This is a genomic window from Siccirubricoccus soli, assembly GCF_024178315.1.
In the GTDB taxonomy this organism is placed as follows: domain Bacteria; phylum Pseudomonadota; class Alphaproteobacteria; order Acetobacterales; family Acetobacteraceae; genus Siccirubricoccus; species Siccirubricoccus soli.
Map to the genome: position 1 here is coordinate 1 of NZ_JAMZIK010000006.1, position 90,673 is coordinate 90,673.

78 protein-coding genes, 1 tRNA gene and 2 riboswitches are annotated in these 90,673 nt (G+C 72.5%); of the genes, 40 read left to right on the plus strand and 39 right to left on the minus strand.

Features of this window, described 5'->3' with window-relative positions:
• Positions 1–148: 148 nt before the first annotated feature.
• The 5 genes from NJ376_RS00675 to NJ376_RS00695 all read left to right on the plus strand — a co-directional run bounded on the left by NJ376_RS00675 (position 149) and on the right by NJ376_RS00695 (position 4,801).
• A complete protein-coding gene (locus NJ376_RS00675) occupies positions 149–847 on the plus strand; it encodes a methyltransferase family protein (protein WP_252951284.1) in 699 nt (232 codons plus the stop codon).
• Positions 848–975: 128 nt separating this feature from the next.
• Positions 976–1,947, plus strand: coding sequence for a Bug family tripartite tricarboxylate transporter substrate binding protein (locus NJ376_RS00680; protein ID WP_252951285.1), 972 nt, complete (start codon positions 976–978; stop codon positions 1,945–1,947).
• A 183-nt stretch (positions 1,948–2,130) separates the two neighbouring features.
• Positions 2,131–2,808: a DNA-3-methyladenine glycosylase family protein gene (locus NJ376_RS00685; protein ID WP_252951286.1), complete on the plus strand. Its 678-nt coding sequence runs from the start codon at positions 2,131–2,133 to the stop codon at positions 2,806–2,808.
• Positions 2,809–3,346: 538 nt separating this feature from the next.
• Positions 3,347–4,282, plus strand: coding sequence for a metallophosphoesterase (locus NJ376_RS00690; RefSeq protein ID WP_252951287.1), 936 nt, complete (start codon positions 3,347–3,349; stop codon positions 4,280–4,282).
• A gap of 186 nt (positions 4,283–4,468) precedes the next feature.
• Positions 4,469–4,801, plus strand: a complete 333-nt coding sequence (locus NJ376_RS00695; RefSeq protein WP_252951288.1) for an FKBP-type peptidyl-prolyl cis-trans isomerase — start codon at positions 4,469–4,471, stop codon at positions 4,799–4,801.
• A 75-nt stretch (positions 4,802–4,876) separates the two neighbouring features.
• Here the strand turns inward: NJ376_RS00695 and NJ376_RS00700 are convergent, their stop codons facing one another.
• The 3 genes from NJ376_RS00700 to NJ376_RS00710 form a co-directional block, all read right to left on the minus strand.
• Entirely contained in the window at positions 4,877–5,629 is a 753-nt protein-coding gene (locus NJ376_RS00700; protein WP_252951289.1) for an alpha/beta fold hydrolase, read from the minus strand.
• Positions 5,626–6,528 carry a DMT family transporter gene (locus NJ376_RS00705; protein WP_252951290.1) on the minus strand — a complete coding sequence of 301 codons (903 nt, stop codon included), beginning with the start codon at positions 6,526–6,528 and terminating at the stop codon, positions 5,626–5,628. The genes NJ376_RS00700 and NJ376_RS00705 overlap by 4 nt, the downstream gene beginning before the upstream one ends.
• Before the next feature lie 75 nt (positions 6,529–6,603).
• Positions 6,604–7,611 carry an NAD(P)H-quinone oxidoreductase gene (locus NJ376_RS00710; RefSeq protein ID WP_252951291.1) on the minus strand — a complete coding sequence of 336 codons (1,008 nt, stop codon included), beginning with the start codon at positions 7,609–7,611 and terminating at the stop codon, positions 6,604–6,606.
• Positions 7,612–7,725: 114 nt separating this feature from the next.
• Between NJ376_RS00710 and NJ376_RS00715 the strand changes: the two genes are divergently transcribed.
• A complete protein-coding gene (locus NJ376_RS00715; RefSeq protein WP_252951292.1) occupies positions 7,726–8,967 on the plus strand; it encodes an ABC transporter substrate-binding protein in 1,242 nt (413 codons plus the stop codon).
• A gap of 23 nt (positions 8,968–8,990) precedes the next feature.
• On the opposite strand, the gene NJ376_RS00720 is transcribed toward NJ376_RS00715, so the two are convergent.
• The 11 genes from NJ376_RS00720 to NJ376_RS00770 form a co-directional block, all read right to left on the minus strand.
• On the minus strand, positions 8,991–10,304 hold the full coding sequence (locus tag NJ376_RS00720; protein ID WP_252951293.1) for a YcbK family protein: 1,314 nt from the start codon (positions 10,302–10,304) through the stop codon (positions 8,991–8,993).
• A gap of 11 nt (positions 10,305–10,315) precedes the next feature.
• Positions 10,316–11,380, minus strand: a complete 1,065-nt coding sequence (locus tag NJ376_RS00725; protein ID WP_252951294.1) for a hypothetical protein — start codon at positions 11,378–11,380, stop codon at positions 10,316–10,318.
• Between the two features lie 222 nt (positions 11,381–11,602).
• On the minus strand, positions 11,603–13,237 hold the full coding sequence (locus NJ376_RS00730) for a peroxidase family protein (protein WP_252951295.1): 1,635 nt from the start codon (positions 13,235–13,237) through the stop codon (positions 11,603–11,605).
• 153 nt (positions 13,238–13,390) lie between these two features.
• Positions 13,391–14,368 (minus strand): Bug family tripartite tricarboxylate transporter substrate binding protein, encoded by a 978-nt coding sequence (locus tag NJ376_RS00735; protein WP_252951296.1) that lies wholly within the window; start codon positions 14,366–14,368, stop codon positions 13,391–13,393.
• A gap of 52 nt (positions 14,369–14,420) precedes the next feature.
• The gene (gene ugpC / locus NJ376_RS00740; RefSeq protein WP_252951297.1) at positions 14,421–15,488 is read right to left on the minus strand and encodes a sn-glycerol-3-phosphate ABC transporter ATP-binding protein UgpC; all 1,068 of its coding nucleotides are present in this window, start codon (positions 15,486–15,488) and stop codon (positions 14,421–14,423) included.
• A 163-nt stretch (positions 15,489–15,651) separates the two neighbouring features.
• Positions 15,652–16,506 (minus strand): sn-glycerol-3-phosphate ABC transporter permease UgpE, encoded by an 855-nt coding sequence (gene ugpE / locus NJ376_RS00745; RefSeq protein WP_252951298.1) that lies wholly within the window; start codon positions 16,504–16,506, stop codon positions 15,652–15,654.
• Entirely contained in the window at positions 16,493–17,374 is an 882-nt protein-coding gene (gene ugpA / locus NJ376_RS00750; RefSeq protein WP_252951299.1) for a sn-glycerol-3-phosphate ABC transporter permease UgpA, read from the minus strand. Before ugpA ends, ugpE begins: the two co-directional genes overlap by 14 nt.
• Before the next feature lie 72 nt (positions 17,375–17,446).
• The gene (locus NJ376_RS28945) at positions 17,447–18,256 is read right to left on the minus strand and encodes a response regulator transcription factor (protein WP_305879954.1); all 810 of its coding nucleotides are present in this window, start codon (positions 18,254–18,256) and stop codon (positions 17,447–17,449) included.
• A gap of 622 nt (positions 18,257–18,878) precedes the next feature.
• On the minus strand, positions 18,879–20,291 hold the full coding sequence (locus NJ376_RS00760; RefSeq protein ID WP_252951300.1) for an enolase-like domain-containing protein: 1,413 nt from the start codon (positions 20,289–20,291) through the stop codon (positions 18,879–18,881).
• A complete protein-coding gene (locus tag NJ376_RS00765) occupies positions 20,291–21,124 on the minus strand; it encodes a sugar phosphate isomerase/epimerase family protein (RefSeq protein WP_252951301.1) in 834 nt (277 codons plus the stop codon). Before NJ376_RS00765 ends, NJ376_RS00760 begins: the two co-directional genes overlap by 1 nt.
• A gap of 163 nt (positions 21,125–21,287) precedes the next feature.
• Positions 21,288–21,764, minus strand: a complete 477-nt coding sequence (locus NJ376_RS00770; RefSeq protein ID WP_252951302.1) for a MarR family winged helix-turn-helix transcriptional regulator — start codon at positions 21,762–21,764, stop codon at positions 21,288–21,290.
• A gap of 145 nt (positions 21,765–21,909) precedes the next feature.
• On the opposite strand from NJ376_RS00770, the gene NJ376_RS00775 reads away from it, so the two are divergent.
• Genes NJ376_RS00775 through NJ376_RS00790 form a run of 4 tightly spaced genes read left to right on the plus strand, consistent with a single transcriptional unit; the run spans position 21,910 to position 26,412 of the window.
• Complete coding sequence (locus tag NJ376_RS00775) at positions 21,910–22,947, plus strand: 2,5-dihydroxypyridine 5,6-dioxygenase (RefSeq protein WP_252951303.1); 1,038 nt, start codon at positions 21,910–21,912, stop codon at positions 22,945–22,947.
• Positions 22,944–23,666, plus strand: a complete 723-nt coding sequence (locus tag NJ376_RS00780; RefSeq protein ID WP_252951304.1) for an alpha/beta fold hydrolase — start codon at positions 22,944–22,946, stop codon at positions 23,664–23,666. Before NJ376_RS00775 ends, NJ376_RS00780 begins: the two co-directional genes overlap by 4 nt.
• Positions 23,667–23,669: 3 nt before the next feature.
• Positions 23,670–24,911 carry an acyl-CoA dehydrogenase family protein gene (locus tag NJ376_RS00785; protein ID WP_252951305.1) on the plus strand — a complete coding sequence of 414 codons (1,242 nt, stop codon included), beginning with the start codon at positions 23,670–23,672 and terminating at the stop codon, positions 24,909–24,911.
• Between the two features lie 37 nt (positions 24,912–24,948).
• A complete protein-coding gene (locus NJ376_RS00790; protein WP_252951306.1) occupies positions 24,949–26,412 on the plus strand; it encodes a class I adenylate-forming enzyme family protein in 1,464 nt (487 codons plus the stop codon).
• Positions 26,413–26,551: 139 nt separating this feature from the next.
• Here the strand turns inward: NJ376_RS00790 and NJ376_RS00795 are convergent, their stop codons facing one another.
• The 3 genes from NJ376_RS00795 to NJ376_RS00805 form a co-directional block, all read right to left on the minus strand.
• Positions 26,552–27,817: a bifunctional folylpolyglutamate synthase/dihydrofolate synthase gene (locus tag NJ376_RS00795; protein WP_252951307.1), complete on the minus strand. Its 1,266-nt coding sequence runs from the start codon at positions 27,815–27,817 to the stop codon at positions 26,552–26,554.
• Positions 27,814–28,740, minus strand: coding sequence for an acetyl-CoA carboxylase, carboxyltransferase subunit beta (gene accD, locus NJ376_RS00800; RefSeq protein ID WP_252951308.1), 927 nt, complete (start codon positions 28,738–28,740; stop codon positions 27,814–27,816). The genes NJ376_RS00795 and accD overlap by 4 nt, the downstream gene beginning before the upstream one ends.
• A 541-nt stretch (positions 28,741–29,281) precedes the next feature.
• Positions 29,282–30,187: a LysR substrate-binding domain-containing protein gene (locus NJ376_RS00805; RefSeq protein ID WP_252951309.1), complete on the minus strand. Its 906-nt coding sequence runs from the start codon at positions 30,185–30,187 to the stop codon at positions 29,282–29,284.
• Between the two features lie 86 nt (positions 30,188–30,273).
• Here NJ376_RS00805 and NJ376_RS00810 point away from each other — a divergent pair, with 86 nt between their 5' ends.
• The gene (locus NJ376_RS00810) at positions 30,274–31,020 is read left to right on the plus strand and encodes a sulfite exporter TauE/SafE family protein (protein WP_252951310.1); all 747 of its coding nucleotides are present in this window, start codon (positions 30,274–30,276) and stop codon (positions 31,018–31,020) included.
• Complete coding sequence (locus NJ376_RS00815; protein ID WP_252951311.1) at positions 31,017–31,904, plus strand: hypothetical protein; 888 nt, start codon at positions 31,017–31,019, stop codon at positions 31,902–31,904. Before NJ376_RS00810 ends, NJ376_RS00815 begins: the two co-directional genes overlap by 4 nt.
• A gap of 209 nt (positions 31,905–32,113) precedes the next feature.
• Here NJ376_RS00815 and rnhA read toward each other — a convergent pair whose 3' ends face one another.
• The 3 genes from rnhA to ispH form a co-directional block, all read right to left on the minus strand.
• Complete coding sequence (rnhA, locus tag NJ376_RS00820) at positions 32,114–32,569, minus strand: ribonuclease HI (RefSeq protein WP_252951358.1); 456 nt, start codon at positions 32,567–32,569, stop codon at positions 32,114–32,116.
• A gap of 1 nt (position 32,570) precedes the next feature.
• Entirely contained in the window at positions 32,571–33,551 is a 981-nt protein-coding gene (locus NJ376_RS00825; RefSeq protein ID WP_252951312.1) for a homoserine kinase, read from the minus strand.
• Positions 33,552–33,615: 64 nt separating this feature from the next.
• Positions 33,616–34,593, minus strand: a complete 978-nt coding sequence (gene ispH / locus NJ376_RS00830; protein WP_252951313.1) for a 4-hydroxy-3-methylbut-2-enyl diphosphate reductase — start codon at positions 34,591–34,593, stop codon at positions 33,616–33,618.
• Positions 34,594–34,699: 106 nt separating this feature from the next.
• Between ispH and NJ376_RS00835 the strand changes: the two genes are divergently transcribed.
• The 6 genes from NJ376_RS00835 to NJ376_RS00860 all read left to right on the plus strand — a co-directional run bounded on the left by NJ376_RS00835 (position 34,700) and on the right by NJ376_RS00860 (position 44,303).
• Positions 34,700–35,230, plus strand: coding sequence for a hypothetical protein (locus tag NJ376_RS00835; protein WP_252951314.1), 531 nt, complete (start codon positions 34,700–34,702; stop codon positions 35,228–35,230).
• Positions 35,231–35,610: 380 nt separating this feature from the next.
• Positions 35,611–35,702: riboswitch (glycine riboswitch) on the plus strand.
• Positions 35,703–35,704: 2 nt separating this feature from the next.
• Positions 35,705–35,812: riboswitch (glycine riboswitch) on the plus strand.
• A 45-nt stretch (positions 35,813–35,857) separates the two neighbouring features.
• On the plus strand, positions 35,858–36,964 hold the full coding sequence (gene gcvT / locus NJ376_RS00840) for a glycine cleavage system aminomethyltransferase GcvT (RefSeq protein WP_252951315.1): 1,107 nt from the start codon (positions 35,858–35,860) through the stop codon (positions 36,962–36,964).
• Between the two features lie 14 nt (positions 36,965–36,978).
• On the plus strand, positions 36,979–37,356 hold the full coding sequence (gene gcvH, locus NJ376_RS00845) for a glycine cleavage system protein GcvH (protein WP_252951316.1): 378 nt from the start codon (positions 36,979–36,981) through the stop codon (positions 37,354–37,356).
• Positions 37,353–40,250 (plus strand): aminomethyl-transferring glycine dehydrogenase, encoded by a 2,898-nt coding sequence (gcvP, locus tag NJ376_RS00850; protein WP_252951317.1) that lies wholly within the window; start codon positions 37,353–37,355, stop codon positions 40,248–40,250. The genes gcvH and gcvP overlap by 4 nt, the downstream gene beginning before the upstream one ends.
• Before the next feature lie 217 nt (positions 40,251–40,467).
• Positions 40,468–41,433, plus strand: a complete 966-nt coding sequence (locus NJ376_RS00855; protein ID WP_252951318.1) for an acetamidase/formamidase family protein — start codon at positions 40,468–40,470, stop codon at positions 41,431–41,433.
• Positions 41,434–41,804: 371 nt separating this feature from the next.
• Positions 41,805–44,303 (plus strand): esterase-like activity of phytase family protein, encoded by a 2,499-nt coding sequence (locus NJ376_RS00860; RefSeq protein ID WP_252951319.1) that lies wholly within the window; start codon positions 41,805–41,807, stop codon positions 44,301–44,303.
• 126 nt (positions 44,304–44,429) lie between these two features.
• Here the strand turns inward: NJ376_RS00860 and NJ376_RS00865 are convergent, their stop codons facing one another.
• The 3 genes from NJ376_RS00865 to NJ376_RS00875 form a co-directional block, all read right to left on the minus strand.
• A complete protein-coding gene (locus tag NJ376_RS00865) occupies positions 44,430–45,476 on the minus strand; it encodes an SDR family oxidoreductase (RefSeq protein ID WP_252951320.1) in 1,047 nt (348 codons plus the stop codon).
• Between the two features lie 195 nt (positions 45,477–45,671).
• Positions 45,672–46,409, minus strand: a complete 738-nt coding sequence (locus tag NJ376_RS00870; protein WP_252951321.1) for a superoxide dismutase — start codon at positions 46,407–46,409, stop codon at positions 45,672–45,674.
• A 210-nt stretch (positions 46,410–46,619) separates the two neighbouring features.
• Positions 46,620–47,678 carry a TOBE domain-containing protein gene (locus NJ376_RS00875; RefSeq protein ID WP_252951322.1) on the minus strand — a complete coding sequence of 353 codons (1,059 nt, stop codon included), beginning with the start codon at positions 47,676–47,678 and terminating at the stop codon, positions 46,620–46,622.
• Positions 47,679–47,786: 108 nt separating this feature from the next.
• Here NJ376_RS00875 and NJ376_RS00880 point away from each other — a divergent pair, with 108 nt between their 5' ends.
• From NJ376_RS00880 to NJ376_RS00905, 6 genes are all read left to right on the plus strand, one after another.
• Positions 47,787–48,140, plus strand: a complete 354-nt coding sequence (locus NJ376_RS00880) for a DUF883 family protein (protein ID WP_252951323.1) — start codon at positions 47,787–47,789, stop codon at positions 48,138–48,140.
• Between the two features lie 135 nt (positions 48,141–48,275).
• Positions 48,276–48,710, plus strand: coding sequence for a hypothetical protein (locus tag NJ376_RS00885; RefSeq protein ID WP_252951324.1), 435 nt, complete (start codon positions 48,276–48,278; stop codon positions 48,708–48,710).
• Between the two features lie 43 nt (positions 48,711–48,753).
• Positions 48,754–49,773 (plus strand): enoyl-CoA hydratase/isomerase family protein, encoded by a 1,020-nt coding sequence (locus NJ376_RS00890; protein ID WP_252951325.1) that lies wholly within the window; start codon positions 48,754–48,756, stop codon positions 49,771–49,773.
• A 441-nt stretch (positions 49,774–50,214) separates the two neighbouring features.
• Complete coding sequence (locus tag NJ376_RS00895; RefSeq protein ID WP_252951326.1) at positions 50,215–51,741, plus strand: OprO/OprP family phosphate-selective porin; 1,527 nt, start codon at positions 50,215–50,217, stop codon at positions 51,739–51,741.
• A gap of 62 nt (positions 51,742–51,803) precedes the next feature.
• Positions 51,804–53,831: a TRAP transporter permease gene (locus NJ376_RS00900; RefSeq protein WP_252951327.1), complete on the plus strand. Its 2,028-nt coding sequence runs from the start codon at positions 51,804–51,806 to the stop codon at positions 53,829–53,831.
• A gap of 281 nt (positions 53,832–54,112) precedes the next feature.
• Positions 54,113–54,787 carry a YjbF family lipoprotein gene (locus tag NJ376_RS00905; protein ID WP_252951328.1) on the plus strand — a complete coding sequence of 225 codons (675 nt, stop codon included), beginning with the start codon at positions 54,113–54,115 and terminating at the stop codon, positions 54,785–54,787.
• Here the strand turns inward: NJ376_RS00905 and NJ376_RS00910 are convergent.
• The 4 genes from NJ376_RS00910 to NJ376_RS00925 form a co-directional block, all read right to left on the minus strand.
• On the minus strand, positions 54,771–55,826 hold the full coding sequence (locus NJ376_RS00910; RefSeq protein WP_252951329.1) for a glycosyltransferase family 4 protein: 1,056 nt from the start codon (positions 55,824–55,826) through the stop codon (positions 54,771–54,773). The two genes, NJ376_RS00905 and NJ376_RS00910, sit on opposite strands and share 17 nt — an antisense overlap.
• 151 nt (positions 55,827–55,977) lie before the next feature.
• Entirely contained in the window at positions 55,978–57,072 is a 1,095-nt protein-coding gene (arsB, locus tag NJ376_RS00915) for an ACR3 family arsenite efflux transporter (protein ID WP_252951330.1), read from the minus strand.
• A complete protein-coding gene (gene arsC, locus NJ376_RS00920) occupies positions 57,069–57,506 on the minus strand; it encodes an arsenate reductase (glutaredoxin) (RefSeq protein ID WP_252951331.1) in 438 nt (145 codons plus the stop codon). Before arsC ends, arsB begins: the two co-directional genes overlap by 4 nt.
• Positions 57,507–57,626: 120 nt before the next feature.
• A complete protein-coding gene (locus NJ376_RS00925) occupies positions 57,627–57,983 on the minus strand; it encodes an ArsR/SmtB family transcription factor (protein WP_252951332.1) in 357 nt (118 codons plus the stop codon).
• Positions 57,984–58,380: 397 nt separating this feature from the next.
• Between NJ376_RS00925 and NJ376_RS00930 the strand changes: the two genes are divergently transcribed.
• From NJ376_RS00930 to NJ376_RS00945, 4 genes are all read left to right on the plus strand, one after another.
• Positions 58,381–59,295 (plus strand): 2-dehydropantoate 2-reductase, encoded by a 915-nt coding sequence (locus tag NJ376_RS00930; RefSeq protein WP_252951333.1) that lies wholly within the window; start codon positions 58,381–58,383, stop codon positions 59,293–59,295.
• 97 nt (positions 59,296–59,392) lie between these two features.
• Positions 59,393–60,478 (plus strand): TRAP transporter substrate-binding protein, encoded by a 1,086-nt coding sequence (locus NJ376_RS00935; RefSeq protein WP_252951334.1) that lies wholly within the window; start codon positions 59,393–59,395, stop codon positions 60,476–60,478.
• Positions 60,479–60,847: 369 nt separating this feature from the next.
• On the plus strand, positions 60,848–61,675 hold the full coding sequence (locus NJ376_RS00940; protein ID WP_252951335.1) for an SDR family NAD(P)-dependent oxidoreductase: 828 nt from the start codon (positions 60,848–60,850) through the stop codon (positions 61,673–61,675).
• 286 nt (positions 61,676–61,961) lie between these two features.
• A complete protein-coding gene (locus NJ376_RS00945; RefSeq protein ID WP_252951336.1) occupies positions 61,962–62,696 on the plus strand; it encodes a hypothetical protein in 735 nt (244 codons plus the stop codon).
• Between the two features lie 75 nt (positions 62,697–62,771).
• Here the strand turns inward: NJ376_RS00945 and NJ376_RS00950 are convergent.
• The 3 genes from NJ376_RS00950 to NJ376_RS00960 all read right to left on the minus strand — a co-directional run bounded on the left by NJ376_RS00950 (position 62,772) and on the right by NJ376_RS00960 (position 67,968).
• A tRNA-Gly gene (locus NJ376_RS00950) sits at positions 62,772–62,846 on the minus strand.
• 42 nt (positions 62,847–62,888) lie between these two features.
• A complete protein-coding gene (locus NJ376_RS00955; RefSeq protein WP_252951337.1) occupies positions 62,889–64,991 on the minus strand; it encodes a YjbH domain-containing protein in 2,103 nt (700 codons plus the stop codon).
• 166 nt (positions 64,992–65,157) lie between these two features.
• On the minus strand, positions 65,158–67,968 hold the full coding sequence (locus NJ376_RS00960) for a polysaccharide biosynthesis/export family protein (protein ID WP_252951338.1): 2,811 nt from the start codon (positions 67,966–67,968) through the stop codon (positions 65,158–65,160).
• A 199-nt stretch (positions 67,969–68,167) separates the two neighbouring features.
• On the opposite strand from NJ376_RS00960, the gene NJ376_RS00965 reads away from it, so the two are divergent.
• The 4 genes from NJ376_RS00965 to NJ376_RS00980 all read left to right on the plus strand — a co-directional run bounded on the left by NJ376_RS00965 (position 68,168) and on the right by NJ376_RS00980 (position 72,642).
• Positions 68,168–69,880 carry a heparinase II/III family protein gene (locus tag NJ376_RS00965; protein WP_252951339.1) on the plus strand — a complete coding sequence of 571 codons (1,713 nt, stop codon included), beginning with the start codon at positions 68,168–68,170 and terminating at the stop codon, positions 69,878–69,880.
• A 62-nt stretch (positions 69,881–69,942) separates the two neighbouring features.
• Positions 69,943–70,818 carry a hypothetical protein gene (locus tag NJ376_RS00970; protein WP_252951340.1) on the plus strand — a complete coding sequence of 292 codons (876 nt, stop codon included), beginning with the start codon at positions 69,943–69,945 and terminating at the stop codon, positions 70,816–70,818.
• Positions 70,815–72,068 (plus strand): O-antigen ligase family protein, encoded by a 1,254-nt coding sequence (locus tag NJ376_RS00975; protein WP_252951341.1) that lies wholly within the window; start codon positions 70,815–70,817, stop codon positions 72,066–72,068. The genes NJ376_RS00970 and NJ376_RS00975 overlap by 4 nt, the downstream gene beginning before the upstream one ends.
• Positions 72,061–72,642, plus strand: a complete 582-nt coding sequence (locus NJ376_RS00980; RefSeq protein WP_252951342.1) for a sugar transferase — start codon at positions 72,061–72,063, stop codon at positions 72,640–72,642. Before NJ376_RS00975 ends, NJ376_RS00980 begins: the two co-directional genes overlap by 8 nt.
• Before the next feature lie 209 nt (positions 72,643–72,851).
• On the opposite strand, the gene NJ376_RS00985 is transcribed toward NJ376_RS00980, so the two are convergent.
• Positions 72,852–73,769, minus strand: coding sequence for a hypothetical protein (locus NJ376_RS00985; RefSeq protein WP_252951343.1), 918 nt, complete (start codon positions 73,767–73,769; stop codon positions 72,852–72,854).
• 242 nt (positions 73,770–74,011) lie between these two features.
• Here NJ376_RS00985 and NJ376_RS00990 point away from each other — a divergent pair, with 242 nt between their 5' ends.
• From NJ376_RS00990 to NJ376_RS01000, 3 genes are read left to right on the plus strand one after another with little or no spacing between them, the layout of a single operon-like run.
• Positions 74,012–74,938 (plus strand): sulfite exporter TauE/SafE family protein, encoded by a 927-nt coding sequence (locus NJ376_RS00990; protein WP_456308887.1) that lies wholly within the window; start codon positions 74,012–74,014, stop codon positions 74,936–74,938.
• Positions 74,935–75,669: a TIGR02186 family protein gene (locus NJ376_RS00995; protein WP_252951344.1), complete on the plus strand. Its 735-nt coding sequence runs from the start codon at positions 74,935–74,937 to the stop codon at positions 75,667–75,669. The genes NJ376_RS00990 and NJ376_RS00995 overlap by 4 nt, the downstream gene beginning before the upstream one ends.
• On the plus strand, positions 75,669–76,187 hold the full coding sequence (locus NJ376_RS01000; RefSeq protein WP_252951345.1) for a universal stress protein: 519 nt from the start codon (positions 75,669–75,671) through the stop codon (positions 76,185–76,187). Before NJ376_RS00995 ends, NJ376_RS01000 begins: the two co-directional genes overlap by 1 nt.
• Positions 76,188–76,383: 196 nt before the next feature.
• On the opposite strand, the gene NJ376_RS01005 is transcribed toward NJ376_RS01000, so the two are convergent.
• The 8 genes from NJ376_RS01005 to NJ376_RS01040 all read right to left on the minus strand — a co-directional run bounded on the left by NJ376_RS01005 (position 76,384) and on the right by NJ376_RS01040 (position 84,993).
• A complete protein-coding gene (locus NJ376_RS01005) occupies positions 76,384–77,172 on the minus strand; it encodes a creatininase family protein (RefSeq protein WP_252951346.1) in 789 nt (262 codons plus the stop codon).
• Positions 77,173–77,241: 69 nt separating this feature from the next.
• A complete protein-coding gene (locus tag NJ376_RS01010; protein WP_252951347.1) occupies positions 77,242–77,775 on the minus strand; it encodes a hypothetical protein in 534 nt (177 codons plus the stop codon).
• Positions 77,775–78,740, minus strand: a complete 966-nt coding sequence (ftsY, locus tag NJ376_RS29465) for a signal recognition particle-docking protein FtsY (protein ID WP_252951360.1) — start codon at positions 78,738–78,740, stop codon at positions 77,775–77,777. The genes NJ376_RS01010 and ftsY overlap by 1 nt, the downstream gene beginning before the upstream one ends.
• Before the next feature lie 948 nt (positions 78,741–79,688).
• Complete coding sequence (gene mtaB, locus NJ376_RS01020; protein ID WP_456308888.1) at positions 79,689–80,924, minus strand: tRNA (N(6)-L-threonylcarbamoyladenosine(37)-C(2))-methylthiotransferase MtaB; 1,236 nt, start codon at positions 80,922–80,924, stop codon at positions 79,689–79,691.
• Between the two features lie 71 nt (positions 80,925–80,995).
• The gene (dapF, locus tag NJ376_RS01025; protein ID WP_252951348.1) at positions 80,996–81,823 is read right to left on the minus strand and encodes a diaminopimelate epimerase; all 828 of its coding nucleotides are present in this window, start codon (positions 81,821–81,823) and stop codon (positions 80,996–80,998) included.
• A gap of 105 nt (positions 81,824–81,928) precedes the next feature.
• Complete coding sequence (locus NJ376_RS01030; RefSeq protein WP_252951349.1) at positions 81,929–82,219, minus strand: DUF1330 domain-containing protein; 291 nt, start codon at positions 82,217–82,219, stop codon at positions 81,929–81,931.
• A gap of 106 nt (positions 82,220–82,325) precedes the next feature.
• Positions 82,326–83,906 carry a helicase HerA-like domain-containing protein gene (locus NJ376_RS01035; RefSeq protein ID WP_252951350.1) on the minus strand — a complete coding sequence of 527 codons (1,581 nt, stop codon included), beginning with the start codon at positions 83,904–83,906 and terminating at the stop codon, positions 82,326–82,328.
• Between the two features lie 124 nt (positions 83,907–84,030).
• Positions 84,031–84,993 (minus strand): Hint domain-containing protein, encoded by a 963-nt coding sequence (locus NJ376_RS01040; RefSeq protein WP_252951351.1) that lies wholly within the window; start codon positions 84,991–84,993, stop codon positions 84,031–84,033.
• Positions 84,994–85,541: 548 nt separating this feature from the next.
• Between NJ376_RS01040 and rpmI the strand changes: the two genes are divergently transcribed.
• The 5 genes from rpmI to NJ376_RS01065 form a co-directional block, all read left to right on the plus strand.
• Entirely contained in the window at positions 85,542–85,748 is a 207-nt protein-coding gene (gene rpmI, locus NJ376_RS01045; protein ID WP_252951352.1) for a 50S ribosomal protein L35, read from the plus strand.
• Between the two features lie 15 nt (positions 85,749–85,763).
• The gene (gene rplT, locus NJ376_RS01050) at positions 85,764–86,138 is read left to right on the plus strand and encodes a 50S ribosomal protein L20 (protein ID WP_252951353.1); all 375 of its coding nucleotides are present in this window, start codon (positions 85,764–85,766) and stop codon (positions 86,136–86,138) included.
• Between the two features lie 82 nt (positions 86,139–86,220).
• Positions 86,221–87,297 carry a phenylalanine--tRNA ligase subunit alpha gene (gene pheS / locus NJ376_RS01055; RefSeq protein WP_252951354.1) on the plus strand — a complete coding sequence of 359 codons (1,077 nt, stop codon included), beginning with the start codon at positions 86,221–86,223 and terminating at the stop codon, positions 87,295–87,297.
• Between the two features lies 1 nt (position 87,298).
• On the plus strand, positions 87,299–89,770 hold the full coding sequence (pheT, locus tag NJ376_RS01060) for a phenylalanine--tRNA ligase subunit beta (RefSeq protein ID WP_252951355.1): 2,472 nt from the start codon (positions 87,299–87,301) through the stop codon (positions 89,768–89,770).
• Positions 89,771–89,993: 223 nt separating this feature from the next.
• Positions 89,994–90,673, plus strand: a 680-nt coding sequence (locus NJ376_RS01065; protein ID WP_252951356.1) for an ABC transporter substrate-binding protein, incomplete at its 3' end; no start/stop codon positions are given.

The window sequence follows — 90,673 nt, forward strand, 5'->3', positions numbered from 1 at the left end:
GGGGGCATGGCGCCCGGGCCCGGCCGGCGTCGGGCGGGGCGGCCGCGCCGCTCCTTGCGCGGCGGGACCGGGACCGCGCCCGGCCTCGCGCGTTGTCGGCAGCGCCCCCCCCTGGCCTGCCCGGCCACCCAGCGCGGATGCCCGGCCGATGGATGTCACCGAACCTGCTCCCATGTCGCGACCGGCGGCCTTCGCCTACGCCATCGGCCTGCCGCTCGGCCTGCTGGCCCTGGTCTTCGCCCCGGTCGGCCGGCTGGACTGGACGCCCGGCTGGGTCTTCGTCGGCGTCCTGGCCCTCGCCAGCGCTGCCTCGGCCCTGGTCCTGGCGCGGGTGAATCCGGTGATCTTCCGGGCCCGCAGCCGCTTCCAGCCCGGCACCCAGCGCTGGGACCTGCTCCTCGTGGCGCTGATGTCCGCCGGCATGCTGGCCGAGATCCCGCTCGCCACCCTGGATGCCGGCCGGATGGGGTGGTCCGCCGTGCCGGCCCCCGCCATCCTCCTGGGCTATGCGCTGCTGCTCGGCGGCATGGCGCTCGCCACCTGGGCCCAGGCCGTCAACCGCTTCTTCGAGCCGGGCGTGCGGCTCCAGCGCGAGCGCGGCCAGCATGTCGTCACCACCGGCCCCTACGCCATGGTGCGCCACCCGGGCTATGTCAGCGCCATCATGGTGTTCGCCGGCCTGGCGCTGGCGCTGGCCTCCTGGTGGGCGCTGCTGCCGGCGGCCTGGGCGACGGCGATCCTGATCCTGCGGACGCGCTGGGAGGATGCGCTGCTCCAGGCCGGGCTCGAGGGCTACGCCGACTATGCCCGGCGCACCCGGTTCCGGCTCCTGCCGGGGGTCTGGTGATGATGCCGGCCCAATCGCCCTGCCGTGGCGGCGGGGCCGCTTAGGCAATCCGTCATCCCGGGACTAGTATGGTCCCAGGCGTCCGCAGCCGACCGGAGGCCGGTCCCCATACCGCGTGAGGAATGTCTATGTTGCACCGCCGCGCCCTGCTGGGCGCCACCGCCCTGCTCGCCGCCCCCTTGGCCACGCCCGCCCTGGCCCAGGCGCCCTTCCCCAACCGTCCCGTCCGCCTGATCATCAGCTACCCGCCGGGCGGCGTGACGGACATCGTCGGCCGCATCGTGGCGGAGCCGCTCAGCCAGCGCCTCGGCCAGCCGGTGGTGGTGGAGAACCGGGCCGGCGCCGGCGGCAATATCGGCGCCCAGGCGGCCAGCGCGGCGGAGCCGGACGGCTACACCCTGCTGATCGGCACCGCCGCCATGTTCGGCGTGAACCCGCTGCTCTACGCCAGCTCCGGCGTCGATTTGGTACGGGACTTCACCCTGCTCGGCACCATCAACGACATGGCCAATGTCCTCTCGGTGAACCCGAAGCGGCTTGACGTCTCCTCGGTGGCGGAGCTGGTGGCAAAGGCAAAGCGCGGCGGGCTGATCTACGGCTCGGTCGGCAACGGCTCCTCCTCGCATCTCTGCGCCACGCTGCTGCAGCGGCTGGCGGGGTTCGAGGCGACGCATGTGCCCTATCGCGGCTCCTCCCCCGCCGTCGCCGCCCTGCTGGCGGCGGAGGTGGACTTCCTCTTCGACACCACCGCCACCTCCACGCCGCAGATCCAGGCCGGGACCTTCCGCGCGCTCGGCGTCAGCACCCCGACGCGGGCCTCCGCCCTGCCGGAGGTGCCGACCATCGCCGAGGCGGGGGTGAAGGACTACGCCGTCTCCATCTGGAACACCCTGCTGGTGCACAAGAAGACGCCGGCGCCGGTGGTGGCGAAGCTGCGCGAGGCCTTCACTCAGTCGATGGACGACACGACCAAGGCCAGGCTGCGCAACAGCTTCGTGGACCCGCTGATGGTGCCGCCCGGCGAGCTCGATGCCTGGCTGGAGAAGGAGCGATCCACCTGGCTGCGCATGGCGCGCGATGCGCGCATCACCATCGACTAGTTCCCCATGACCTCGCTGCGCGCCGCCATGGGGACCCCGGAGGCGCTGCCTTACACCGCATCTCGCACAGCCTGCCGCGGCGGAGCCGCGGCAGGGCAACGGGCGGTCCGGTTTGTGGGGTACGCTCTTTGTTCCCGTCGGGGGCTGGGGTAGAAGCGGCGAGGGACGGGGGGACGGACAGGCATGGTCGAGATCGTCGGCACCGGGGCGCCGCCCGCCCCGGCAAGCACGCTCTGGGCCAAGGCGGAGCGCAAGCTGAAGCGCGACCCGGTGCTGAAGCAGGTCGTCCGGCAGATCGGCCCCTGCACCCTCGCCCCGACCGAGCGCGAACCCTATGAGGCGCTGGTTCGCGCCATCGCCCATCAGCAGGTGCATGGCCGGGCGGCGGAGGCGATCCTCGGCCGCTTCCTGGCCCTGCATCCCGGCCCGGGCTTCCCGCCGCCCGGCTTCGTGCTCTCCCTCCCGGTGGAGGCGATGCGGGGCTGCGGCTTCTCGCAATCCAAGGTTGCCGCCATCCGGGACATCGCGGAAAAGGCCGTGGGCGGCCTGGTGCCGACGCGGGAGGGGGCGGCACGCCTCTCGGACGAGGCGCTGATCGAGCGGCTGGTGGCCATCCGCGGCGTCGGCCGCTGGACGGTGGAGATGCTGCTGATCTTCACCCTTGGCCGGCCGGACGTGCTGCCGGTGGATGATTTCGGCGTGCGCGAGGGCTGGCGCGTCGCGGCCGGGCTGGAGGCGCAGCCGAAGCCGAAGGAACTGGCCGAGATCGGCGCCGCCTGGGCACCCTGGCGCAGCGTCGCCGCCTGGTATCTCTGGCGCGCCGCGGATGCCGCCAAGCGCAGCATCTTCAAACCGCAATGAGCTTGGCGATTCGGGGTGCCGGGACGATGCCGGGCCTTCACCTTTTGCGGCGCAACAAGCCGCTGAAACAGCCGGTTACAATGTGATCCTCGCTGCCCACGCCATGACCGGCGGCTGACGGAAAGCTGGACGCGCTGCGCCGGCGGCCGTAATTCTGCGGCAGGGCCGGAGCCCTGGCGGCGTTCATATTCCGTCAGCCAGCCCTGGCCATAAGGGGAAATCGTTTACAACGCCGCCGCCAGCCCCGGCGTCGGCCCCGCCATGACGCCGCCGCAAGGCAGGATGGGGTGCGGGACCGTGCCAATGGGCCCATATGTGCGCCTGGCCCCAAACCGGGCCCGACGCCGGCCAGGACCAGGCATGGCGGGGGCGTGCCGGCGCGGTCCGTGCAGCACTGCACGGCGGCCGGACGGGTGGAATGGCGCGGACACCGCCCTGAAGGGGCGGCGCGCAGGGGTTTGCAGGCACGACGGAACAGGCGGGAGCTTCGGGGTTCGGCATGGATGGTGATTGGGCGGGTCTGACGCCCCAGGACAGCTTGGCGTTCAGCCCCGCGGCCCCGCAGGACAGAAGCCGGCCACGCGGCCTGCGCCGCCGCCGGCTGCTGCGCTGGGCCGCCAGCCTCGGCATCGGCGGCAGCGCGCTGGCCGGCTACGCCACGGCCTGGGAGCCAGGGGTGCGCCTCAAGGTGGTGCGCCACCGCATCACCCCGCCGGGCTGGCCCGCCGGCCGCAAGCTCTCCATCGCCCTGATCGCGGACCCGCATTGCGGCGGCCCCCACACCCCGCTGGCCCGTCTGGCCCGCGCTGTGAAGCTGACCAACGCCCAGAAGCCGGACATGGTGGTGCTGCTGGGCGACTACCTGGCGGACCACCGCTTCGTCACCCAGCGCCCCAGCATGCGCCAGGTCGCCGATGTGCTGGCCGGCCTCCGCGCGCCCTTCGGCGTGCATGCCATCCTTGGCAACCACGACTGGTGGGAGGATGCGGAGACCCAGGCGAAGCGTGCCCCCCTGCCCTTCTCCATCATGGACGACTTCGCCTCCGCCGGCCTGCCCGTCCTGCACAACGAGGTGCGGGCGGTGGAGCATGGCGGCCAGCGCGTCTGGGTGGCCGGCCTCGGCAGCCAATGGGCCTATGGCCGCCGCGGCACCTGGCACGGCACGGACGACCTGCCGGGCACCCTGGCGCAGGTGACGGACGATGCCCCGGTCATCCTGCTGGCACATGAGCCGGACATCTTCCCTCGCGTGCCCTCCCGGGTGGCGGTGACGCTCTCCGGCCATACCCATGGCGGCCAGATCCGCGCCTTCGGCTGGTCCCCGGTGGTGCCCAGCCGCTTCGGCAACCGCTTCGCCTATGGCGCGATCCAGGAAGGCGACCGTCACCTGGTGGTCTCCGGCGGCATCGGCAATTCCATCATGCCGGTACGCTTCGGCATGCCGCCGGAAGTGACGATGGTGGAGCTGGGCTAGAGCGGCATCCGATCGGGTAGAATCGCCTGGTCGGATTTCTTGCTCTGGAAAACACAAGAACTAGAGCAGCTTATCCCCGACCTGATGGCTCACGCCGTGATCCATCAGGTCGGAGGCTGCTCCAGGCCTTTCGAGGCAGGCTCCGGACCCGCTACACCCTCCCCTTCCCAGAAGGAGGGCTTCGGCATGATCGACCGCAAACTTGGCACCGGCGCGGAAGCCCTGCCCGGCCACACGGTGGAAGTGCACTACACCGGCTGGCTGTTCGACCCGAACGCCACCGAGAACAAGGGCCGGAAATTCGACAGCTCCCGCGACCGGGGCGAGACCTTCCGCTTCCCGCTCGGCGCCGGCCATGTGATCGCCGGCTGGGACCAGGGCGTGGCGGGGATGAAGGTGGGCGGCGAGCGCACCCTCGTCATCCCGCCGGAGCTCGGCTACGGCGCGCGCGGCGCGGGCGGCGTGATCCCGCCGAACGCGACGCTGCTGTTTGAGGTGGAGCTGCTCGGCGTCGAGTGACGGCAGGGGCGCTGCCCCCTGCACCCCCGCCGGGGGGTGGACCACCCCCCGGCCCCCGGTCCGAGTCTGCGCCCGTCAGGTGGCGAGGAAGGGCTCCACGTAACCCAGGAACGCCTTCGGGTTCTCGGCATGCAGCCAATGGCCGGCACCGGGGACCACGGCAAATTCGGCGCGCGGGAACAGCGTCCGGAACAGCTCGTGGTTCGCGGCGCGGACATAGCCGGAGCGCTCGCCGCTCACGACCAGCACCGGGCCCTCGTAGCGCGTCCGGAAGGCGGGGAAGCTTTCGATCCCCGGCATGGCGGCGGCGATCTCATCGAGGCCGAGGCGCCAAGCCGGCGCGCCCTCCCCGAAGCGGAGATTCTGCAGCAGGAAGCCGCGCTCGGCTGGTGACTCCACCACCGGGGCCAGGGCGGCATCGGCCTCGCGCCGCGTCAGCCCCTCCCGCAGCTCCACCGCCTGCATCGCCGCCACATAGCTGCGCAGCGACGGTGGGTAGGTGACCGGGGCGATATCGACGACGACCAGCCGCGTCACCAGCTCCGGCCGGGTCAGCGCCAGGGCCATGGCCACCTTACCGCCCATGGAGTGGCCGAGCAGCGCCATGGGCTCCCCCAGCCGCGCCGCCACCGCCGCCGCCATGGCCTTGTAGCTCATCTCCGGCCCGTGCGGGGAGGCGCCGTGATTGGGCAGATCCACCGCCAGCACGCGATGCCGCGCCGCCAGCGCCTTCTGGATGCTGCCCCAATTCTGCACGCTGCCGAACAGCCCGTGCAGGATCGCCACCGGCGGGCCCGCGCCCATCTCCACCGCGTGCAGCATGCTCATCCCCTCGCCCGTCCCGCCGCCGCGCCAAGCGCCGCCAGGACCACGCTCACCGCGATCAACGCCCCGCCCAGCAGCAGGTCCCAGCCCAGCGCCTCCCCCAGCCAGAGGGTGGAGAGGGTGACGCCGAGCGTCGGCACCAGCAGGAAGCCCATCGAGGCCATGGTGCCGGACAGCCGCCGCCCCGTCTCGATGGTGGCCCAGGTGCCGAGCGGCGCCGCCACCGCGCCGACGAACACCGCCTGCGGCCAGGCCGCCACGCCGATGCCGCCCCCCGGTTCCCGCCACAGCGCCAGCGGCAGCAGGATCAGCGCTGCGAGGCCGAAGCACCAGGGCAGCAGCTCCATCGCCGAATGCGCCGGCGGGAAGCGCCGCGTGACCAGGATGGCGATGGACCAGAACAGGCTCGCCGCCAGCAGCATGCCATAGCCCGGCAGCAGCGCCGCCGCGCCGGTGGACAGGCTCCAGGGCTGCATCAGCACGAGCACGCCCGCCAGCCCCGCCGCCACCGCCACCCATTGCAGCGCCGAGACCCGCTCCCCCAGCACCCAGACGGAGAGCGGGATGAGCCAGAAGAGGGTGACGTTGGCGAGCACCGCGGTGCGCCCGGCCGGGATGTAGTCCAGCGCCAGATGGGACATGGCGAAGAAGCCGGCGAGCTGCAGCAGGCCGATCGCCAGCACCGCCGGCCAGTCCCGCGGCACGGGCAGGACGGCCCGGCGCCGCAGCGCCAGCAGCACCGCGGTCACCACGGCGGCCATGGCCGCACGGTTGAAGGCGAACCAGAGCGGCGTGGCATCCGCCAGCGCCGATTTGGTGACGGGCCAGATGCCGCCGAACAGCAGGACGGAAATGGCGAGGTAGCCAAGCCCCTCGCGCAGCCGCAGCGGTGGCAGGGACAAGCTAGCGTCCCGCCCCTGGCGGTGGCGGGGCGCCGCACCCCATGCTGCAGGGCGACCCCGCCCGGGCGCCGGACACTACCCGGCAACCTGCAGCATGATCTTGCCGATATGCTGGCTGCTTTCCATCAGCGCATGCGCCGCCGCCGCCTGCTCCAGCGGGAAGACCTTGTAGATCGGCGGGGCACAGCGCCCGGCTTCCAGCAGTGGCCACACCTTCTCGCGCAGCGCCGTGGCGATCTCGCCCTTCTGCGCCGTGGTGCGCGGCCGCATGGTGCTGCCCGTCACGGTCAGCCGCCGCACCATCACCGGGCGCAGATCGGCCTTCGCCACCTCGAACCCGCCGAGGAAGGCGATGATGACGAGGCGGCCATCCATCTTCAGGCAGCGCAAATTGCGGTTGAAGTAGTCGGCGCCCACCATGTCCAGCACGACATCGGCCAGCTTGCCGCCGGTCGCCGCCTTCACCGCCTCGACGAAATCCTGCTCCCGGTAATTCACCGCATGATCGGCGCCGAGCGCGGTCATCGCGGCGCATTTCTCCGCGCTGCCGGCGGTCGCGATCACCGTCGCGCCGAAGGCCTTGGCAAGCTGGATGGCGGTGACGCCGATGCCGGAGGTGCCGCCATGGATCAGCGCCGTCTCCCCCGCCGCCAGCCTTCCGTGGCCGAACAGGTTGGCCCAGACGGTGAAGAAGGTCTCCGGCAGCGCCGCCGCCTTCACCGCGTCATAGCCCTTCGGCCAGGGCAGGCATTGCGCCGCCGGCGCCACGCAATACTCGGCATAGGCGCCGCCATTGGTCAGGGCGCAGACGCGGTCGCCGGGCTTCCAGGCGCCGGCCTCGGGCCCCGCCGCCACCACCTCCCCGGCGCATTCCAGGCCCAGCACCGGGCTGGCGCCGGGGGGCGGCGGGTATTCGCCCTTGCGCTGGGCGACATCCGGGCGGTTCACGCCGGTGGCCAGCACCCGGATCAGCACCTCATCCGCGCGCGGCTGCGGCATGGGGGCGGTGGCCGGCACCAGCACTTCCGGCCCGCCGCCGGCGCCGTGGTCGATGAAGCGCATGCTGTCTGGCAGGCTCGGCATTCCGCGTCTCCCTTTTCGCTCCACCATTCGGCGCGGCGGCGGATAACGTCAAGCAGGGTTGCCAGCACCGCCCCGGCCGGTGAGTATCCGCCCGCCTGCCCTTGGAACCGCGCCATGACCGGCATTGCCCGCCGCCCCTTGCTGGGCAGCCTCGCCGCCCTGGGGGCGGGGCGTGCCATCGCGCAGCAGGCGCCGACGCCGGCGCCAGCCAACGAGTTGCGGCTGGGCGCGCTCTACCCCGTCACCGGCCCGCTCGCCTTGCTGGGCGACGAAAGCTTCCGCGGGCTGGAGCTGGCAGTGGAGGAGCGCAACGCCTCGGGCGGGCTGCTCGGCCGGTCCATCCGGCTGGTGAAGGGGGATGCGCAGGACCAGGCCCAGGCGCTGGCGGAGGTGAAGCGCCTGGCGGCGGAAGCGAAGGTCGGCGCCATCTTCGGCACCTTCGCCTCCGCCCTCAGCTTCGCCGCCACCCAGGCGAGCGAGCTGGCCGGCCTGCCCTATTTCGAGTTGGGCGCCATCGCCGACGCCATCACCGAGCGCGGCTTCCGCTTCGTCTTCCGCACCTGCCCCCGCGCCGCGGATTTCGCGCGGGAGGGGGTGAACGCCATCCCCGACGCGCTCGCCCCCCTGCTGGGCGCGCCGCCGGAGGGGCTGAAGCTCGCCATCCTGCATGAGGATGGGCTGTACGGGCAGAGCCTCGGCACGGCGCAGGAGGCGCAGGCGAAGGCGCGCGGCCTGACGCTGCTGGAGCGCATGGCCTATCCGCTGCGCAGCACGGACATGGCCGCGCTGGTGCAGCGGCTGCGCGGCCTCGGCGCCGAGGTGGTGCTGCACACCGGCTACCAGAACGACATCCTGCTCTTCTACCGCGCGCTGCGGGAGGCGGGCTGGCGGCCGCGCATGGTGATCGGCGGCGGCGCCGGCTACAGCCTGACGGATACCGCCCGCGCCATCGGCCCGGAATTCGAGGGCACGATGAATGTGGACGTCACCCAATTCGCGGTGAACGAACGCGCCGCGCCGGGCGCCGCGGCCTTCGCCGAGCTCTACCAACGGCGCTATGGCAGCGAGCCGCGTTCCGGCCATTCCCTGGCGAATTTCGCCGGGGCGCGGATCGCCTTCGAGGCGATGCAGCGCGGCGGCAGCCTGGACAAGGACCGGCTGCGGACGGCGCTGCTCTCCAGCGACATCGCCGAGGGCGGCACCCCCACCGGCTGGGGCGCCCGCTTCGACGAGAAGGGGCAGAACCAGCGCGCCCGGCCCAGCCTGCTGCAATGGCAGGGCGGCCGCCTGGTGACGGTGGCGCCCGCCGAGGCGGCGGTGGCCGTGCTGCAGGGCCGCCTCGGCGCCCGCGGCTGAGCGGGCGCGCCGGCGATCGCGCCTCAGCCCCCCTCCCAATCCGCGTCGAACCCGCGCGTATCGACATGGACGAAGCTGGGATAGACGCCGATGCCGCCGCGGAAGACGCCCTCCGAGCGCATGCCGCGCAGGATCCCGGCCCAGTGGACCGGCGAGGAGAAGCCCGGCATCGCGAAATCCGCGGCGCAGAATCGCATGTGCTGGCTGTTCGGCTCGCCTCCGACCGCCTTGTTGTAGGCCGGGCTGCGATAGAGGCTGTGCAGGACCACGGGCTGGCCGAGCTTCGTCCGCAAGGCCTGCAGCAGCCGCGCCACCGGGATGATGTTCGGCCAGAGTTCCTGCGGCGGGCGGGTGTTCAGGCCGTTCTTGGCGTTCGCGGCGCCGAGCGTCAGGAACTCATCCGGCTGGAAATCCGCGAGCATGCCCACATGCTCGGCGAACCACCGGGCGAATTCCGCATCCTTCGCCGACGCCGCGGCCGCAGCCTTGGCCGGCACCGCGGTTGCCACGGCGGCGAAGGCGGCCGCCATGCCGCCTTCATCCTCGGCCGCCAGCATCCGCATCGCATCGGCCCGCTCCATGTCGTAGCGCCGCCGCAGGTCGGGCATGCGCCGCGTCCGCTCGTCATAGATCGCGGTGATCAGGGCGGCGTCGAAATCCGCCGGGTTCGGCGGCGCGGCGCCGGCGAAGGGCAGGCACTGCGTCGCCGCGACCACCACGGAGGTGTTCGGGCCGTGCTGCACGGCGGTGGAGAACACCGCCTCCTGCAGCGCGCGCGAACGCTTCTTGACCTGCACCCGCGCCTCGGTCGCGACCTTCTTCGCCTGGGGCTCGAAATGGGTGCGCAGGATGAAGGCCAGCTCGGCCGCGAACAGCGTCTCCGGCTGCTCCGCGGCCAAGCTCTTCCAGCTCGCCGTGAAGCCGGGCGAGCCCGGCGTCTCGCCGGTGAAGCGCGGCGCGAAGCCCTTGCCTTCGGCGGCCAGGAACTCGGCGACCCGGCCGCCCACGCTGCCATCCGATTCGCGGCTCTTGAGCTGGAAGGCGCCGTAGGAGACGCCGCCCGGATCGTTCACGCCGGAGGAGACGGTGGCCGAGCCATGCCCGCTCGTCTCGTAGCGGATGGCCAGGCTGCCGAGCTGCACGGCGGCGGGCGCGACGAGCGGGAAGTAGCGGATCTCCAGATGCAGATCCTGGCCGATCCGCAGCTCCGTCGCCTCGAAGCGGTAGCCGCCCACCTCCTGGGCGGCCGCCTCCTCCAGCGCCAGGATGGCCGCTTTCTCCTCAGGGGAGCCGATCGGGCTGGTGATGTAGTCGGACGGGACGCCGAATTTGGTCATGGCAGCGCTCCTCATTGCTGCGGCGTGGGCGATGGGCCGGGCGCGATGGGCGGCGGCGTGGCGGGGGCGAGGGGGCAGATGCGCCGCGCCATGGCGACGCGGCCCGCCTGCGCCTCCGGACGGGTCAGGAAGGCCCGCTGCTGGTCGGCGCTGGTCAGGCCGAGTGCGACCATTTCCGCCACCACCCGGCCGCTCGTGCCGGGTGCGGCGAAGCCGCGCAGCAGGCAGGCATTGGCCGCGCGCTCCTCTTCCGTCAGCGGCGGCGCCGGCGGTGGTGGTGGTGCCGGCCGTGGCGCGGCAATGCCGGGCGGGCGCGGCGCAGCCTGCGGCGCCGTGCCCCCGGCGCCGGGCGCCGGCGTCTCAGGCACGACCTGCGACTGCGACACCGACCGGGTCTCGGCCAGGGTCTTCCCTGTCAGGGCCTGCCAGGTGACATTGTCCTGCGCCTGCTGCGCCTCGGCGCCCACCGCGCGGGTCACCGCGCTCAGCGCGCCCGGCAGGGTGCCGGCGCGGTAATAGGCATAGAGGTCGGACAGCGCCCAGCCGAGCGGGTAGTCCTCCGGCTGCCGGCGCAGCCCGGCCCGGATGCGCAGCACGTAGCGCGCGCGCTCCGACCGCATGGCGGTCATCAGCGCCGCCGAGGTGCGGTCCACCAGCACGTCGCGGCCGAAGGCCTCGCGCACGCCGGTCACGCCGGTGCCGAGCGCGGCCAGGATGTTCGCCGCGCCCACACTCGAGACGCTGGCGGCGGAGGTGAGGCCGAGCGAGACCAGCGTCGTCCCGAAGCCGCCATAGCGGGTGGCGTCGAAGAAGCTGGCCTCGAATTCGGCGTAGCGCAGGTCGATGGCGGTCAGCAGGGCGTAGCCGATGGTGTCGCGGCAATCCCGCTGGGCGGCCACCGGCAGCGCCAGGCAGGCGGCAACCTTGTCGGGGCTGTAGACCGCGGCGAATTGCTCGAGCGCCTGGCTGTGATTCGGCAGGGGCGAGGGCGGGCCGGCATTCAGCCCGCCGCAGCCGGCAAGCGGGAGGGCGGCGGCCAGCAGGCCTCCCAAGCCCAGGATTGATCGGCTCACCATGACCGTCCCCTCCCGTGACGCGGCTTGCCGCGCTGGTTCCTGCAGTGCCGGCCAGGGTGGCGCGGAGGCGCCTGGCCCCGCTTGCGCATCCCGCCCCGCCTCGGCTTCGTGGTGCGGCGCAGCCCGTCCGGCGGCCGCGCCGCCTGCGGTCCTGCCCAGCGCGCGGCAGTCCGCCCCTGCCTCCCATCCGCCGAGCCTCCGGCGAATGGGCGGCGCAGGGGATCAGAAGCTGGACGCCTCGTTGATCGGATCGAGGTCGCCGACGAAGCGCAGCAGGTCCGGCATGGTGAAGCTGCCCTTGTTGGCGGCAGGCAGGCTCGGCTTCCAGTTGCTGTCCTGCCGCAGGAAGCTCTCCGCATCGCCTTCCAGCAGCCCGACGAAAACCTCCGCCAGGATGCGGCTGCCCACCGGGCCGAGGCGGTTGCCGCGATTCCCGCGGAGCTGCGCCTCCTTCAGGATGTAGTACCAGAGCGGCGTCTGCTCATGCAGGCCGAGCTTCGCCGCCATGGCGCCGTCCTTGCCGCTCTCGGCGATCTCGCCCGGCCGCAGCGCCGCGATCTCCATGGCCTCCGCCACCGCCTGGCCGCTCGGCAGCTGCATCTTCACGCCGCGCTTCAGGTTGAGGAAGGCGAGGCTGTCGAGGCGCTTCGCCTCCCGCGGCAGCTTGTGCAGCGCCGGCACCAGATAGGGGTCCAGCAGCCTGGCATGGTTCAGGAGGAAGTTGTTCTCGGTGAAGGGCGAGCCATCCGGCTTCTTCGCCCCGGCAGGCGGCTTCTTCGGCTGGCCGAGCTCGTAGAAGCGGTGCCAGTCGATGGCCCAGTCGCCCGGCAGGGTGGCGGAGAAGAGCGGCGGGAATTCCGTCCCGTCCGGAAATTTCAGGCTGGGCAGCCGCAGTTCCTGCTGCAGCTTCGCGATGGCGGCCTGGTCGGTGAAATCCGGCGTCAGGTCGCCGACGATGCCGCCCGACTTGCCGGTGAAGTTGAACAGGAAGCCGAGGGTGGCCGGGCCGGCATTCCGGTTGAAGGCGCGGTTGTAGCTGTAATCCTCCCGCACCATGGAATGGCCGAGGCGATAGGCGGCGACGGAGAACTCCACCGGCATGTAGGGCTCGGCGTAGTCGCTCTGCCTCTCGAAGCAGTAGTATTTCCGGCCGCCGGACAGCACGTCCTGCAGCTCGTTCATGTCGATCAGCTTGGCGAGGAAATCGAACAGCACGATGTGCTGGTAATGCCAGCGCACCAGGCGCCGGGCTTCCTCGAAGCGCTGGCCGGCGGGCACCCTGCCCTCGGCATCCAGGTAATCCACCACCTTGTTGTGGAATTTCATGATGGCGAGATGGGTCTGCGCCACCAGCAGGTTCTCGTCATTGCGCGGGTCGCCGATCACGGCGAGGCCCTCGCGCGTCCGCGGCAGGTCGTTGGGCAGCCCGGCCTTCACCCCGGGGTCGCCGCCGCCGCCGGCGACGCAGCGGCCGATCAGCAGCTTGCGACCGTCCCGCCGGTCGTAGAGCTGCGGCATGGCGCCGGGGCCGCCGCCATAGACGCAGTCGAGGTCGAGCCGCGGCGTGCGGAAATTCACCAGCCCCTTCGGGTCGTTCAGCGCCTCGCCGATCGCCGAGGTGTCCAGGGTGATGTCATGGTCGATGAACTGGCCGAGATAGGTATAGCCGGCCGGGACGTTCAGGTTGTCGCCGGAGGCGCCGTCATCCAGCATGGTCGCGGCGAGCTGCCGCAACGGTTCGTCGGGCACATCGAGCGGCGGGAGCTGCGGGAACATCTGGCCGAAGCGGCCGAACTCGGTCTGCCGGCGGATGGCCTCCTCGAGCCCCCGCGGCAGCATGCCGTGGCGTCCTTCCATGTCGCTCTCCCTCCCTGGTGCCTGGCCGGATGCGGGACCCGGCACAGGCGGGGAGAGGATGACAAAGAGCAACCATTGGTAACTGTGCTCTTTGTCACATCGAACAGTATACTTTATTCACACCTACGTCATATGTGAAACGATGCCGGCTGGTCAGTCCACCTTGATGCCGGCGTCGCGGATGATGCCTTCCCACTTCGCCGCCTCGTTGCGCAGGAACGCCGTCGCGCTCTCCGGCGTGCTGTCGCTGCGCAGGTCCATGGCGAGGTCCGCCAGCTTCTGCTGCACCGAAGGCATGGCGGCGACGCGGTTGAAGGCGGCGTTCACCTGCTGCACCAGCGGCATCGGCGTGCCAGCGGGGGCCAGCACCATGTGCCAGGTATAGGCCTCGAGGCCCGGGAAGCCCGCCTCGGCCGTCGTCGGCACATCGGGGATAGTGGCGATCCGCTTGCTGGACATGACGGCCAGCGCCCTTGTCTCGCCGCGCTGGACATAGGGCAGCGCCGTCGTCGCCACGTCGATGATGATGGGGATGGTGCCGTTCAGCACATCCGGCATGGCCGGCGCCACGCCGCGATAAGGCACGTGGTTCGCCTTGGCGCCCGCCGCCCGCAGGAAGAGCTCGGAAGCCAGGTGCAACGCCCCGCCATTGCCGGAGGAGGCGTAGTCGTACTTGCCCGGGTGCTTCTTCAGCAGCGCCGCCAGCTCCGGCAGGGTGCGGACGGGGAAGTCCTTGTTCACGGTGATCACCATCGGGATCACCCCGACCAGCGCCACCGGCTGGAAATCCGCGACGGGGTCGAAGTTCAGCCGGGGGAAGAGCGGCTTCAGCACCGAATGGGCGATGGTGTTGTAGAGCAGCGTGTTGCCGTCCTTCGGCGCCTTCGCCACCACCTCGCTACCGACGACGACGCCGGCGCCGGTGCGGTTCTCCACCACGATGCGCTGGGGCAGGGATTGCGACAGCTCATCGGCGAAGAGCCGGGCCGGAATGTCGGTGGGGCCGCCGGCGGAGAAGGGGACGATCAGCCGGACCGGCTGGGTCGGCCAGTTGTCATGGGCGGCGGCGTGGGCACGGAGAGGCTGGGCCAGGGCAGCGGCCCCGGCGGCAAGCAGAGTACGGCGGTGCATCAATTACTCCCGGCACTTAATCACGGTTTCTTGGGCGCCGGGCCCCACCGGGTCAACCGGGTTCCAGCCGCTTGCCATCCTCCTGCCGGAAGACATGCAACGCTTCCGGCGGCAGGTCCAGATGCAGCGCGCCGTCGCGCGGCGCGGCACCGGCCAGCTTCACCACCAGCGCCTCGCCATCCGGCAGCGCGCCATGCAGCACCGTTTCGGAACCGAGCGGCTCCACCAGCTCGATGGCCAGCGGCAGCCCATCGGTGGCCGGGCGGACATGTTCCGGCCGGATGCCGATGGTGAGTCTCATCCCCTCGGGCCCTGGCCGCGGGCCATCCGCGAAGCGCAGCACCGGCCCGGCACGGAGCGCGACGGCGGCGCCGCCCTCGGCCAGGGTGCCGACCAGGAAATTCATCGCCGGGCTGCCGATGAAGCCGGCGACGTAGGTATCGGCCGGCTTCGCCCAAACCTCCATCGGCGTCGCCACCTGCGCCGCATGGCCCTGATGCATCACCACCAGCCGGTCTCCCAGCGTCATCGCCTCCACCTGGTCATGCGTGACGAAGAGCGAGGTGACGCCGAGGCGCTGCTGCAGCCGGCGGATCTCGGCCCGCATTTGGACGCGCAGCTTGGCGTCGAGATTCGACAGCGGCTCGTCGAACAGGAACAGCTTCGGCTCGCGCACGATGGCGCGGCCCATGGCCACGCGCTGGCGCTGGCCGCCGGAGAGCTGGCGGGGCCGCCGCTCCAGCAGCGCCTCGATGCCCAGCAGCTTCGCGGCCTCATCGACGCGGCGGGCGATCTCCGGCTTCGGCAGGCCGCGGATGCGCAAGCCGTAGCCCATGTTCTGGGAGACGGTCATGTGAGGGTAAAGGGCGTAGTTCTGGAACACCATGGCGATGTCCCGCTCCGCCGGCTCCAGCCCGGTGACGTCGCGGCCATCGATCAGGATGCGTCCCTCGGTCGGGCTCTCGAGCCCGGCGACCAGCCGCAGAAGGGTGGATTTGCCGCAGCCCGAGGCGCCGACGATGACGATCATCTCGCCATCCGCGACGGCGAGATCGACGCCATGCAGCACCCGCGTAGCGCCGAAGGCCTTGCGCAGGCCGGAGACTTGCAGCGTCGCCATCAGGGCGCGCCTCCGGAGGGGTCTCGGGTCGATCCAGCGGCTCTCCTGCACCCCGGCGGCGTCAGGACGGCTTGCCGATGCACCGCATCGGCCGCGCCGCCCTTCCTGGCCGGGATCCAGGATCCCTCGCCGGCCCTCCGCCTCACCTCTCCGCAGGCGCGCCTCATTTCTCCGTCTCCGTCAGCCCCCTGACGAACCAGCGCTGCATCAGCAGCACCACCGCGACGGGCGGCAGCAGCGAGAGCACGCAGGTCGCCATGACGATGTTCCACTCGGTATTCGCCTCCGAGCCGATCATCTTCACCATGCCGATCACCACCGTCTCGACATCCGCCGAGGTGGTGACCAGCAGCGGCCAGAGATACTGGTTCCAGCCATAGACGAAGAGGATGACGAAGAGCGCCGCCATGTTGGTGCGGGACAGCGGCACGACCACGTCCCACAGGAAGCGCAGCGGCCCGGCGCCGTCCATCTTCGCCGCCTCCACGAACTCGTCCGGGATGGTCATGAAGAATTGCCGGAACAGCAGCGTGGCGGTGGCGGAGGCGATGAGCGGGATGATGAGCCCCGCATAGGTGTTCACCAGGCCGAGGTCGGAGACGACCTTGAAGGTGGGGAAGATCCGCACCTCCACCGGCAGCATCAGGGTGATGAAGATCGCCCAGAAGGCCAGCATCCGCCCGGGGAAGCGGAAGAACACCACCGCATAGGCGGAGGCGAAGGAGATGACGATCTTCCCCACCGCCACGGACAGCGCCATGACCAGGCTGTTGAACAGCATGGGCCCGACGCCGAGCCCGGCCAGCGAGCTGGAGCCGCGGCCGAGCGCGGTGAGGTAGTTCTCCAGCCCGTGCCCGCCCGGCAGCAGCGGCACCTCGCCGCGGCCGATCGTCGCGGCGTCATGGGTGGAGCCGACCAGCACGATCCAGATCGGGAAGGCGAAGAGGATGACCCCGGCGATCAGGATCGCATGGGTCAGCCAGGGCGCGCGGGGCGCCAGCGGATCAGTAGTGGACACGGCGTTCGATGAACCGGAACTGGATCACGGTGAGCCCGATGACCACCAGCATCAGCACCACGGATTGCGCCGAGGAGGCACCGATGTCGAGGTTGACCCGGCCGTCGATATAGGCGCGGTAGATCAGCGTCTCCGTCGATTTCGCCGGCCCGCCCTTGGTCAGGGCGTCGATGACGCCGAAGGTCTCGAAGAAGGCGTAGACGAGGTTCACCACCAACAGGAAGAAGGTGGTGGGGCTGAGCAGCGGGAAGATGATGGTCCAGAAGCGCCGCACCGGCTTCGCGCCGTCGATCGCCGCCGCCTCCAGCACCGATTTCGGGATGCTCTGCAGCCCGGCCAGGAAGAAGATGAAATTGTAGGAGACCTGCTTCCAGGCGGCGGCGAGGATGACCATCAGCATGGCCTGCCCGCCATTCAGCCGGTAGTCCCAGGGCAGGCCGGCCTCGTTCAGCGCCCGGCCCAGCAGCCCGACCTGGGGGTGGAAGAGGAAGATCCACAGCACGGCGGCAACCGCCGGGGCGATGGCATAGGGCCAGATCAGCAGGGTGCGATAGACCGCGGCGCCCCTGATCTGCCGGTCCGCCAGCACCGCCAGCAGCATGGCGACGGCGAGCGACAGCACCGCCACGCTGGCGGAGAAGACCGCGGTGTTCTGCGCCGTCTCCAGATAGAGCGGGTCGGCCAGCAGGTCGGAGAAATTCTCGAAGCCGACGAAGATGGTGCGGATGCCGAAGGCATCCTGGCGCAGGAAGGCGGACCACACCGCCTGGCCGGCCGGCCAGAAGAAGAAGACCAGGGTGATGGCCAATTGCGGCGCCAGCAGCAGCAATGGCAAGGCCACGCCCCTGAAGACGGTCTTGCGTCCCACCGCCGCGCCCCCCGGTCCTGCCCCTTCGCGGCGTGTAGCACGCTCCGCCGGGGCGGATAAGGGCGGGCGGCGTCAGGCGGCGTAGAGATAGCCGGTGTTGCGCAGGGTGCGGATGGGGTCCTCCGGGCCCAGCTTGCGGCGCAGCTTGCTGACGAGGTTGTCGAGGTTGCGCGGGCCTGCCTCAACGGCCGCCACGCCGAGCGCCGCCTGGGCCAGCACGTCCCGCGAGAGCGGGATGCCCGGGGAACGCAGGAAGCAGGTCAGCAGGTCGAATTCCGCCGTGGTCAGGCTGAGCGCCCGGCCCGCCCGCCAGGCCCGCCGCAGGCGGAGGCTGAGCCGGACGTCGCCCACCGCCAGTTCCTCCACGGGGCGGGGGGCGGCGGCGGCGGCCCGGGCGGTGCGGCGCAGCAGGGCGCGGATGCGCGCCACCAGCTCCCGCTGCCGCGTCTCGGCGAGCATGCAGTCATCGGCGCCCTGTTCCAGCGCGAGGACGAATTCCGCCTCCGTCGCCTGGGCCGCCAGCAGGATCAGCGGCACCGCCGTCGCGCGGCGCAGCGTGGCCAGCAGGGCCATGCCGCCATCCGCCAGCCCGGCCGCGCCCAGCAGCACCAGGGCGCTGGCCGCCGCCTCGGCCAGCAGCGCCGGGTCCTGCGGCAGCCGGGGAACGGCCTGGAATCCCGCCAGACGCAGCAGCCGCACCAGCCGCGCCGCCAGCGCCGGGTCGGCCACCGCCACCAGGATCCGTCCGCGCATCGGCAGCGCCGCAAGGGCGGGGCCAGGGATGGGCGGCAGGGCCCCGGGCCGCGCGCCGCCGCCAAGCCCCGGGCCATCGGCCGTGAAGGCGCGCGCCGTGATGCGGGGGGAGAAGGCGGGATGGGGCATTGCGGCGCGGGTGTCCTGGTAATGGCATGGGGCGGGGTACGAGGCCGCAGGCCCCGGCCGCCCCCGCAGCCAGCCTCCGACGGGTGGCGGGCCCGGAACCACCGGCCTCCGCGGCGCTGCCGCGCAACAGGTCCGGCAGGGGAACGGCGCGCGCAAGATGTGTGGGAGTTTTTCCCACGTCAACCCAAAATATACGATCCGGCCCGTACCCTCACCGGGCGCTTGAGGGACCTGCCATCCGCGGCGCTGCCGCCAAGGCCCACCCGGGCATGGCCCCCCGCCGCCGCCCGCACAGCCCAGAGCCTGTTAGGGAACGGGCCTCGGGTCGGTCTGGCGGATCTTCTTCCCACCGGGGGCGTCGGCCGGCTTGCCACGGCAACCAGCCTTGGCTGCGCCGCCCTCCTGCCAGCACACAAATCCCTCGCCAGCCCTCCGCCTCGCCCAGCCCCCAACAGGCCCGGGGGCGCCATCGAACCCTGCCGCCCCTTGTCCCGCCGCAGCCTGGCCATGGCAGGCCGCGCGAGGCCCCGGAGCTCAGCGAGCCCAACTCCCCGCCAAGCCATGCAACCGTCTTGCGGGGCGCTCCGGGCCGGCCGGGCTATCCTCCGCCCCGGCAGGGCGCTCACCCCGGCCAGGCGGCCTTCGGCATCTCCGCCATGGCGGCGTAGTCCGGCTCCTCCGTCGCGCCCAGCCCCGGCACGGCCAGGGAGCCGAGATCCAGCACCCCCTCCCGGATCAGCAGCCGCGGGCCGCGCGGCGTATCGGCATAGAGATCGGGATGCGCCTCCAGGAAGCGCACTGCCTCCGCCTTCGGCCGTCCGGCGAAGCCGGCGATGAAGTGGTGGCCATTCCGCTCCACATGGGTCAGGCCGAGCAGCGCCACCAGCGCCAGATCCTGCTGCAGGCTGACGCCCGCCAGGCAGGTGAGATCCTCGCCGGAGAGGAAATAGGCCCCGCCTTCCGCATTCCAGGCGCGGCAGCGCGCCAGGTTGATCAGGCTGCGCCAGATCCCCTTGCAGGATTTGGAGGAGATTCCGGCATAGCCGAGGCCGCGGGCGGTGACGAAGGCATCCAGCGTCCCGTCGCTCTCATCGATGATGACCGGCCGCGCCGTCGCCAGCGCCCCGATATCCGTCGCCAGCGCCCGGGCCCGCGCCACCGGCTGCTCGATATAGAGAATCGAGGCGGCCAGACGCTGCAGGCGTGGCTCCGCCGCCATCGCCTGCCACAGCGCGAAGGCGCCCTCGGCATCGGCGAATTGCTCGTTGCCGTCGAGGGTCGCGTGGTAGCCATGCAGCCGGTCCAGCACCCCCGCGATGCGGCAGAGCCGGTCGAGATCCGCCGGGATGTCGCCCGAGACCTTCAGCTTCCAGTAGCCATGGCGGTAGGTGGCGGCCACCTCCTCCAGCGTCTCCGGCAGCCCGTCGCCGATGCGCTCGGCCTGATCGGCCTCGGTGATCGGGTCCACCAGCCCCACCGTGTGCCGGGCATGGATGCGCCGCGCCGGGCGCAGCCGCGCCAGCATGGCCGCGACGTCGAACCCCACGAGATCCGGCACCAGCGGATGCGGCGCCATGCCGCCGAGATTGGCCTTCATGCCGGCGAAGAAGGAAAGCCCCGCCAGCTTCAGCAGCGCATCCAGCGCGGCCCGATCCAGCAGGGCGCGGCCGAAGCCCGCCACCAGCGGGTTCAGCCCCTCCGCCGCGCAGGCGGCGACATGCGCCGGGTACTGGTCCGCGAAATGGCCGAAGGCGGTGTTCATCCCGGCCGCCAGCGCCGCCTCCCCCGCCAGCTCCAGGGAGCGGCGGAGCTGGTGCTGGTTGGCGGCATCGGAGACGGAGGGGTCCTTGTCGAACCATTTGGCCGCCAGGGTCTCGGCGGCCACGCCCCAGCCCTCCCGCCCCTGCTCGTCGCGGATGTGCAGCCGCAGCACGGCCTGGATTCCGTCCCGCACGGTGATGACGCCGAAGCGGAAGGGCAGGCGCAGGGCGAAAGGCCATTCGCGCCGCTCGATGGCGGTGACGGCGAAGCGCATCAGCCACCCTCCCCCGCGCCCTGCTGCTGCACGCCGCGTAGATAGCCGGCGGCGAAGGCGGCGCAGCCCGGCCCGTCCGGGAGGTAGTCGAAGGGCTCCACCCCGCACCAGCCGGCATAGCCATGCCGCTGCAGGGTGGCGAGGATCGGGCCGAACCGGTCCTCGCCCTGGCCCGGGGCACGGCGGTTGCGGTCGTTCAGATGGATATGGGCAAGCTGCCCGGTGGGCAGGAAGCGCTCCAGCACCGTGGCCACCGGCTCCGCCTCCCCCTGCCCTGCCGCCGCCACGTCCAGCATGGTGCGCAGCGCCGGGTGGCCGATGCGTGCGACGATCGCCACCGCCTCCGCCAAGCTGGCCGCCCATTGCGTCTCCCGCGGGGAAAGCGGCTCCAGGCAATAGGTCACGCCGGCGGCGGCGGCCCATTCCGCCGCCTCAGCCAGCGCCGCCTCCGCCCGCGCCGCATCCCCGGGCGCCTCCAGCCGGCGCTGGGCGGGGGAGCCATGGACGAGGTAGGCGCAGCCCAGCTCGGCGGCCAGCTCGACCAGCCCCCGCATCACTGCGAGGGTCTGCGCCCGCCGCGCCGGCTCCGCGCTGGTGATGGAAAGGCCTGCCGGCGCCACCAGCAGCCAGTGCAGCCCGGTGAGGGCGACGCCCGCCCCCGCCGCCGCCTGGCGCAGCGCCCGACGCGCGGCGGCCGGCAGCAGGTGCGGCGCCTCCGGGTCCAGGGTGAAGGGCGCCAGCTCCAGCCCGGCATAGCCGAGCGCGGCGGCCAGCTCGCATTGCTGCGGGAAGGGCAGATCGCGCAGCACCTCGTTGCAGAGCGTCAGCCGCATGCCGCACCTCCCGCCTTTCCGGCATGGGAGGCGGCGGGGCGGGGCGCGTCAAGCCCGGCGGCAGGGCTGCCGCGTCCGGCGCGCGGCGGCCGTGACGGCCGCTGGAGCGTGAGCGGTTGGGTACCTTCGGCCGATCCGGCCGCAACCGCTCACGCTCCAGCGGTCACCCCGCGCCGCGGCGGCCCCTGACGTGCCGGGAGAGAACGGCGCGCAGCAGCGATTTCAGCGCCAGCGCCTCGGCCTCCGGGTAGCGGGCCAGCACCTCGGCCTCATGCTGCCGGGCGGCGACCACCAGCTCCGCGACGATGGCCTCGCCGCGCGGGGTGAGGCCGATGCGGACCACGCGCCGGTCGCGCGGATCCTGCGCCCGCCGCACCAGCCCGTCCCGCACCATGCGGTCCAGCAGCTTGGTCATGGTGGGCTGCTGCAACAGGCAGATCTCGGCGAGGCCCGTCACCGTCTCCCCAGAGCTGCCCACCAGCCCGGCGAGAACCCGCCAGACCGGGACGCTGACGCCCTTGCGGCGGAGCTGCTCGTGGAATTCCTCGGAAATCAGGTGCGAGGCCCGGGCCATGAGGTAGAGCAGGTAGTCATCGATGAAACGCGAGGCAGAGTCATCGTGCGGCTGAGGAGCGGTCATGGGGCGGAATTGCGCGCTTTGCTCATGATTTTCGACATCGTAGCGGAGCTTCCGCCGGATTGCTCTGAAATAGTTCTCTCATGCGAAAATTGCATTTTCATGGATGCTGCGCCATGCGAATTTTTCGGGGAAAAGGGCACGGGACATGCTGACGGACCGGATCGAAGCGCCATGGCTTGCCGCCTTCGAGGAGGTGCTGCGGCTCTGCGCCGCCACGCCGGGGCTGCCGGTCTGCCTGCTGGCGGAAAGCCAGTCCCGTGCCCTGAACCTGGAGCTGGCGGAGCTCGCCGCGCTGCGGCTCGGCTGCCGGCCCTTCCGCTGCGTGCTGCCGACGCCGCCCCAGAGCGCGCCGGTGCCGGTGCGCTCCACCGGCGCCTCCCGCGCCCTGCAGGGGCACCCGGCGGCGCTCGCCGCGCTGAAGGCCTCGCCCCTCATCCTCGACCTGACGCTGGAAGGGCTGCTGCACGCGCCGGAGCTGAAGGAGATCCTCGGCGCCGGGTCGCGGGTGATGATGGTCTCGAACGAGCATCCGGAGGCGCTCGCCCGGCTGGTGCCGCGGCCGGAGGATGAGCCGCAGGTGAAGGCGGCGGTGAAGCGGGCGCGGGCGGCGAAGCGGATGACCGTGACCTCCGCCGCCGGCACCGACCTCACCGTCACCATGGAAGGTGCGGCCACCGCCGGCGTCTGGGGCTGGACGGATCGGCCGGGCACCGTCGCGCATTGGCCGGGCGGCGTCGTCGTCTCCTTCCCCCGCGCCGGCAGCGTGAACGGCACGCTGGTGCTGGATGCAGGCGACGTGAACCTGACCTTCAAGCGCTACCTGGAGCGCCCGGTGCGGCTGACCATCGAGGATGACCACGTCACCGCCATCGCGGGCGAGGGCACGGATGCCGAGCTGATGCGCCGCTACTGGGCCGCCTGGGGCGACCGCGCCGCCTATGCCGTCTCCCATGTCGGCTGGGGGCTGAACGGGCGGGCGCGCTACGAGGCGCTGGCGATGTACGACCAGCGCGACACCAACGGCACCGAGCTGCGCGCCTTCGCCGGCAATTTCCTGTTCTCGACCGGTGCCAATGAATTCGCCGGCCGCTACACGGAAGGGCATTTCGACATCCCCGTGCGCGGCTGCACCATCGCCCTCGATGGCGAGCCCGTGGTGACGGAAGGGAGGCTGGTGGCGTGACCTTGGTATTGCTGCATGGCATCGGCGGGGCCGCCTGGGGCCCGACGCTGCCCGCCCTCGCGCCCTGGACGGTGCTGGACTGGCCGCTGCCCGGCTATGGCGGCTCGCCGATGCTGGCGGAGACCAGCTTCCCCGCCTGGGCCACGGCGCTGCGCGAGGCGCTGGACCGGGCGGGGGTGGCGCGCGCGGTGCTGCTCGGCCATTCCATCGGCGGCATGCTGGCGCAGGAATTCGCGCTCACCTACCCGGAGCGGGTGCGGGCCCTGATCCTCTACGCCACCACGCCGAGCTTCGGCGGCCGCGACCCGAGCTTCGCCGAGGCCTTCCTGAAGGAGCGGCTGGCGCCGCTCGAGGCCGGGCAGAGCATGGCGGCGCTGGCGGCGGAGAGCATGCCCTCCCTGCTCGGCCCTGAGGCGCCCCCTGAGGCCGCGCCAGCCGCCATCGCCGCCCTGGCCGCGACACCGGAGGCCGCCTACCGGGCGACGGTCCGCTGCCTGACCACCTTCAACCGGCGCGAGGAGACGGGGCGCATCGCCGCCCCCACCCTGCTGGTCGCCGGGGAGCGCGACCCGCTCGCCCCGCCGCGCACCATGGAGCGGATGAGCCAGGCCATCGCCGGCAGCCGGCTGGTGGTGCTGCCGCGCGCCGGGCATCTGGCGCATCTGGAATATCCCGCCGCCTTCAACGACGCGGTCGCCGGCTTCCTGCGGACGCTCTGAGCGATGGATGCGCCGATCTTCGACCCCGCCGCCTTCCGCCTGACGCCGCAGGAGGCGGCGCTGACCGCCAGGGCGCGGGAATTCGGCGCCACGGTGCTGGCCCCGCGCGCCGCGCGCTGGGACCGGGAGGCGAGCTTCCCGACCGAGAATTACCGGGACATGCACCGGAACGGGCTGCTCGGCATCTGCATCCCCCGGGAGGAGGGCGGCGAGGGCGCGGATTTCCGCGCCTATTGCCTGACGGCGGCGGAGCTGGGGCGCTATTGCGGCGCCACGGCGCTGACCTGGAACATGCATGTCTGCTCCACCCTCTGGACCGGCGCGTTGACCGAGGATCTGGAGATGGAACCGGCGGTCCGGGCGGAGCATCGCCGCCGCCGGCAGGGGCATTACCAGCGCATTCTGCGCGATGGCGCGGTCTATTCCCAGCCTTTCTCGGAGGGCGGGGCGGCCGCCGCCGGCGGCGCCGCCTTCGGCACCACCGCGCGGCGCGCTCCGGGCGGCTATGTCATCAACGGCCGGAAGATCTTCGCCAGCCTCGCCGGGCATGCGGATTACTACGGCATCCTCTGCACCGAGCTGACGGAGGGCGAGGAGAAGCTCTCCCGCCGCAATACCCTCTACCTCGCCGTGCCGCGGGATGCGTCCGGGGTGACGGTGGAGGGCGAGTGGGACCCGCTCGGCATGCGCGGCACCGTCTCCCGCAACCTGGTGTTCAAGGATGTCTTCGTCGAGGAGGAAGCGGCGCTGATGCCGCCTGGCCTCTACTTCCAGGCGGCGACGCGCTGGCCGCACATGTTCATGACATTGAGCCCGACCTATATGGGCATCGCCCAGGCGGCCTATGACTTCACCATCGCCTATCTGCGCGGCGAGTGGCCGGGCATGCCGCCGGTGAAGCGCCGCATGTACCCCACCAAGCAGATCGCCGTCGCCGAGATGCGGGTGATGCTGGAGCAGACCAAGGCGCTGTGGTTTCAGGCCGTCGCCGAGGCCGGGCCGGATCCGGGGAAGGAAGGAGTGCTGCGCGCCTGGGCGGCGCAGCACACGGTGATGGAGAATGCCGCCGCGCTCGCTGCCAAGGCGATCCGCACCTGCGGCGGCCAGGCGATGCTGAAGTCGCTGCCGCTGGAGCGGCTCTACCGGGATGCCCGCTGCGGCTCCCTCATGTTGCCCTGGACGGCAGAGCTCTGCATCGACCGCATCGGGCGGGATGCGCTCTACGAGAAGGGCGAGACGGATTGATGCAGCCGGCCGCCGCACCGGGGCCGGGAGGCCGCTGATGCTGCATCGCTGGCTGGACCGCCATGCCGCGCGGACACCCGACAGGGTGGCGCTGCGGCATGGGGCCGAGGCCATCACCTATGCCGGGCTGGCGGCGCAGGCGGCGGCGCTGGCGGGCGGGCTGGGGGCGCGAGGCATCGGGCGGGGCGACCGCGTCGCCTTCCTCGGCCTGAACCATCCGGCGCAGCTTGTCCTGCTGGCGGCCTGCGCCCGGCTGGGCGCCATCCTGGTGCCGCTGAACTGGCGGCTGGCGGCGCCCGAGCTGCGCTTCATGCTGGAGGATTCCGGCGCCCGCCTGCTCTTTGCCCTGCCGGAGCACCTGGCCCTGGCCGAGGCCGCCCTGCCCCCCGCCTGCGCCCTGCTGGCGCCCGCGGCGCCGCCCACCGGCCCGGCCCCACCGGCGCTGGGGGAGGCGGGCGACGCGCTGCTTCTCATCTATACCTCCGGCACCACCGGCCGGCCGAAGGGCGCGGTGCTGGACCAGCGGGCGCTGCTGGCCAATGCGCTGAACGGGCGGCGGCTGCACGCGCTGGGGCCGGCGGACCGGGTGCTGACGGTGCTGCCGATGTTCCATGTCGGCGGGCTGAACATCCAGACCGTGCCGGCGCTGCTGGCCGGCGCCACGGTGCTGCTGCACCCCCGCTTCGAGCCGGACGCCTTCTTCGACACGCTGGCGGCGGAGCGCCCGACCCTGACCCTGCTGGTGCCGGCGGTGATGCAGGCGCTGGTCGCGCATCCGCGCTGGAAGACGGCCGACCTTTCCTGCCTGCGGGCGATCGGCGCCGGTTCCTCCGACGTGCCGCTGCCCCTGATCGAGGCTTTCCAGGCACGCGGCGTGCCGGTGCAGCAGGTCTATGGCGCGACGGAGACCAGCCCCATCGCCCTCTACCAGTCGGTGGCGGAGGCGATGGCGCATCCCGGCTCCATCGGCCGCCCGGCGGCGCTGTGCGATTGCCGGGTGGTGGATGCGGCCGGCCGCCCCCTGCCGCCGGGCGAGGCCGGCGAGATCGAGGTGCGCGGGCCCAATGTGATGCGGGGCTACTGGAAGGCGCCGGAGGCCACGGCGGCGGCGCTGCGGCAGGGCTGGTTCCGCACCGGCGATGTCGGCATCCGCGATGCCGCGGGGCGCTTCTGGTTCACCGACCGGCTGAAGCACCTGATCATCTCCGGCGGGGAGAACATCTACCCCGCGGAGGTGGAGCGGGTGCTGCGGGAGGCGCCGGGGGTGGCGGAGGGCGCGGTCTGCGGCCGGCCCGATCTGCGCTGGGGGGAGGTGCCGGTCGCCCTGGTGGTGCCGGGGGAGGGTTTCGACCCCGACGCGGTGCTGCGCTTCTTCGAGGGCAGGCTGGCGCGCTTCAAGCATCCCCGCGCCGTCATCGCCGTGCCGAGCCTGCCGCGCACCGCCCTCGGCAAGGTGCAGGTCGAGGCGCTGCGGGCCATGGCGGCCGGCGCCCATTCCTGAGGCCGGCGGGCGGCTGCCCCTGGCGGGTCTTACCAGCCGTGCGACAGGCTGACCGATATCGGTCCGTGGGCGCGCAGCCGCCACATCAACCCGGCGCGCGATACCCGGCTCGGCACGCAAGGACCTTCCGAGCCGGGTATCAGGCCCCGTCGGCCTTCAGCACCTCGCCGGCCAGATAGAGGCTGCCGCAGATCAGCACCCGCGCCGGCGGGCCGGAGAGCTGCGCCAGCGCCCCGGCGACATCCGGCCCCGGCCGGGCCACGCCGCCACTCGCCTCGATGATGCGCTCCACCGGCGTCGCCAGGTGCTGGCCGGGCTCCGCTACCGCGAAGAGGGTGGTGGCCAGCGGCAGCAGCGGGCGGAGGAAATCCGCCACCACCTTGCTGCCCTTCATCCCCACCACCAGGTGCAGCGGCCGGTCCCGCCAGGTGGCGCAATGGGCGGCCAGCGCCGCGCCGCCGCCGGCATTGTGCCCGCCATCCAGCCACAGCTCCCAGCCCGGCGGCAGGCGCTGCGCCAGGGCGCCGTGCAGCCGCTGCAGCCGCGCCGGCCATTCCGCACGGCGCAGCCCCTCGGCGATCGCCGCCTCGCTCAGCCAGGGCGGGTTCCAGGCGCGCAGCGCGGCGATGGCGATGCCGGCATTCTCCGCCTGATGCGCGCCGAGCAGGGCGGGCGGCGGCAAGGCCAGCTCGCCGCCCGCGTCGCGGTAGAGCAGCCCGTCCGGCCGCGGCGCCACCTCCCAGGCCTCGCCGCGCGCCAGCAGCGGGGCGCCGACCGTGGCGGCATTCTCCCGCAGCACCTGCATCGCCTCCGGCGCCTGCGCACCTGTGGCGCAGGGCACGCCAGGCTTCATGATGCCGGCCTTCTCCCCGGCGATGCCGGCCAGCCGGTCGCCCAGGAACTCCATATGGTCCATGGAGATGGAGGCGATCGCCGTCGCCGCCGGGCGCTCCACCACATTGGTCGCGTCGAAGCGGCCGCCGAGCCCGACCTCCAGCACCAGCAGGTCGGCCGGGACGCGGCTGAACAGCAGCAGCGCGACGGCGGTGATGACCTCGAACACCGTGATGGGGGCGCCTTCGTTCACCGCCTCCACCTCCGCCAGCGCCGCCGCCAGCGCATCCTCCTCCACCAGCCTGCCGGCCAGGCGGATGCGCTCATGGAAGCGGACGAGGTGGGGGGAGGTGTAGACATGCACGCGCTGCCCGGCGGCTTCCGCGATGGCGCGCAGGAAGGCGCAGGTGCTGCCCTTGCCATTGGTGCCGGCCACATGCACCACCGGCGGCAGGGCGCGCTCGGGATGGCCGAGCTTCGCCAGCAGCGCCTGCAGCCGCCCGAGGCTGAGGTCGATCAGCTTCGGATGCAGCGCGTGCAGGCGGTCGATGATCTCCTCGGAGCGGCTCATGCAGCGGGCGCCGGCCCCTCGGGCGAGGGCGAGGCGAGGGAGAGCATGGGCTCCGCCGCCGGCGCCGGCTGGCGCTCCGGCAGGCGCAGCAGCCCGATGAGGCGGGCCAGCGTCGCCCGCATCTCGCCGCGCTTCACCACCATGTCCAGGATGCCGTGGGCCAGCAGGTATTCGGCGCGCTGGAAGCCTTCGGGCAGCTTCTCCCGCACCGTCTGCTCGATGACCCGGGCGCCGGCGAAGCCGATCATGGCGCCGGGCTCGGCGATCTGGATGTCGCCCAGCATGGCGAAGCTGGCGGTCACGCCGCCCGTCGTCGGGTCGCAGAGCACCACGATGAAGGGCAGCCCCACCTCCTTCACCATGCGCGTGGCGATGACGGTGCGCGGCATCTGCATCAGCGAGATGGCGCCTTCCTGCATGCGCGCGCCGCCGGAGGCGGTGAAGACGATCAGCGGCGCATCCTGCAGCACGGCGAGGCGGGCGGCGGTGACCAGCGCCTCGCCCACCCCGGCGCTCATCGAGCCGCCCATGAAGCTGAAATCGAAGGCGGCGGCGACGACGCGGTTGCCCTCGATGGCGCCATGGGCGACCACTACCGCATCCTCCTGCCCGGCCTTGGACTGCGCCTCCCGCAGCCGGTCCACGTAGCGGCGCTGGTCGCGGAAGCGGAGGGGATCCTGCGGCGCCTTCGGCAGCTCTATGCGCTGCCAGCCCTCATCCAGCGTGTAGTCCAGGCGCTGGCGGGCGCCGACCCGCATATGGTGGCCGCAATGCGGGCAGACATGCAGGTTCCGCTCCAGGTCGCGGTGGAAGACCATCTGCTCGCAGGCGGGGCATTTATGCCAGAGATTCTCCGGCACCTCGCGCGGCGCGCCGAACAGCGTCTTGATCTTGGGCAGCGCCCACTCGCTGATCCAGTTCATCGGGTCCTTCCGCGGCGGCGACGCCCCCTGGGCGGCCGGGGGAGGAGTTAGGGCGGGGCGCAGGGAGAGGCAAATTTTTGCCGGCCTCGCTCGACTCCGAGGCGCGGGGTGCGGGGCGGGGCGGGGAGGCTGGCGCCCGGATCGCGGACTGCGCCCTCCCCGGCATGGCGGGCCTCGGACCTGCCGGGGAGCGGCTTTTTGTCCCCCGGAGCATTTTCGGTTCACATGCGCTCGCCGAAAGCGCTCTACGCCTATGTTTGCAGAGCAGCTTCGCGCCTTCAGGCGATGCCGCCCTAGAGCAGCCTCCGACCTGATGGACCAGCGCGTGATCCATCAGGTCGGAGACAAGCTGCTCTAGAACTTGTATTTTCCAGAGGAAGAAATCCGATCAGGTGATTCCACTGGGTCGGCTATTGCTCCAGGGTGATGTGCTCCAGGCGTCGGTCGGCCGACCAAGCTGACCAGCCCTGGTGGTGCCGCGCCCCTTCCCGGCATGTGATCCCTCGCCCCCATTCGCTGAAAGGCCCTGGCCGCGGCGGCCTCACCGCCCCGGCGCGGCCCCGGCCGAGGCGGCGAGATGCTCCGCGAGGCGCCGGGCATGCGAGGGCAGGGCCTCGAGGCGCCGCACCAGCACCATCAATTGCCGCTCCGCCCAGGGATCCTCCAGCCGCACCAGGGCGAGCGCCCCCTGCCCGTGCCAGCGCCGCGCCGCCGCCTCGGGTACCACGGCGAGGCCGGCGCCCAGCGCGACCATGCGGCAGGCGGTGTCCAGCCCGCGCACCCGCACGCGGATCCGCATCCGCCCGCCCGCCCGCGCCGCATGCCCGGCCAGATGCCCGCCAAGGGCGCTGTCATCCGCAAGGCCGACGAAATCACCGCCCAGCGCCTCGGCGAAGGCGATCCGCCCGCGCCCCGCCAGGGGGTGGCCCGACGGGGCGATGAGCACCAGCCGGTCGGCCCGGAAGGGCCGCACCTCCAGCCCCGTGACATCCGCATGGCCGGCGGCGATCCCGATCTGCGCCTCCTCCTCCGCCACCGCCCGCGCCACCTCGGGGCTGGAGCGCTCGCCCAGCTCCACATCCACATTCGAATTCGCGGCGAGGAAAGCGGCGAGGCATTCAGGCAGGAATTCCGCCACAGCGGCGGTATTGGCCAGCAGCCGCACATGGCCCTTCAGGCCGCGCGCATAGGTGCCCAGTTCGCCGCGCATCCGCTCCACCTGGCCGGTTACCAGCCGCGCATGGCGCAGCAGGGTGCGGCCGGCCTCGGTCGGCACCACGCCGCGGCGGCCCCGCTCCAGCAAGGGCACGCCCGCCTGCTCCTCCATCCCCCGCACCCGCGCGGAGGCCGAGGCCAGGGCGAGGCCGGCCCGCGCGGCGCCCGCCGTGATGCTGCCCTCCTCCACCACATGCAGGAACAGCCGCAGATCGGTCAGGTCGAAATGCATGCGCGGCGTGCCTTCGGCTATGGCAGAGACAGGCTACGCCAATCCCGCATTGCGGGGCAGCGCCGCCGGGCCGCATCGTCCGGCGCATGACGGACAGCCTCTCCCTCCCGCTCCTGCTCTGCTGCATATTCCTGCTGGCCGGCATGGTGAAGGGCCTGCTCGGCCTTGGCCTGCCGACCGTCGCCATGGGCCTGCTCGGCCTGGCCATGCCGCCGGTCGAGGCGGCTGCGCTGCTCATCCTGCCTTCGTTCGTGACGAATGTCTGGCAGCTCCTTGCCGGGCCGCGCTTCGGCGCCCTGCTGCGGCGGCTCTGGCCCATGATGCTGGCCATCGCTGCCGGCACCCTGGCCGGATCGGGGATCATCGCCGGCGCGGCCGCCCATGCCGCCAGCGCCGCGCTGGGGGCCGCGCTGGCGCTCTATGGCTTGGTCGGGCTGGTGCAGCCCCGGCTCCGCGTGCCGCCGGCGGCGGAGCCCTGGGCGGGGCCGCTGAGCGGGGCGGCGACCGGGCTGATCACCGGTGCGACCGGCGTCTTCGTCATCCCGGCCGTGCCCTATCTCGGCTCGCTCGGCCTGGGGCGGGATGAGCTGGTGCAGGCGCTCGGGCTCTCCTTCACCGTCTCCACCATCGCGCTCGCGGCCGGCCTCGCGCTGCATGGCGCGCTGCCGCTCGCGGCCTCGGGCAGCTCGCTCCTCGCGGTGCTGCCGGCGCTTGCCGGCATGTGGCTCGGCGGCCTGCTCCGCGCGCGGGCGCGGCCCGAGGTCTTCCGCCGCGGCTTCTTCCTCGGGCTGCTCCTGCTCGGGGGCGAGCTCATCTGGCGGGGGCTGGGGTGACGGGCGGCCGCACCGGCCGGGCCGCCGGGCGCCTGACCCTCGCCTGCGCGGCGGCGCTGCTCCTGGCCGCGCCCGGCCCGGCGAGAGCCGATGAGGCGCGCACCCTCTGGACGCCGCATGGCATGGCCTGGCTCTTCCTGCCGCCGGCCGCGGGCCCCGGCCCTCATCCCGTGGTGCTGGTCCTGGCGGACCGCCCGGGGGCGGATGGCCGCGAGACGCCCTATCTGGACTACCTGCTGCAGGCGGGCATCGCCGTCCTCAAGCTGATGGTGGACGAGCCCGACGCGGCCATGACGCTACTGACGCCGCCCTGGCTGCGGCGCATCGCCCGCGACATCGCGCCAGGGCGGCTGGATGGCACGCGCATCGGCCTGCTCGGCTTCGGCGGCGGCGGGCGCGCCGCCCTTGCTGCGCCGCCCGGGCTGCCGGCCGCCGCCCTCTACCCGGCCTGCGCCGGCCTGGCGCCGCGCCACCACACCGGGCCGACCCTGCTGCTGCATCCGGACGATCCCGCCGAGACGGCCGCCTGCCGCCACGTCACCCCGGGCGCCGAGCCACTGCGCGGCGCCACCCATGGCTGGGACCATGGCCACGGGCCATGGGAGGACGGGACCGCCCTGCTGCCGCACCCCGATGGGTCAGCGACGCGCCTTTTCTCGCGCAGCGACGGCCGGGCGACGCAGGCGGCGGTGGCGCGCGTGGTCCGGCATTTCGCGGCCGCCTTCGGCAGCACGGCCTCTGTTCCTGGACAGCCGCATGCGGGGGACCATGCCGGTCGCTTCCCGTCCGGGGCGGAGATGGATGCCATCCGTAGCGACGTACCGCCATCGGACGCCGGATTGCCGGACGAGGCCGCCCCGGCGGCCTATCGGGAAGACCACTAGCCATTGTCTTCAGTGGCCTGCTGATCCGCCGCGTGCGTGGGAGATCCCGCGAACTTCGCGGGCAGGACATCAGCTCCGGGCGGCGCACTGGGGCGTGAGGCCGCAGGCGGGGCCGGCTTCATCCGCCGCGTGCCACGAGGACCCTGTCCGCGGCCGGGCTGTCCGGAGTCAGGAACCGCCTCGGCCGCCGCGAATCGGGGCAGCCGGGATCAGGGCGCCCCGCCGAGCGCCAGCCGCGCCGCCGTCGCCAGCTTGTCCGCCCGCTCGTTCATCGGGTCGCCGGCATGGCCGCGCACCCATTTCCATTCCACCTGATGCGGCTTGGCGGCGGCCAGCAGGCGCTGCCACAGCTCCATATTCGCCACCGGGTCCTTGGCGGCGTTGCGCCAATTGTTCCTCACCCAGCCATGGACCCAGCGGCTGATGCCGTTCCGCACATATTCGCTGTCCGTGTGCAGCACCACGCGGCAGGGACGCTTCAGCGCCTCCAGCGCGGCGCAGGCCGCGGTCAGTTCCATGCGGTTGTTGGTGGTGGCCGGGTCGCCGCCGCTCAGCTCCTTCTCCACCTCGCCGAAGCGCAGGATCGCCGCCCAGCCCCCGGGGCCGGGATTCGGCTTGCAGCCGCCATCGGTCCAGATCTCGACCAGGGCAACCCCCTCCCCCATCTCAGCCACCGAGCGCCTCCGGCCCCGAGGCGGTGGAGAAGAAGCGGAGCTTGCGGAGGTATTCCAGCGGGTCCTTGCGCGTCACCAGCGCGCCCGGGGGCGTCGTCGTCCAGTCATACAGCCGGGTCAGCAGGAAGCGCAGCGCGGCGCCGCGGCAGAGCACCGGCAGCGCCGCCCGCTCCGCCGCCGAGAGCGGCCGCTGCCGGTGATAGGCGCCGATCAGCGCCCGCGCCTTGGTCACGTTGTAGGCCCCGTCCGGCTCGAAGCACCAGGCGTTCAGGCAGACGGCAAGGTCATAGGCCAGCAGGTCGGTGCAGGCGAAGTAGAAGTCGATGAGGCCGGAGACCTGGGGTTGGCCGCCCGGGCCCTCCAGGAAGAAGACATTGTCGGGGAAGAGATCGGCATGGATCTGCCCCTCCGGCAGCGCCCCCGCCGCCGGCCAGGCGGCGAGGAGGCCCGCCAGCGCGGCGTCGAGCTGGGCGATGAGGCCGGGTTGCACCGCATCCCCCTGCGCCCGGCAGCGGTCGAGCAGCGGCGCCCAGCCGGCCGGGCCGAGGGCGTTCGGCCGCCGCCCGGGGAAATCCGCCCCGGCGGCGTGCAGCCGGGCCAGCGCCTCGCCCAGCGGCGCGCAATGCTCCGGCCGGACGCGGCGAGGCCAGACGCCGGGCAGGAAGGTGCAGATGGCCGCCGGCCGCCCGGCCAGCCGCCGCAGCGCCTGCCCGTCCCGCGCCGCCACCGGCTGGGGGCAGGCCAGGCCGCGCGCCGCCAGGTGCTGCATCAGCCCGAGGAAATAGGGCAGCTCGGCGGGGTCCACCCGCTTTTCGTAAAGCGTCAGGATGAAGTCGCCGGCCCCGGTCTGCAAAGCGTAGTTCGAATTCTCCACCCCCTCGGCGATGCCGCGATAGGCGCGCAGCTCGCCCAGCTCGTACTCGGCCAGGAAGGCACGCAGGGCTTCGTCGGAGACTTCGGTATAGACCGCCATGCGGGGCTTCTAGCTTGCCCCTTGCCGCAGGGCGAGGGCGCCAGGCGCCCCCGCGGGCGGCAACTCAGGTGGCGGCCTGCAGGGCGGCCGGCAGCTTGAAGGTCACGGTCTCCTCCGCCACCACCACCTCCTCGATCTCCAGCTCGAACCGCTCCCGCAGCCGGGCCAGCACCTCCTCCACCAGCACCTCCGGCGCGCTGGCGCCGGCGGTGATGCCGATGGTGCCGAGACCCTCGGCCATCGCCGGGTCCAGCTCCCGCCCCCGCTGCACCATCAGGGCGCGGGGACAGCCGGCGCGCTCCGCCACCTCCACCAGCCGGAGGGAGTTGGAGGAATTGGGCGCCCCCACCACCACCATCAGCGCGGCGCGCGGCGCGATGGCCTTCACCGCCGCCTGGCGGTTGGTGGTGGCGTAGCAGATATCCTCCTTGGCCGGAGCGTGGATCTGCGGGAAGCGCGCCTTCAGCGCGGCGACGATGCCGCTGGTGTCGTCCACCGAGAGCGTCGTCTGGGTGATGAAGGCCAGCGGCCGGTCGGTCGGCACTGGGGCGGTGCGGGCCTGCTCCTCATCCTCGATGAGCGTCACCATGCCATCGGGGAGCTGGCCCATGGTGCCCACCACCTCCGGGTGCCCGGCATGGCCGATGAGCAGGATGTGCCGACCGCGGGTGAAATGCTGCTCCGCCTCCCGGTGCACCTTGCTCACCAGTGGGCAGGTGGCGTCCAGGTAGAAGAGCTTGCGGCGGGAGGCCTCGGCCGGGACGGATTTCGGCACGCCATGGGCGCTGAACACCACGGGGGCGTCGTCCGGCACCTCGTCCAGCTCCTCCACGAAGATGGCGCCCTGGCGTTCCAGGGATTGCACGACGAAGCGGTTATGGACGATCTCGTGCCGGACATAGACCGGGGCGCCGTAGCGCCGCAGCGCCTCCTCCACGATCTTGATGGCACGGTCCACGCCGGCGCAGAAGCCGCGCGGCCCGGCCAGCAGCACATGCAGCCGGGGCTTGTCGGAACGGGGCGGCTGGGGGATTTGATCCATGGTGTGATGTGCTCGCAGGCCTCGGGTTGCCGTGCCGTGGCGCCGGCGGGCAGAGTGCGGGCGCACACTAGCCGTCAGCGATGCGGGCTCAAGGGGGAAGATGGGGATGCGGAGTCGAGTTGTCCTGGCCGCCGGGCTCACGGCGGCGCTGGCGGGGTGCGGCTCGGCCCCGTCCGGCGCGCCGCTGGCCTGCCCGACGCCGGGGATTCTGGCGGAAGGCGCCGACCTCACCCGCTACCGCCCCGGGCCGGTCAGGGATCTGACGACGCTGGAATTCGATGCGCGGCTGACCGGGCTGAGCGGCGGCTGCAATCCGGGCCGGGGGAACCGCAGCATCGAGATGAAGATCGTCGCGAGCTTCACCGTGGAACGCGGCGCGGGGGCGGAGGGGCGGGTCTTCGAACTGCCCTGGTCCGTGGTGATGATCGATCCGGCGACGGACCGGATCATTGGCCAGGATTTCGTGGAACAGGTGGGCTTCGGCCGCAACGAGACGCGGACAAGCTTCCAGAGCGCGCCGGTGACGGTGACCCTGCCCCTGGGCGAGGGCAGGCGGGCGCAGGATTACCGCATCTGGGCCACCTTCGCCCTGACGCCTGAAGACCTCGCCCTCAACCGCCGGCGGGGGCCACGCTAGATCCCCACGACGTTGCTGCGCAACGCCGTGGGGGCCCCGGAAGAGGCGTGACGACCGGCGCCTCGCACAGCCTGCCGCGGCGAAGCCGTGGCAGGACAACGGGCGGTCCGGTTGGGCCGGGTGCAGGGCTGGCGGCCTGCCTTGGGTACGGATTTGTTGCCGGCCCGGGCCGTCATCGCCGGCAACGGCTCGGCGCCCGAACAGCCCTGAATCAATACCTTGCTCCACCTGCCACGGCCGGGCGATGGGCGATCCCATGCGCTCGGGCGGCGGGGCTGGTGGCCTGCCTTATGAACCAGATGGTTGCCGCCCTGGGTCATTCTGGCGGGTGGCGAAGGTTGCGCCGGGAGGGCTTCCCGGGCTAGACCGGCGCTACCCGCAGATCCCGCGCGGGAGAGAGGGGCTTCACCGCCCCCGCCGAAGGCGCAACCGGCCCCCGGAAACGCTCAGGCAGAAGGGCCGCGCGGGTAGGGACCTCTGGAAAGCCTGGGGCTTCAGGGCCTCGGCACCGACGGAGTAAGGCGCCGAACCGCATCCCCGGATGCCGGCCAGGGCCGAATCTCTCAGGTTACCGGACAGAGGGGGGCCACGATCGCAACTCACGCCGCTACCGCGGCAGGGGGATTCGTGGCCGATACCGAGAAGCTTCTCACCATCCCGCTCGATTCGCTGCATCGCAGCCTCGGCGCCCGCATGGTGCCCTTCGCCGGCTACGCCATGCCGGTGCAGTACCCCGAAGGCATCCTGACGGAGCATCTGCACACCCGCGCCCAGGCCGGGCTGTTCGATGTCTCCCATATGGGCCAGGCCGAGATCGTCGGCGAGGGCGCCGCGGCGGCGCTGGAGCGGGTGACGCCCGCCGACGTCCAGGGCCTGAAGCCGGGCCGCCAGCGCTACGGCTTGCTGACCACCGAATCGGGCGGCATCTTCGACGATTTCATGGTCGCCAATCTCGGCGACCGGCTCTTCCTGGTGGCGAATGCCAGCCGCAAGGCGGAGGATTTCGCCCTAATCGCCGCCGCCCTGCCGGCCGGTGTCACCCTGAAGCCCCTGCCGGACCGCGCCCTGCTGGCGCTGCAGGGCCCGGGCGCCGTCGCCGCCCTGGCGCCGCTGGCCCCTGCCCTCACCGCCCTTTCCTTCATGGGCGTCGCCGCGGCGGAGATCGCCGGCATCCCGGTGCTCGCCAGCCGCAGCGGCTATACCGGCGAGGATGGCTGGGAGATCTCCTGCCCCGCCGAGCAGGCGGAGGCCCTGGCCCGGGCCCTGCTGGCCCAGCCCGAGGTGGCGCCGGCCGGCCTCGGCGCCCGGGATTCCCTGCGGCTGGAAGCCGGGCTCTGCCTCTATGGCAACGATATCGACGAGACGACCAGCCCGATCGAGGCGGCGCTGACCTGGACCATCGGCAAGCGCCGCCGCATGGAATGGGACTTCCCCGGCGCCGAGCGGGTGCGGGAGGAACTGGCGAACGGCCCCAAGCGCCTGCGCGTCGGGCTGCGGCCGGAAGGCCGCCAGCCGGCCCGCGGCCACACCCCCATCCACGCCCCGGGCGGTGGCCAGATCGGCGAGATCACCTCCGGCGGCTTCGGCCCCAGCCTGAACGGCCCCATGGCCATGGGCTATGTGGCGCGGGAGCACGCCACGGACGGCACCGCGCTGGAGCTGATGGTGCGTGGCAAGCCCCTGCCCGCCCGCATCTGCCCCATGCCCTTCATCCCCCATCGCTACGCCCGATAAGGATCGTCACGCCAATGTCCGACATGCGCTTCACCAAGGACCATGAATGGGTGCGGGCCGACGGCGATGCCGCCACCGTCGGCATCACCGACCATGCGCAGAACGCGCTGGGCGATGTGGTCTTCGTGGACCTGCCCGAGGTGGGACGGGAGGTAGCGGCTGGCGAGGCCATCGCCGTGGTCGAGAGCGTGAAGGCCGCCTCCGACGTCTATGCCCCGATCGCGGGCCGGATCGTCGAGGTGAACGCCGCCCTCTCCGAGGACCCCGGCCTCATCAACCGCGAGCCGACCGGCGAGGGCTGGTTCTTCAAGATCGAGCCGAAGGATCCGGCGGAGATCGCCGCCCTGCTCGATGACGCGGCCTATGCCGCCTTCGTGGAGAGCCTGGCGTGAGCATCCTCGACGAATTGGAAGCCCTGGAGGACCGCGGCGAATTCGCCCGGCGCCATATCGGCCCCGGCGAGGCCGAGATTGCCGACATGCTGAAGCTGGTCGGCGCGGAGAGCCTCGAAGCGCTGGCCGGCCGCACCGTGCCGGCCGCCATCGCCGGCGCCGACCTCTCCCTCCTGCCGCCCCCGGCGACGGAGGCCGAGGCGCTGGCCGAGCTGCGGGCGCTGGCCGCGCAGAACCGGTCCGACATCAAGTCGCTGATCGGCCTGGGCTATTACGGCACCCACACCCCGCCGGTCATCCTGCGCAACGTGCTGGAGAATCCCGGCTGGTACACCGCCTACACCCCCTACCAGGCGGAGATCGCCCAGGGGCGGCTGGAAGCGCTGGTGAATTTCCAGACCATGGTGGCCGACCTCACCGGCCTGCCGGTCGCCAACGCCTCCCTGCTGGATGAGGCGACGGCCGCGGCCGAAGCGGTGACGCTGGCCCATGCCGCGCACAAGGCGAAGGGCAGCACGCTGCTGGTCGCCGCCGACCTGCATCCGCAGACCCTGGCCGTGGTGCGCGTCCGCGCCGAGCCGGTGGGCATCCGCGTCGTCGTGGTGCCGCCCTCGGAGGTGGTCGCCGCCTGTGCCGCGGAGAAGCCCTTCGCCCTGCTGCTGCAATATCCCGGCACCACCGGCGAGGTGCGCGACCTGGCGCCGGAGATCGCCGCGGTGCAGGCGGCGGGCGGGCTTGCCATCGTCGCCGCCGATCCGCTGGCGCTGACCCTGCTGACCCCGCCGGGCGAGATGGGCGCCGATGTCGTGGTCGGCTCCACCCAGCGCTTCGGCGTGCCGCTCGGCTATGGCGGGCCGCATGCCGCCTACATGGCGGTGAAGGATGCGCTGAAGCGGCTGCTGCCCGGGCGCCTGGTCGGCGTCTCCGTCGATGCCGCCGGCAACCCGGCCATGCGCCTCGCCCTGCAGACCCGCGAGCAGCATATCCGCCGCGAGAAGGCGACGAGCAACATCTGCACCGCCCAGGTGCTGCTGGCCGTCATGGCCAGCATGTATGCGGTGTGGCACGGGCCGGAGGGGCTGAAGCGCATCGCCAGCCGCGTCGCGCTGCAGGCGCGGGTGCTGGCCGCGGCGGCGCGGCGGGGCGGCTTCACCCTGCGCCATGATGCCTTCTTCGACACCATCGCCATCGAGGCCGGTGACCGCGCCGAAGCGCTGGTCGCCGGTGCGCTCGCCCGCGGCTTCAACCTGCGGCGGAAGGGCGGGCTGGTCGGCATCGCCCTCGACGAGACGGTGACGCGGGAGGAGCTGGCGAGCCTCGCCGAGCTGCTCGGCGGCGGCGCGCTGGACGGGCTGGCGCCCATGGGCGGCATTCCCGCGGCACTCGCCCGCACCTCGCCCTTCTGCACCGCCGAGGTCTTCAACAGCCACCATAGCGAGCATGCGATGCTCCGCTACCTGAAGCGGCTGGAGGACAAGGACGTCGCGCTGAACCGCAGCATGATCCCGCTGGGGTCCTGCACGATGAAGCTGAACGCGACGGCGGAGATGATCCCCATCACCCTGCCGGGCTTCGCAGGGATGCATCCTTTCGCGCCGATCGATCAGGCGCAGGGCTATCTCACCCTGATCCGCCGGCTGGAAACCTGGCTGGCGGGCATCACCGGCTTCGCCGCCGTCTCGCTGCAGCCCAATGCCGGCAGCCAGGGCGAGTATGCCGGGCTGCTGGCCATCCGCGCCTGGCATCAGGCGCAGGGCCAGGAGCATCGCGACATCTGCCTCATCCCCAGCAGCGCGCATGGCACCAACCCCGCCTCCGCGGTGATGGCGGGGATGAAGGTGGTGGTGGTCGGCTGCGACCGGGACGGCAATGTCGATGTCGCCGATCTGCGCGCCAAGGCGGAGCAGCACGCGGACAGGCTGGCCGCGCTGATGATCACCTACCCTTCGACCCATGGGGTGTTCGAGGAAGCCATCCGCGAGATCTGCGCCCTGATCCATGCGAAGGGCGGGCAGGTCTATATGGATGGCGCCAACATGAATGCGCAGGTCGGGCTGACCTCCCCGGCCGCCATCGGCGCCGATGTCTGCCACCTGAACCTGCACAAGACCTTCTGCATCCCGCATGGCGGCGGCGGCCCGGGCGTCGGGCCGATCGGCGTCGCGGCGCATCTGGCACCGCACCTGCCGAACCACCCGCTGCTGGCCGAGGCCGGGCCGGCGACGGGCTATGGTCCGGTGAGCGCCGCGCCCTTCGGCAGCGCTGCCATCCTGCCCATCTCCTATACCTATATCCGCCTGATGGGGGCGGCGGGGCTGACGCGCGCGACGCAGGTGGCGATCCTCAACGCCAACTACATCGCGCAGCGGCTGTCGGGGCATTTCCCGGTGCTCTACCGGGGCGCCCGCGGCATGGTGGCGCATGAATGCATCCTGGATTGCCGCGGCTTCCAGCAGGGCGGCGGCGTGCTGGTGGAGGACATCGCCAAGCGGCTGCAGGATTACGGCTACCACGCGCCCACCATGTCCTGGCCGGTCTCCGGCACGCTGATGGTGGAGCCGACGGAGAGCGAGCCGAAGGCGGAGCTGGACCGCTTCTGCGACGCCATGATCGCCATCCGCGCCGAGATCCGCGCCGTGGAGCAGGGCCGCAGCGACCGCGCCGACAACCCGCTGAAGAACGCGCCCCACACCGCCGGGGAGGTGATGGCGGCGGAGTGGACGCACCCCTACAGCCGGGAGGAGGCCGCCTTCCCGGCGCCCTTCGTGCGGGCGCATAAATTCTGGCCGCCGGTGAAGCGCGTGGACAATGTCCATGGCGACCGCAACCTGGTCTGCACCTGCGCGCCGCTGGAGGCCTATGCGCAGCAGATGCAGCTGCAAGCCGCCGAATAGTTGAGGGAGCGCTGCTCCCCCTCAAGCTCCCCCTCGCAAAGGGCCGAAAGGCCCTTTGAACCCTTGAGTTTTGCGCTTCGACCGTCGGGTCCGAAACTCATGGTTTCCAAAGGCCCTTCGGCCTTGGGCGGGTGGAGTTCGAGGAGGGCAGAGCCCTCCTCGACCCTGCGGCACGGAAAATGCCACGCCCCCCAGCCCAGCCCCGAGGAGCGCGCCCTTGCCCGCCACCCACCACATCGAACCCACGCTCGAGAACATCCGCTGGGGTGCCTTCGACGCCGCCGTGCCGCCGGTGAAGGAGGTCGCACCGGGCGACCTTGTCATCCTTGAATGCGTCTCCGGCGGGCCGGAGGTGATGCCGGATGCGGGCAGTGGCCTGTCCCTGCCACCGCGCCTCGCCGCCATCCATGCTGCCGGCGTGCCGCGCCTCGGCCCGCATATCCTGACCGGCCCCGTCGCCGTGAAGGGCGCCGAGCCGGGCGACTGCCTGCGCGTCGATATCGAGCGCATCGACCTCGGCGCCGATTGGGGCTTCTGCGCCTTCCGCCCGCTGGCGGGCACCCTGCCGGAGGATTTTCCCTACAGGCGCGTGCTGCACATCCCGGTGGACCGCCAGGAGATGACCTGCAAGGTCCCGGTCGGCCCCGGCATCACCATTCCCCTCGCCCCCTTCTTCGGCGTCATGGGCGTTGCCCCGCCGGAAGACTGGGGCGCGATCTCCACCAAGGAGCCGCGTGCCCATGGCGGCAACCTGGACAACAAGGAACTTGGCGCCGGCGCCACGCTCTACCTGCCGGTCTTTGTCCCGGGCGCCAATTTCTCGGCTGGCGACGGGCATGGCGTGCAGGGCGATGGCGAGGTCTGCATCAATGCACTGGAGATCTGCCTGACCGGCCATTTCCGCCTGGGCCTGGAAAAGGGCGGCGGCGCCAAGGATCCGGTGCTGAAGTATCCCCGCGCCGAGACCGCCACGCATTTCATCAGCATGGGCATGCATGAGGATCTGGACCTGGCGATGAAGCAGGCGCTCAGGGAGATGATCGCCTTCATCGTCTCCCGCTCCAACCTCTCCGCCGCCGATGCCTACCAGCTTTGCAGCCTCTGCGTGGATTTCCACGTCACCCAGACGGTGAACGGCGAGAAGGGCGTGCACGGGCTGCTGAAGAAGGGGCTGCTGTTCTAGTCTCCCCACGACGGCGCTGCGCGCCGCCGCGGGGGCCCCGGAGGCGCTGTCCTGCCGGCATCCGGCACAGCCCGCCACGGCAAAGCCGTGGCGGGACACCGGGCGGCGAAGATGACACCACCTCCCTTCCTGGCTGGCGGGGTTGGCGGCACTGCCGCCAACGCGGCAGGGGTGGCTCCCACCCGCAGCCCCGGGCAACTCCTGCACCACCCCCCTAAACCAGCGCAAACCCTTCCAAAGTTTCACCCGGCCGCCCGTCTTCTTCATCAACCCGCAACGAAACCCGGCGGGATTGTCACAAAACATTGCGGCAGAGCTAGCGCCTTCGCCGCGGGGAGCCCTTTCCCCGCAACCTCCGGAAGCCATCGCTCATGCCGAAAGCCTGCCCGCCGCGCCGCGCTGCCCTGCCGCTTGCCGCTGCCTCCCTTTCCCTGCTCGCCGGCGCCGCGGCCGCCCAGCCTGTCGTCATCGGCAGCGCCACCTTCGAGAATCAGGGCTTGGTCGGTGTCGGCCGCGCCCCCGCCACGGCGCGCGACCTGTTCGGCGACACGCTGAGCTTCGGCTCCGGCCTGGTCATGGACCTCAGCACCTGGCGCCGGAATGGCGACAGCTACAGCGGCGTGCTCTTCGGCCTGCCCGACCGCGGCTGGAACACCCAAGGCAGCGTGGACTACCAGGCGCGGCTGCAGCGCTTCGCCATCACCCTCAGCCCCTATTCCGGTGCCGCCATCCTCCCCGCCGGGCCGGGGCAGCAGAGCCAGCTCGGCCTCAACCTCACCCAGACCCTGGGCCTGAGCGATGGCAACGGCACCCCGACCACCGGCCTCGATGCCTCCGGCACCCGCCCGGCGGGCGGCGGCTTTCCGGTGCTGCCCATCGGCGCCAATGGCCGCGTGGCGCTGGACACCGAAGGCGTGGTGCGCAGCCGCGACGGCAGCTTCTGGATCAGCGACGAATACGGCCCTGGCATCTACCGTTTCAGCGCCGATGGCAGGATGCTCGGCGCCATCCGCGCCCCGGATGCGCTGATCCCGATCCGCAACGGGGTGGAGCAGTACTCCTCCAACAACCCGCCCGCCGGCCAGCCGGGCCCGACGCCCGCCAACCCCGTGACCGGGAGGCAGAACAACCAGGGCTATGAGGGGCTGGCGATCAGCCCGGACGGCCGGACGCTGACCGCCCTGCTGCAGAGCGCGACGCGCCAGGATGGCGGCAGCGCCGCCGGCACCCGCTACTACACCCGCATGCTGACCTATGACATCAGCAACCCGGATGCGCCGCGCCTTTCCGGCGAATACGTCGTCCGCCTGCCGCAATACGTGAACGCCGCCGGCCAGACCCTGGTGGCGGCGCAGAGCGAGCTGCTGCAGCTCAACCGCACCCAGTACCTGATGCTGTCCCGCGACAGCGCCGCCGGCTTCACCTATGCCGATGCCGCCTCCGCCTATCGCGCCATCAGTGTGGTGGATGTCAGCGGCGCCACCAACATCGCCGGCAGCGCCTATGACGGCACCACCCCGGTCGCGCCGGCCGGCGTGCTGGTCGGCAGCGTCACGCCGGCCGCGGTCTCCGCCTTCCTCAACATGAACGACAACGGCCAACTCGCCCGCTTCGGCCTGCACAACGGCCTGCCCAACACCCCGAACAACCTCTATGAGAAGTGGGAGGGCATGGCGCTCGTGCCGGTGCTGGACCGCAACCGGCCGCATGATTTCTTCCTGCTGGTGTCGAGCGACAACGACTTCATCACCACCAATGGCAGCATGCAGGGCACGCCCTATGCCGAGGCGAACGACGTGGACAATGTCGTCCTCGTCTACCGCGTCGCCCTGCCCACCTATATCGACCCGCTGGCGCTGCAGTCGCTGGAGGTGACGGCGCTGCCCCTGGCCCGGGCGACCGGCGAAAGCGCGCTGCAGGTGGCGCGCACCGTGCTGGGTCAGGCGGATGCCCGCGTCTTCAACCTGCGCACCCTGACGGGCCGGGAGGATGCGGCGACGGCCCCGCGCTTCAACGCCTATGTGACCGGCGCCTTCAACTTCACCCGCACCGACGGCAGCGGCAGCGCCGGCTACGCCTATGGCCCGGGCGGCAGCACCGGCCGCGCCGCCGCCGACCCGGATGTGCGGGCGGTGACGGCGGGCGGCGACTATCGCGTCACCCCCAATCTGCGCCTCGGCCTCTCGCTCAGCTACTACGACACCAGCACCTCGCTCTCCGGCAGCAGCCGGATCGACGGCACCGGCGGCGCGGTCAGTCCCTATGCCACCATGACCTTCGGCGCGAGCTGGCTGGACCTGCAATACAGCTATCTGTTCGGCGACTGGGACATCCGTCGCGACACCCAGATCTATGGCCTGACCGGCCGCGGCAAGCCGTCCGGCAGCGGCCACCTCATTCAGCTCAGCGCCGGGCACAATTTCACCTCCGGCCCGGTGGTCTTCGGCCCGACCGGGCGGCTGAGCTACAGCCACCTGACGATCAACGGCTACACGGAATCGGAGGCGATCCACGCCGCCGCCCGGGTGCCGCGGCAGGATTTCGAGCAGGCGGTGCTGAACCTGGGCGGGCAGGTCTCCTGGCCGCTGCGCTTCGACTGGGCGCAGGTGGTGCCCCAGCTTCGCGCCGGCTACGACATCGCGCTGACCGACGACAAGCGCGACATCGCCATCAGCCTCGCCACCGTGGCACGGCCGGAGGCGCAGGTGACCGGGCCGGTCGGGACGCTGAACCAGAGCGGCTTCCGCGGCGGCGCCGGCGTGGTGTTCCGGCGGGAGAATTTCTCGCTGCTGCTGGACTACGACATCCGCACGCGCCGCGAGGGCACGCTGGACCACCTCTTCACCATCTCGCTCGGCATGGCCTTTTGATTTCCCCATGACGTTGCCGCGCAACGCCATGGGGGCCCCGGAGGACGCTCGGCAAGCGGCGCCTCGCACAGCCTGAAGCGGCGCAGCCGCTTCAGGGCACCGGCGGCGCAGTGGCAGCGTGCTGCCTCAGTGCCAGCGGTGGTGGTGGATGCGGCGCTGGCCGCGGGCTGCCAGGGCGCCGGCGGCGAGGGCGCCGAGGCCGGCCAGCACCGTCGCGGTCAGCGCCGGATGGAGCTGCGCTTCCAGGAACAGGCTGGTGCGGCGCAGCGGCGCCACCGGGCGCATCAGGCTCTTCTCCGTCCCATCCTCCCGCGCCGCGTGCAGATTGTCCGCCCGCGCCGGCTTCGGCCGCTTCCGGGTGGTCTGCGCGCCATAGCCCACCGCCTCCAGCACCAGATCCGTCGCGCGGGGGAAGAGCGTGCCCATCAGCGAGATGGCGTGGCCGCCGAAGCCCACCACGATCTCCCGCTTGCGATGCTCGCAGGCATAGAGGATGGCGCGGGCGACGAGGCGCGGGTCATAGGCCGGCGGCGGCACGCGGACGCCGGGGGAATCCAGCAGGTTCTTCGCATGCTCCTGGAAGGGCGTCTCGATGCCGGAGGGCTTGATGAGCGTCACGCTGATCGGCGCGCCGTCCCGCTCCAGCTCCATCCGCAGCGCATCGGTGAAGGCGCGCACGGCGTGCTTGGTGGCGGAATAGGCGCCCTGCAGGATCATGGAACGGTCGGACAGCACGCTGCCGATATTGACGATGGCGCCGCCGCGCCGGCGCAGCGCCCGCGCCGCGATGGTGCTGCCATGTACCACGCCCCAGTAATTCGTCTCGAACAGCCGGTGATGATCCGCGAGGGGCAGCTTCTCCAGCTCGCCATAGACCGAGGTGCCGGCATCGTTCACCCAGGAATCATAGCCGCCGAAGACCTCCTCGGCCTTCTTCGCCGCCGCTTCCAGCTCCTCCAGCTTGCCGACATCGGCGGCGTAGTGGTCGGCGCGGGCGCCGCGGCCACGCAGTTCCTCGACGATGCGCGACAGCGCCTCCTCGTTCCGCGCGATGAGGAAGACCGCGGCGCCGGCCTGGGCCGCGGCGCGGGCGGTGGCGAGGCCGATGCCGGAGCTGGCGCCGGTGATGACGATGGTCTGCTGCGAGAGCGGCTTCAGCCGGATCCGCGCCATGGGGCACCTCGGGGTCAGGGGACGCGCCCTCAACCGCGCCCCACCCCCCGGGTTCCCGCCGCCGGGCGCCTTGCTCCCCCTCGCCGCTCCCGCTGCCCGTTGGCCTGGCACGGCTTTGCCGCGCCAAGCTGTGCGGGGCCCTGATCGCTTGGCACCCCGGCCTCCCCACGGCATCGCGCAGCGATGGCGTGGGACCTAGATCGCCAGCGTGCCCGCCTTGGCCGCGGCGTAGCGTTGCCCGACGGCGTCCCAATTCACCACGTTCCACCAGGCGCGGGTGTATTCGGCGCGGCGGTTCTGGTAGCGCAGGTAATAGGCGTGCTCCCAGACATCATTGCCCAGCAGCACCCGGCCGCCTTCCATCAGCGGCGTGTCCTGGTTGGGCTTCTGCTGGATCGCCAGCCTGCCCTCCCGCGTCACCGTCACGAAGGCCCAGCCGGCGCCGAACTGGGTGTTCGCCGCCTGCTCGAAGCGGGTGCGGAACTGGTCGAAGCCGCCCAGATCGCGCTCGATGGCCGCCAGCAGCTCGCCGGAGGGCTGCCCGCCGCGGCCGCCCATCACGCCCCAGAACATGGTGTGGTTGGCGTGGCCGCCGCCATTGTTGCGCACGGCCGTGCGGATGCCTTCCGGCAGTTCGCCGATCTTGGCCAGCAGCTCCTCCAGCTTCATCGTATGGAGCTGGCTGTGCTCGCGCAGCGCGGCGTTCAGGTTGTTCACATAGGCCGCATGGTGCAGGTCGTGGTGGATCTGCATGGTGCGCGCATCGATCGCCGCCTCGTTCGCCTCATTGGCGTAGGGCAGCGGCGGCAGGGTGAAGGGGCCGGTCGGGGCGGAGGAGGCCGCCTGGGCGAAGACCCGCCGTGGCAGGGCGAGGGTCAGGGCGGCGCCGGCGGCCCCGAGCAGCAGGGCGCGGCGGGCATGGGTGGCGTGCATGGCGGTCTCTCCCAGGTGGTTGCGGCAGGAGATGGTTCGGCCCGGCCGCAACGCCAAGGGCGGCATCGCTGCCGCCACCGGCATCCGGGCAGCGGAACGGCCGGGCTGTCCGCTGCCCTCCCGCCACTTCCCCCCTGCCGGCTGCGCGGGGCTGCTCGCCGGGCGCGCTTCCCGCCCCGCATGGCCCCTCATGGCCACGGCGTCGCGGGGCTACCCGCCGCGCAACAGGATCATGGGGGGTTCGCGGTAGGCGAAGGCGGCATAGCCATCCCAGGCCACGGCGGCCGGGCCGCCGGGGCGCGGCAGGCGGCCGCCGGGCGGCCGGCGCGCCACCAGCACCCCGCCGGTGCCGATCTCCAGCACCAGCCGGATCTCGGGGCCGAGGAACACCACCTCCCGCAGCGCTGCCGGCACGGCGCCCTCGCCCAGCTCCTCGGCGGACATGGCCGCCACCGCCACCTTCTCCGGCCGCACCGCGACGATGCAGCGGCTGCCGGGGCCGCCGGCATCGGCCAGCCGCGCCTCCAGCTCCGGCCCGCAATCCAGCTTCACCCGGGCCATGTCCTCCTCCAGCGCCAGCACCGTGCCGGGCAGCCGGTTGTTCTCCCCCACCAGCCCGGCGACGAAGGCAGTCGCCGGCGCCTCGTACAGCGCCTGGGGCGGGCCCTCCTGCACCACCTCCCCGTCTTCCAGCACCAGGATCCGGTCGGCCAGGGCCATCGCCTCCATCGCCTCCGGCGTGGTCAGCAACACGGTGAGGCCGAGGCGGCGGAACAGCCCCCGCCATGCCAGCGCCAGCCCCCGGCGGGGGGTGGGGTCGAGGCCGGCCAGCGGATCGTCCAGCAGCAGCAGCCTGGGGGCGGGCGCCAGGGCGCGGGCCAGGCAGAGCCGGAGCTGCTGCGCCGGGCTGAGCTGGGACGGGCGCTTGCCCTCCTGCCCCTCCAGCCCGGTCTGCGCCAGCAGCCGCGCCGCCCGGGACGACCGTTCCGCCGCCGGCCAGGTAGCCAGGGCGGGCGCCAGATTCTCCAGCACCGAGCGGTTGCGGAACAGCGCCGCGGGCGGCGGCAGCAGGCCGGGCGGCCCGGCAGGCAGGCGCACCCGCCCCGCCACCGCCCGCGCCTGGCCGGCCAACACCGCCAGCGCCGCGCCGCTGCCGGCGCCCAGCAGCGCCACCACCTCCCCCGGCATCAGCCGCAGATCCAGCGCGCCGAGCCCCGCCGCCGGCAGGCTCAGCCCCTCCAATTCCAGCAGCGCCGTCGAATCCCCCATCGGGCCACGCTCCCCGCCGCCCTCCCCGCTGTCAACGCGGCCTGCGGAACCCGGCGGCGCCGGGCCGCGTTGCTGCGGCAAGGTTACCCCTTCGGAAGGAGCCATGCGATGAGCAGCAGCGCCGCCAACGACCTGTCCCAGGACGCCCGCAACCTGAAGGAGCAGGCGAAGGACAGCGCCACCCGCGTCAGCGACGACGCGCGGGAGGAACTGGCGAGGCTCCGCGCCCAGGTGGAGCGGCTGATGTCGGAGCGCGTCACCCCGGCGCTGGCCGGCGCCGCCGACCAGGTGCAGGACTATGCTGACCGCGCCCGCGCCACCATCGAGGAGCAGGCGGACGCCTTCAGCGAAACGGTGCGGGAGCGGCCGCTGATGGCCGTGGCCGTCGCCGCGATCGGCGGCTACCTGATCGGCCGGCTGATGGGCGGCAACACCTACGTCTATCCGCGCGACCGGCACTGAGCATTCCTCGCGGCGCCGCAATGCGGCGCCGCGGGCCCGCGGGGAAGCCGCCCCTTCCGGCGGTCCCGTATGGCCTGAGGCGGCCTGGCCGCCTCAGGGCAAAGGGTGGCGCCACTATCTGAAAGGGTGTGTCACATGCGGGTCTTCCGCCTTCTCCAGCTCGCCGCGCAGGCGGAAGGGCTGCGCTGGAAGCGCATGGGCCGGGGCTATGCCATCCAGGCCGCCTTGGGCGCCGGCGCCGCCGCCTTCGCGCTGATGCTGCTGGTCATGCTGCATGTCGCCGCGCTGATCTGGCTGGCGGAGGGCCGCAGCGGCGTCTCCGCCGCCCTGATCCTGGCGGTGTTCGACCTGGTCATCGTCGTGGTGCTGGGTTGGCTCGCCTCCCGCCCGGGCGCGGATCCGGTGGCGCTGGGGGCAGCCCGGGTGCGGGACGATGCGCTGCGGCAGCTGGGCGACCAGGCGGCGCGCGCCGCCATGGTGGCGCCCCTGCTGCGCAGCCAGACGGCCAAGAAGGGGCTGGTGGGCGCCGCCGTCACCGCGGCGGTGGTCGGGTTGCTCGCGCGCCGCTAGCGGGTTAGGCGATCCCCTCCAAGGATGTGAGGGACGCCGCCCGATGAGCGAGACCGCCGAGCCCACCCTGGTCACCCGCCTGGAGGGCGCCGCCGGCACCCTGCTGATGAACCGGCCGAAGACGCTGAACGCGCTGGACTTGCCGATGATCCGCGGCTTCCAGGCGGCGCTGGACGCCTGGAAGGACGACCCCGCGGTGAAGCTGGTGCTGCTGGAGGGCGCCGGCGGCAAGGCCTTCTGCGCCGGCGGCGATGTCCGCCGCATCCGGGAATTCGCCATCGCCGGGGACACCGCCTCGATCGAGGCCTTCTTCGCCGAGGAATATGCCGTGAACCGCGGCATCGCCCTGTTTGGCAAGCCCTGGATCTCCCTCATCGACGGCGTCTGCATGGGCGGCGGCATCGGCGTTTCCATCCACGGCTCGCCGCGGGTGGTGACGGAGCATGCGCTGATGGCGATGCCGGAGACGGCGATCGCCCTCTTCCCCGATGTCGGCACCAGCTATTCCCTGCCCCGCCTGCCCGGCGCCATCGGCACCTGGCTGGCGCTCACCGGCGCCCGGCTGCGCGGCGGGGATGCGGTGGCGGCCGGGCTCGCCACGCATTTCGTGAAGCGGGAGAAGCTGGCGGCGCTGCGGGAGGCGCTGCTGGGCGGCGATGCCGGGGTGGTGGAGCGCTTCGCCGAGGCGCCGCCGGAGGCCAGCTTCGCCCCGCATCGCGCGGCGATCGACCGCTGCTTCTCGAAGGACAGCGTCGCCGCCATCCTGGCGGCGCTGGAGGCCGAGGGCACGGAATGGGCGGCGGAGCAGGTGAAGGTGCTGCGCCGCATGTCGCCTACCAGCCTGGCCGTCTCCCTGCTGCTGCTGCGGCGCGGCGCCGGCGCCTCCCTCGACGAGTGCCTGGAGATGGAGCTGGCCCTGACCCGCAGCGTGGTGAACAAGCACCCGGATTTCCGGGAGGGCGTGCGCAGCGTGCTGGTGGACAAGGACGGCACGCCGCATTGGACGCCGGCGCGGGTGGAGGACCTCGACCCGGCGGCGATCGAGACGCTGTTTCGGGGCTGACCCCAGGGGCCGCGCCAGGGGGGGCCGGGCTTGTCATCCTGGCGCTGACGCTGCGGATCGGCCCCGTCCCGGCCCTGGCGGGATCTTCTTCGCTCCTCCTGCGCTGGCGCAGGAGGCAGCGTCTTCGCGCGGCGGGCACCGATGCCCAATCGTGTCTCGCGGCGGTGGCTGCCACAGAACTGATCGTCCCTGACAAATCATCGTCCCGCCAGACTGCTGAGGCGGAGCGTATACATCCCCAGGAGGCAGTCGTCCGTCCAAGAATTCGCCATGTGTCTGGCGCAAGTCTGATTTGAAAAATCTGCCGAATTCTGGCAGCCGTTGGGGCATACATTGCGGCCATCCATACCGGATTGGAAACGTCATATTTTCGTCCATAGTCGCGACCGGCGATGTCTGGCGATTTCCGGGGACCTCACCCGAAGAGGAACCTTGGTGTTCATGTCACAATCCAGTTTGCGCGCCCGTTTGCTACTGACGGCGGCCGGCCTTGCGTTGCTGTCCTCGCCCGCCCTTGCCCAGGACGCCTCGCGGCTGCAGGCGATCGAGCAACAGATCCGCTCCCTGCAGGGCGAGCTCACCCGGCTGCGCCGCGACGCCGCCGCGCGGGAAGCCGAAACCCGGGCGGCGCGTGAGGAAGCCGCCCGCGCCCGAACCGATGCCGCCGCCGCCCGCCAGCAGGCGGCTGCCGCCCCGGCGCCGGCCCCTGCCCCCGCCGCCGACCAGGTGCGCATCACCATGCCGGGCGGCCGCCCCACCTTCACCTCCGCCGATGGCCGCTTCCAGGCCTCCGTCGGCGGCCAGGTGCAGTGGGATATCGGCGGTGCCATCCGCGGCGCCCCGGGCAACCCGAACAACCGCGGCGTGCCGGACATCAACTCCTTCGGCCAGAACCTGCGCCGCGCCCGGCTGCCCTTCAGCTTCCGCTTCGACGATTTCACCCTGAACGTGACGCCGGATTTCGGCGGCTCCCCGGACGGCACGCCCACCCTTTACGAGGCGAATTTCAACTGGAACCCGATCCGGCCGCTGACCCTGACCCTCGGCTACTTCAAGCCCTACATCACCCTCTATGACTCGATCAGCTCCAGCGACTTCCTGATGCTGGAGCGGCCGAGCATCGTCGAGGTCGCCCGCAGCATCTCGGCCGGCGACTCCCGCTCCTCCTTCGCCGTGCGCTGGGCGCAGGACCGCTTCTTCGCCGCCGCCGCCCTGACCGGCGACGCCTACGGCACCAACAGCACCCAGACGGTGCGCGGCCAGACCGGCTTCGTCGGCCGTATCGCCGGCCGGCCCTACGTCACCCAGGATGCCGACCTGCATCTCGGCGTCTCCGGCTCCTACGCCTTCGACATCCGCCGGCAGTCCACCGGCCAGACCCTGCAGCTGCGGGACCGGGTGGAGCTGCGCATCGACCAGAATCGCCTGATCGACACTGGCAGCCTCCCGATCGACAGCGCCTATGTGGTCGGCGGCGAGTTCGGCGCCCGCTGGCGCAACTTCCTGCTGATGGGCGAGTACTACCAGATCGGCCTCGAGCAGTCGCAAGCCGGCAGCACGCCGCGACCGGACCTCACCGTCGACGGCGGCTATGTCGAGGCAAGCTGGGTGATCACCGGCGAGAAGCATGGCTACAGCGCCGCCAACGGCGCCTTCAGCCGGCCCAACCCGGCCCGGCCCTTCAGCTTCGCCGGCGGCGGCCCCGGCGCCTGGGAGCTGGCGGCGCGCTACAGCGTGATGGACCTGAACGACAAGGTGACCCGCGGCCGGGCGCAAACCGCCACCGGCGGCGTCTTTGGCGGGCGGCAGGAGGTGATCGGCACCTCGCTCTCCTGGTACCCGACCAATTACCTCCGCTTCGTGCTGAACTGGGACATCGTGAACGTGGACCGGCTGAACGCCGCCGGCACCACGCAGATCGGCCAGCGCTTCCACACCCTGGCATTGCGTACCCAACTGGCCTTTTGATTTAGACAAGTTTGGGATAAGGGGCGGCCTTCCGCGGCCGCCCCGCCCAAAGAGACGTCCAGATGAGCGCAAATTCCAGCCTGCCGCCTGAAGTGCCCGAGGGGGCGCTGGACGACACGACCGCCAAGCGCATCGAGGCGCTGATCGAGGAGGAGGAGGGGGCGCAGAACCGCTTCTCCGGCTGGCTGGGCTGGCTGGGCACCGGCCTCGCGCTGGCGATGGCGCTGTTCCACCTCTGGGCGGCCTGGGACATCGTGCCGACGACGACGCTGCGCTTCGCCCATGTCGGCTTTGCCATGGGGCTGGGCTTCCTGCTCTTCCCGGTGGCCCGGCGCTGGCGGCATCGCCTCATGCCCTGGGACATGCTGCTGATCGCGGCCAGCCTCTACGTCACCTGGTACCTGCTCTGGGGCGGCGACGCGATCGGGGTGGAGCCGCTGATCGATCGCTACGTCTTCCCGGAATTCCAGGACTTGGTCGTCGGCTGGATCCTGGTGGCGCTGGTGCTGGAGGTGACGCGGCGGGCGACCGGCTGGGTGATGCCGGTGGTGGCCGGCGCCTTCATGCTCTACGCCTTCTTCGGCAACCTCCTGCCGCCGCCCTGGCAGCATCAGGGCTACGGGACGGAAAGGCTGATCCCGCACCTGACCATCACGCTGGACGGCATCTTCGGCACGGCCGTCGATGTCTCGGCGAGCCTCATCATCCTCTTCACCATCTATGGCGCCATCCTGCAGATGTCCGGCGCCGGGAAGTTCTTCGTCGATTTCTCCTTTGCCGTGACGGGCGGCAAGGCGGCCTCGGCGGGGCGCACCGTGGTGCTCTCCTCCTTCCTGCTCGGCGGGCCCTCGGGCTCGGGCGTCGCCACCACCGTCACCCTCGGCACCGTCGCCTGGCCGATGATGCGGCGCGTCGGCTACCGGCCGGACGATGCCGGCGGGCTGCTGGCGGCGGGCGGGCTGGGGGCCATCATCTCGCCCCCCGTGCTGGGGGCGGCGGCCTTCCTCATCGCCGAATACCTGAAGCTCGGCTATCTGGAAGTGCTGCGCATGGCGGCGGTGCCGACCGTGCTCTACTACGCCTCCCTGCTCTTCATGGTGGAGCTGGACCAGCGGCGCATCGGCGCCGCCGGCAAGGGCGGCGAGGCGATCGCCACCGAGGGCGCCTGGGCGCTGACGAAGAAGTACGGCTTCCACTTCTCCTCCCTGGTCGCGATCGTCGTCTTCATGGTGCTCGGCTACTCGCCGACCATGTCCGTGCTCTACGCCATGGTGGTGGCGGTGCTGCTCTCCTTCCTCCGGGCGGAGAGCGCGCTCTGGCCGAAGCGGCTGGTGGCGGCGCTGGCCGCGGGTGCGGTGCAGTCGGTGGGCATCGCCGCCACCTGCGCCTGCGCCGGCATCATCGTCGGCGTCATCACCCTGACGGGGCTGGGGCTGAAATTCTCGGAAATCGCCATCCAAGCGGCGGGCGGGTCGCTGGTGGTGACGGCGCTCTACACGGCGCTGATCGTCTGGATCGTCGGCCTCGCCGTGCCAGTGACGGCCAGCTACATCATCTGCGCCGTGGTGGCGGCGCCGGCGCTGATCAAGCTCGGCGTGCCGGACTACGCGGCGCATATGTTCGTCTTCTACTACGCGGTGCTCTCCGAGGTCTCGCCGCCCACCGCCCTCTCCCCCTTCGCCGCAGCGGCGATCACCGGGGCCGGGCCCTACCGCACCACGCTGCAGGCCTGGAAATACACCCTGCCGGCCTTCGTCCTGCCCTTCGTCTTCGTCACCGACCCGGACGGCGTGGGGCTGCTGCTGGCCTTCAAGCCGGGCATGGGCTGGGGCGACGTGCTGTGGCAGATCCTGCTGGCCGCGGCCGGGCTGGCGGCCATGGCCGCCGCCTGCCAGGGCTTCGCGCGGCGGGCGCTGGCGGCGTGGGAAAGGGTCGGACTCGGCATTGCTGGGCTGCTGATGGTGTTCCCGGCGCTGGCCGAAGGCAGCTTCGGCAACGCCCTGCCGGCGCCGCACTGGCTGGGGCTGGCGCTGGGGGCGGTGCTGCTGGCCCTGCAGTGGCGGGGGCCGCGGGCGGCGACGGCGGGCTGAAGGAAGGCCGGGGGCGCTGCCCCCGGGCCCCGACAGGCGACTCGTCCCGGGCAGCGCCCGCGCCCCTGCACCTCCGCCGGGGAGGGGACCCCTCCCCGGACCACGGTCGGAGTCGGCAGGCGTAATCTGCGGATCCGAAGCTTGGACGAGGGTTCGGGGGGGGTGTTGGCGGCAGCGCCCCGCCGGTGGGGGCCAGGGCAGAGCCCCTGGCTCGAGCGGAACGCCCACTCCGTTGCGTTACGAACTGGCTGCCTCTTCAGTTTTCGTTTAGTCTTCGCATCATGCGTGCGCGCCTTGCCTCGCTGGCCTGTCTCCTGGCGCTGCTCGGCTGCGCCGGCACGTCGGAGGAGTGGCTGGGCCTGCCGCGGCTGCGGCAGGTGCTGCCCGACCTCAGCTGGCAGGATGTCGCCCAGCGCCTGCCCTTCCCCACCGAGGAGGAAGAGGTCTCGGCCAGCGGCAACCGGGTGATTCGGGTCTGGGTCGGCCGCCGCGCGCATCACGCCATCCTATTGCAGGAACTCGGCACCCGCCGGCTTTGGCGCACCGCCTCCGGCATCGTCATCGCCACCGATGGCGGCCGCGTGGTCGCCACCTCCGGCCTCCGGGACATGCTGGTGGCCACCCGCTTCGACGGGCCGGACCCGCTGGACTCGCCCGGCGCCCTGCTGGGCCCCGCGGTGCAGGCGCGGCGGATGATCGACCTGATGCGGCCGGACCGGAACCCGGAAGGGATGCGCTTCGGCATCTCGGTGGAATGCCGGCTGCAGGGCCGCCCGACCGAGGAGAACCCGGAGGTGCTGCTGGTGACGGAGCGCTGCCGCGCCCCTGGGGAGGGCCGCTTCACCAACCGCTACTGGGTCACCGCCGCGGATGGCCAGGTGCTGCGGGCCGAGCAATGGGTCGGCGCCGATGTGCCGACCCTGGCGCTGGAATTCGCCTTCACCCCCGCCAGCTGAGCCCCGCCCGCCGCACCCGGAGCGCGACGTAGAGCGTCCAGCCCAGCTGCAAGGCCAGGGCGGGCAGCACCACCAGCGGCTTCAGGAGCCCGGGCAGGGCCAGGAACCAGGCCGCCAGCCCGGCATGGAACAGCGCGAAGCCCCAATGCGTGGCCGCCACCACCCGCACCGGCACGCCGCTGCGCTGCGCCATCTGATAGAGATGGGTGCGATGCGGCGCCCCCACCCGGTCGCCCATCGCCCCCCGCCGCGCCAGGGTGAAGGCGGCGTCCCAGAGCAGGCCCAAGAGCAGCAGCGGCACGATGAGGAAGCTGACCTGCGTCGCATCGAAGCGCGCGGCGGCGACCGCCAGCACCGCCAGCATGAAGCCGGCGAACTGGCTGCCGACATCGCCCATGAAGATGCGCGCCGGATGCAGGTTGAAGGGCAGGAAGCCGGCGAAGCCCGCCGCCAGGAACAGCGCCGCGGCGTAGACGAACCAGCCGCCCTGATGCGCGGCGATGGCCGCCAGCGCGGCGCAGGCGATGAGCAGCGTGCCGCCCACCAGCCCGTCCAGCCCATCCATGAAATTCACCGCATTGGTGCAGCCGAGGATCCAGATCAGGGTCAGCCCCAGGCCGAGCGGGCCGAGCTCCGCATAGCCGATATAGGGCAGGGCGAGGCGGGAGAGGCTGAGGCCGCTGCCGATCGCCACCAACGCCGCGGCGAGCTGGCAGGCGAAGCGCAGCCGGGCCGAGAGGCTCCGCATATCGTCCACCAGCGCGACGCCGGCGATGGCGATGGCGGCCAGGATGACGCCGAGGAATTGCCGCTCCGCCAGCCGGGCGAAATCGGCGAAGAGGTAGAGCACCACCATGCCGGCAATGAAGGCGAGCACGACGCCCACCCCGCCGCCGCGGGGCGTGGGCCGGCTATGGGCCGAGCGGGCATTGGGATGGTCGAGGATCGGGAAGGCGATCATCGCCCGCACCGCGGCGGCGGAGAGCCCGGCCAGGCAGAGCGCGAAGGCCAGGTGCTGGAGGAAGGCGGCAAGCGTCATGCGCCGCGGGTTTGGCGGAAGCGGGGGGCGCGGGCAAGACATGGCGGGCGCCAGGGCCGCCCAGGGCGAGGCGCACGGCCGGCCGGCGGCAGCCGCCTCGTTCTTGGGGGCTGCCGCCGGCCGGTCCGGCGTCCCGCCGAGGCTGGAACACCTATCCGGAGGCCGGACGCCCCGCGCCCCGCTCGTACCAGGCGCGGCTCCGCATCACGATATGGACCACCGAGAGCATCACCGGCACCTCGACCAGCACGCCGACCACGGTGGCCAGGGCGGCGCCGGACTCGAAGCCGAACAGGCTGATGGCCGCTGCCACGGCGAGTTCGAAGAAATTGCTGGCGCCGATCAGGGCGGAGGGCCCGGCCACGCTGTGCGCCGAGCCACATTGCCGGTTCAGCAGGTAGGCGAGGCCGGCATTGAGATAGACCTGGAGGAGGATGGGCACGGCGAGCAGCAGGATGACCAGCGGCTGCGCCAGGATCTGCCCGCCCTGGAAGCCGAACAGCAGCACCAGCGTGGCAAGCAGCGCCACCAGCGAGACCGGGTGCAGCGCCTTCAGGGTGCGCTGCAGCGCCGCCTCCCCGCCGGCGGCCAGCTTCGCGCGGCGCCAGAGCTGCGCGGCGAGGAGCGGCACGATGATGTAGAGCCCCACCGAGAGCAGCAGCGTGTCCCACGGCACCGCGATGGCGGAGAGGCCGAGCAGCAGGCCCACCACCGGCGCGAAGGCCACAACCATGATGGCGTCGTTCAGCGCCACCTGGCTGAGCGTGAAATTCGGCTCGCCATCGGTCAGCCGGCTCCAGACGAAGACCATCGCCGTGCAGGGCGCGGCGGCGAGGAGGATGAGGCCGGCGACGTAGCTCTCTACCTGGGCCGCCGGCAGCCAGGGGCGGAACAGCCAGCCGATGAAGAGCCAGCCCAGCACGGCCATGGAGAAGGGCTTCACCAGCCAGTTCACGCCGAGCGTCACGGCGATGCCGCGCCAGTGCCGCGTGACCTGCCCCATGGCGGCGAAATCCACCCGCAGCAGCATGGGCACGATCATCGCCCAGATGAGCAGGGCGACCGGGATGTTGACCTGCGCCAGTTCCATGCGGCCGAGCGCCTGGAACGGCCCCGGCAGCACGGCACCGAGCGCGATGCCGGCGAGGATGCAGAGCGCGACCCAGAGGGTCAGGTAGCGCTCGAAGCGGCCCATGGCGGCGCGGCGGCGCAGGATGGCGGCCTCGCCCTCGGCAGCGGCGCTCATGCCGCAGCGTTCCCGGCGACGCGGCGCCCTGCGACATCGATGACCGGCTCGCCATCCTCCTTGGCGAAGGCGCCGCGCTGCGGGTTCGGCAGGATGTCGAGCACCGCCTCGGACGGCCGGCACAGCCTCGCGCCGAGCGGCGTCACCACGATGGGGCGGTTGATGAGGATGGGATGGGCCAGCATGGCGTCGAGCAATTGCTCGTCCGTCAGCGCCGGATCGCCGAGGCCGAGCGCGTCATGCGGCGTGCCCTTCCGCCGCAGCAGGTCGCGGACCGTGACCCCCATGCGCCGGATCAGGTCCCGCAGCGCGTCGCGCGAGGGCGGTGTCTTCAGGTACTCGATGATGCGGGGCTCCTCGCCGCTGTTGCGGATGAGGCCGAGGGTATTGCGGGAGGTCCCGCAATCCGGGTTGTGGTAGATGGTGACGGTCACGCTGCCTGCACCTCGATGCTGCCGGGGCGGCCCTGCCCGCCGCCATCCGGGATGCGCCCGCCGCTGGCCGCGCGGCGCGGGACGGGCGTGGCGGGCCGGGCCGGATGCATCGCCCGCGCCTCAGGCCGCCGATGTGCTGCCGCCGCGCCGCGGCGCCATCGCCGCCGGCTGGCAGACGGGCGCGCAGGCCACGGTGCCGCCGCAGCAATTCTCGGTCAGATAGGCGACGAGGCCGTTCACCGCCTCCGGCACCATGGCGTAGAAGACTTGGCGGCTGACGCGCCGCTGGGACACCAGCCCCGCATGCAGCAGGGTCTGCAGGTGGAAGGCCATGGAGCTCGGGGCCATGCCCAGCCGCTCGGCGATGCCCCCGGCCGGGAGGCCATCGGGTCCCGCCGCGACAAGCAAGCGGTAGACCGCGAGTCGGTGCTCATGCGCGAGGGCGCCCAGGGCGCCGACGACCTCCTTCGCCTCCATTCCGAAGCCTCCGGCCGAATATTCGGTAATTCTCGAATAAACGAAGCCGGCGGGCGGAGCAACGGGAATTCGAAGAATGTCGAATCCGACCGGCGGCGCCACCCCGGCGGCCGTGCCAAAGGCAGGAAGGCCGGCGGCCTCCGCGGCGCCTCGCCGTCATCCGCCGCAGCTCCCACCGAGAGCTCGGGCAGCTCGGCTGCGCTGGGCATGGGGAGACCCGGACTGCCATGCCGGGCCTCCCGCTGCGCGGGGGCCGGGACCGGACCGGCTGCCCGAGGCCCGACGGCCATCCGGGATCCGCGGTTGCACGCCGCAGCCATCCCGGCCATGTCCTGCGGCAAGGCTCGCGCGCCCGAGGCAACGCGGCCCAGGGGCAGGAAGCAGGAGCGCGTGGGTGATGGCACCGCAAAGCATCGCCGTGGTCGGTCTTGGCGGAATCGGCGGCGTCGCCGCGGCGGCGCTGCATCTCGCCGGCCGGCACGATGTGCTGGCCTGCGTCCGGCGGCCACCCGGCCCGCTGGCCTTCCGGCACCCGGACGGCGTGACGCCGGTGGCGCTGCGCTGCCTTGCCGATCCGGCCGAGGCAGGCCCGGTGGACTGGATCCTGCTCTGCACCAAGGCGCAGGACACGGCGGCGGCCGGTGCCTGGCTGCGGCGGCTGACGGGCCCCGCCACCCGCGTGGCGGTGCTGCAGAACGGCCTCGGCCATGCGGAGCGGGTGCGGCCCTTCAGCGGCGAGGCGCCGGTGGTGCCGGTCGTCGTCTACTTCAATGGCGAGCGCAGCGGGGCGGGCGAGGTGCAGCTGCGCCGCGTCGCCGGGCACGACATGGCGGTGCCCGACGATGCGCATGGCCGGGCCTTCGCGGAGCTGCTCCGGGGCAGCCTGCTCGGCGCCCATCCGGCGCCGGATTTCCCCACCCTCGCCTGGCGCAAGCTGCTGATCAACATCGTGGCGAATCCGCTGACCGCGCTCACCCGCCAGCGCCAGCGCGTGCTGCGGCGCCCGGATATCCACGCGCTCGGCCTGGCGCTGCTGGAGGAGGCGATGGCGGTGGGCCGCGCCGCGGGGGCGGCGCTGGCGCCCGACGAGGCCGACCGGGTCTGGGCGACGCTCATGACCTTCCCGGAGGATGCCGGCACCTCGATGTACCACGACATCATGGCCGGGCGGTCGCTCGAGGTGGAGGCGCTGACCGGGCATGTGGTGGCACTGGGGGAGCGGTATGGCATCCCGACGCCGCTGAACCGCGCGATGCTCGTCCTGCTGCGCGCCACCGCTGACGGGATTGCCGAGGCGTCCACCGCCCGCTGACGCGCCGCGACTCATGGCATGAGGCTAAAATAGGGTAGTAGCGGAAGGCGCCGCCGCCGGGAGACCCATCGGCGCCGCCCAAACGGAGGAAACGACAATGGACAGACGCAGCATGCTGGCGGCGGGCGCCGTCCCGGCGGCGCTCGGCCTGGCCGCGCCGGCCCTGGCGCAGACCCGCCCCAAGGTGAGCTGGCGCCTCACCTCCAGCTTTCCGCGCAACCTGGATACGCTCTACGGCGCCGCGACCACCTTCGCGCGCATGGTCAGCGAGGCCACGGATGGCGACTTCACCATCCGCATCTTCTCCCCGGGCGAGATCGTGCCCGCGCTCGAGGCGCGGGAGGCGACCTCCAAGGGCTTCGTCGAGAGCTGCTTCACCGCCTCCTCCTACTCCATCGGCACCGACCCGGCCTTCATGTTCGGCACCGTGCTGCTGTTCGGCCTGAACAGCCGGCAGCAGATGGCCTATCTGTACGAGCTGGGCGGCAACGAGAAGCTGAACCGCCTACTCTACGCCAAGCACGACGTGCTGTGCTGGCCGCTGATCAGCACCGGCGCGCAGATGGGCGGCTGGTTCCGCAAGGAGATCCGCTCGCCCGAGGATCTGAAGGGGCTGAAATTCCGCATCGGCGGGCTGGCGGGCCATGTGTTCCAGCGCCTCGGCAGCGTGCCGCAGCAGATCGCGGCGGGCGACATCTATCCCTCGCTGGAGCGCGGGACGATCGACGCGGCCGAGTGGATCGGACCCTATGACGACGAGAAGCTCGGCCTCTACAAGGTCGCGCCCTATTACTACTACCCCGGCTGGTGGGAGGGGACGGGCATCCTCTCCCTCATCGTCAACAAGCAGAAATACGAGGAGCTGCCGCCCGCCTACCGCAGCATCGTGCAGACGGCGGCGGCGGCCACCACCTCGCTCGGCCTCGCCAAATACGATGCGCTGAACCCGCAGGCGCTGAGGCGGCTGGTGGCGGCGGGGGCGCAGCTCCGGCCCTTCCCGCAATCGGTGCTCGATGCCTGCTTCGACGAGACGACGAAGATGCATGAGGAGTACTCGCGGGCGGACCCGGTTTATGCCGAGATCTACCGGGAGATGACGGCGTTCCGGCAGGAGGCCTATCAATGGCTCCAGCTCTCGGAATACGCCTTCGACAGCTACCAGATCCGCCGACTGCGGCGCTGATGGCCGGCCTGCTCCGCATGCCGGGTTCCGGCCGGAAGAGCGGGCAGGCCTGACACCTTGGGACAGCGTCCTGCGGTGACGCTGCTCCAGGCACGGCAGGGCGCAGCGCAGCCTGCGCGGGGCGGGCCGGGGCCGCGCAGCGCGCGCCGGCGACGCAGCGCAGGGGCCGCGGATCCCGGAGGACAGACATAGGAGGCAGGCGGCCGCATGGCGCACCCGCCCCGCATCGCACGCGCCACACCAATCATCCGCTGGCCGCCCGACATTCCGCCGGCGCGGCAGGGCCAAGGGCGCATGGCGCGACGCAGCCGCCCGCCCCCTCCGGCGTTGCACGCGGACCGCCCGCGCCGTCTCCGCAGGAGTGTCCTCATGAGCCAGGCCCAACGTCCCCTCGCCATCGTCACCGGCGCCTCCACCGGCATCGGCCGGGAGCTGGCCAAGGTCTGCGCCCGGGAGGGCTTCGACCTGCTGATCTCCGCCGACGAGCCGGAGATCGAGGCTGCCGCGCAGGAACTCCGCGGGCTCGGCGCCGGCGTGGAGGCGGTGCAGGCCGACCTCGCCACCACCGAGGGCGTGGACAAGCTCCTCGCCGCCCTCCGCGGCCGTCCGGTGGAGGCGCTGCTGGCCAATGCCGGCCGCGGGCTGGGCAAGGGGTTCCTGGACCAGGACTGGCAGGCGGTCCGCCACGTCATCGACACCAACGTCACCGGCACGCTCTACCTGATCCAGCAAGTCGGGCGCGGAATGCGGGCGCGGGGCCAGGGGCGGATCCTCATCACCGGCTCCATCGCCGGCTTCATCCCGGGCACCTACCAGGCGGTGTACAACGCCTCCAAATCCTTCCTCGACAGCTTCTCCTTCGCCCTGCGGCAGGAGGTGCAGGACCAGGGCATCACCGTCACCTGCCTGATGCCGGGCGCCACCGAGACCGAGTTCTTCGAGCGCGCCGAGCTGATGGACACCAAGATCGGCCAGTCGAAGAAGGACGACCCGGCGGATGTAGCGGAGACCGGCTTCAAGGCCATGATGCGCGGCGAGGGCGACGTGGTGACCGGCTGGAGGAACAAGCTGCAGACCGCCATCGCCTCGGTGACGCCGGCCGGCATGCTGGCGGAGCAGCACCGCAAGACGGCCGCGCCGGGCACCGGCAGCAAGCCCGCCGCCGAGGCCATCCGGGAGAAGGACATGGAGCGGTGAAGCAACGCGGTGCCATGCCGGGCGCGACGGCGTGACACCGCTGCAGCCACCGGCTTGGGGCATGGCCCGAGCCGCCGGGCGATTGCGCTCCGCGCAAATGCCCCTGACCCCGGCATCCTCCTGAACGGGCGGACCGGGCCACTGCCGCCCATGCGCCAGCGCCGCGATCTCGCCAGGCGAGGTCGCCACCTCCCGGCAGGCAGCCGCCCCGGCTCGCGATACCAGCCCATGCGGCGCCCCCGGCGAACCGGGCGAAACGATACGTCCGCCGCAGCGTTCCCCCGGCATGCGCCGCCTCCTCCGCCTGCTCCTGCTCCTGCTGCCTGTCTCCGCCTCGGCCGCCGGATTCGACGAATTCCAGGTCTTCGACGGCCGCATCGGGGAGCCGGGAAGCTTCGACCTGAACCAGCATTTCAATGCCGGCCGGCGGGGCCGGCTGGGCGAGGGCGCGCCGCGCAACGGCCTGCTGCTGGAGACGGAGATCGGCTACGCCACCGCGCCCTGGCATGAGGTGGCGGTCTATATCCCGGTGGCGCGGGAATTCTCCGGCGACACCTTCGGCGGCGGCTTCAAGCTGCGCAACAGCTTCGTCGTCCCCGGCGCCGGCGACCGCCCCTTCGCCTATGGCTTCGACGTGGAACTGCGCCACCAATCCTACCGCTTCGCGGAGGCGGATTGGGCGGTGACCCTGCGGCCGATCCTCGACCTGCGGCATGGCCCCTGGCAGCTCATCCTCAACCCGGCGGTGGAATTCCCGCTCGGCCGCGGTGGCCCGTCCTTCGCGCCGGCGCTGCGTGGGGTCCGGCAGGTGGCGGAGCGGGTCTGGCTCGGGGTGGAGCACTACATGGAATTCGGCCGCATCGACCGGCCGGAGGCGCCCCGCGGCCAGGCGCACCAGCTTTTCGTGACGGTCGATTTCCGGCTGACGGAGAAGGTCGGGCTGCATCTGGGCCTTGGCCACGGGCTGACCCATGCCAGCGACCGCTGGGCCGGCAAGGTGATCCTCAGCGTCGATTTCTGAGGCGTGGCGCGGGCACGCCCCGCCGCCGACAGGGATTGCGCCCCGACCCAGTCAGCCTCGCATGTGTTGGAAATCTGGAGCGGGCGATGGGAATCGAACCCACGACATTCAGCTTGGGAAGCTGACGTTCTACCTCTGAACTACGCCCGCCCAGAGCCCCGACTGTAGCCGCCCCGCCGCAGGCCGGCAACCTCAGCGCAGCACCTCGCGGAAGCCGCGGCCCAGCGCCTCCATCCGCCCGTCCCGCACCACCTCCCAGAGCGGGTTGTCCACTGCCAGCCGCTGCCCGCCATCCCGCACCACCGGGCGGATCACCGCCTCGGCCCGGCTCGCCGTCTGCGGGCCGAGAAGCTGCAAGGGAATGCGGAGGAAGATGCCCTTGTCGAAGCTGCCCTCCCCGAAGCGGCTGTAGGGGATGTTGGTGAAGGTGGCGAAGGCCCCCACCTCGATCCCGCTGTCGAAGCGCCGGCCGAGCTCAATGGTCCCGCCCCAATCCCCGGCCAGGTAGCGCCCCGCCCGCAGCACGCCATAGAGGTTCCACACCGGCAGATCGGCGTAGAGCGAGGCATGGCCGGTGGTGACCGAGTAGTTCCGCACCGCCAGCCGCCCGCGGAATTCGCGCTGCACCACCCAGCCCAGATCCAGCCCCAGGGCAAAAGGCCGGTCCACCGGCCGCCACAGCACCTCACCCTGTACCCCGGTGAACATCGGCTCCAGCAGCCCCGCCGTCACCCGGGCGAAGACATCCGGCGCGGGGGTCCAGAGCCGCTCGGCATAGAGGGTCGGGATGGAGGTCTTCCCCTCCTGCGCATAGCGCGCCACGTCGCTGCGGACATGCGGCAGCCGGCTGTCGGAGGGGCTGGCGCGGTCCAGATTGCCCGCCACCGCCTGGGCCAGGCTGCCGGCCAGGGCGAAGCCATCCCCCAAGCCCAGCCGCACCCCCGCCCCCAGCCCTGCCTGCCAGCCGACATTCACCCGCGGGTCGCCGAGCTTCAGCGCCAAGCGCGGCGCCATCCCCCAGTCGAGCACCGGCCCCTGGCCGGGAAAGTGCGCCGCCGCCACCGGCTGCAGGGTGCTGGTCGCCACCATCTCCTCGGCGCTGCCGCGGCCGGTGGCGGCGGCCTCCATCGCCTGCCGCAGCAGCACCAGGCTGGCAATCGGCATCCCGGCGCGATGCCACTCCACCCGCAGCATCTCGACCTCCGGCGGCAGGTGCGGCTGCACCGCCCGCGCCACCCGGCCCGCCACCTGCGCCAGGGTCGCGTAGCGCCCGCCCTCCACGCCGATCCGCGCCTCGGTGCCGGCGATCTCCACCCCCAGCGGGTGGAAACCGGCGGCGCGCAACGCCCCCGCCAGCCCCGCCGGATCGCCCGCCGCCGGACGCGGCGCCATGGGCGGCGGGGCGGGGCGGGGAAACTCCGGCGGGTTGTTCGGGTCCAGCCGCAGGGAGAGGCGCAGCAGCAGATCCGTGCCGTGGAGGAAATGCACTCCCGCATCCACATGCGGGTTGGGCTGCCATTGCAGGCCGAGATTCAGCCGCGACGCCGCCTCCCCCCGCAGCCCGCTGCCGCGCGCCGGGTAGCCGCCGCGCTCGTCGCGCAGGGCGTCGCCCGACCATTCCAGCTTGGCCCGCAGCCCCTCCACCTCGCCCCAGGGCGTCGGCAGCACGGGCAGGCTGTATTCCACGCCGCCGAAGAAGGCCGCCTCCCGCCCGCGGAACCAGTTCCGGAAGCCCGGCGTGCCGCCCTGCCCCACCTGCCGCCGCCGATCGAGGAAGGTCTCGCTCGACATGCTCAGCGGGTTGCGCAGATCGCCCCCCGTCCCCAGCCGCCCCCAGCCCATGCCGAAGCTCAGGTCCAGCGGCCCGAAGCGCTTGGAGGCCACCACATACTCGCCGGCATAGATCCCGGTGCCGGCCGCATCCTGCAGCCCCACCGCCAAAGCGGGCCGCCAGTCATCCTCCTCCCACAGCCGCAGCTTCAGATCGACGGCCCGATCCGTGGTCATGCCATGGCCCGTCGTGCCATCCAGCCGCTCGGTCAGCCGGAAAGTCGTCTCGAGGAAGGGAAGGGCCTGGAAATTCAGGTACCAGAAGCGCCGCTGATGCCGCAGCGCCGTCCCCGCCTCCAGCGTCCCATCGGGCCGGAAGCGCGCATTGCGCATCTCGATCAGCCCGACACCCCCATAATCCGACCCCGTCCCCGGCACCCCCTGCGCCATCACCGGCTGGGCGAGCAGCGCCAGGGCGAGGAGCGCGGTGCCAGGGAGGGCCCTGCCCTCCCTGGACCCTCCCACCGGGGACCGGACCGGTCCCCGGACCCCGGTGGGTCTTAATCGCCGGGTGGAGGACCCCCGGCGGGGGTCCTCCACCCGGCGATAACTCAAGGACTCCAAGAGCCCTTCGGCCCTTGGCGGGGGGTCAAGGGGGGCAGCGCCCCCCTTGGGCGCCGGGCCCATAGCCCTACCGCCCGCTCGACCTGACGATGACCGCCAGGGCGGCGCTGGAGAGGGCGATCTGGGACAGCACCTGGGTGACGTCGCGAATCAGGCCCCAGCTTTCGTAGGGCGAGGGGTCCTGCGGCACCACCACTACGCTGCCGGGCGGGATGGGTGGCCCGCCGGATTGCCAGGCGCCGAGGCCGGCCGGGGTGGACTGGCCGTTGGGCAGCACGACGAAGGCGCGGCTGCCATCGGCGAAGCGTTGCTCCCCGCCGGCGGCGCGGACGTAGTCCGCGGCGCGCCAGCCGGTGGCGAATTGCAGGCTGCCGGGGTTCAGCACGGAGCCCACCACCGTCACCTCGTTCGGGCGCTTCGGCATGGCGATCAGGTCGCCCGGTTCCAGCAGCACATCCAGGTCCGGCCGCGCCGCCAGCACCACCGGGTTGGCCTCCACCACCATCCGGCCGGCGGCGCGGGTGGAGCGCAGCGTGTTGGCCAGCGCCTGGCCGGCGGTGATGGCGCCGCCGAGGTCGGCCTGGCCGCGCAGCCCGGCCACCGCCTGGCCGGCCGCCACCTGCATGAGCCCCTGTTCCAGTTCCCGCGCCGTGCGCTGGAAGCCTTCCTGCTGGCGCTGCCGCACGCTGTCCCGGCTGAACACCGCGCCATAGGGGTAGGCCTGGGGCGTCAGCCCGCCCGCCCGGGCGATGACCTCGGAAAGCTTCTCGCCGCGCCTGATGTCGTAGGTGCCTGGCCGCAGGAATTCCCCCACCAGCGTCACCGGGCCGAGGTCGCGGTCGGCGAAGCCGCGCGGCAGCCGCAGCACGTCGCGCGGCGAGAGCCGCACCGCGGCGAAATTGCGCGAGCGCAGGTCGAGCAGGGTGCGCGCCAGCGGCAGGGTGGTGCTCTGCTCCGCGGGCTCGCGGGCGAATTCCACAGTGGAGAGATCGGCCGTGTCCGTGGCGCCGCCGGCGGTGGCGATCACCGCATCCAGCCCGGCACCGTCCACGATGGGGTAGAGGCCGGGCAGCCGCACCTCCCCGGTCAGCAGCACCGCCTGGTCCAGCAGGAAGGGCAGCAAGGCGGGGTAGTCCAGGAAGACCTGCGGGCAGGAGATGCGGCCGAAATCCGGGAAGCCGGCGCTGCGGATATGGGCGTAGCGCCAGGGCGAGGCCTGGGCAGCGATGGTGAGCTGGATGAGGGCGGGGCAATCCGGCCCCCGCGCCATGGCCGGGGCGGCGGCCGGTCCGGCGCCAGGCGGGGCCGTGCCAGGCGATGCGGCGGATGCCCCCGCGGACATCCCCGCCGCCGCGGCGAGGCCGGGGCCGGGCGCGGCCAGGGGCGGGATCAGCGGCGCGTTCGGGTCCGCCCCGCCGGTATCGCCGCGCAGCGCCTGCTGCACGGAGGGGCTGGCCAGCCACATCACATCCGCCATGCCCAGCAGGATGACCTCGTCGCCTTCGCGCAGCGGCGCATCCGCCTGGCCGGAGAGGACGCGGCCGAGGTCGAAGCCCTCGAAGCGCCGCGTGCGGGTGCGCGAATCCATCCGCCAGACGGCGCCAAGCCGCGGATAGGGGTCCGCCCGCACCAGCCGTGGGTCGGCGAGCAACCCGCGCAGCGTCTGCCCCCGCCCGCCCGCGGCGCGCAGCAGCGGCGCCGCGACATGCCCGGCGAGGCGGAGATCCTGCGCCACCACGTCGGAGCCCGGCTCCACCCGCAACGCGTCGCCACGGCGCAGCAGGTCGCGCGGGCCGATCTCGCGCAGGCTGCGGCGGCCCTCGCCATCCGTGGTCTGCAGCAGGAAGCGGTTGCCGGAAGGCCGCAGCGGGTCGCCCGCCAGGCGCAGCATGGTGGCGAGCGGCGCCGCCGCAGCGCCCGCCGGCAGTTCATAGATGCCGGGGCGGGAGACCTCCCCGCCGATCGCCGCGACGGCGCCGAGCGGCGGCACCAGGATGCGCTCGCCCTCGCTCAGATGCAGGTCGGGCGTCGTCCCCTCCCCGGCGATGACCGGGTAGAGGTCGATGCTGCGGCGTCCCTTCGGCCCTTCCATCCGGATGGCCCGCAGCGAGCCGGTGCGGCGAATGCCCCCCGCCGCCACCAGCGCATCGAGCACGGAGGAGAGGGAGGTCAGCGCCTGCAGCCCCGGCCGCGCCACCTCCCCGCCCACGAAGATGCCGATCTGCCGGAGCTGGCCGAGGGAGACGAAGACCTCGGAGCCGCCGAGGTCGCGCTGCGCCCGGGCTTCCAGCTCCGCCCGCAGCTCCCGCAGCGTCCGGCCGGCGGCGGGGATGGGCGGCAGATCCGGCAGCACCAGCATGCCGTCCCGGCCGATGCGGAGCGTCAGCGTCTGCCGCGCCCGGCCGCGGAAGGCCAGCACCACCTCATCGTCGCGGCCCAGCAGGTAGTCGTCGGGCAGCATGCCGAAGCTCTGCCCCTGGGGTGCACCGCCGCGCAGATTCTCATAGCCGAATTGCCGTAGCGGCCGCGAATTGGCCGGGTCCCGCGCGGCGAAGAAGGCCTCGGCGGGGGAGAGCGGCTCCTCCGGCGCGGCAAGTGGCGCGGCGGGCGGCAGGGGCTGCGCGGCGACCGGCGGCGGCGCGAAGCCGGGCGTGGCGGGGCCGGAGGGCCGCATGCCGCCGGCATCCAGCAGGCGCTGCAATATCTCCTGCTGGCTGGGCATGGGCAGGCTGGGCAGCGGCGCCCCGCCCGGCAGGCTGGGCGGCAGGGAGGGCGGGACCAGGTAGGAATTCGGCGCCCCGGCCTGCGCCATCCGAGTCTGCGCCCAGGCCGGCGCCCCCGGCGACAGCAGGAGGTGCGGCACGAGCAGCGCCGCCATGGCTCGGTGCAGGATGGAGCGGCCGGAACTGCGCCTCAGGACCTGACCCCTTTTGGGACGTCTTGCGACTGCACGCCGGCACCGGCGCGGTTGCGGCAGTTTGCGACGCTGTCCCTGCAACCTTGCCGCGACACGCGGGCCGCGTCCTGCAATCCTTACGCGGCTGATGGTTAACAAAGCAATCCGGTTTATCACGAAGATGTGCACACCCCTGGAGGCCGCGCGGCAGCTTGGGGCCCGCCCGGTGCTGCTGGCGGCCTGGCACCGCTCGCCCCTGGGGCAGGGGCTGGCGCGGCGGGCCCTCAGGGAGGCCGATGCGCCCTTCGGCCCCTTCCTGCCCGCCGCCCCTGCCGCCCCGGCGCCCGCCCTGCCGCCGGAGCATGCCGCCGCGCTGCTGGCCCGCGCCCGCGCCGTGGCACCGGCGGATTGGCACGGCCCCTTCGCGCCGCAGCCGCACGCCCTCGCCCTGGACCTCTTCGCCCCCGGCGACATCCGCCCGGTCTGGGAGAGGAATCGCTGGGCGGAACTGCCCTTGCTGGCCCAGGCGGCGCGGCTGGAGTCGGCGGGCGGACATCTCGACCGCGCGGAGGACTTCCTCGCCGCTTGGCTGGCCGCCAACCCGCCCTATCGCGGGCCGAACTGGGCCTGCGGCCAGGAGGCGGCGCTGCGCGCCCTGCATCTGGCGCTGGCCATCGCCCTGCTGGGCGGCCCGCCGCCGCCGGGGGCCCGGGCGCTGCTCGCCCTGCATGGCAGGCGCATCGCCGCCACCCCTGCCTACGCCAAGGCGCAGGACAACAACCACAGCGTCTCGGAGCCCGCCGGGCTGCTGGTCGCCGGGCTGTTCTGCGGGGAGGTGGCCTGGGTGCGGCATGGGCGGGCGGGGCTCGCCGCGGCGCTGGCCCGGCTGGTGGCGCCGGACGGCGCCTTCGCCCAGCTTTCCACCCTCTATCACCGGCTGCTGCTGGACGTGCTGGCGGTGACCGCCTGGCTGGCTGGCGAGGCCTTCCCCGCCGCCCCGCACCTCCCGGCCGCGGTGGAGTGGCTGCGCCGGCTGACCGCGGCGGAGACCGGCGCCACCCCCTGGCTCGGCCATCAGGACGGCTCCGCCTTCGCCGACCTTGCTTTGGCCGGGCCGGAGGATGCGCGGCCGAGCCTCGAGCGGGCGGCGCGGCTGCTGGCCGGGCATTCCGCCGGCTGGCCGGCGGAGCCGGGCTGCGCCTGGCTCGGCCTGCCCGCTGGCCCGCCCCCGCCCCCTCTGCCCGCCGCCTGGACCAGCAGCGGGCTGCGCGGCTGGCAGGCGGGCCGGCTGCGGGCATTCCTCCGCACCGGCCCGCTGCGCTTCCGCCCCGGCCATGCGGATCTGCTGCATCTCGACCTCTGGAACGGATCGCTGAACCTGCTGCGGGATGGCGGCACCGGCGCCTACAACCCGCCGCCCGGCCAGGCGTGGTGGCATACCCACCTCACCGGCACCGCCGCCCACAACACGGTGGAGTTCGACGGCGAGGACCAGATGCCCCGGCTCTCCCGCTTCCTCTTCGGGCGCTGGCCGCGGACCGGATTGCTGCCGGAGGGCGGCTGGCTGGAGGATCACCGCGGCCGCCGGCAGGAACGCCTAGTGCGCCTCATGCCGGACCGGCTGGTGGTGGAGGACCGGCTCTCCGGCCCCTTCCGCCGCCTGGCGCTGCGCTGGCGCCTAGCCCCCGCGGCGTGGGAGGCGGTGCCGGATGGCGTGGCGAGCCCGCTGGGCCGGCTGCTGGTGCGGGCGGATGGTCCCCTCGACCTCCGGCTGGAGGAGGGGGCGGAAAGCCCGCGCTACGGGATTGTCCGCGGCGCCCCGGTACTGGTGGCCCGGGGCGAGGCCGGCCTGCGCCACATCCTTAGCGAAATGGCGCCAAGGATTCATCCTTAGCTTGATATGATCCGGCGGCAAACCTATTGAATGCCGTGACGCGATCGGGCCGCCGCATGCCGTTGGACCAGTTGCTCCGGGGAATCTGGCGCCACCGCATGGCCGTGCTGGCGGCGGCGGTGCTGCTGTTCGGCCTCGGGACCGGCATCGTCCTGCAGCTCCCGCGCTACTATGCGGCCCAGGCCGTCATCGCCCCGGCCGAGACCACCGGCATCGCCACCTCCAGCCTGCTCTCCCCCGCCCCGATGCTCGGCGGCGGGCTGCTGGACCAGCGGCAGGGCGGGCATTTCGCCGTCTATCTCGACGTCCTCCGCTCCCCGGAAGCCGCGGCGATGCTGGCGCGGGAGACCGGGCTGCTGGCGCATCTGACCGAGCTGCGCCAAGCCGGCACCATGGGCCTGCTCCGCCGCCTGCTCGGCCTGCGGATCGAGGCCGACCTGGACGACGCGCAGAGCTGGCTGGAGCGCAACCTGGCGGCGACGCCCGGCATCGGCACGGTGACCGTCACCCTTACCCTCACCCATCGCGACCGCGGCGCGGCGCTGGAGGCGCTGCAGCGGCTGCACGCCCTGGCGGAAGCGAAGGTGAAGGCCGATCTGGTGGAGCTGACGAGGCGCCGGATCGGCTTCATCGAGCAGCGCCTGGCGGCGGAGCGCGACCTCTTCCTCCGCAACGCGCTCTACGAGCAGCTTACCCAGCAGCAGCGCAGCCTGCTGGTGGCGGCGGCGGATGCGGCGGTGGCGGCCAGGCTGGTCTCGGCGCCGATGGTGGAGCTGCGCCCCTCCGTCCCGAACCGGCCGCTGCTCATCCTGCTGCTGGCGGTGGCGGCGCCGCTGCTCGCCCTGTTCGGCGCCGCTTGCTGGGTGCTGCTCGGCCTGCCGGCGCCGCGGCCGCGGCAGGCGGAACTGCCCTTCCATTATCGGGCCGGGGCGGATTGAGCCGGCCGGATGCCGCGCTGCTCGCCGCGGGCAGCGGCCTCTTCGCCGCGCTGCTGCAATTCGCCGGGGCGCTGAAATCCGTGCCGGGCATCGACCGGCTGCCGGTCGACCTCACCGCCCTTGCCCTGCTGGCGCTGCTGCCCTCCCTCTTCCTGCTGCTGCTGGTGCGGCAATGGCGCGTTTCCGCCGTGCTCGGCCCGCCCCTGCTCGGGGCCGGGCTGCTGCTGTTCTGGCTGGTGCTCTCCGGGGGCTGGAGCCGCTCCGCCCATGTGCTGGCGGAGAAGCTGCCGCAGATCGTCCTGCTCGGCCCGCCCATGCTGCTGGCCGGGCTGCTGGTGGGGGCGGATGGGCCGACGCGGCGGCGCTTCGCCCTCGCCGTGGTCGGCATCGCGCTGCTGGTGGGCACGGCGGTGGGCTGGGGGCTGGCGCAGGACCGGGTGGTGCTGGGCGGCGAGGTCGGCGCCGACCCGGCGCGGACCCGGGTGCAGTACCAGCTCGCGGGCCTCGCCATTGCCTGCGGTGGCGGCGTGGCCGCGGTGCGGCTGGTGCAGGCGGGCCGGCGCGGGCGGCTGGGCTGGGCGGCGGTGCTCGGCGCGCTGGGCCTTGCCGTGCTGCTGCCGGGCGGGCGGGCGGCGCTGCTGGCCTTCGGCCTCGGCGTGGCCGGGCCGCCGGCGCTGCTGCTCTGGCTGCGCGGCCGGCCCGCGGCGGCGCTGGGCTGGGTCGGGCTGGTCGCGGCCGCGGGCGGCGCGGCGCTGGCGGCGCTGCTGCTCCTCCTCCCCCAGGCCACCGCGGATCTGGCGACGTTGGACCGGCTGTTCGGCGATCCGACGGACCAGATGCCGGCGCGGCTGATCCTGTGGGGCGAGGCGCTGCGCTGGGCCGGCCGGACGGCGCCCTTCGGCCTCGGCAGCGGCAGCTTCACCATCGCCGCCGGCACCGGCGACGACCGCCACCTGCACCCGCACAATCATGCGCTGGAGGCACTGGCGGAAGGCGGGCTGCCCGGGCTGCTGCTGTGGCTGGCGGCCTTCGGCGGCGGTGTCGCGCTGGCAATGCGGCAGGCCGGGCGGGTGGCGCCGGAGCGGGCGGCGGTGATCGCCGCCCTCACCCTGCCGGTCGGGCTGACGGTGATGGTCTCCACCGATCTCGGCAACCGCATGGCCTGGTTCGCCCTCGGCCTGCTCTTCTCCCTGGCGGTGGAGGCCAGGCGGCCGGATGAGGCGTCGGCGGCCGGGCCGGCGCATGTATAGGCGCTGGGGCAAGCGCGCCTTCGACCTGGCCGGGGCGGCACTGGCGCTGGCGCTGGCGGCGCCGCTGCTGGCCCTGCTGGCGCTGGCGGTCCTGGCGGTGCTGGGGCGGCCCGTGCTGTTCCGCCAGGCGCGGATCGGGAGCGGCGGGGTACCCTTCACCCTGCTGAAATTCCGCAGCATGGTGGCGGGGCCAGGGGAGGATGCGGCGCGGCTCGGGCGCTTTGGCCGGGCGCTCCGGGCCAGCGGGTTGGACGAGCTGCCGCAGCTTTTGAACGTGCTGCGCGGGGAGATGAGCCTGGTCGGCCCGCGCCCCCTGCCGGTGGAATACCTGCCGCGCTTCACCCCGGCCCAGGCAGCGCGGCATGCGGTGCGGCCGGGCCTCGCGGGGCTGGCCCAGGCGGCGGGCCGCAACGCGGTGCCCTGGGAACGGCGGCTGGCGCTGGATGCCGAATATGCACGGGGCCCGAGCTTCGGCGGCGACCTCGCGCTGCTGGCGCGCAGCCTGTGGCTGGTGCTGCGCGGCCGCGGCGTGGCGGCGCCGGGGCATGCGACCATGCCGCGGCTCGGGGAGTAGGGGAAGGCTGCCACGGCGGCGCCGAATGCGCGATGCCTTCGACGGTATCCTACCCCTCGGCGGCACTGCCGCCGGGCAAGGAAGGGAGCGACATCAACGCCCCCTCACCGGTGTCCTGCCGCGGCTTCGCCGCGGCAGGCTGCGCGAGTCGCCAGGCGTTCAGCGCCTCACCGCCCCCCATCGAGCCGCGCAGCGGCTTGAGGGGGAGTTCAAGCATATCGCCGCACGGGAATGGCGCGGCGGGTGCCGACGCGGGCGCCGAGCACCGCGGCGGCGGCGCCGAGCAGCAGCGCCGCGAAGGCCCAGTAGGCGGCCACCGCCCCGGCCGTCGCCGCGGCATCCGCTGCCTCGCGGGCCCGGCGCTCGGCGGTCTGCGCGGCCTCGGTCGCCTGCTGCTCCACCTGGGAGAGCCGGCGCTGCGCCTCGTCCGGCGCGATATTGTATTCGGCGGCGACGAGCTGCCCCAGCCGGTCGCGGTCCGGCTGCGGGAGGTTGCCCTCGGTCACCCGGCGGGTGAGGAGCTGGGCGATCTCCGCATTGCGCTGGTCGCTCGTCATCTGCGCCGGGTCGCCACCGGTGCGCAGCGCGGCCTGCGCCCGCTCCACCAGCGCCCGCGGATCCACCTGCTGCGCCATCTGCGCCGCGGGGCCGGAGGCCGCGTTGGCCGCCTGGCCCACGCCCTGCGCCATGCCGCCCAGCAGGGAGGACGCCCCCTGCACCGCCGTGCTCGCCGTGCCGGCGATGATGTTGCCGAGCAGCACGGCGGAGAGCAGGTAGCCGATCGCCCAGACGGACAGCCCGTGCAGCGTGGTGTCCGTGCCGTCGGCGGAGCCCGAGAGCCGCGCGGCGACATAGCCGCCGGCGGCCAGGCCGATCAGGTTGGACACCAGCAGCCAGATGCCGCCGGCGATGCCGAAGGTCTCGCCGCTGGGCGAGGCGGCGTTCTGCGCATCCACCGAGCTGGCGCCGATGGCGATGCCGAGGATGGAGAGCATGGCGCCGATCGTGACCGCCACCACCCCGCCGGCGAAGACGGCACCCCAGGAAATCCGCGGCGGCAGGGCGGGCGCGCCCTCTGGCAAGGCGGTTCCGACCGCCGGTTGGGCATCGGCGTAATGGGTTGACATGCGGCGTCCCCCGTCTTTCGGTTGTGCCTCAGCAACGCCCCGGCGTTGCATCGGTTCACGGCCGGGCGAACAGGGGTTGCATGGCGGCAACACCCGGCTCACACCGCGCGCCACTTTCGCCCCGGCCGCATCGGATGCCGCATTGCCGCCACCCTTTGCGGCCAAGGGTGCCGAAGCGTCTCCCCCGGCCTGTTGGCCCTGGCCGCCCCTGCCCCGCAGGCGCGACCAGGGTGGCAGCCGCTGTGCTCTGGAATCCCGCGTTGCAGGTCTACCTGCCGATTGCCGAAATGTCCGTGGATGCCTTCCTGCTGGTCGGCATCGGGTTCGGCGTGGGCTGGCTCTCGGGCCTGTTCGGCGTCGGCGGCGGCTTCCTGCTGACGCCGCTGCTGATTCTCATCGGCATCCCGGCCCCGGTCGCCGTCGCCTCCGGCGCCAACCAGACGCTCGGCGCCTCGGTCTCCGGCCTCATCGCCCAGTGGCGGCGCGGCAATGTCGATGCGCGGATGGGCACGGTGCTGCTTATCGGCGGCTTCATCGGCTCGGTGCTCGGGGTGCAGCTCTTCGCGTTGCTACGGCGAATCGGCCAAGTGGACCTCGCCGTCTCGCTCTTCTACGTCGTCGTGCTCGGCACCGTCGGCGCGCTGATGGTGATGGAGAGCGCGCGGGCCATCCTGCGCCGTCGTAGTGCGCCGCAGCGCAAGCTGCACGAACATTACTGGGTACATGGCCTGCCCTTCAAGATGCGGTTCCGCAAGTCGCGGCTCTACATCTCCGTCATCCCGCCGCTGCTGATCGGCGGCGGCATCGGCATCCTCTCCGCCGTCATGGGCGTGGGCGGCGGCTTCATGCTAGTGCCGGCCATGATCTACCTGCTCGGCATCCCGACCTCGGTGGTCATCGGCACCTCGCTCTTCCAGGTGGTCTTCGTCGCGGCGAACGTCACCTTGCTGCAGGCCGTCCAGCTCGGCACCGTCGATATCCTGCTGACCCTGCTGCTGCTGGCGGGCGGCGTCGCGGGCGCGCAATTCGGCGCCGCCATGGGCAGCCGGCTGCGGGGGGAGGAGACGCGGGCGCTGCTCGGCCTCTTGGTGCTCGGCGTCGCGCTCAGCCTGCTCTGGGGGCTGCTGCGGCCGCCGGGGAACCTTTTCAGCAGCGGGGCGGCGCTGTGATCCGGCTGCTGCTCGCCCTGCTGCTGCTCGCCGTGCCGGCGCGGGCGCAGGAGGCGCTGGTGGCCGCCCTCTCCCAGGATGCGGTGGAGGTCACCACCGGCTTCACCGGCGCCCAGCTCATGGTCTTCGGCAGCACGGACCAGCCGATCGGGCCCGGGGGGGATGAGCTGCTGGTGGTGGCGCAGGGGCCGAACCGGCCGGTGGTGGTGCGGCGGAAGGTTGCCGCCCTCGGCTTCCTCTGGGTCAACGGCCCCTCCGCCCGCTTTGCCCAGGTGCCGGGCTTCTACTTCATCGCCGGCACCCGCCCCGCCTGGCAGCTGCTGCCGGAGGAGCAGCGGCGGCGCCACGCCCTCGGCCTCGATTCCCTGCCGCTGACCAGCACCGGGGCGCGCGACCCGCGCTTCCGCGCCGCGCTGCTCGATCTCGAGAAACGCTCCGGCCTCTGGGTGGAGGACACCCAGCCGGTGGAGGTGGCGGGCAGCCGGCTGTTCCATGCGAGGCTGCCCCTGCCCGCCGGCGTGCCGACCGGGGATTACCGGGTGCAGGTGCTGCTCGTCCGTTCCCGCCAGGTGGTGGCGCAGCAGACGCTGGAATTCCGCGTGGACCGGGTGGGCACCGCCGACCGGATCGCGACCGTCGCGGAGGATCAGCCCTTCGTCTACGGTATCGCCTGCATCTTCCTGGCCGCCCTCGCCGGCTGGGTGGGGAGCGTGGTGTTCCGGAGGAGCTGATGCCCGAGACGACGCCCGAGGAAACCACACCTGAGGCCCGGGCCGCCGCGACCAAGCGGGACCGGGTGTTCCTGGTGGTGGTGGATGACAGCCCGGAACGGGCGGTCGCGCTGCGCTATGCCTGCCTGCGGGCGCGGAATGGCGGCGGACGGGTGGCGCTGCTGCGGGTGATCGAGCCGGAAGGGCTGGTGGAATGGGCCGGCGTCGGCGCGATGATGGCGGAGGAGCGGCGGGAGGAGGCGGAGAAGCTGCTCTCGGGCCTGGCGGCGCAGGTGAACGAGATCACCGGCGGGTTGCCGATATTGCTGATCCGCGAAGGCAACGCGCGGGACGAGCTGCTGGCGCTGCTGGAGGAGGATCCGCGGATTTCCATCCTGGTGCTGGCCTCGGCGGCGGAGAGCGGCGGGCCGGGGCCGCTGATCTCGGCGCTGACGGGGCGCTACGCGTCGCGCATCAGGGTGCCGATGACGATTGTACCGGGCGGGCTGGACGACAAGGAATTGGAGCGGGTGACCTAAATCCCCATCGCACCGCTGCGCGGCGCGATGGGGGCCCCGGAGTCGCTGGATTCCCGAGGCTTCGCACCGCCTGAAGCGGCAAAGCCGCTTCAGGCAACGGGCGGCGCGGTCGAACCGTCGGGTCTGGGACTCGCGGTTTCCAAAGGCCCTTCGGCCTTTGGTGGGGTGGGTTCGGGAGGGACAAGGCCCCTCCCGATCAGCCCCGCATCGCCCGCCCCGGCGCCCAGACCCGATCCGGCGCGCTCCACAGCGCCTCGTCCCGGATCGCCGCCGCCAGCGCCTCCGTCACCGCCTTCAGGATCGCCTCGCCCTTCTCCGCCGTCGCCGCCCGCGGGTCGCCGCGCACGCCCGTGCGCGGCGCCCGCTCCATGAAGGACCAGAAGCGCACCATGCCCTGGGGCGGGTTGGGCGGCGGGTTGGAGAGGCTCTCGGCGATCTTCTCCTGCCGCACCTGCGCCGCATCCAGCGCCAGCCACAGGCTGGTCTCGCCCTCGCAGGCGTGGTGGATGGCGGGCTGGGTGGTGAGGATGGCGCCGATCTCCTTCGGCGCGAGCTGCGGCCAGGTGGTGACCACGATGGGGATGCCGAACTCCGCCGCCAATTCGCGTGAGCTGACCGCCAGCGGGTCGATATTGCCGCCATGGCCGTTGACGATCAGCAGCTTCTGGAAGCCATCTGCCAGCAGCGAGCGCACCACGCAGCGCAGCACCGCATGGAAGGTGGCATGGTCCAGGGTGATGGTGCCGCCGAAGGGCAGGTGATGCTCGGACAGCCCCATCCACATGGGCGGCAGCACCACCACGGGCTTGCCGGAGGCGGCGGCGCCACGCAGCGCGATCTCATGCGCGCAGTAGCTGTCGGTCCAGACCGGCAGATGCGGTCCGTGCTGCTCCAGGCTGCCGATCGGCAGCACGGCGAGCGCGCCCTCGGCGGCCTTGCCCTTCAGCTCCGGCGCGGTCAGGCGTTCCCAACGGATCTCGGTCATCGTGAGCATTCCCCTCGAACGGGCGGGGATTGGGCCCGAAGCCGGGTCCGAGGGGAAGGGGGCGGTAGCCTAACCGCCCCCGCTGGCCGGGGCGGCCGCCAGGGCCTGCCGCAGGGCGGCCAGCACCTCCGGCACGCTTTCCTTCACCGCGACATCCGTGGTGAAGCGCAGCCCGACCACGACGATGGCGGCGCGAGCGCCGGCGGCGTAGCGCTCGGTGGGGCCGCGGACCACCACCACCCGGTCGGCGGCGATCCAGGTGCCGGCGCCATTCAGATCGGTCAGCCGCACCAGCCGGGCGCCGAGGGCGATCAGCCGCCGCGCCACCGCCTCGGCCGGCTCCACGCTGCGCTGCTGGACGAAGGCCGTGGTGTCGATGGCGGTGAGGCCCTCGGCATGGCCGATGCGCACCACTTGGCGGACGGCCAGCGCCACGGGCGGCGCGCCGGGGGCGGGCTGGAGCTGGATGAAGCCCGGCACCTCCGGCGGTGCGGCCGGGGCCTGGGGTGGCGGCTGGCCCTGGGCCTGCCCGGCGGCCCGCCCCTGCGCCCGCGCCAGGCCCGCCACCGGCAGCATCGCCAGGAGCAGGACCCGGCGGCGCATCACTCGAGCCCCATCAGGCCGCGGGCGAAGTCCCTCGCCTCGAAGGGACGGAGGTCGGCGGCCTTCTCGCCGACGCCGACGAAATGCACCGGCAGGCCGAATTCCTGCGCCAGCGCCACCACCACGCCGCCCTTGGCGGAGCCATCGAGCTTCGTCACGGCGAGGCCTGAGACATCCACCATCTCCTTGAACACCTTGGCCTGCTGCAGGGCGTTCTGGCCGGTGGTCGCATCCAGCACCAGCAGCACGGAATGCGGTGCGGTGGGATCGACGCGCCGGAGCACGCGCACCACCTTGCGCAGCTCCTCCATCAGCGCGGTCTTGTTGTGCAGGCGCCCGGCGGTGTCCACCAGCAGCACCTGGGTGCCATCGGCGCGGGCAGCGGTCAGCGCATCGAAGGCGAGGCCGGCGGCGTCCGCCCCCTGCTTCGCCGGGGCGTGGACCTTGGCGCCGGTGCGGTCCCCCCAGATCTGCAATTGCTCGACGGCCGCGGCACGGAAGGTGTCGCCGGCGACGAAGGCGCAGCGCAGCCCCTGCTCCCGGTATTGCTGGCCGAGCTTGGCGATGGTGGTGGTCTTGCCGGTGCCGTTCACCCCGACCACCAGCACCACATGCGGCGCGCGGGCCGGGTCGATGGGCATGGGCCGGGCGACAGGGCCGAGGATGGCGGCGATCTCCTCCGCCAGCGTCGCCTTCACCTCCTCATCGGTCACTTCCTTGCCGAAGCGGGTGCGGCGGAAGCCCTCGACGATGCGGCGGGAGGCGGCGACGCCGAGATCGGCGGTGATCAGCGTCTCCTCCAGCTCCTCCAGCGCCTCCTCATCCAGGCGGCGCTTGCGGAAGAGCGAGGTGACGCTGTCCGTCAGCTTGGCGGTGGAGCGGGACAGCCCGGCCTTGAGGCGGGAGAACCAGCCGCCGCGCTGCTCCGGCTCGGCCGCCGGGGCGGGGGATGGGGGCGGCGGGATCGGGGCCGTGACCGATGCGGGCGGAACCGAGACCCTTGGCGCGACCGGGGAAGATGGCGCGGGCGCCGCCGGAGCGGCTTGCGGTGCTGGCGGGGCCAGGGGCGAGGCAGGCGCGGTAGCCGGTAGCGGCGGCGAGACCCGGGCCTCGGGGGCCGCGACCGGCGCTGGCGGGACCAGCGGCGCAAGCTGTACCGGCTGGATCGGTGCCGAGGGAGCGGCAGCCGGAGGGGGCGCGGCGGGTGCGGAGGCTGGCGACGCTACCGGCCCGGGCGGGGTCCGCGCCTCGGGGAGAGAAGCTGGCGCAACCGGAAGCGGCGACGGGGCTGGCGATGCAGAAGGCGGAGGCGGAACCGGTGCAGCCGGCGTAGCGACCGGCGCGGCCGGCATCGGAGCGGGCGGCGGCGAGGCCGGGGTGAGCCCCGAAGGGGTGGCAGCGGGCCCAGACGGAACCGGGGCCGAGGCCGGCGGGAGCGCGACCGGGGATGCAGGGGCGGCCACCGGCACCGGTGGAACCGGAGGCGTGGCCGGCAGTGGCGCAACTGGGATGGGTGCCGCAGGGGCAGCCGGCCCAGGCGGAACCGGGGCCGGCGGTGCAGCCGGCGGAGACGGGATCGGCGCGACAGGGACGGCAGCCGGCGCAGGAGGAACCGGCGGCAGGGCCGGCGATGGCGCAGCCGGAATGGGCGCCGCGGGAGCGGCCGATCCAGGCGGAACCGGGGCTGAGGCCGGCGATGCAGCCGGGACTGGTGCCGCAGGGGCCGCAACTGGTGCAGGCGGGATCGAAGGCTCGGCCCGTGCAGGCGGCGGCGAGACCGGGACCGCAGGCGCGACAGCCGGCGGCGGCGAAGCCGGCTGGGCCGCCGGCGGCGCCGGGGCGGGCGCTGGCTCGGGGGCAGGCGCCGGCTCCTTCCCGCGCAGCCGGCTGATCCAGTCGCGCAACGCCATCGGTCAGGCAGCCTCCGCCAGCAGGCCGGCGGCCTCGGCCCCCGTCACTCGTACCCGGCGCAGCTCGCCCGGCGCGGCGCGGCCGGCCACCAGGCGCAGCGGCGCGAAATGCGCGGTGTGGCCGCGATCCTCGCCTTCGAACAGCACCGCTTCCTCCTGCCCCAGCCGCCCGGCGTAGAAGCGCGCCGCGCTGGCGGCCCCTGCCGCGCGCAGCCGTGCCGCGCGTTCCTTCCGCAGCGGCACCGGCACCGCAGGCATCCGCGCCGCCGGCGTGCCCGGCCGCTCGGAATAGGGAAAGACGTGCAGGAAGGCGAGTTGCATCTCCTCGACAAGATCGAGGCAGCGGGCGAAGGCCGCCTCGTCCTCGGTCGGGAAGCCGGCGATGAGGTCGGCGCCGAAGGCGATGTCCGGCCGCGCCGCGCGGGCCCGCCGCACCACCGCCAGCGCATCGGCGCGCAGGTGCCGCCGCTTCATCCGCTTCAGGATCAGGTCGTCGCCATGCTGCAGGGAGAGATGCAGATGCGGCATCAGCCGCGGCTCGCTCTCGATCAGCCGCCAGAGGTCGTCATCGATCTCGACCGGGTCGAGGGAGGAAAGCCGCAGCCGCGGCAGCTCCGGCACCAGCGCCAGCAGGCGGCGGGCCATCTGGCCGAGGCTCGGCTGGCCCGGCAGGTCCGGGCCGTAGCTGGTGATGTCCACGCCGGTCAGCACCACTTCCCGGTAGCCATGCGCGACCAGCGCCCGCACCTGCTCCACCACCGCGCCGATCGGGACAGAGCGGGAGGGGCCGCGGCCATAGGGGATGACGCAGAAGGTGCAGCGATGGTCGCAGCCCTGCTGCACCTGTACGAAGGCGCGGGCACGGCCGGCGAACTCCGTCACCAGATGCGCCGCCGTCTCCCGCGCCGCCATGATGTCCGTCACCGGCGCGGTCGGGGCCTCCGGCGCCCAGGCCTCCGGCTTCAGCTTTTCCGCATTGCCGATGATGCGGGTGACGCCGGGCAGGTCCTGCCACTTCTCCGGCGCGATCTGCGCGGCGCAGCCGGTGACGATGATCGGGGTGTCCGGGTTCTCCCGCGCCGCGCGGCGGATGGCCTGGCGGGCTTGGCGCTCCGCCTCCGCCGTCACGGCGCAGGTGTTCACCAGGATGGCGCGGCCATGCCCGGCCTTGGTGGCAAGGTCGCGCATCGCCTCCGACTCATAGGTGTTGAGCCGGCAGCCGAAGGTCAGCACCTCGATGGCGCCCCTCTCGACGGTGGTCTGGCGCGGGCGCTCGGCCCCGGCCTGCGGCGCGGCGGTCCGGTCCTCGCTCACGCGGCGTAGGCCTCCAGGTCCAGCGTGCCGGTGAAGGCGGTGGCGACCGGGCCGGTCATCAGCACATGCCCGTCCTCGCGCCATTCGATGACCAGGTCCCCGCCCGGCAGGGAGACGGTGGCGCGCCGCCCCGTCAGGCCGCGCCGCGCCGCGTTCACCAGCGCGGCGCAGGCGCCGGAGCCGCAGGCCAGCGTCAGGCCGGCGCCGCGCTCCCAGACGATGAGGCGGAGATGCCCGGGGTCCAGCACCTGGACGAAGCCGATATTGGCCCGCTCGGGGAAGAGCGCGTCATGCTCCAGCGAGGGGCCAAGCTCGGCGATTGGCAGCGCATCCAGGTCGCGGACGAAGAAGGTGGCGTGGGGGTTGCCCATGGAGCAGGCGGCGGGGTCCGCCACCACGCCGCGCGACAGGGGCAGGTGCAGCGTGTCCATCTTCTGGGCCAGCGGCACCTCCTGCCAGCCCAGCCGGGCGGGGCCCATATCGGCGCGCCAGAGGCCGCCCGGCAGCCGTTCCACCGGCAGGTCCCCGGCGATGGTGCGGACCAGCACGCGGTCCTTGCCCGTCTCCGCCGCCACCAGGCTGGCGATGCAGCGGGTGGCATTGCCGCAGGCCCCGGCCTCCGAGCCATCCGGGTTGCGGATGCGCATGAAGACATCCGCGCCGTCCCGGCCCGGCTCCATGACGATGAACTGGTCGCAGCCGATGCCCCGCCGCCGGTCGGCGATGGCGGCTGCCCTGGCTGGGGTGATCGGCAGCTCGGCCCGGCGCGCATCGAGCACGACGAAGTCGTTGCCGAGGCCGTGCATCTTGCGGAAGGGAGTCATGGCGAGGGGGATATGCGCCCTCCGGGGCGCCAGGCCAAGGGATCGAGGCAGGGCGCCGCCCTCCCCGAACTCCCCCGAAGCGCCCCCGGCCCCTCGGCTCCGGGCCTACACGCCTTCGATGATGCGGATGTCGCGCTCGGCGCCGTTGGCGAGGGCGGCGAGCGCCTCCTGATAGGCGGGGCTGGCATAGGCGGCCTTGGCCTGCTCCACGCTGTCGAATTCGATAACGACGGTGCGCTGCCGGAGACCGGCTTCGAGGACATCCGCCGGCATGCCGCGGCCGAGGATGCGGCCGCCGGCCGCGGTGATCGCGGCGGCGCTCAGCCTGGCATAGGCTTCCAGCGCCTCCGGCTTGCTGACCGAGCGATAGGCGGCGACCCAATAGGCTTTGGCCATCCTGGTTGTCTCCCCGGTTGGTTGGACGCCGGCAATGTACCGGATCCCGCGCCGCCCACCGCTCCCGGCGCGAAAACCTTGCGTGATGACCGGAGCTGCCAGGGCCTCAGCGCTTCAGGATGGAGCCCAGCACCCCCCGCAGCACCGCATTCCCGAGCTGCCGCCCCATGCTGCGGGCGGCGGATTTGGCCATGGACTCCACCACGCCCTCCCGCCTGCCGCCGCGCCCGGTGAGGATGTCGCCCACCATTCCGCCCAGCCCGCCATCGTTCTCCCGCGGCGGAATCTGCGGGATGCGGCTGCTGCGCGGCACTTGCGGCAGCGGCCGCGGCGGCAGGGTGGCGCCGCCCCAGGGGTTGCCGCCCCGCACCGGGGCGCTGCCCGTCCGTTGCGGGCCCTCCGCCTGGGGCGCCGCGGCGCGGCCGACCAGCCCCTCATAGGCGCTCTCGCGGTCCACCGGCGTATCGTAATGCCCGGCAAGCGGGCTGCGACCCATGATCGCCGCCCGCTCCTCGGCGGTGAGGGGCCCGATCCGGCCGCGCGGCGGCAGAATGCGGGCGCGCTCCACCATGCTCGGCGTGCCATCGGCCTGCAGGGTGGAGACCAGCGCCTCCCCCACCCCGAGCGCGGTGATCGCCTCTTCCACCCGCAGCTTCGGGTTGGGGCGGAAGGTCTCGGCCGCCGCCCGCACCGCCTTCTGCTCCGCCGGGGTGAAGGCGCGCAGCGCATGCTGCACCCGGTTGCCGAGCTGGCCGAGCACCGTGGCCGGCAGGTCCAGCGGGTTCTGGGTGACGAAATAGATGCCGACGCCCTTGGAGCGGATGAGCCGCACCACCGTCTCCACCTTCTCCACCAGGGCGCGGGGCGCGTCGCGGAACAGCAGGTGGGCCTCGTCGAAGAAGAAGACGAGCTTGGGCTTCTCCAGGTCGCCCACCTCCGGCAGCTCCTCGAACAGCTCGGAGAGCAGCCAGAGCAGGAAGGTGGCGTAGAGCCGGGGCGAGGCGATGAGCTTCTCCGCCGCCAGCACGTTCACTGCCCCCCGCCCATCGGGCGTAAGGAGCATGAGGTCCTGCAGCGTCAGCGCCGGCTCGCCGAAGAAATGCTCGCCGCCCTGCTGTTCCAGCAGCAGCAGGCGGCGCTGGATGGTGCCGAGGCTGGCCTTGGTCACATGGCCATAGGCGGTGCTGACCTCCGAGGCGCGCTCCGCCACATGCGAGAGGATTGCCCGCAGATCCTTGAAGTCGAGCAGCAGGTGGCCTTCGTCGTCGGCCAGGGCGAAGGCGATGGCGAGGGCGCCTTCCTGGGTCTCGTTCAGCTCCAGCATCCGGGCCAGCAGCACGGGCCCCATCTCCGCCACAGTGGCGCGCAGCGGGTGGCCGAGCTGGCCGAACACGTCCCAGAAGACGGCCGGGGAGGGCTCATAGGCGAAATCCGCCTCCCCCAGCGCCTGCGCCCGCTGCTCCAGCTTGGGGTTGGGCCGCCCGGGCTCCGCCAAGCCGGAGAGATCGCCCTTCACATCGGCGCAGAAGACCGGGACGCCGGCGCGGGAGAAGCCCTCCGCCAGGGTCTGCAGCGTCACGGTCTTGCCGGTGCCGGTGGCGCCGGCGATCAGCCCGTGGCGGTTGGCGCGGGACAGCAGCAGGCGACAGGGGGTCTCGCCCGCGCCGAGGAGAATCGAATCCGTCATCCCAGCCTCCCGCCCTGCCGGACCAGATATAGGGCCTGGGCGGCAGCACGAGAAAGGGCGGCCGGCCGGTGGCGGGACCGCCCTTCGCTGGTACCAGGGGCAGATTCCCGCCCCCGGTCCGGGTTCAGGCGGCGGCGACGGCCGGGCCGGTCAGCGCCGCGGCGCGGGCGGCGATGCGCTGGCGGATGGCGACCGGCACCTGGCGGTGGGACATGGCGCGCGGCAGGTCGAGCGCCGGCATCTCCGGGCTGCCGGCGAACATCGCCTCGTATTCCGCGGCATTGTCGAAGGTCGCGCGGGTGTCGGCGTCGAGGAAGGTTTCCGCCGGGGTGTTCTCCGCCAGGATGACGGCGTGGTCGGCGGTTTCGATATGGTAGTAGGTGAAGGTCGCCGGCACCTCCTCCTCCCGCAGGATGGTGGTGCCGTTCACCAGGGCGCCGGCCTGAACCAGCACGCCGTCGATCAGCAGGGCATGGCCCGGGGAGAGGCAGAGGTCGCGGCTCGGCACGCCCTCGGCCAGGGCGCCCGCCTTGATGCGGACCGGCAGCTTGTCGGCGCGGCCGGCGAAGAGGGCGGAGACGGTCTGCCGGCCGATCCAGCGGATGGCGCGGGTCTCGCCCCCGGCGGTGGTGACCAGATCGCCGATCGAGAGGCTCTCCACCACCCGTTCGCCCGCGGGGGTGGCGATGCGCGTGCCGGGCATGAAGCAGAAGGTGTAGTCCGCGCCACCCGCGCCCAGCGTATCCGGGGTCAGCGTCACGGCTGCGCCGCTGCCGATCACGGCCTCGCTCTTGGTGAAGAAGTAGTACTTCGTGCTCGGGCTGGTGCCCATGGAGGCATAGAAACCGGACACCCCGTCCACCACCGCCAGGCCACGATAGGTGACCGCCACGCCGCCCCCCGGGAGCTGGGAGGCAAGGAAGCTTTCCGCCTTGGCGCTGTTGTCCCCCAGTGTGAGGCCGTCCGCGCCCGAGACGGTGATGGTGACGCCGGAGACGACAGAGCTGGTGATCTCGCCAGAGGTGTCGCTGGTGCTGTCGATCTGGGACAGCAGATAGACCTGGTAACCGGAATCGGTGGTGGGCATCGGCGCACTCCATGCAACGAGCTCGGCGGGCGGGGCCGCTGGACGCACGGCCTGGCGCGCCCACCGCTCCGGCGTCGCCGCGCCCTGGAGCACACTCCGGCCAGGTGGCATCACCTGACCGGAGTGTGCTCCAGAAAACGCAAGATCCAGAGCGGCTCATCTCCGACCTGGGCGGATCACGCCGTGATCCATCGGGTCGGAGGCTGCCCTAGGGCGCGTTCATCCGAAAAGGTGAAATACCCCCGGCCTCTTTCCCATAATGCGAGAGGCGTCCCGGATAATTCCAGCAACCAGAGATAGCAGGACCAATTATTTCGCACTCGGAGAGAATCCCGGGACGGAGACCGCCGCTTGGATTGCGCCGTCCGGAAAGCCGCCCGCGTCGCGGTTTTTCAGGCGGCACCTGGCCCTGGACGGTGCCGGCTTGCCGGCGGCCCGGGACATCGCTATACGCCCGCCTCCCACGCGCGCCGGGCCTGTAGGGCATGCCCGGCCGCGTCTCCGCGCCCCTTCGCCGGGCGCATCACGGCCGAATACGGAGGTCCGAAATGCCCAAGATGAAGACGAAGTCTTCTGCAAAGAAGCGCTTCAAGATCACCGCCACCGGCAAGGTGCTCGCCGGCCCCGGCAAGAAGCGGCACAACCTCTCCGCCCGCACCTCCAAGGTGAAGCGGCAGAACACCGGCAACCAGGTGCTGCGGCACCAGGATGGGCTGACGGTGAAGCAGTGGCTGCCCTACGGGCTGGATCGGTAAGGAGGCGAGCGCACCATGGCACGTGTGAAGCGGGGCGTTACCGCCCATGCCCGCCACAAGAAGGTCCTCAAGCTCGCCAAGGGCTATGTCGGCCGGTCTTCCACGAATTACCGCCCCGCGCTGGAGCGGGTCGAGAAGGCGCTGCAATACGCCTATCGCGACCGCCGCAACAAGAAGCGCGACTTCCGTGGCCTGTGGATCCAGCGGATCAACGCCGCGGTGCGGGAGCACGGGCTGACCTATTCCCAGTTCATCGCCGGGGTGAAGGCCGCGGGGATCGAGCTGGACCGCAAGGTGATGGCCGCCATCGCCTTCGACGACCCGGCGAGCTTTGCGGCGCTGGTCGAGAAGGCCCGCGCGGCGAAGCCGGCCCAGACGCCGGCCGCCTGATCCCTCCCCCTTCGGGGAAGTCTTTGCGCAAGGGGCCGCTCCCGGCAGGGTGCGGCCTTTTGCCTGTTCGGGACCCGCGATGATGAGCGATGACCTTGCGGCCCTCCGGGCCGAGACCGCCGAACAGCTTGCCGCCGCCGCCGATCTCCGCGCCTGGGATGCGGTGCGAGTGGCGACCCTCGGCAAGAGCGGCAAGCTGACCGGGCTGCTGAAGGGCCTGGGCGCCGTGCCGGCCGAGCAGCGGAAGGAGCGCGGCGCCGCGCTCAACCGGCTGAAGGGGGAGCTGGAGTCCGCCATCGAGGCCCGCCGCCTGGCGCTGGAGGATGCGGCGCTGGAGGCGCGGCTGGCCGCGGAGCGGCTGGACGTGACCCTGCCGCCCCGCCCCGCCGCGCCGGCCGGCGAAGGCGGGATCCACCCCATCAGCCGCACCTTCGAGGAGCTGGTGGCGCTGTTCGGCGCCCAGGGCTTCTCGGTGGCAGAGGGCCCGGACATCGAGAGCGACTGGCTGAACTTCTCCGCCCTCAATATCCCGGACCACCACCCGGCCCGGCAGGACCACGACACCTTCTACCTGCCCGCCGGCGCCGATGGCCGCCGCCCGGTGCTGCGCACCCACACCTCCCCGGTGCAGGCGCGCACCATGCTGGGCCAGGAGCCGCCGATCCGCGTCATCGTCCCCGGCCGCACCTGGCGCGCCGACCATGACGCGACCCATTCCCCGATGTTCCACCAGGTGGAGGGGCTGGTGATCGACCGCGGCATCCATCTCGGCCACCTCAAGGGCTGCCTGATCGATTTCCTCCGCGCCTTCTTCGGCATCGCCGACCTGCCGGTGCGCTTCCGCTCCTCCTACTTCCCCTTCACCGAGCCCTCGATGGAGGTCGATATCGGCTGGAACCGGAAGACCGGGCAGCTCGGCGCAGGCGGCGACTGGCTGGAGATCCTCGGCTCCGGCATGGTCCACCCGAAGGTGCTGGCCAATTGCGGCCTCGACCCGCGGGAATGGCAGGGCTTCGCCTTCGGCATGGGGATCGAGCGCATCACCATGCTGAAGCACGGCATGCCCGACCTCCGCCCCTTCTACGAGAGCGACCTGCGCTGGCTGCGCCACTGGGCGAGCGATCCGCTCTCGCCGCCCTCCCTGGCGGAGGGCATCTGAGATGAAATTCCCCCTCTCCTGGCTCCGCCGGCATCTCGAGACCGAGGCCTCGCTGGAGACCATCCTCGCCACCCTCAACCGCATCGGCCTCGAGGTCGAAGGGGTGGAGGATCGCGGCGCGGCGCTCGCTTCCTTCCGCATCGCCCAGGTGGTGGAGGCGGAGCAGCACCCGAATGCCGACCGCCTCCGCGCGCTGAAGGTCGATCCGGGCGACGGCAAGCTGCTCTCCGTCGTCTGCGGCGCGCCCAACGCACGCGCCGGCATGAAGGGCGTGGTGGCGCTGCCCGGCGCCTTCATCCCCGGCACCGGCATCACCCTGAAGAAGGGCGAGATCCGCGGCGTGGCGTCCGAGGCGATGATGCTCTCGGCCCGCGAGATGGGCCTCGGCGACGACCATAGCGGCATCGTGGACCTCCCGGCGGATGCGCCGCTTGGCGAGAGCTACGTCACCTGGGCCGGGCTCGACGACCCGATCATCGAGATCAGCGTCACGCCCAATCGTGGCGATGCGCTCGGCGTGCGCGGCGTGGCGCGCGACCTGGCCGCCGCCGGACTCGGCACGCTGAAGCCGCTGCCGACGCCGAAGGTGACGCCCGCCTACCCCGCCCCGCTGCGCTGGGAGATCGCCGATCCGCGTGCCTGCGACCATGTCCTTGGCCGCGCCATCCGCGGGCTGCGCAACGGCCCCTCGCCCAAATGGCTGCAGGACTGGCTGGTGGCCATCGGCCAGCGGCCGATCAACGCGCTGGTGGACGTGACCAACCTCTTCACCTTCGGCCTCGGCCGGCCGCTGCACGTCTTCGACGTGGCGAAGGTGAAGGGCAATACGCTGACCATGCGCATGGCGCGGGAGGGCGAAACCCTCTCGGCGCTGAACGGCAAGGAATATGCGCTGACGCCGGAGGACGGGATCATCGCCGATGCGGCGGGGCCCGAGGCGCTGGGCGGCATCATCGGCGGCGCGCCCACGGGCTGCGACGAGACGACGACCGAGTGCTTCATCGAATGCGCCCTGTTCGACCCGGTGCGCATCGCCCTCTCCGGCCGCCGGCATGACATCCGCACCGATGCGCGGGCGCGGTTCGAGCGCGGCGTGGACCCGGCCCTGCCGCCCCTGGCGCTGGACCTGGCCACCGAGCTGATGATCGAGCTCTGCGGCGGCGAGGCGAGCGAGGTCTCCGCCGCCGGCACGCCGCCCGCCTGGCAGCGCAGCGCGACGCTGCGCTTCGAGCGGCTGGCCGGCCTCGGCGGTGCCGAGGTGCCGGCGGATGAGGCGGTCGGCGCGCTGGAACGCCTCGGCTTCACCGTCGAGGCGCGGGATGCGGCGAAGGTGACGGTCGCCGTCCCCTCCTGGCGCAACGACATCGCGGGCCACGGCGCGCTGGACCAGTTCCCCGGCCTCGACCCGGCCCGCGCCCGCGCCGCCGCCGAGGGCTGCGCCGTCATCGAGCCCGAGGCGGATCTGGTGGAGGAGGTGCTGCGGCTGCGCGGCCTGGATTCCATCCCGCCCGTCTCCCTGCCCGTGTCCGGCATCGTCCCGCCGCCGGCGCTGACCGCGAAGCAGGCCCGCGCCGTGCTGGCGCGCCGCGTGCTCGCCGCGCGCGGCATGCTGGATTGCGTCAGCTTCGGCTTCCTGGAAGCGAAGACGGCGGCGCTGTTCGGCGCGACGCCGCCGGAGCTGCACCTGGAGAACCCGATCGCCGCCGATCTGGACCAGATGCGGCCGACGCCGGTGGCGAGCCTGGCGCTCGCCGCCGCGCGCAATGCGGCGCGCGGCTGGCCGGATGTGGCCCTGTCCGAGCTGGGTGCGGCCTATCGCGACCCCTCGCCGGAAGGGCAGCTCGCCGTCGCCGCTGGGCTGCGCGCCGGGCAGACGCCGCGGCACTGGGCGGACGCCTCGCGGCCGGTGGATGCCTTCGACGCCAAGGGCGATGCGCTCGCCGTGCTGGCGGCGCTCGGCGTGCCCATGGCGGCGCTGCAGGTCACCGCCGATGCGCCGGGCTTCTACCACCCGGGCCGCAGCGGCGTGGTGCGGCAGGGGCCGAAGACCGTGCTGGCCACTTTCGGCGAGCTGCATCCGAAGCTGCGCGCCGCGCTCGACATCGCCGGGCCGGCGATGGCGTTCGAGGTGTTCCTCGACGCCATCCCGGAGCCGAAGAAGCGGAAGAAGGGCGCGCCCGACCTGCCCGCCTTCCAGCCCCTGCGGCGCGACTTCGCCTTCCTGGTGGACGCGACGGTGCCGGCGGAGGCGCTGCTGCGCGCGGCGCGCGGCGCCGACAAGGCGCTAGTCACCGATGTCGCGCTGTTCGACCGCTACGCCGGCGACAAGCTGCCGGAGGGGAAGGTCAGCCTCGCCCTCCAGGTCACGCTGCAGCCGCGCGAGGCGACGCTGACGGATGCGGAGATCGAGGCCGTGGCGGGGAAGATCGTGGCGGCGGTGGTGAAGGCCACGGGGGCTGCGCTGCGCGGATAGGTCGAGAGGGGCTCTGCCCCTCTCGAGCACACCCCGCCAAAGGCCGAAGGGCCTTTGGAAACCATGGGTTCGGGCGCGTCGGTCAACCTGCCGACTCAAGGGTTCCAAGGGCCGTTCGGCCCTGGGCGGGTGGAGTTCGAGGAGGGCAGCGCCCTCCTCGACCTTGCCGCGACCGTGCGGCCTGATATTGCTGCGCCCCAACGCAGCACAGGAAGCGCCGCACATGACCACCCGCCGCGGTTTCATCGCCGCCAGCGCCGCCCTCCCCCTCGCCGCTCGCGCCCGGGCGCAGAACGCCGCGCCGCTGAAGCTCGGCATCCTGGGCGATCTCTCCGGCCCCTACCGCGACCTCTCCGGCCTCGGCACCCATGCCTGTGTGCGCCAAGCGATCGAGGATCTCGCCGCGGCTGGCACCCAGCTGCCGGTCGAGATCGTGCATGCCGACCACCAGCACAAGGCGGATGTGGGCAGCGCCATCGCGCGGCAGTGGTATGATCGGGACGGGGTGGATGCGATCCTGGAGGTGAACAACTCCGCCATCTCCCTCGCCGTCGCCGACCTGGCGCGGGAGAAGGACAAGGTCTTCCTCGCCACCGGCCCGGCGACGGCCGACCTGCACGGCCCGCGCTGCGGCCCGAACCACGTCCACTGGACCTACGACACCTGGATGCTGGCGCATGGCGCCGGCACGGCGACGGTGAAGGCAGGCGGCGACAGCTGGTACTTCCTGACGGCCGACTACGCCTTCGGCCATGCCCTGCAGCGGGACACGGCGGAGGCGGTGCAGGCGGCGGGCGGCAAGGTGCTCGGCCAGGCGCGCTACCCCTTCCCGCAGACCACCGACTACTCCTCCTTCCTGCTCCAGGCCCAGGCCTCCCGCGCCAAGGTGCTCGGCCTCGCCAA

Excerpts from the sequence above, each read along its gene's own strand:
- gcvH (WP_252951316.1), top strand. The coding sequence starts at position 36,979 with ATGTCCGACATGCGCTTCACCAAGGACCATGAATGGGTGCGGGCCGAC.
- NJ376_RS00935 (WP_252951334.1), top strand. The coding sequence starts at position 59,393 with ATGGACAGACGCAGCATGCTGGCGGCGGGCGCCGTCCCGGCGGCGCTC.
- NJ376_RS00795 (WP_252951307.1), bottom strand. The coding sequence starts at position 27,817 with ATGAGCCGCTCCGAGGAGATCATCGACCGCCTGCACGCGCTGCATCCG.
- NJ376_RS00905 (WP_252951328.1), top strand. The coding sequence starts at position 54,113 with ATGCGTGCGCGCCTTGCCTCGCTGGCCTGTCTCCTGGCGCTGCTCGGC.
- NJ376_RS00865 (WP_252951320.1), bottom strand. The coding sequence starts at position 45,476 with ATGGCGCGGATCCGGCTGAAGCCGCTCTCGCAGCAGACCATCGTCATC.
- NJ376_RS01035 (WP_252951350.1), bottom strand. The coding sequence starts at position 83,906 with ATGACGGATTCGATTCTCCTCGGCGCGGGCGAGACCCCCTGTCGCCTG.
- NJ376_RS00910 (WP_252951329.1), bottom strand. The coding sequence starts at position 55,826 with ATGACGCTTGCCGCCTTCCTCCAGCACCTGGCCTTCGCGCTCTGCCTG.
- rplT (WP_252951353.1), top strand. The coding sequence starts at position 85,764 with ATGGCACGTGTGAAGCGGGGCGTTACCGCCCATGCCCGCCACAAGAAG.
- NJ376_RS00775 (WP_252951303.1), top strand. The coding sequence starts at position 21,910 with ATGCTGACGGACCGGATCGAAGCGCCATGGCTTGCCGCCTTCGAGGAG.
- NJ376_RS00895 (WP_252951326.1), top strand. The coding sequence starts at position 50,215 with ATGTCACAATCCAGTTTGCGCGCCCGTTTGCTACTGACGGCGGCCGGC.
- NJ376_RS01040 (WP_252951351.1), bottom strand. The coding sequence starts at position 84,993 with ATGCCCACCACCGATTCCGGTTACCAGGTCTATCTGCTGTCCCAGATC.
- NJ376_RS00835 (WP_252951314.1), top strand. The coding sequence starts at position 34,700 with ATGCGGAGTCGAGTTGTCCTGGCCGCCGGGCTCACGGCGGCGCTGGCG.
- NJ376_RS00675 (WP_252951284.1), top strand. The coding sequence starts at position 149 with ATGGATGTCACCGAACCTGCTCCCATGTCGCGACCGGCGGCCTTCGCC.
- NJ376_RS00785 (WP_252951305.1), top strand. The coding sequence starts at position 23,670 with ATGGATGCGCCGATCTTCGACCCCGCCGCCTTCCGCCTGACGCCGCAG.
- NJ376_RS00700 (WP_252951289.1), bottom strand. The coding sequence starts at position 5,629 with ATGAGCATGCTGCACGCGGTGGAGATGGGCGCGGGCCCGCCGGTGGCG.
- NJ376_RS01005 (WP_252951346.1), bottom strand. The coding sequence starts at position 77,172 with ATGACCGAGATCCGTTGGGAACGCCTGACCGCGCCGGAGCTGAAGGGC.
- dapF (WP_252951348.1), bottom strand. The coding sequence starts at position 81,823 with ATGACTCCCTTCCGCAAGATGCACGGCCTCGGCAACGACTTCGTCGTG.
- NJ376_RS00810 (WP_252951310.1), top strand. The coding sequence starts at position 30,274 with ATGACGGACAGCCTCTCCCTCCCGCTCCTGCTCTGCTGCATATTCCTG.
- NJ376_RS00710 (WP_252951291.1), bottom strand. The coding sequence starts at position 7,611 with ATGCCGAGCCTGCCAGACAGCATGCGCTTCATCGACCACGGCGCCGGC.
- NJ376_RS01000 (WP_252951345.1), top strand. The coding sequence starts at position 75,669 with ATGCCCGAGACGACGCCCGAGGAAACCACACCTGAGGCCCGGGCCGCC.
- rpmI (WP_252951352.1), top strand. The coding sequence starts at position 85,542 with ATGCCCAAGATGAAGACGAAGTCTTCTGCAAAGAAGCGCTTCAAGATC.
- NJ376_RS00680 (WP_252951285.1), top strand. The coding sequence starts at position 976 with ATGTTGCACCGCCGCGCCCTGCTGGGCGCCACCGCCCTGCTCGCCGCC.
- pheT (WP_252951355.1), top strand. The coding sequence starts at position 87,299 with ATGAAATTCCCCCTCTCCTGGCTCCGCCGGCATCTCGAGACCGAGGCC.
- NJ376_RS00880 (WP_252951323.1), top strand. The coding sequence starts at position 47,787 with ATGAGCAGCAGCGCCGCCAACGACCTGTCCCAGGACGCCCGCAACCTG.
- NJ376_RS01010 (WP_252951347.1), bottom strand. The coding sequence starts at position 77,775 with ATGCGCCGCCGGGTCCTGCTCCTGGCGATGCTGCCGGTGGCGGGCCTG.
- NJ376_RS00980 (WP_252951342.1), top strand. The coding sequence starts at position 72,061 with ATGTATAGGCGCTGGGGCAAGCGCGCCTTCGACCTGGCCGGGGCGGCA.
- NJ376_RS01030 (WP_252951349.1), bottom strand. The coding sequence starts at position 82,219 with ATGGCCAAAGCCTATTGGGTCGCCGCCTATCGCTCGGTCAGCAAGCCG.
- NJ376_RS00875 (WP_252951322.1), bottom strand. The coding sequence starts at position 47,678 with ATGGGGGATTCGACGGCGCTGCTGGAATTGGAGGGGCTGAGCCTGCCG.
- ugpC (WP_252951297.1), bottom strand. The coding sequence starts at position 15,488 with ATGGCGACGCTGCAAGTCTCCGGCCTGCGCAAGGCCTTCGGCGCTACG.
- NJ376_RS00890 (WP_252951325.1), top strand. The coding sequence starts at position 48,754 with ATGAGCGAGACCGCCGAGCCCACCCTGGTCACCCGCCTGGAGGGCGCC.
- NJ376_RS28945 (WP_305879954.1), bottom strand. The coding sequence starts at position 18,256 with ATGCCCCATCCCGCCTTCTCCCCCCGCATCACGGCGCGCGCCTTCACG.
- NJ376_RS00860 (WP_252951319.1), top strand. The coding sequence starts at position 41,805 with ATGCCGAAAGCCTGCCCGCCGCGCCGCGCTGCCCTGCCGCTTGCCGCT.
- NJ376_RS00720 (WP_252951293.1), bottom strand. The coding sequence starts at position 10,304 with ATGACCAAATTCGGCGTCCCGTCCGACTACATCACCAGCCCGATCGGC.
- NJ376_RS00925 (WP_252951332.1), bottom strand. The coding sequence starts at position 57,983 with ATGGAGGCGAAGGAGGTCGTCGGCGCCCTGGGCGCCCTCGCGCATGAG.
- ispH (WP_252951313.1), bottom strand. The coding sequence starts at position 34,593 with ATGGATCAAATCCCCCAGCCGCCCCGTTCCGACAAGCCCCGGCTGCAT.
- NJ376_RS00825 (WP_252951312.1), bottom strand. The coding sequence starts at position 33,551 with ATGGCGGTCTATACCGAAGTCTCCGACGAAGCCCTGCGTGCCTTCCTG.
- NJ376_RS00985 (WP_252951343.1), bottom strand. The coding sequence starts at position 73,769 with ATGTCAACCCATTACGCCGATGCCCAACCGGCGGTCGGAACCGCCTTG.
- NJ376_RS00765 (WP_252951301.1), bottom strand. The coding sequence starts at position 21,124 with ATGCGGCTGACGCTCTGCAACGAGGTGCTGCGCGATCTGCCCTTCCCG.
- NJ376_RS00695 (WP_252951288.1), top strand. The coding sequence starts at position 4,469 with ATGATCGACCGCAAACTTGGCACCGGCGCGGAAGCCCTGCCCGGCCAC.
- NJ376_RS00960 (WP_252951338.1), bottom strand. The coding sequence starts at position 67,968 with ATGGCGGCGCTGCTCGTGCCGCACCTCCTGCTGTCGCCGGGGGCGCCG.
- NJ376_RS00725 (WP_252951294.1), bottom strand. The coding sequence starts at position 11,380 with ATGGTGAGCCGATCAATCCTGGGCTTGGGAGGCCTGCTGGCCGCCGCC.
- NJ376_RS00790 (WP_252951306.1), top strand. The coding sequence starts at position 24,949 with ATGCTGCATCGCTGGCTGGACCGCCATGCCGCGCGGACACCCGACAGG.
- NJ376_RS00770 (WP_252951302.1), bottom strand. The coding sequence starts at position 21,764 with ATGACCGCTCCTCAGCCGCACGATGACTCTGCCTCGCGTTTCATCGAT.
- rnhA (WP_252951358.1), bottom strand. The coding sequence starts at position 32,569 with ATGGGGGAGGGGGTTGCCCTGGTCGAGATCTGGACCGATGGCGGCTGC.
- NJ376_RS00885 (WP_252951324.1), top strand. The coding sequence starts at position 48,276 with ATGCGGGTCTTCCGCCTTCTCCAGCTCGCCGCGCAGGCGGAAGGGCTG.
- NJ376_RS00730 (WP_252951295.1), bottom strand. The coding sequence starts at position 13,237 with ATGGAAGGACGCCACGGCATGCTGCCGCGGGGGCTCGAGGAGGCCATC.
- arsB (WP_252951330.1), bottom strand. The coding sequence starts at position 57,072 with ATGAGCGCCGCTGCCGAGGGCGAGGCCGCCATCCTGCGCCGCCGCGCC.
- NJ376_RS00930 (WP_252951333.1), top strand. The coding sequence starts at position 58,381 with ATGGCACCGCAAAGCATCGCCGTGGTCGGTCTTGGCGGAATCGGCGGC.
- NJ376_RS00965 (WP_252951339.1), top strand. The coding sequence starts at position 68,168 with ATGTGCACACCCCTGGAGGCCGCGCGGCAGCTTGGGGCCCGCCCGGTG.
- NJ376_RS00760 (WP_252951300.1), bottom strand. The coding sequence starts at position 20,291 with ATGCGCTTCGCCGTCACCGCCATCGAGCGGCGCGAATGGCCTTTCGCC.
- accD (WP_252951308.1), bottom strand. The coding sequence starts at position 28,740 with ATGAACTGGATCAGCGAGTGGGCGCTGCCCAAGATCAAGACGCTGTTC.
- NJ376_RS00900 (WP_252951327.1), top strand. The coding sequence starts at position 51,804 with ATGAGCGCAAATTCCAGCCTGCCGCCTGAAGTGCCCGAGGGGGCGCTG.
- NJ376_RS00870 (WP_252951321.1), bottom strand. The coding sequence starts at position 46,409 with ATGCACGCCACCCATGCCCGCCGCGCCCTGCTGCTCGGGGCCGCCGGC.
- NJ376_RS00715 (WP_252951292.1), top strand. The coding sequence starts at position 7,726 with ATGACCGGCATTGCCCGCCGCCCCTTGCTGGGCAGCCTCGCCGCCCTG.
- NJ376_RS00735 (WP_252951296.1), bottom strand. The coding sequence starts at position 14,368 with ATGCACCGCCGTACTCTGCTTGCCGCCGGGGCCGCTGCCCTGGCCCAG.
- NJ376_RS00805 (WP_252951309.1), bottom strand. The coding sequence starts at position 30,187 with ATGCATTTCGACCTGACCGATCTGCGGCTGTTCCTGCATGTGGTGGAG.
- NJ376_RS00940 (WP_252951335.1), top strand. The coding sequence starts at position 60,848 with ATGAGCCAGGCCCAACGTCCCCTCGCCATCGTCACCGGCGCCTCCACC.
- NJ376_RS00685 (WP_252951286.1), top strand. The coding sequence starts at position 2,131 with ATGGTCGAGATCGTCGGCACCGGGGCGCCGCCCGCCCCGGCAAGCACG.
- NJ376_RS00945 (WP_252951336.1), top strand. The coding sequence starts at position 61,962 with ATGCGCCGCCTCCTCCGCCTGCTCCTGCTCCTGCTGCCTGTCTCCGCC.
- pheS (WP_252951354.1), top strand. The coding sequence starts at position 86,221 with ATGAGCGATGACCTTGCGGCCCTCCGGGCCGAGACCGCCGAACAGCTT.